Here is a 112,190-nt window from a genome sequence, read left to right as displayed (position 1 = left end):
CAAGCTCCCTTGGGTCACGACGGAGGGTCGGCGACGCTCCTTGTCGGCAGGTCATAGAGTGGACGCGAAGTGTGATTCGGGCAACTGCAGCGCTCTTCGAGACACCACAAAAACCTGTGGGAGCGAGCCTGCTCGCGAAGGCGTCGTGTCAGCCGGCATCATCGCTGACTGACACACCGCTTTCGCGAGCAAGCTCGCTCCCACAGGGATTGGGGGTTGAAGCAGGTCAGGGTTATTCGGTGCGGCCCGGCAACATCCGCACCAGCGTGTTATCCCGCACCCAGTAGTGGTGAAACAGCCCCGCGGCCGCGTGCAAGCCGATCAGCCAGTAGCCGGTGCTGCCCAGCGTTTCATGCCAGTATTTGAGTTGTTTGGCGAAGTCCGGGTCGATCGCCAACGGTGCCGAGACGTGGAAGCCGAAGTACGGGAACGGTTTGTCGGCCGCGGCGAGCATCAGCCAGGCGAGGATCGGCGTGGCGATCATCAGCACGTACAGCGCCAGGTGCATCAGGTGCGAGATGCCGGTCTGCCAGGCTGGCGGCTTCGGAGTGATCGGCGGGCGTGGGCTCAAGCGGCCGAGGAGACGCACCCACACCAGCACGAAAATGCTCGCGCCGAACAAGCCGTGGAAGCCCATCAGCAGGCCGCGCGCTTCGCTGCCCTTGGGCATGAAACCTTTGATTTCGACACAGGCATAGACGCCGACGAACAGCGCCAGCATCAGCCAGTGCAGCGTAATTGACAGTTTTCCATAACGGGTGACGGCGGTGTCGCGAGTCATAACGTGCCTCGTGATTGTCGTAAGCGACGGTCTCGTCGCAATGGCAGAGCGAACCGATTGCACCACCCTGCCCTCGCAGCTTCAAGACCCTGCAGTTTGCCCGCTCATTATCCTCACTTCACCTGCAAATTTTGTGAAAAAAACCTCTGCTCTCTCACTCAAACCATCGCCTCAGTTGTGCAGCAACGCAGCAGCGGATGACACCACCAGCAACACCGCCAGAATCCGGTTCAGCCACTGCAACTGCGCCGGATTGCTCAACCAGCGCGCAGCACCGCGACCGAGCAGCGCCCACAGCGCCAGACACGGCAACGACACCAGAAAGAACGCCAGGCACAACGCGTTCAAGCCCTGCCCTTGCGCGGTAAATACGCTGATCACGGCAATCGCCATCATCCACGACTTGGGGTTGACCCATTGCAACAGCGCGGCGCCGAGCAGGCCCAGTTCGGCTTTTTCCTCGCCGGCGGCGGGATCGATGGCGGTGGCCGGCGCGGTGAAAATCTGCCACGCCAGCCACAGCATCCAGCCCATCCCCAGCGCACTGATCACCGGGCGCACACCGGGCAGCATCAGCGCACTGGCGCCCGCACCGGCGACCCAAACCAAAGACGCAGCGCCCGCCCCCGCGCCGAGAATGATCGGCAGGCACGGCCGCCAACCGCGTCGGGCGCTGGTGCTGAGGACGATGAGGTTGGTCGGCCCCGGTGTGATCGAGGCAACGAAGGCAAAGAGGATGAACGCAAGCATGGTACGGCCCTGTAGAAAGTCAGGGCCTACTCTGGCGGTTGCGAAGTGTGGCGGTCTTGAACGTTTGTTCAGCGTCGAAACGTGCCAATAGCGCGTTGCTGATAGGCGCCCGGCGTGATGCCGTAGGCACGCACGAACCAGCGGCCCAAATGGCTCTGGTCGGCGAAGCCGAGGCGGCTGGCGACTTCCACTGGCTGCATGCCGGCCGCAAGCATTTGCCGGCCACGACTGAGGCGCAGCTGGATCAGCCACGCGTGCGGCGCGAGTCCATAAGCAGCCTTGAACGCGCGGGTCAGGCGAAAGCGGTCGGTGCCGCAGACGTCGGCCAGGGTTTGCAGGCTGATGTCCTGCTCGTGGTAGGCCACCAGGTAATCGCGTGCCTGCCGGGCGATCAATGGCGCACGGTTGGCAGCGGTCGGTTGCGGTCGCCGGTACAGGTGAATCGCCAGTCGTTCGAGCAACGCATCCAGTGCCACATCGCGCACCATGCGCACGTCCTGCTTATGCAGCGCATTGAAGGCAAACAAGGTGGCCCGGGCCAGTTCGGGATCATCGTTGAGCACACTGCCGATCCCCGGCAAGCCGCTGCCGTAGCTGCCCAGATGCAAACCGTCCAGCGCCTGCTCCAGCCATGTCGGTTGCAGATAGAGCATGCGATAGGTGAAGCCGTCCGGGCTCGGCGCATCGCCGTCATGGATGTCGCCGGGTTCAAGCATGAAGACCTTGCCCGGCGTGCTGTCATGCCGCGCCCGACGGCTGTTGAAGCGCTGCACGCCTTGCTCGGTGAAGCCGATCAGGTAGGTTTCGTGCCAGTGCGGATCGTAGGCGTGTGCATGCCCGGCGAAATGCGCGTGCAGGGTTTCGATACCGGTTTCCCGGTCGCGGGCAAGGTCGATCCAGTTGCTCATGGCGTGCGTACAGTGGTGGGCTGGAGCCAGTAATCCACAATTGGCGCGTTGAGGCTAGAAGGTTTGTGCATTTCAGATCGAGCGTTGATTGACCCGCGCCATAAGTTGCTCGGCACTTTCCTTGCGCTCGGAATAGCGATCCACCAGAAAATCCTGGCGCTCGCGCAGCAGCACGGTGAACTTCACCAGCTCTTCCATCACATCAACCACGCGGTCATAAAACGCTGACGGTTTCATCCGCCCCGCCTCGTCGAATTCCGTGAACGCCTTGGGCACCGAAGACTGATTGGGGATGGTGAACATGCGCATCCAGCGCCCCAGCACGCGCAGTTGATTGACCACGTTGAACGACTGCGAACCGCCGCAGACCTGCATCACCGCGAGGGTTTTGCCCTGGGTCGGACGTACCGCGCCGAGTTCCAGTGGAATCCAGTCGATCTGCGCCTTGAACACCGCCGACATCGCGCCGTGGCGTTCCGGCGAACACCAGACCTGACCTTCCGACCACAGCACCAGCTCGCGCAGTTCCTGGACTTTGGGATGGTCGACCGGGGCGTCATCAGGCAACGGCAGACCGGACGGATTGAAGATGCGCGTCTCGGCACCGAAGTGCTCCAGCAAGCGTGCGGCCTCCTCCACCAGCAGACGGCTGAAGGAGCGTTCGCGGGTCGAGCCGTAGAGCAGCAGGATGCGTGGTTTGTGTTCGTGCGAAGGTGATGTGATCCGGCCTTCGAACAGCGTGTGATCAAGATTGGGCAAGTGCTCTGACATATGTCCTCCGGCTCAGAGGGAGCCGATGCGATCCAGTTCGCGCTGAAGCTCAACGCGGCTGAGTGATTTGAAAGGAAGACCGAGGAAGGTTGCGCAGCGGCGCTCGATGATCGCCAGCGTGGCACGGAACGCGGCATCCACTGCGGCCTCGTCACCGCTCACATCAGAGGGATCTTCCAGCCCCCAATGACATTTGATCGCCGGGCCGAAGTACACCGGGCAGGTTTCGCCGGCTGCCTTGTCGCAGACAGTGATGACGATGTCCGGCGGGTTGCTTTCGAAAGCGTCGTTGCCCTTGCTGTACAAACCGTCGATGGAGATACCGGCCTGTTGCAGCGTCGTCAGGCTGCGTGGCAACACCTGGCCCTTGGGGAAACTGCCGGCGCTCACCGCCTCGAAGCCCTCGCGCGCCAGATGATTGAACATGGCTTCGGAAAGGATGCTGCGGCAACTGTTGGCCGTGCACATGAACAGGACACGCATGGATAGCTCCGGGGATATTAGATGTTCAACAGCACGCGGTTTCTCGCGCAGGACGGCCGTCCATGTTGTGCAGGCGACAGGCATTGTCCTTGAGCCAGCCGGCGTTGGCCGTCGCGGTGACTTTGAGGATCTGGTGAACCCAATCCGGCAGATCCGGGTTGAGCCGGTAATAGACCCACTGACCCTGACGGCGATCGAGCAACAACCCATTGCTGCGCAGTTGCGCGAGGTGGCGGCTGATTTTCGGCTGGCTGTCGTCGAGGGCGCACATCAGCTCGCAGACACACAGCTCACCCTGCTCGGCAATCAGCAAGGTGGCGCGGACACGCGTTTCATCGGCCAGGCTTTTGAACAGTTCGGTGGGGGTGAGCATGGGGGGCGGGCTCGAACATATGGAAAACCGAATATACGGATATCCATATATTATTCAACCCCAGTAACGGCATAGAACCTGTGGGAGCTGGCTTGCCAGCGATGACGGATTGACATTCAACATCACCATTGGCTGATTCACCGCCATCGCGGGCAAGCCCGCTCCCACAGGGTTTTATGCAAGCAGAACTATCCGCGTAATGTCAGTCGATTCCTATGTCACAGACACACCGCCTTCGCCAGCAGGCTGGCTCCCACAGGGGGATTTGTGCAGGGCAGGACTAGCCGCGCAACAGGCCTTGCTCCGCCTCGCAAAGGCCGACGACATAATCCCAGACCACCCGCAGCCGCACCGACTTGTGCAGCTCGCGCCGGGTGCTGATCCAGTAACTGCGCTCGATGCTGTCATCCGGCAACAACGCCACCAGATCCGGATCCGACGCGGCCATGTAGCAAGGCAACACCGCAATGCCCAATCCCGAGCGCGCCGCTTCCTGCTGGGCGATGACGCTGGTGCTATGGAACACCACACGCGGGCTGCGGCAGAAGCTGTTGAGGAACATCAGTTCCTGACTGAACAGCAGATCATCGACATAACCGATCCACGCATGCCGCCCGAGGTCTTCGCGGCTGCGCAACGGCGGTGCGTTGTCGAGGTAGCGTTGGCTGGCATAGAGCGCCAATCGATAGTCGGTGAGCTTGCGCGTGACCAGCATGTCGGCCGCCGGACGTTCCAGATGAATGCTGATTTCCGCCTCGCGATTGAGGATGCTGACGAAGCGCGGCACGGCGACCAGTTCCACTTCCAGCCCCGGATAGCGTTCGAACAGGCCGATCATCCGGCTGGCGAGAAACTTGATGCCCAGCCCTTCAGTGACGCCGACACGGATCTTGCCCAGCGGTGCGGTGGACTGGGTGATTTCTTCCTGGGCCAGCAGTGCGACGTTTTCCATGGCTTCGGCGTGCTTGAGCAGCGCCTCCCCCGCCGGGGTCATTTCATAGCCTTGGGCGTGCTGGACGAACAGCGCGGTGCCGAGGCTTTTTTCGATCGCCTCGATGTGTCGGGCCACGGTGGCGTGAGTAGTGTTCAAGCGCCGGGCAGCGGTGAGCAGGCGGCCGCTGCGTTGCAACTCAAGAAAGAACCGCAGGTCGTTCCAGTCGAACATGGGGTGTCCTTGTCAGCTATGGTCAATCCGGGCTGTTTGAAAACGCACAGCGGCTGCGCAAAAACTAACATTCTTTTAACGAAAGCTAACAACTAGAGTGTCCGACAATAAAAACAAAAAGCGAGGTCAGGGAATGCAGACTTCCCTTGAAGAATACGACTACATCGTGGTCGGCGCCGGCCCCGCCGGATGCCTGCTAGCCAATCGACTGTCGGCAGACAAACAGCAGCGGGTGTTGCTGCTCGAAGCCGGCGGACGCGACAACTATGCGTGGATTCACATCCCCGTGGGTTACCTGTTCTGCATCGGCAACCCGCGCACAGACTGGTGCTTCAAGACCGAAGCGCAACCCGGCCTGCAAGGTCGCAGCCTGAGCTACCCACGCGGCAAAGTGCTCGGTGGCTGCTCCTCGATCAACGGCATGATCTACATGCGCGGCCAGGCTGGTGACTACGACGGCTGGGCCGCCGAGGGCAATCCGGGCTGGGCCTGGAACGACGTGCTGCCGCTGTTCAAACAGAGCGAAAACCACTTTGCCGGCGCCGCTGAATTTCACGGTGCCAAGGGTGAATGGCGGGTCGAGCAACAGCGGCTGTCATGGCCGATTCTCGACGCGTTTCGCAGCGCAGCCGAGCAGAGCGGCATCGCCAGCATCGACGACTTCAATCAGGGCGACAACGAGGGTTGCGGCTACTTTCAGGTCAACCAGAAATCAGGAGTGCGCTGGAACGCGGCCAAGGCTTTTCTCAAACCTGTTCGCGAGCGGGTCAATCTGACGGTGCTGACCGGGGTTGAAGTGGATCGGGTGCTGCTGGAAAACGGTCGCGCATCGAAGGTCAGCGCCCGTCACGACGGTCAGGTGAAAAGCTTCAAGGCGCGCAAGGAGATTGTGTTGTGCGCCGGCGCCGTCGGTTCGCCGAGCATTCTGCAACGCTCCGGGATCGGCCCGCGTCCGCTGCTCGAGCGCCTCGGCATCGGGGTGATTCATGAGCTGCCGGGGGTCGGCGGCAATCTGCAGGATCACCTGCAACTGCGCCTGATCTACAAACTGCAGAACGCCCGCACCCTGAATCAGATCGCCGGCAGCGTGTGGGGCAAGATGGGCATGGGCCTGCGTTATCTGTATGACCGCAGCGGGCCGCTGTCGATGGCGCCGAGTCAGCTCGGAGCATTTGCCCGATCCGGGCCGGAGCAGACTTCCGCCAACCTTGAGTATCACGTGCAGCCGCTGTCGCTGGAGCGCTTTGGCGAGCCGTTGCACAGCTTTCCGGCGTTCACCGCGTCGGTGTGTGATCTGCGTCCGCAGAGCCGTGGCCGCATCGACATCCGTTCGGCAGACCCGCAGGAAGCACCGCTGATTCAACCGAACTACCTCAGCCATCCTGTAGACCTGCGCGTGGCCGCCGACGCGATCCGCCTAACCCGGCGCATCGTCAGCGCCCCGGCCCTGCAAGCGTTCAAACCGGTGGAATATTTGCCCGGCGACAACCTGCAAAGCGAGGAGCAATTGCACGAAGCGGCCGCGCGCATCGGCACGACGATTTTCCATCCGGTCGGCACCTGTCGCATGGGCAATGACGCGGAAGCGGTGGTCGATGCGCAATTGCGCGTGCATGGCGTGCCCGGCCTGCGCATCGCCGACGCCTCGATCATGCCGCGCATCACCTCGGGCAACACCTGTTCGCCTACGCTGATGATTGCCGAGAAGGCGGCGCAGTTGATCCTCAACCCAACCGCTCCGAACTCCACCCTTGTAGGAGCGAGCCTGCTCGCGATGACGGAATAACGTTCAACATTTCCGTTGGCTGATACACCGCCATCGCGAGCAGGCTCACTCCTACAAGAACTGCGTCAATTCAAGACTCACCCGGACACGCAACACCAGTGGAACAACAAAAACAATCACTGTGAGGGATACCGACATGTCAGAACACGCTCAGCCGCTGGACGCCGCGAGCGGCGCCAGCACCAGCAATGCCACGCAGAAAGTCATCTTCGCCTCGTCCCTGGGGACGGTGTTCGAGTGGTATGACTTCTTCCTCTACGGCGCCCTCGCGGCGGTGATCAGCAAGCAGTTTTTCGCCGGGGTCAACGACACCACGGCGTTCATCTTCGCGCTGATGGCCTTTGCCGCCGGGTTTATCGTGCGGCCGTTCGGGGCGCTGGTGTTCGGTCGGTTGGGGGACATGATCGGGCGCAAATACACCTTCCTCGCGACCATCATTCTGATGGGGATCGCCACGTTCTGCGTCGGCCTGCTGCCGACCTACGCCAGCATCGGCATTGCCGCGCCGATCATTCTGGTGGTGCTGCGCATGCTTCAGGGTCTGGCCCTGGGCGGTGAATACGGCGGTGCTGCGACCTATGTGGCGGAACACGCGCCAATCGGCAAACGCGGCTTCCACACCAGTTGGATTCAATCCACTGCAACCCTCGGCCTGCTGCTGTCGCTGCTGGTGGTGCTCGGTTGCCGCTACTTCACTGGCGATCAGTTTGAAGTCTGGGGTTGGCGCATCCCGTTCCTGCTGTCGATCGTGCTGCTGGGCATTTCCACCTGGATCCGCCTGAGCCTGCACGAGTCGCCGGCGTACCTGAAAATGAAAGAGGAAGGCAAAGCCTCGAAAGCGCCGATCCGCGAATCCTTCGGCAAATGGGAGAACCTCAAGGTCGTGCTGATCGCGCTGTTCAGCATCAACGCCGGGCAAGCGGTGACCTTCTACGCTGCGCAATTTTACGTGCTGTTCTTCCTCACCCAGTTCCTGAAAATGGACCCGGCGGTGGCCAACAGCCTGCTGATTATCAGCGTGGTGATCGGCGCGCCGTTCTTCATCATTTTCGGCTGGCTGTCGGACAAGGTCGGACGCAAACCAGTGCTGATGCTCGGGCTGCTGCTGGCGACCGCGTTGTACTTCCCGATCTTCAAATCCCTGGCGCACTATGCCAACCCGGCTATCGATCAGGCCAGCCGTCAGGCGCCGATCACCGTGCTGGCCGATCCGGCGACCTGCACCTTCCAGTTCGACCCGGTGGGCAAGGCCAAATTCGACAGCCCGTGCGACAAGGTCAAGACCTTCCTGGTCAAGCAGGGCCTGCCCTACTCCAGCGTCGCCGCCCCGGCCGGCAGCGGCGTGCAGGTGAGCGTCGGCGACGTGAAAATCGACGGCTACGACGAATCCGCCCTGCGCGGCGCGGTGACCCTCGCCGGCTACCCGCAACAGGCCGACCTGCAACAGATCAACAAACCGATGATCGTGGCGCTGATCGTCGCGCTGATCATCATCTCGGCCATGTGCTACGGCCCGCTGGCTGCGCTGATGGTCGAACTGTTCCCGACCCGCATCCGCTACACCTCGATGTCCCTGCCGTATCACATCGGCAATGGCTGGTTTGGTGGATTCCTGCCAACGGTGTCATTCGCGCTGGTGGTGTACACCGGGGATATTTTCTATGGGCTGTGGTACCCGGTGCTGATTACCGGGGTCAGCCTGGTGGTGGGGATGATCTGTTTGCGTGAGACCAAGAATATCGATCTGGACAAGAACTGAATCTGAACCTGCACACATGATCCTTTGGTGAAAAAAACCTGTGGCGAGGGGATTTATCCCCGATGGGGTGCGTAGCGCCCCCCGTGAAAAATGGGACTACTACGTAGTCCATCGGGGATAAATCCCCTCGCCACAATTAAATCTCTTCATCCAGGAACTAAGCGTCAGCCTTGATCACTTCAAACTTCACCTGATCGGGATAAAACGCCACATAGTTCTTGATCTGCTCCACCGAGATTTTCGGTTTCTCGTACGTCCACACCGCATTCGCCCCCTCATGCCCCGGCACTTGCAGGCTGAAGTAATTGGCATCGCCCTTGTACGGGCAGTAACTGGTGTGGTCGGTGCGGGCGAAGTATTTCTCGTCGATGTCTTCGCGGGGCACGTAGTACACCGGCGGGTAGTTGGCCTCATGGAGCACCAGCACATGCGAGGACGCCGCGACCTGGATGCCGTGGAATTTCACCAGCAGGCAACCGGGGAGTTCTTCGAGGGTGATGACGGGATTGAGGCCGGTGGTGCTCATGGGGGTTCTCCAGGGACAAATGAACAGTGGCGAGGGAGCTTGCTCCCGCTGGGCTGCATAGCAGACCCAAATCCGGAAATCGCGCTGCATCAGGTATAACGCGATTTCAGGTTTTGCGACGGCTTCGCCGCCGAGCGGGAGCAAGCTCCCTCGCCACAAGCGTCAGGTTGGCCCTGTCATTTCACATCAAACCACGATATCAGTCGCCACCGCCTGCCCCACCACACCCACGGCAAAGTCAACCTGCCCCTGCCCGGTCAGATCGACCAGCAGCCCGGTCTGACCGTTCTGCGCGTAGTAAGTCAGGATCGCATCGCCCGCGTGGCCGGTGAAACTGCTGACAAAGTTCAGTGACGCCGCCCCCGTGGCAAACGCGGCGATGCCCGAGAGGTCGATCTTGTCCACGCCGCTCTTGAAATCCATGATCCAGTCCGGCTGGTTGTCGGTCGAATCGCTGGCTGCGCCGAACACGAAGGTGTCTGCGCCCTCGCCGCCCCACAGCACATCCGCGCCGCCACCGCCGTAAAGGATGTCGTTGCCGGCTCCGCCGAACAGATGGTTGACGGCCGAGTTGCCGATCAGCAGGTCATTGCCCGAACCGCCAACCGCATTCTCTAAGGTCACGCCATAGGCAATCGATACGTTGCCGACCAGCCCGCCAACGTCAGAGAACGAACCCTCATTGAGGTTGATCTTCTGGTTCTGGGTGAAGCCGGAGAAGTTCAGCGTATCGTTACCGCCACCGTCCCACACTGAGAACACAACTTTCGACGCCACCGATGTCGCGCTGTAGAAATCGCGGCCGGCGTTGGAGCCGAAACCGTAGGTGGTGTCATCGGCGCGGGTTGCATAGTTGGCGCCATAGAGTTTCTGCACCGCCACGATATCGTCGAGCAACGGTGCCGAGGCGTAAGCGCCGCTGCCGTCCTTGCTGAAGTTCTGGTCGGTGTTGGCTTCGCTCCAGTAGCTCATCAGGCTGTAACCACGGGTGTCTTCGGCGTACTTGGCGTCGTTGTAGGTCGGGCTGCCGTTGCCGGCGTTGTAGGCCCCCGGGTGCGACAGGCCGAGGGTGTGACCGATCTCGTGGGTCAGGGTCTGACGCCCGTAGTTGTTGGTGTCCGGGGTCTTGTTGACCTGATATTGATTGTTGATCAGGTACCACGACTGACCGTCATAGCTGCCGCCGCTCGGCAGGTAGGCGAACGCCGCGCCGCCGGTGCTGACGTCGTAGTTGCCGAAGGTCATGTGGCCGTCGCCGCCCTTGCCTTCAGTGAACGTGACCTTGGCCACGTCAGCCCAGGATTGCATGGCCAGCACGGCTTGAGCTTTCTGCTGCGCGCTGAACTGGCTGAAGTTGCCGAGGTTCGGGTTGTAGTTCGCCGGTTTCTCGGTGAGGAAGGTGTAGGTCAGGGAGATTTTGCCGTCGCCGTTCTTGTCGTGCCACGACAGGTTTTTGCGCAGGATTTCGTCGGCTGCCTGATCGGCGGTGAACGACGGTTTGCCGTTCACCAGGCCGACGCCACGGTCGTACAGGTGGCTGAAGGCGTTCACTTCGTCATAGGCGCTGCTGGTTTTCGCTTTGGCTTGAGCCATGGTGGGACTTCCTTGTTTCAGAGTTGGCAATACGCGTCGAGCACGGCAATCCACGACGAGATCGTCCGCTCACTCGCGTTTCTAAGAAGCCCGGTGAACCTGACACGGGCGTCAACTGCCTTGCCAATCGATTTCTCGATAGCCGCTCGCGACGTCCCGGTAATACCGGTCATCTCCGGCAATGTTTTGATCTGTATATCCATACAGATAAAAGTTGCCCCGAGCGCCAACTGCGGCCATCCTGTGCACCTCCAGTGAACTGATCGACGACGGTGGTTATGCGGCTGTACCTCTGTGAAAAACCTTCCCAGGCCAAAGACATCGCGGCCGTGCTGGGCGCCAGGCGTCGGGGCGACGGCTGCTGGCTGGGAACGGACGTCACGGTGACCTGGTGCATCGGCCATCTGCTGGAAACCGCGCCGCCGGATGCCTACGACGCGCGCTACAAGCGCTGGGTGCTGGCGGATCTGCCGATCATTCCCGACAAGTGGAAAATGACCGTCAAGCCGCGCACCGCCAGCCAGTACAAAGCGGTCAAGCGCCTGCTCGGCGAGGCCAGCGAACTGATCATCGCCACCGACGCCGACCGTGAGGGCGAAATGATCGCCCGGGAACTGGTCGAGCACTGCCGCTATCGCGGGCCGATCCGCCGCTTGTGGCTGTCGGCGCTGGATGAAGCATCGATCCGCAAGGCTCTGGCCGCGCTGAAGCCAGGGGCGGAAACCTTCAGCCTGTATCACTCGGCGCTGGGGCGCTCGCGGGCCGACTGGCTGATCGGCATGAACATGAGTCGCCTGTTCACACTATTGGGCCGGCAGTCCGGCTATCAGGGTGTGCTACCGGTCGGTCGGGTGCAGACGCCGACACTGCGGCTGGTGGTGGATCGCGACCGCAGCATCGCCGACTTCGTGCCGGTGCCGTATTGGGCGATCGATGTGCAACTGCTGCACGATGGCACGCCGTTCACCGCACAATGGCGTGCGCCCTCGGACGTTTGCGACGAGCAGGATCGCTGTCTGAATCAGGCGCTGGCCCAGCAGGCAGCCGCCGCTCTGAACAGCGCCGCCAGTGCGCGGGTGGTCAAACTGCGCACTGAACGCATGCGTGAAGTGGCACCGCTGCCATTCGATCTGGGCACCCTGCAGGAGGTCTGCTCGAAGAAACTCGGTCTCGGCGCCCAGGAAACTCTCGACATCGCCCAGGCCCTTTACGAAACCTACAAGGTCATCACCTACCCGCGCAGCGATTGCGGCTTTCTGCCGCTGAGCCAGCACAGCGAGGCGCCGGGGATACTGGCGGCACTGCGTCAGGCCGACCCGAGCCTTGACGTGTTGAACGGTCACCTCGACCCGCAGCGCCGCTCGCGGGCGTGGAACGACGCCAAGGTCAGCGCCCACCACGGCATCATCCCCACAGCGGCAGCCAAGAATCTCGAGCGTCTGAGCGGTAAACACCGGGCGGTCTACACGCTGATTCGTGCGCGTTATCTGGCGCAATTTCTGCCCAACCATGAATACGATCGCACCCAGGCCGACTTCGATTGCGCCGGGGAAGCGTTGCGTGCCGTCGGCAAGCAGATCATCGAACCGGGCTGGAAGCGCGCCTTGCCCGAAGCCCTCGCCCCGGCCAAGGGCCGTGAAGCGCCAGCCCCGCAAACCCTGCCGGCGCTGAGCCAGGGTATCGATTGCGCCGTGGCCGGCGTGAACCTCAAGGATCTGTGGACCCAGCCGCCGAAGCCCTACACCGAGGGCGACCTGATCAAGGCGATGAAGAACGTCGCCAAACTGGTGGAAGATCCGCTGCTCAAACAGAAACTCAAGGACACCACCGGCATCGGCACCGAAGCGACACGCGCCTCAATCATTCAGGGTCTGCTGGATCGAGGTTATCTGGTGAAGAACGGCAAGGCACTGGCCGCGACGCCGGCGGCCTTCAGCCTGATCGACGCCGTGCCCCGGGCGATTGCCGATCCCGGCACCACCGCCATCTGGGAACAGGCGCTGGACATGGTGCAGAGCGGCGAGATGAGCCTGGAAGAGTTCGTCACCAAACAGGCGGCGTGGATGAGCAAGCAGGTCAGCCGCTGTTCTGCACTGAGCCTGACCATCAGCGGCCCGCCACCGGCCGGCAAGGCTGCGGCGCCGTGGAAGAAGAAACGCAAATCGACGCGCAGTAAAACCGCCGGGGCAGCCAAACGCACAACGAAGTAATGATCTTTACTCTGGTGGGGGATTCTGTGGTGAGGGGATTTATCCCCTCACCACAAGGTGTGAGTTCACATTATCGGGTTCATCACCGCAGGGAGTTAACCCAATGCCCAGCATCGAACTGCTAGCCGCCCACCGCGACGAACTGCAAACCATCGAAAACCTCATGCAGTTCTACATGTACGACTTCAGCCAATGGCTACCACTGAAACTCGGCGAACATGGCTTCTTCAGCATTCAGCAGAAAGACGATTACTGGCGCAATCCAGCCACCCAACCGTTCCTGATCCGCGTCGACGGTGAACTGGCCGGCTTCGTGACCGTGGATGACGACACCCACATCGACGGCGCCGAACACAACATCGGCTACTTTTTCCTCACCCGACGCTTTCGTGGCCAAGGCGTCGCGCAGTTTGTCGTCTCTGCCCTCTTGAGCCGTCTGCCCGGTCAATGGCAGATTTTCCACATCGACGCCAACCTGCCTGCGCAGCGCTTCTGGGCCAGGTTGATCCCCGAATTGACTGGCGGCGCATTCACCCGCCAACAGCGTGCCGTGGACGGTTACCCCTGCACCTTCTACGTCCTGCGCGCCCCAGCATCCGCTGCCTGAACGGATCTTTTCTCATTCCAAAACAGCTTTGTCCGACAATATGTAGTGAACAAAAATAATCACTACAAAACCGTTGACGGCACCGTTTTGCTTTTGCATGATGAAGACGTTCCCCGATCGGGAACATCGGTAACACGCTTGAGCAAACTCGTCTGACCGCCGAGTTGTTTTTTCCGGATACACGCTGCCCACAAGGCAGATTGAAGAAGCTGACCTGGCCTGAACGTCCAGTACAAGGACGAGAAGCGCTGGCGAAAATTCTCAAGACGCTTGTGGTCGACCCTGAAAACGTCGTCAAGGAGCCTCCCGGTTTTCGCTGCTTCTCCTCGTTGTGACGCTATTGCGTAGCAGTTATTCAACACGACTACATGCAACAGACGCATGACCCCGTACTTCACACGGGCGACGGCTGACGTCCTGGTTTCGGTGCCAGGGATCAACTAACCGATGGGCTACCTGTATTAGCGAATCAACTTTGAAAGATCACCAGACTGGTCAAGGGGCAAACATCATGAATCTGAACAATCAACCTACTATCGAAGAACTGGCTCGTATGTTCGCTGCGCAAAAAGACAGCCACGACAGCCACATTCTCTGGATCAGCAAGTCGGGTCAGGTGCATATCGACTGCCTGTCGCCCCATGCTGGTGAGGAAGAATTCGACCGCAGCAACCAGAACCTGCTGGCCCGCCTGAAGATGTACCGCCGCGGCCACGGTTATGTCGGCAAGAAAGCTGCGGCCGACAAGGACTTCATCAGTAATGTGCTGCAGACGCTGAAACAGGCGTGGGATTCGATGCAGAACAAGAATGAAGTTCGGGTGATTGACCGGTTCTACTGATTTACAACTTCAATAAATAAAAGGGGCCTGCTTCCAACAGAAGCAGGCCCTTTTTATATCCGCAATTCACCACACAATCCTGTGGGAGCGGGCTTGCTCGCGAATGGGCCGGGTCAGTCACCATCACCTCAACTGAGACACCGCATTCGCGAGCAAGCCCGCTCCCACAGGGGGGGCTGTGTTGTTGGTCAGATTTTCGTGTGCAGGACCAGATTCATGAACGCCACCGCCGCCGCACTGTGGTAATTATTGCGGCGCCGCAACAACGCCGCCCCACGCTGCGGTGCTTCATTCTCTACGCTCAAGCGACGCAACGCCCGGTCTTCGCTGGCAATCGCTTCGGGCAACATCGTCGCCATCGGCGAATGCCGCACCACCTCCAGCAACGTACTCACCGAGTTCACCTCGATCCGCACCTGTGGCGTGATCCCCTGCTGACGGAAATACTCATCGATCGATAACCGTGTGATGAAATCTGGCGCCAGCAAGGCGAAATCCAGTTGCGCAAGATCACTCGATGTCAGCACCGCGCTGCTGTCGTACAGCGGATGCTCGCGCCCGACCATGATCCCCAGGGTTTCAGTAAACGCCGGAATACACTCGATGTCCGGGTGGCGCACCGGGGTAAAGGCAATCGCGATGTCCAGCGAATCGTCCGCTAGCCCCGCCTCGATATCATCCATCGACAGCTCGAAAATCTGCAGATGGATACCCGGATAGCGTGCGGCGAAATCACGCACCAACGGCCCGACCAGATAGGCCATGAACGTCGGCGTCATGGCCAGCCGCAAGCTGCCACGGGACAGATCCTTCACGTCATGCAACGCCCGCTTGCCCGCCTCCAACTCCACCAGCACGCGCCGCGCACACTCAATGTAAGCCTCACCGGCATCGGTGGGTTTAACGGTGCGCGAGGTGCGGTCGAACAGATTCACCCCGAGGCTTTCCTCCAGTTGGCGGATCTGTTGCGACAAGGTCGGCTGCGACACATGCAACGCCTCCGCCGCCCGGGTGAAGCCGCCGTGATCGGCAACGGCCAGCAGATATCGCAAATGTCGCAGCAGCATGGGATCACCATCTATAGGCAGGACTTATGCGAAGCATTGTATATCGGTCTTGGACGCTATGGATCAATCGGCAGAAGATGGCTCCCAGACAGCAAGCCAACCTTGAAAGGAGTGACACCATGCAACAGTCCCACGCCTATAACGATGCCAGCCTGACCCTGACCACGCGCATTCTCGACATCAAGGCCCGCAAGAATTTGTCATGGCAGGATCTTGCCGATGGCACCGGCCTGAGCCTGGCCTACGTCACCGCCGCCCTCCTCGGCCAGCACCCACTGCCACAAAACGCCGCGCAAGTGGTTGGCGACAAACTCGAACTGGACGCCGACGCCGTTGCCGCCCTGCAGATCATCCCGCTGCGTGGCAGCCTCAGCGGTGTGCCGACCGACCCGACCATCTACCGCTTCCACGAGATGATCCAGATCTACGGCACCACCCTCAAAGCCCTGGTCCACGAGCAGTTCGGCGACGGCATCATCAGCGCCATCAACTTCAAACTCGACATCAAGAAAGTCGAAGACCCGGAAGGCGGCTCCCGCGCCGTGGTCACCCTCGACGGCAAGTTCCTGCCGCTGCGCCCGTTCTGATCCACCCCGGCCCGCACCCCGTGTGCGGGCCCATCCAAACCTCAATTGCCAAGTCGTCACCACATCTGCCTGGAGGCTGCCCCATGCACAAAATTCTGTTGATCCTGACCCTGCTCGCCGGCCTTGCCGCCCAGGCCCAGGCTGATGAAGAGGCGATTGCCTATCGATACGGCATGACTCTGGATATTGCTGAAATCGTGAACATCACCCCGGTCGCCGACGTCTGCGGCGTTGTACCGGTCGAGATGACCTACCTCGACAGCCACGGCGCAAAACACATTCTTCAATACAGCGAATTCGGCACCGGCTGTTCGAACTGAGAGGACAACACCATGAAAAACCTGATCGAAGGCTTCCTGAAGTTCCAGAACGAGGCGTTTCCGCAACGCACCGAGCTGTTCAAGCACTTGGCGACCACTCAAACCCCGGGCACCTTGTTCATCACCTGTTCCGACAGCCGTGTGGTGCCGGAACTGCTGACCCAGCAAGAACCCGGCGAGCTGTTCGTGATCCGCAACGCCGGCAATATCGTGCCGTCCTACAGCCCGCATCCGGGCGGGGTTTCGGCGACGGTGGAATACGCGGTGGCGGTACTTGGGGTGACGGACATCGTGATCTGCGGCCACTCCGATTGCGGCGCGATGACCGCGATTGCCCAATGCAAATGCATGGATCACCTGCCCGCCGTCAGCGGCTGGCTGCAACATGCCGAGTCGGCGAAAGTGGTGAACGAGGCGCGGCCGCATGCCAGTGACGCGGCGAAATTGAGTTCGATGGTGCGGGAAAATGTGATCGCGCAACTGGCGAACATTCAGACCCACCCGAGCGTGCGCCTGGCCCAGGAGAAAGGCCTGCTGAACCTGCATGGCTGGGTGTATGACATCGAGACCGGCTCGATCGATGCGCTGGCGGCGGATCGGCGCACGTTTGTGCCGTTGGCTGAGCAGCCGGCGACGTGCGCCGTTCAGGCAAACACTAGCGCAGCCGCCTGAAGGAGAACAGTGCAACTCTGTGGCGAGGGAGCTTGCTCCCGCTGGGGCGCGCAGCGGCCCTCGCTTATTTGGGTCTGCTGCGCAGACCAGCGGGAGCAAGCTCCCTCGCCACAGGTTTGGTGTTCAGATCAGCGTTTTACGCTGAGGTCGATCTGGGTCATACGGCTACGCACCGTAAACACGCCATCCCCCGAAAGAATCGCACTGCGCGCAAACAGGCGCCCACTCTCCCAGTTCGAAAGCCCCAGTTCCGGCTTGTTCAGCGCGTACTGGCCATCGACCCAACGGGTAATCCCGTTACCCACAAACGGCGCGTTCACCGCGTTGTAAAAACGCTCTTGCGCAGCAGCATCCTCGCTGATCAGCGACACCGTGAACTGTGGGCTGTAGCGGTTGAACAGCGCGATCGCCTGATCCAGATCGTCGACGATCATCAGGCTGACTTCCGGGGTTTCTTCCCACTCCCACTCGCAGCCCAATTCGGATTCCGCCAGCACTTCGGCCAGGGCTTCGGTCTGATAACCCTCGGCGCGATAGACCTCGACCGTCGCGTTGTGCCACTCGGCCGGCAGGTAACTTTCGCTGCCTGCGACGATGTGCAATTTGCAGCCCTGACCGCGTGCGGTACCGGCCTGCTTCAGCGCATCGAGAAACAGCGGCACCAGTTCGATGGCGCGATCACGTTGAATCAGGCAGACGTTCAGCGTGTTGCAGACTTTGCGATCCAGCGAATTACGCACCACGGCGGCAAAACGTGTGGCATCGGCGTGACGATCGGCTATCAGCCACGCGCCACCAGTGCCGTGCAGGCTGACCGCCGTGCCCGCCTGCTGGGCGATGCTGCCCAACTGGCTGACCGCACGCCCCGAACCCCGGGCCACCGCCAGCGACAAACGCCGGTCGGCGAACATCGCCCAACCGGCGGCGTGATTGACGCTTTCCACCAGCGACACCGCACCCGCCGGCAGACCGGCATCGGCCAGCGCCGGGTTCAGCGCGTGAGTGACGATTGCTTGCGCGGTGCCCAATGCATCGCTGCCGATGCGCAGCACCGCGGTGTTGCCGGTGCGCAGTACGCCGGCGGCATCGGCGAACACGTTCGGCCGTCCTTCAAACACGAACGCCACGATGCCCAGCGGCGATACCACTTGCTCGACCTTCCAGCCGTCGTGTTCGACGCAGCTGATGACCTTGCCGCGCGTGGCCGGCACATCCCGCCAGGCGCGCAGACCGGCGATCATGTCGCGGCGCATGCGTTCGTCGGCGAGCAGTCGGGTGGTCGAGCGGCCACGGGCCTTGGCGCGTTCGATGTCGGCCAGGTTGGCGGCTTCGATCAGGTTCCAGCACTCCGCGGTTTCCAGGCGTTGCGCGAACAGATCGAAGAAGTGGCTGATGGCTTCGTCGGAGACTGCCGACAATGCAGTGAATGCCGCTTCAGCACGCTCGATTGCCACCGCAGCCGCTTGTTGATCGACCACCGGAATCAGCAACAGCTCGCCACTCACCTGCTCGACCAGCAGGTGGTCACCGGGCTGAAACCGCGCCGCCAGTTCGGGGCTGACCACGGTCACGCGGTTACCAGCGAAAGGGATCGGCGTGCCAGCGACTAGACGTTCGAGCGCAAGAGACATGAAGCGGATTCACCATAAGAGGGGCGGCCGGAAAATGTATAGGAACTGCGCTCTCCGAGGCAACACAAAACCCTTGTGGGAGCGAGCCTGCTCGCGAATGCGGTGGGTCAGCGAGAGATGCATCGACAGGCACGACGCTTTCGCGAGCAGGCTCGCTCCCACAGGGTTTTTTTAGTGTTTGGAAGATCGGGTCAGAACACCGACCAGCCAATCCGCGAACTGAGCATCTCCAGCGCCGCCATCCCCGCCAGCGAGTTACCGGCAGCATTGAGTTCCGGCGACCACACGCACACGCTGAACTGCCCCGGCACCACCGCGACAATGCCGCCGCCAACCCCGCTCTTGCCCGGCAAGCCGACGCGATAAGCGAAGTTGCCGGCCTCGTCGTACAGGCCGCTGGTGGCCATGATCGAGTTGACCTGCTGAGTCTGGCGCCGAGTGAGGATCTGTTCGCCGCTGTGCTTGCAGAAACCGTCGTTGGCGAGGAAGCAGAATGCGCGGGCCAGATCGATGCAGTTCATGCGCAACGCGCAGTGGCTGAAGTAACTGCGCAGCACCGCTTCGACGTCGTTGTGGAAGTTGCCGAAGGATTGCATCAGGTACGCCATGGCCGCGTTGCGGGCGCGATGCTGGTATTCGGACTCGGCGACCTTGCCGTCGACGATCACCTGTGGATTGCCCGACAGGCGCCGCACGAAGTCGCGCATCGACAGGGCTGGCGCGGCGAAACGCGACTGGTTGATGTCGCAGATCACCAGCGCCCCGGCGTTGATGAACGGATTGCGCGGGCGCCCGCGTTCGAACTCCAGTTGCACCAGCGAGTTGAACGGCTGGCCGGACGGCTCGTGCCCCAGACGCTCCCAGATCGCCTCGCCGGAATGCTCGATCGCCTGCACCAGGCTGAACACCTTGGAAATACTCTGCACCGAGAACGGCGTCTCGGCGTCGCCGGCGCAATACATTTCGCCGTCGTTGCCATACACCGCAATGCCCAGCTGATTGGCCGGCACGGTGCCGAGGGCGGGAATGTAATCAGCCACTTTGCCCTGCCCGATCAAGGGCCGGACAGCGTCAAGAATCTCGTTCAACAGCGCTTGCATGCCGGGTTCCGAAGTCTCGCCCCATGGGATTGCGGGGACACTGGGGCTAGACGCCGCGCAACTGCCACGAATCACACTGGCTACACAGAGAACTGTAGTGGATGAAGGATTCAGGGCTGGCCACGATCAAGGGTGGGAGTGGGCTTGCTCACGAAGGGGTCGGCACAGTCAGCATTGATGTTGGCTGACCTGACGCTTTCGCGAGCAAGCCCGCTCCCACAGGGGCTGTGGTGGATGAAGGATTCAGGGCTGGCCACGATCAAGTGTGGGAGTGGGCTTGCTCACGAAGGGGCCGGTACAGTCAGCATTAATGGCGGCTGAACTGACGCTTTCGCGAGCAAGCCCGCTCCCACAGGGGGGGCTGCTGTAAATCCGGAACTCAGTGTGCGCCGTCGAGACCGGCGAGCAGTGCGCTGTCGCGGCTGTAGATATCCGGCGCATAACGCACCTGCCCATCCTTGCCGACCTGCGCCGTCCAGTAGGTCATGAGGATCGGCACCGGTGCCGACAGACGGAATTCGTGGGTGCTGCCGGTAGCGAGCAAGGTGTCGGTGCGGGTGCGTTCCGCCGGGGTCAGCAACAGGTCGCGCAGTTGCATCGGGTGCTCGACCCGCACACAGCCGGAGCTGAAGGCGCGCGGGCCTTTGTCGAACAGGGCCTTGCTCGGCGTATCGTGCAGGTACACCGCGAAGGGGTTGGGGAAGCGGATCACCAGTTGCCCCAGCGGATTACGCGGCCCGGCCTCCTGGCGCAGCATGATGTTGCCGGGGTTGTCCCAGTCGATATCCGCTGCGGCCAACGGCTGACCATGGGCGTCGAGCACCTGCAGATTCTGCCGGCTGAGGAAGGTCTGGTCCTTGCGGATCGCCGGCAGCTTGTCTTCTTTCCAGATGGTCGGCGGCACGGTCCAGGTCGGGTTCAGGGTCAGACGCGTAACCCGGGATTTCAGCAGCGGGGTCTGGCGTTCGGCGCGACCGACCTGAGTACGGGTCTGCCAGACCGGCACGCCGGCCTGGTACAGGGTCAGCTCGGCGGCGGCGACGTTGACCAACAAACCGTCGGGTTCCATGTCCTGCGCCAGCCAGCGGAAACGCTCAAGGTTGACCCGCAATTGCTCGCGGCGGGTCAGCGGGCTGATGTTGAGCTCGGCAATCGTCCCCGGCCCAACTACCCCGTCGGCCTGCAACGAATGGTTGGCCTGAAAGCTCTTCACCGCTTCCACCAGCACGCCCTCATAGGCATTGCCGGGCGTACCGATGGCGTGAGTCAGATAGCCTTCGTTGAACAGGCGTTGGGCCAGTTCCGGCACGCGTTTGTCTTCCATCGCCGGGCGCAGCAACGGGCCGTTGCCCACCGACTGCCAGTGCGGCAAGGCCTGCAGCCGCTGGCTGGCGTAGAGGTGGCGCAGGCTCTGGTATTGCGCCAGACGCGGACGCGCCAGATCGAACGCGGTCTTGATGTCCTGCAGACCGGGCACGGCGATCGCCAGCAATTCCGCCTGACGATCACGCGGGGTGTCATCGGAATGCCACAGCGGCTCGAAATGCGATTGCAGCAGACGACCGTAATGCAGGTCCTGCAGGGCTTGAAGATAAGAGCGGCTGATGTCGATATCGGCGCACAACTCGCCGTCCTGCGGCGGGTTGGCCGCCACCGGGTAGCGCTTGGGATTGAGGCCATCATCGGCCAACAGCTGTAACTGCGCGCGCAAGGCCGGCAAACGCCCGGACTCGCTGGCCCACACCGGCATCCAGTCCTGCTGCTGATAGAACGCCTGCAATTGCGTCAGCGCCGCGCCGCTCAGGTGCGCGGCAATCGCCGGGCACGCCTGGGGTAAACCGATCAGCACCGCTTGCAGCGGACTTTGCGGCTCGAGCGGCATTTCCGCCGGCGGCGTCGGCAGGGTCTGCAACGGTGGCAGCGGCTCATCGGCGCAAGCGACAAACGGCGCAGCGAGCAAACAAATGCTCAAGTAGCATGCGTACTTTTTGAACAACTGCTTTACTCCAATCCGTGGCCGTCTGAATGACGGTCAACCTTACATCAGGTGCGCTGAACAGTCAGGCTCGAAACAGGGGTCTGTCGGGTATGACTGGGAGTCAGGAGCCAAAGTGCCAAATAAGTAGCAAGTGAGGACACTTTATAAATGTTGACGTATTTGCGCCGACTTCTGCTGACCACCGCGACCCTCGTCGTCGTGAGCAGCCCAGCTTTCGCCGCCGGCAAACCATCGCCGGTTCTCTTCACCAGCCTCGCCCACGCCGCGCCGGAACTCAATCCCCAAGCGCTGAAAGGTGCCTTGAGCGCCATGCAATGCGCAGTGAACAATGGTGCGAGACCCTCACGCCACCTGGCGATCATCGACTATTCGCAGCCCTCCACCGCCCGCCGGCTGTGGATCTTCGATCTGAACAGAAAGAAACTGGTGCTGCGCGATCTGGTCGCCCACGGTTCAAATTCCGGGGAAAATTTCGCTACCCAGTTCTCCAACCGCGAAGGCAGTTACCAGTCCAGCCTCGGTCTGTTCCGCACCCAGGAAAGTTACGAGGGGACCCACGGTTATTCGCTGCGCATGGACGGTCTGGAACCGGGCTTCAATGACCTGGCCCGCGACCGGGCCATCGTGATCCACGCCGCCGACTACGTGAATCCGTTGTGGAGCAAGCGTCAGGGCCGTATCGGTCGCAGCCAGGGTTGCCCGGCGGTGCGCCCGCAAGTGGCGAAGCAGGTGATCGATAAACTCAAGGACGGCCAGTTCATGTTCTCCTGGTACCCAGACCAGCGCTGGCTGAAGTCCTCGCCGTACCTCAACTGCCAGCCGCAGCAAGTGGCGAGCATCTTGAGTACCCACGCCAGCTGACGATCAGGGCCACGACCATCAGCGCCGCCGCAACCCCGAACGTGCTGTGCAAGCCACTGCCGATGACCTCGGCCGGGGCTTGCGTCGGGTCGCCCGTAGCGAAGGCAAACACCGCACCCATGAACGCCGCGCCAGTGATCAGTCCGAGATTGCGTGACAGCCCGAGCAGGGCCGACACCACGCCGCGCTGATCCTGACTGACCATGGCCATCAACCCGCTATTGTTGGCCGCCTGAAACAACGCGTAATTGCTGGCAATGATCGCCATCGGCAGCAGATACGCCGGCAGACCGAGACTCATCGGCAACAACGCCAACAAACTGCAACCACCGGCCAACCCGAACAACGCCCCCGGCACCACCCGCCGCGCACCGAAGCGATCCACCAGACGCCCCGCCGGCACCCCGCCACACGCCGCCAGCAGCGGCCCGACCGACAATGCCAGGCCGACCACGGTGCTGCCCAGTCCCAGGCCCCGGCTCAGGTAAAACGGCCCGACCACCAGCGTGGTCATCATCACCGTCGTTACCAGCAACGTTAGCGCCAGGCTGCTGCTCAGACGTGCGTCGGCAAACAATGACAGGCGAATCAGCGGCGCCCTGGCGTTCATCTCGACCGCAACAAACACCCCTGCCCCGCACAGGCTGACCAGCAGCAACATCAGCGTGTAGCCATCGAGCGTCATCGCCAGCGCGTAGGCGGCCAGCGTCAATACCAGCACCACGGTGCCGAGGTAATCAAACGCGACTGCCGATTTGGCCGGGCGATCGGCCGGTAGATAACGATAAACCAGCCACGCATTGAGCAGGCCCAATGGCACGTTGAGGACAAAGATCGACGGCCAGCCGACATGCGCGATCAGCAGACCACCCAGCGATGGCCCGAGGCTGGTGCCGGTGGCCGACATGGTTGCCAGCAAACCCATCGCGCTGCCCGCTCGCGCCTTGGGCACCGCATCCGCCACCAGCGCCACCGTCAAGGCGAACATGATCGCCGCGCCAAGGCCCTGCACGGCCCGCGCGCCGATCAACCAGCCCAGCCCCGGCGCCAGCGCACAGCACAGCGAAGCACTGGTAAAAATGCCGATGCCGATCAGCAGCAGGCGTCGCCGCCCGAACACATCGCCCAGACGCCCGACACTGACAATCAACGTGGTGACCGCCAGCAGGTAGGCCAGCACGATCCACTGCACCTGTTGAAACGTCGCCTCGAACGCTGCAGCCAAGGTCGGTAATCCGGCATTGGCGATGCTGGTGTCCAGCGACGGCATCAACATCGACAGCGCCAGACTGGTCAGCGCCCAGCGGGCTTGAGGGGGCAAGGGGGATCCGGGCATCGGGCGCTCCTGGTGCAAAGGTCAGACGGCATAGCCTGCGTCTCGACAAGGCAAGGCGCAAGACGCATGCTTTGCACTTGATACCTGCACGGAACGCCATGTCATGAGCACACCGGATCTGAACCTGTTGATCACCCTCGACGTGTTGTTGCGCGAAGGCAGCGTCGCCCGCGCCGCGCACATTCTGCGGCTGAGCCCGTCAGCGATGAGCCGCGCCCTGGCCCGGCTGCGCGAAACCACTGGCGATCCGTTGCTGGTGCGCGCCGGCCGAGGTCTGGTGCCGACCCCGCGTGCGCTGGAATTGCGTGAGCGGGTCAGCGCTCTGGTGCAGGAAGCCGAGGCGGTGTTGCGTCCCGCCGAAGTGCTCGATCCCGGCCAATTGCAGCGCACCTTCACCCTGCGCAACACCGACGGTTTTGTCGAAACCTTCGCCGCCGCGCTGCTCGCGCGCATCGCTGAAGAAGCACCCGGCGTGCGCCTGCGCTTTGTGCAGAAAGCCGACAAGGACAGCACGCCGCTGCGCGAAGGCCGGGTCGATCTGGAGACCGGCGTGGTCGACGACAGCACCGACCCGACGCTGCACAGCCGCATTCTGTTTGAGGATCACTGGATCGGTGTGGTTCGTGAGGGCCATCCGTTGAGCTCGGGCAAGATCAGCAGCAAACGCTTTGCCGGCGGCCAGCACATTCTGATCTCACGGCGCGGGCGCAGCAGCGGCCCGGTCGACGAAGCGTTGCTCGCCGCAGGTCTGACGCGGGATATCGTCACGTCATTCGGCGGCTTTTCGGCGGCGCTGACGCTGGTCCGCGAATCGGACCTGATCGCCACGGTTCCGGAGCGTCACACCAGCAAGCTGCGCATGGGCCTGCACAGCTTCGCCCTGCCCTTCAGGATGCCGCCGATCAGCGTGTCGATGCTCTGGCACCCGCGCATGGACGCCGACCCGGCGCACCGCTGGTTGCGCAATTGTGTACGAGAAGTCTGCGTTTAACGCGCATCGCCCCCAGACGGTTTGTAGAACAGGAATTTGCCGACCGCGGCGGTCTTTTTGTACTCCTTGGCCCAGCTCGGATGCACCTGGCGATCATGGAAGTACAGTGCGCCATGGGTGCGATCCGGCAACTGGCGGTTGAGCGCCTTACCGGCGATGTCCTTGGCCAGGGTGTATTCGGCGTCTTCCTTGACCTGATCGGCCTTGCCATCGCACCACCAGGAGAACTGGCAGCTCTTGGTTTCCGAACCTTGCTTGACGACTGCACACACGGTGTCGGGGAAGCCGTCATGGCCGAGGCGGTTCATCACCACGTTGGCCACCGCCTCCATTTCCAGCGTGTCGCGGCCCTTGGCTTCCCAGTAGATACTGCGCGCCAGGCAGGTGATCGGATCGTCCAGCGGCGCGGTGCCGGCGGGGTCAACCGCCTGCACTTCAGTGGGGGTGATCGCTTCGGATTTGGGTGCTGGCGCCGCGCTGACTTTGTCGGCGGCCTTTTCTTCCAGCACCTGGGCTTTCTCTTCGGCCTTGGCCTTGATCGGGGTCTGATCGGTGGCGTTCACAACGCCGGCCATAAGGGTTAATGCGAAACAGCCAGCCAACCATTTCAATCCCATGTCAGTTCTTCCGGCAACGCCCGTTCCGGGCAAGGTGTTTCGTGGGGGAGACGCCCGGTTCCCGGGGCCTTCGGAGAGTGTAGACGGCAAATACCGACGTAACGTTCCGCAGAAAAAACCGCTCGATGAAGAAAAAGACATTGCACTGACCGGGGGCCTTTCGCGCATCATGAGCGCACTCAGCTCAAGGGAGATTTCCATGCGCTTCATGCCATCCGTCTTGCGTTTTGCCGCGCTGTCCGTGGGCCTGGCCGTGGCCGCCTCGGCCATGGCTGCCGACGAGTCGCAACTGATCGAGTCGATCAATGCCTACCGCAGCCAACCGCAGCGTTGCGGCAGCCAGGCGTCCAGTGAACTGCCACCGCTGTCGGCCGATCCACGGCTGAGACTGCCGGCCGCCGGTGCGGTCGATCTGCAACAGGCCATGGCCAGCGCCAGCTACCCGATGGTCAACGTGCAGGCGATCACCCTCAACGGCCCACGGGATGCGGCGTCGGCGATGAAGGCGATTCAGGAGAGCTTCTGTCAGGTGGTGCTGGATCCGCAGTTCGTCGATGTCGGTGTCAGCCGTGCTGATCGTGACTGGCGCATTGTGCTGGCGCGACCGTTGCTCTCGGCGAAACTCGGTGATGCGCAGAGCGAAGGCCAGAAGTTGCTCGAACAACTCAACGCCGCCCGCGCCCAGCCGCGCCAATGCGGCGGCCAGGCCTTTGCCGCGGCCGGGCCACTGGCCTGGAACGCGAGCCTGGGCACGATTTCCCAGGATCACAGCCGCGACATGGCCAACAACAACTACTTCGACCACAAGGACCGCGACGGCCGCACACCCGGAGACCGCGCCGAACTGGCCGGCTACAGCGGTCAACTGGTCGGCGAAAACATCGCCGCCGGGCAAGACACCGTGCGCAAGGTCGTCGACGGCTGGCTCGCCAGCCCCGGCCACTGCGCCAACCTGATGAACCCGCAATACAAAGAACTCGGCGCCGCCTACGCGACCGATCCAAAGAGCAGCGCCGGGATCTACTGGACGGCGATGTTTGGGGCGCAGTAACTCCTCTTCAGAAAACACCGAAGATCCGATGTGGGGATTGGTGGTGGATGAAGGATTCGGGGCTGGCCGCGATCAAGGGTGGGAGTGGGCTTGCTCACGAAGGGGCCGGCACATTCAACATCGGTGTCGACTGAGCGGACGCCTTCGCGAGCAAGCCCGCTCCCACTGGGGATCGTCGGTGAATGAAGGATTTGCGGCTGGCCGCGATCAAGGGTGGGAGTGGGCTTGCTCACGAAGGGGCCGGCACATTCAGCATCGGTATCGACTGAGCGGACGCCTTCGCGAGCAAGCCCGCTCCCACAGGGGATTGTCGCTGAATGAAGATTTCGGGGCTGGCCGCGATCAAGGGTGGGAGTGGGCTTACTCACGAAGGGGCCGGCACATTCAGCATCGGTATCGACTGAGCGGACGCCTTCGCGAGCAAGCCCGCTCCCACAGGGGATTGTCGCTGAATGAAGATTTCGGGGCTGGCCGCGATCAAGGGTGGGAGTGGGCTTACTCACGAAGGGGCCGGCACATTCAGCATCGGTGGCGACTGACCTGACGCTTTCGCGAGCAAGCCCGCTCCCACAGGGATCGCGTTTATTCTGATGCAAGGCGGTGAATGCACATCCTGAGTTCAAACCCAGATCGCATCCCATAACGGATAGTCACCGAGTTTTTTTACCAGTCCGGCCCGCAGTGGATTAGCCACTACATAGCGGGCCAGTTTCACCAGATCCTCCTCTCGACGTAATGCATGATCATGAAAACCTTGCTGCCAAAGGCCTCCGGATCTACCGCTCGCTGTGTTGACTGAACGAGTACTCAGGGATTTGACCTGGCACATCAATTGGCCAAGTGTTCCTTTTTGCAATTGGATCAGCCAATGAAAATGATCGGGCATAACCACCCATGCCAATGTGTCGGCAAATCCCTCTTCCTGCGCCTGCCTGAACTGATGCACAACCAACCGGCCGAGCCTGTAATCCGTGAACACCGGCTCACGCCCCAAAGTATTGGCGGTTAGTAGGTAGATCTGATTTTCTTCGCAATGACGGCCGGTTCGCAGGCGATGTGATGAGTAACGCTTGGGCATTCCTTTGCCTTGTTCATGGTTGAATTCAAAAAAAGGCTAGATCAGCCATCACAGTGCGCCGAACATGTTTGTTGGCAGGATGTGTCTGTGCACCAGAAAAAGGGTGGGAGTGGGCTTGCTCACGAAGAGGCCAGCACATTCAGCATCAGTGTCAGCTGACCTGACGCTTTCGCGAGCAAGCCCGCTCCCACAGGGGATTGCTGCTGGATGAAGAATTTGCGGCTGGCCGAAATCCAAGGTGGGATTGGTGGTGGATGAAGAATTCGGGGCTGGCCGCAATCCAGGGTGGGAGTGGGCTTGCTCACGAAGAGGCCGGCACACTCAGCATCAATGTCGGCTGACCTGACGCCTTCGCGAGCAAGCCCGCTCCCACAGGGGATTGCTGCTGGATGAAGAATTTGCGGCTAGCCGAAATCCAGGGTGGGATTGGTGGTGGATGAAGGATTGGGGGCTGGCCGCAATCTAGGGTGGGTGTGGGCTTGCTCACGAAGGGGCCGGCACATTCAGCATCGATGTCCACTGAGCGGACGCCTTCGCGAGCAAGCCCGCTCCCACCGGGGACATCTGCGATGTTCAGAATTGCAGGCACAAAAAAAACCGGAGTCATGGCTCCGGTTTTTTTATTGTCAGTGGGTCCTCATCCCCGCTGCATACATCGCCAGTTTCAGCACACTCGCCACCACGGCGAGTGACACGACACTGCCGAACCAGATCAGCAACAACCAGCCCAGGCGCTTGTACCAGCGGCTGGTTTTGACCTCACGCGAATCAATGGTAGCCATCGCCAATCCTCACTTTGCCGCGGAATACGTAGTAGCTCCAGAAGGTGTACATCAGGATCACCGGCAGGATGAACAGTGCGCCGATCAAGGCGAACAACTGGCTCGAAGGCGGAGACGCCGCCGCCCACAGGCTCACCGATGGCGGGATGATGTTTGGCCAGATGCTCAACGCCAGGCCGATGTAACCGAGCAGCATCAACACCAGAGTGAACACGAACGGCCAGTGGGTGTGACGCTGACGCAAGGTGCGCAGCAGCCCGAACAACGCCAGCAGTGCCAGCATCACCAACCCGGCGAACACCATCAAGTGCCCGCTGGTCGACCAGCGAGTGCCCAATTCCGGGTGCAACTTCAGTGTCCACGTGCCAATCACCACCACCATAGCCGTCAGCAACCACGCCAGCGGCCGGGTGAACAGACGCATCCGCGACTCGAGCATGCCTTCGGTCTTGACCAGCAACCAGGTGCTGCCCAGCAGCGCATAAGCCACCACCAGACCGACGCCGCACACCAGCGGAAACGGCGCCAGCCAGTCCAGGCCGCCACCGGCAAACTGCCGATTCACCACGGGAATACCCGACACGTAGGCGCCGATCGCCACACCCTGGGAGAACGTCGCCAGCAGCGAACCGCCGATGAACGCCTTGTCCCACCAGTGACGCTTTTGCGCTGACGACTTGAAGCGAAACTCGAACGCCACGCCACGGAAAATCAGCCCGCAGAGCATCAGGATCAGCGGCAGGTACAGCGCCTCCAGAATCACCCCGTAGGCCAGTGGAAAGGCGCCATACAACGCCGCACCACCGAGCACCAGCCAGGTTTCGTTGCCGTCCCACACCGGGGCGACTGTGTTCATCATCACGTCGCGCTCCTGCTCATCCGGGATCAGCGGAAACAGGATGCCCAGGCCCAGATCGAAGCCGTCCATGATCACGTACATCATCACCCCGAAGGCGATGATCACACCCCAGATCAACGAGAGATCGATACCTTGAATACCCATGACTCAGTGCTCCTTCATCGGCGCGGTAGCCGCCGAAATAGGCCGGCGCGGGGTTTGCAACTGATCGCCCTCCGGCGGATGTTCGTGATGCGGCTGCGGGCCCTTCTTCACCAGTTTCATCATGTAGCCGATGCCCACGGTGAACACCGAGCAGTAGATCACCACGAACAGCAACAGCGAGGTGCTCATCTGCGCCACCGAGTGGTGCGACGCGGCGTCATGGGTGCGCATCAGGCCGTAAACCACCCACGGCTGACGCCCGACTTCGGTAGTGATCCAGCCGGCCAGCAACGCGATCAACCCGCTCGGCCCCATCAGCAACACCAGACGCTGGAAGCCGCGATGCTGATAGAGCCTGCCGCCACGGCGCAGCGCCAGACCGAGCAGACCGACGAGGATCATCAACATGCCCAGCCCGGCCATCACGCGGAAACTCCAGAAGATGATGGTCGAGTTCGGCCGGTCTTCTTTCGGGAAGCTCTTGAGCGCCGGGATCTGCTTGTCGAGGCTGTGGGTCAGGATCAGGCTACCGAGGTACGGGATTTCCAGCGCGTATTTGGTCTTCTCCGCCTGCATGTCGGGGATGCCGAACAGCACCAGCGGTGTCGGGCCGTTGTCGGCGTTTTCCCAGTGGCCCTCGATGGCGGCGATTTTTGCCGGTTGATGCTCCAGGGTGTTCAAGCCATGGGCGTCACCGACCACCGCCTGAATCGGCGCCACGATCAGCGCCATCCACAACGCCATGGAAAACATCCTGCGCACCGGCGCGGTATTGTTGCCGCGCAGCAAATGCCAGGCCGCCGACGAGCCAACGAAGAAGGCCGTGGCGACGAACGCGGCGATCGCCATGTGCGCCAGACGGAACGGAAACGACGGGTTGAACACGATCGCCAGCCAGTCCAGCGGCATCACCCGACCGTCGACAATTTCAAAGCCCTGCGGCGTCTGCATCCAGCTGTTGGAGGCGAGAATCCAGAACGTTGAAATCAGCGTGCCAATGGCAACCATCACCGTGGCAAAGAAGTGCAAGCCACGGCCGACGCGGTTCCAGCCGAACAGCATGACCCCGAGGAAACCGGCCTCAAGGAAGAACGCCGTCAGCACCTCATAGGTCAGCAACGGCCCGGTGATGCTCCCGGCGAAGTCGGAAAAGCCGCTCCAGTTGGTGCCGAACTGGTACGCCATGACCAGCCCCGAGACCACGCCCATGCCGAAGTTGACGGCAAAGATCTTCGACCAGAAGTGGTAGAGATCGCGGTAGGTGTCGTCACGGGTTTTCAGCCACAGGCCTTCGAGTACCGCGAGGAAACTCGCCAGGCCGATGGTGATCGCCGGGAAGATAATGTGGAACGAAACCGTGAACGCGAATTGAATTCGCGCCAGGTCCAGTGCCTCCATGTTGAGCATGATGATGTCCTCATCCAGGCTGAAAAGCGGCAGCACGTCGCCGGGCCACCGCCAGGCGCGAACGCCTGCAGCCAGTCAAATTGCCAAGGTTTTTATAAGTAGCGGGTCAGGCCAGCGATGACGGGATCAGGTTGCTGACCTTGGCCGCTTCGAGGCGAATCGCGACGAATTTCGAGGTCGGCGTGTAGGTCCGGTCGCCATAGCTTTCCAGCGGCACCAGCGGGTTGGTTTCCGGGTAGTACGCCGCCGCCTGACCGGGCGGAATGTCGTAGGCGATCAGGGTGAACCCGCTGACCCGGCGCTCGCGCTCGTCATCCCACAGCGCCACCAGATCGACCTTCTGCCCCGGTTCGAAACCGAGACGCTGGATGTCCTGCTCGTTGGCGAAGATCACGTCGCGCATGCCATAGACCCCGCGATAACGGTCGTCGAGGCCATACAGCGTGGTGTTGTACTGATCGTGGGAGCGCATGGTCTGCAGGATCAGATCCGGCTTGACCGGCAGGTTGCGCACGCCTTCGCTGATCAGGTGTTCCGGCAGCACGCACGGGGTGAACTGGGCTTTGCCCGACTCGGTGTTCCAGACCCGATCCGAGGCGTCGTTGCCAAGGTGGAAGCCACCCGGGGTCAGCAGTTTTTCGTTGAAGTTTTCGAAGCCCGGAATCACGTCGCCGATCAGGTTGCGGATGCGTCCGTAATCGCCCACCGCCCACTCCCAGTCGATTGGATGCTTGCCCAAGGTCGCGGCGGCAATCCCGGCAATGATCGCCGGCTCGGACTTCAAGTGCGCCGACTTCGGTTTCAACTGACCGAACGACAAATGCACCATGCTGAAGGTGTCTTCCACGGTCACGCCTTGCGGGCCTTCGGCCTGAATGTCGATGTCGGTGCGACCGAGGCACGGCAGGATCAATGCGTCGCGTCCGGTGACCAGATGGCTGCGGTTGAGCTTGGTCGAAATGTGCACGGTCAGGTCGAGTTTGCGCATCGCTTCGTGAGTGCGCGGGGTGTCCGGCGTGGCTTGAGCGAAGTTGCCGCCCAGACCGATAAACACTTTGGCTTCGCCACGCTCCATCGCACCGATCGCCATCACCGTGTTGTGCCCGTGCATGCGCGGCACTTTGAAGTTGAAGCGTTTTTCCAGGGCGTCCATCAGCTCCTTCGGCGCCAGTTCATTGATGCCCATGGTGCGGTCGCCCTGCACGTTGCTGTGCCCGCGCACCGGCGACAGACCGGCGCCCGGACGGCCAACGTTGCCGCGCAGCAATTGCAGATTGATGACTTCCTGCAGGGTCGGCACCGAGTGCACATGTTGGGTCAGGCCCATGGCCCAGCACATGATCACGCTTTTGGCGCGGCCATACATGCGCGCCGCCAGTTCGATGTCGTGCAACGGCACGCCGGACTGCTCGAGGATGTGCTCCCAAGTCGTGGCGTCGACTTCTGCCAGGTAGCTGTCCAGACCCGAGGTGTGCTCGGCGATAAACGCATGGTCGAACACCGGTTCGCCACCGCTGGCCTGGGCTTCACGCTCCCACTGCAGAAGGAATTTGACCATGCCGCGAATCATCGCCATGTCGCCACCCAGCGCCGGGCGGAAGTACGCGGTGTTGGTCGCTTCCCAACCGTTGCTGAGCATCTCGAGCGGGTTCTGCGGGTTCTGGAAACGTTCCAGGCCACGTTCTTTCAGCGGGTTGATGCACACCACCTGCGCGCCGCGTTTCACCGCTTCACGCAGCGGTTCGAGCATGCGTGGGTGGTTGGTGCCGGGGTTCTGGCCGATGACGAAAATCGCGTCGGCATGATGCAGATCCTCGTAGACCACGGTGCCCTTGCCCACGCCCAGCGTCTCGCCCATGCTCACCGCACTGGCTTCGTGGCACATGTTCGAGCAATCGGGAAAGTTGTTGGTGCCGTAGGCGCGGACGAACAACTGATAGAGAAACGCCGCTTCGTTGCTGGCCCGGCCCGAGGTATAGAACTCGGCCTCGTGCGGCGATTTCAGGCCCTTGAGATGTTCGGCGATCAGCGCGAACGCATCTTCCCAGGTGGTTTCCACATAGCGGTCGACCCGCGCGTCGTAACGCATCGGGTGGGTCAGCCGGCCCTGATATTCCAGCCAGTAGTCGCTCTGCTCGGCCAGGCTCGATACCGTGTACTTGTTGAAGAACGCCGGGTCGACCAAACGCCCGGTAGCCTCCCAGTTCACCGCTTTGGCGCCGTTCTCGCAGAACTTGAGCATGCTCGCACCGGGCGCTTCACCCCACGCACAGCCCGGGCAGTCGAAGCCGCCGTTCTGGTTGGTCTTGAGCATGGCGCGGATGTTTTTCAGGGCGTTTTCACTGCCCAGCCAGCTTTTGGTCAGGCTGATCACAGCCCCCCAACCGGCAGCGGCACCCTTGTAAGGTTTGTAACGGTCGACTTGTGACATGGGACATCTCCATGACGATGCACACAGGCATGAACCTGATCTTGGTTAAACAGCGACGGCCGACTTTGCACAGCAATAAAGTGGTCGTTTCAGTTGCCGGAGCAAGGATATGAACCGTTACAAAACATTGTCTAATCGCTATTTATGACCACATTATCGAAACCCTCTATCACGGCGAAAAACCCTTTATTTACGCGGTGTTGCGAAACTAAAGCGGTAACTTTCCAGAGAAAATAATTGATCATCGACGCGCTCAATCAAGCAGTCATAAACAGTGATTGGACGAGATCTGAAGTTGCCCATAATCTGCGCTAACCGGTTCCGTCCATGCGGACTTCCCACTTCTGCGAGGCTGTCATGTCAGAGCGTGTCTTGATCGATGGTTACAACCGCCGCGTCGACTATCTGCGCATGTCGGTCACCGACCGCTGCGACTTCCGCTGCGTGTATTGCATGGCCGAGGACATGCAGTTTCTGCCGCGTCAGCAGGTGCTGACGCTGGAGGAGATTTATCAACTGGCGCAGAGCTTCGTGACGCTGGGCACGCGCAAGATTCGCCTGACCGGCGGCGAGCCGCTGATTCGTCCGGGCGTGGTCAAGCTGTGCGAGCAGATCGCCGCCCTGCCCGGCCTGCGTGAACTGTGCATGACCACCAATGGCTCGCAGCTGGGCAAACTCGCCGCGCCGTTGTTCGACGCCGGGGTCAAGCGGCTGAACATCAGCCTCGACAGCCTCGACCCGGATCGTTTCAAGCAAATGACCCGCACCGGTGATCTGGCACAGGTGATCAGCGGCATCGATGCGGCGCGCAAGGCCGGTTTCATCCGAACCAAACTCAACGTGGTGGTGATGCAGGGGCGCAACGATCAGGAGATCAACGATCTGGTGAGCTTTGCCATCGACCGCCAGCTCGACGTCTCCTTCATCGAGGAAATGCCGCTGGGGATCATCAGCGAACACAGCCGCGCCGAGTCGTTTTTCTCCAGCGCCCAGGTGCGCGAAAAAATCGCCGAGCGCTACACCCTGATCGACTCCGCCGAGTCGACCCAGGGCCCGTCGCGCTACTGGCGGCTGGCCGAGGCGCCAGACATTCGTCTGGGCTTTATCTCGCCGCACAGCCACAATTTCTGCGGTACTTGCAACCGGGTGCGGCTGACTGTCGAGGGGCGCCTGCTACTGTGTCTGGGTAACGAGCATTCGATGGATCTCAAAGCCGTGTTGCGCGCTCATCCGGGGCAACCAGAGCGGCTGGAGAAGGCCATCATCGAAGCGATGAAACTCAAGCCGTATCGGCACAATTTCGAAGTGAACGACGACGTTCAGGTCGTGCGCTTCATGAACATGACCGGCGGCTGAGCCGCCCTCACCCTGCGTAACCGGGATCACCCAGCATGATCATCAGACCCAAGGTCAACCAATTCGCCATCCTCTTCACCCTCAAGGGTTCGATCGCCAAACGTATCGCCCTGCGCACCCTGATGGTCACCCTGCTGGCTTCTGCCATCGTGCTGATTGAAATGCTCCATCCGAGCAACTTCACCAAGGTCAACGCCACGCCGTTCACCCTGCTCGGGCTGTCGCTGTCGATCTTCATGAATTTTCGCAACAACGCCTGCTACGACCGCTGGTATGAAGCGCGCAAGGCCTGGGGGGATGTGCTGGTGCACATCCGTTCGGTGATTCGCGAAACCCATGTCATCCGCGAATCGGCGCAGCGCAAGCCGTTGCTGCTCAACCTCTGCGGGTTTGCTCATGCGCTGAATGCGCGGTTGCGTCGGGAAAGCGAAGCGGCGGCCAGCAGCAAGTGGATCACCCCGCAACACGATGCGCGGGTGCCGGACTACAGTGGACGGATTCTGCAGCAGGTCGGCCAGCAATGTTCGGATCTGCATCAAAGCGGCGAACTGAGCGAGTGGCGCTACATGCTGCTGGCCAATCACCTGACCAGCCTGACCCAGGCACAAGCGGTGTGCGAGCGGATCAAGAACACCCCGCTGCCCTTCCCCTACACCTTGCTGCTGCACCGCACGATTTACCTGTTCTGCATCCTGCTGCCGTTCGCCATGGCCGAACCGCTGGGCTGGCTGACCCCGCTGTTCACGGCGATTGTCAGCTACACGTTCTTTGGTCTGGATGCGATTGCCGATGAACTGGAAGACCCGTTCGGCCGCGACGAAAACGATTTGGCGACCGACTCGCTGGTGCGCACCATCGAGCGTGACATTCTCAGCGAACTGGGCGAAACCGACCTGCCGCCGATGTTGCTGCCGGTGGACTATGTGCTGAGCTGAGCTCGCTCCCTCTGTAGGAGTGAGCCTGCTCGCGATAGCGGTCGCCCAGTCAGTAAAGATGTTGACTGTGCCGCCGTCATCGCGAGCAGGCTCACTCCTACAGGTTCCATGTACACCCCGCAGAATGGCTGATCATCACACATCCAAATGTGGGAGCGAGCCTGCTCGCGAAAAGTGCTTGTCAGTCAACATTGATGTTGTATGACACGCCGCCTTCGCGAGCAGGCTCGCTCCCACAGTTTTGATTCGTGTTGGGGTCAGAACAGTTCACTGAAGGGAATGAAGCGCAGCTCATCCCCGATGTTGTGAGTACTGTTTTCCGGCACTTCCACCAGCCCATCGGCCCAGGTCGCTCCGAGCAAAACGCCGGAACTCTGGTTCGGATACAACACCGCGCGCCCCGCCTCCAGCCGCACCCGCAAGTACTCTCGACGACTGCCAGCCTTGTTCCAGGCGAACCCGGCATTCACCGTAAAGCTCAACGGCATGACCTCTTCCACGCCCTGAATGCGCAGCAGGTACGGTCGCGCCAGCAGGCCAAAAGTTACCAGCGCCGAGGTCGGATTGCCCGGCAGGCCAATCACCGGCACCGTGCCGAAATGGCCCACGGTCAGCGGTTTTCCAGGCTTGATCGCCAACTTCCACAGCAGCGGTTTGCCGTCCTCGCGCAGCACCTGCCCAAGGCAATCGGCATCGCCGGCAGACACCCCGCCGGTGGTCAGGATCAGGTCAGCCGCCACTTGCAGTTGCTCAAGTTTGAGCCGCGTCTGCGCCGGGCGATCCGGGAGGATCCCGGCGTCGATCACCTCGCAGCCCAGTTCCTTCAGCCAGTGGCCGAGCAGCACACGATTGCTGTTGTAGATGCTGCCGGGACGCAGCGGCAGGCCCGGCTCGACCAGTTCGTCACCGGTGGACAGCAGCGCCACGCGCGGGCGCCGCACCACGTGCACCTGTGCCAGCCCTTGCCCGGCGGCGACCGCCAGTTCGAACGGCCCGAGGCGTTTGCCGGCACGCAGCAGGATGTCGCCGACGCGGTTTTCCTGACCCTGCGCGCGAATGTTCTGCCCCGCTTTCAGCGGCTGCAAAAAGCGTACGCGGCCGTCCTCGAGTACTTCGACGTTCTCCTGCATCTCGACGCAGGTAGCGCCTGGTGGCAACGGTGCGCCGGTAAAGATCCGCGCGCAGGTGCCGGGCAATAGCGCGTCGGGTGCCAGACCGGCGTAGACCTTCTGCGACACCTTCAGCGGCTGACGATGCAGATCGGCCAGGTTCAAGGCATAACCGTCCATGGCGCTATTCGGCCACGGCGGCAAGTCGAGCGAGGCGACCAGATCACTGGCCAGCACCCGCCCACGTGCCTCGTCGAGCGGCAGAATTTCGCTATCGGCCAGACGTTGCTCATTGGCCATGCCGAGCAATTGGTCGAGGGCGTCCTCGACCGGCATCAACCCTGCCTTACTCATCCGCGCGGCCCGCAGGCAGCGACTGATTTGAGGTGCGGCACAAAGTTGCACGGGCGGTGGCGGTTATCCAGTTGCTCGGCGAGGATACCTTCCCACGCTGTGCGACAGGCACCGGTCGAACCCGGCAGGCAGCACACCAGCGTGCCGTTGGACAGCCCGGCCAGCGCTCGGCTTTGCACGGTCGAGGTGCCGATGTCGAGAATCGAAATGGCGCGGAACAACTCGCCAAACCCGTCGATCTGCTTGTCGAGCAGACAGGCCACCGCTTCCGGCGTGCTGTCGCGCCCGGTGAAACCAGTGCCGCCAGTGATCAGCACCACCTGAATGCTGTCGTCGGCAATCCAGTGCGCGACCTGGGCGCGGATCTTGTACAGGTCATCCTTGAGCAGGTTGCGTTCGCTCAAGGTATGACCGGCCTCCAGCAAGCGGCTGACCAGCAATTGGCCGGACGTGTCGCTCGCATAATCGCGAGTATCGCTGACGGTCAGTACGGCTATGTTCAGTGGGACAAACAGGGCATCCGCTTTCGCACTCATGGGAATCTCCGGCAGTAGTCAATCAGATTGCCAAGCAGCCTAAGTGCCACTTATGAGTACTGTCTAATCACTCTGGCCAACCACATTATCGAGCTGCTCTATCGGCGCCGTTGACCTCGGCCAACGCCTTTGAAACCATGGGCGATAGAGCTGATCGATAGGCTTTTCAATTCTTCCGATTGGACGCAGATACAGGCAGGTGAGATCGTCACACCTCGCGTTTTTCGTGCGCTGCGCGCATCTGCGTCAATACTCCATTCAATTTCTCAACGAGCAGGTGCCTTCGTGGACATCAAACAACTCAAGTTCCTGATCGCACTGGACGAAACGCGACACTTCGGCCAGGCCGCCGCCCGCTGCCACATCACCCAGCCGACCCTGTCGATGCGTCTGCGCAATCTGGAAGATGAGCTGGATCTGGTGCTGGTCAATCGCGGTCAGCGCTTCGAGGGTTTCACCCAGGCCGGCGAACGGGTGCTGGCCTGGGCGCGCACACTGCTGGCCGCGCATGACGGTCTTTTCGCCGAAGCGGCGGCCTGCCGCGGGCAACTGGTCGGTAGCTTGCGCCTGGGTCTGGTGCCGCTGAGCAATTTCAACCCGGTCAATTACATTCAGAGTTTGTCCGGGACCTATCCGGAGCTGAAATTCAGCCTGTCGTCGGGGAGTTCCGACGAGATCATCGCCGGCCTGGGCAACAACCAATTGGATCTGGGCGTGTGCTACCTCGACCACGTCAACCCGAACTATTTCGATTTTTTCGAGATCGGCGAAACCCGCGTCGGTCTGCTTTACGACAACCGTCACTACCATTTCGAAGGCTCGGAAATGAGCTGGGAAGACGCCGCCGAACTGCCGCTGGGGATGATCACCACCGGCATGCATTACCGCAAATCCATCGACCTGAGCTTCCGCAGTCGCGGGCTCAATCCGCAGCCGATCATGGAAAGTGATTCGACCTACCAGTTGCTGCAGGCGATTCACCAGGGTTTCTGCTGCTCGATCATGCCACTGGACAGCGGGCTGGAAGAGCCGATCGAACACCTGTCGTTCATGCAACTGCCGGATGCCAGCGTGCTGGCGCCACTGGGGCTGGTAATGCGCAAGACCGAGCCGCGTTCGGCGATAGCCGAGAAGTGTTTTGCCGAGGCGCGCAAGTTGTTCGGGGTTGAGTTGCCGGTTGCTTGAGTGATCTCTCCAGACATTGATGCTGGCTGTCAGACCGTCTTCGCGAGCAAGCCCGCTCCCACAGGTTGAATGCATTTCAATTGTGGGAGCGGGCTTGCTCGCGAAGAGGACCGCCCAGCGAATACACATTTTGGATATAACAGCGGTGATCGACCCACCCAATCACCAGATCAGAACAAGCGATTGGACGCACTTTCACCACCCCCGTAGCCTGAACTCACTTCAGCGCTTCGGGACTTTTCAAGATGCTCTGCCACGTCGAATCCAACACCGAATCCAACACCGAATCCAACACCGAACCCAACGCCCCCGCCCCGCAACCGTCACAGGTGGCGTTTCGCGAATACCTGCCGCACGCCCCGCTCTCGCACGTCGCCCTGGCCGCGGAGATCGCCCTGGCGATCACCTTCAATGGCCTGAGCCAGGCGGTGATGATGGTCTCGCCCGGCAACCTTGAAGATTTCATCCGGGGCTTCAGCCTGAGCAACGCGATCATCGACAGCGTCGACGAGATCTACGACATCCGCCTGAGCCATTTCGATCAGGCCTGTCAGGCCGAGGTGCAGATATCCAGCCGGGCGTTCTGGGCGCTGAAAGATCATCGTCGGCAGATGGCCGGCACCAGCGGCTGCGGCATCTGTGGCGTCGAGGCGCTGGAGCAGGCGTTGCCGCAACTGCAGATTCTGCAACCCTGCGCGCTGCCGCCGGCCGCGCATTTTGACGGTATCCGCCAACGCATCGAACAGGCTCAGCAACTGGCCCGCAGCAGCGGCGCCCTGCACGCGGCGCTGTACTTCGATGCCAGCGGTGAGGCGCTGTTGTGCCGCGAAGACATTGGCCGGCACAACGCCCTCGACAAGCTGATCGGCGCGATGCAAATCGCTGACGTCGATGCGCGCCAGGGCTTCGTGGTGGTCACCAGCCGTTGCAGCCTGGAGCTGATCCACAAAGCCGTGCGCGCCCGACTTGGCACCCTTGTCAGCCTGTCCGCCCCCACCGCGTTGACCGTGCGTTGGGCGCTCAAGCATCGGCTCAATCTGATCCACGTACCGCACCGCAACGCCCCCCGAATCTACAGCCCGATCCAGGAGCTTTTGCCATGAGCAACACCCTCACCCACCTTGACGATCAGGGCCGCGCCAACATGGTCGACGTCAGCGACAAAGCCGCGACTCGCCGCGAAGCCACGGCGCAGGCCTGGGTGCAGATGCGCCCGGAAACGCTGCAGATGATCCAGGCCAACGGTCACCCCAAGGGCGACGTTTTCGCCGTGGCGCGCATCGCCGGAATCCAGGCGGCCAAACGCACCCACGAACTGATCCCGCTGTGCCATGCGCTGCTGCTCAGCTCGATTCACGTTGAACTCAAGGCCTGCGAACCGGACCGCGTGCAGATCACCAGCACCTGCCGCCTCACCGGCCAGACCGGCGTCGAACTTGAAGCCCTGACCGCCGCCAGCGTCGCGGCGCTGACCATTTACGACATGTGCAAAGCCGTGGACCGGGCCATGGTCATCGGCGACATCCGCCTGCTGAGCAAACAGGGCGGCCGCTCCGGACACTTTCAATGGGAGGACGCGCAATGATCCTGATCAACTACTTCGCCAGCTACCGTGACCGCCTCAATCTGGGCGGTGAAAAAATCCCCCTGAGCGACGACCTGAACTGCATCGAGGACGTGCGGCAGATGCTCATGGCCCGTGGTGAGGAATGGCGCGAAGTGCTTGGCGCCGGCAACCTGATGTGTGCGTTGAATCAGGAGCTGTGCCAACCGAGCGCGGCCATTGAAGACTTCGACGAGATCGCGTTTTTCCCACCGGTCACCGGGGGCTGAGCATGACGGTTCGAGTCCAGTACAAAAGTTTCGATGTCGGCCAGTTGACCGCCGACTTGCATGCGCGCAATCCACGGGTCGGCGCGGTGGTGAATTTCATCGGCTATGTGCGCGATCTGAACATTGGCCAGAGCGTGAACGAGCTGTTCCTCGAGCACTATCCGGGCATGACCGAAAAAGCCCTCGAACGGATCGCCGACGAGGCACGCGAGCGCTGGCCGCTGCTGGGTGTGGAGATTGTGCATCGGGTCGGCGCGCTGGCGGTCAGCGAGCCGATCGTGTTCGTCGGTGTCAGCAGCAAGCACCGGCACATGGCGTTCGAAGCCTGCGCGTTCATCATGGATGTGCTCAAGACCCACGCGCCGTTCTGGAAGCGCGAGAACACGGCGCAGGGTTCGCATTGGGTCGAGGCGCGGGAGAGTGACCAGAATGCGGCGCTGCGCTGGAGTCTGGCGCATGCCTGATCCTGCGAGGGAGCCTGGCGAATCATCGCACCGTCCCGCTGGGGCGCTAAGCGGCCTCAAAAAAGCGGGACTGCTTCGCAGCCCGGCGGGAGCAAGCTCCCTCGCCACAGGTTCAGCTTACCGATAGCACTTTTTCATAAAAGCCTGATTAGATAGCGGCTCCGACAGCATCTACCGCAGGAGCCGCGTTTGAACCCCTCATCTGAAGACCTGCCCAAACCCGCTCCCGTCACCCTGCGCCAGGCCTGGCGCTTCTGGCTCAAGCTCGGCTGCATCGGTTTCGGTGGCCCCGCCGGGCAGATCGCGATCATGCATCAGGAACTGGTCGAGCGCCGGCGCTGGATCTCCGAGCAGCGCTTTCTGCATGCACTCAACTACTGCATGTTGCTGCCCGGCCCCGAGGCCCAGCAACTGGCAACCTACATTGGCTGGCTGTTGCATCGCACCTGGGGCGGGGTGATCGCCGGGGCGCTGTTCGTGCTGCCGTCGCTGTTCATCCTGATTGCGCTGTCGTGGCTGTACATCGCGTTCGGCGATGTACCGGTGGTGGCCGGAATTTTCTATGGAATCAAACCGGCGGTGACCGCGATCGTCTTGCACGCCGCGCACCGTATCGGTTCGCGGGCGCTGAAAAACAGTTGGTTGTGGGCGATCGCCGGGGCGTCATTCGTGGCGATTTTTGCCTTGAATATGCCGTTCCCGCTGATCGTCCTCGGTGCAGCGTTGCTCGGCTATTTTGGCGGACGCCTGGCGCCGCAGCGCTTCAACAATGGCGGGCAGCGCGGCAGTGCCAAATCCTTCGGCCCGGCGCTGATCGATGACGACACGCCGACACCTGAGCATGCGCGATTCAGCCTGCCGAAACTGTGGCGTCTGCTGCTGGTTGGCGCAGCGCTGTGGTGTTTGCCGATGGCGCTGCTGACCGCGCTGTTCGGCTGGGACGGTACGTTCACGCAAATGGGCTGGTTCTTCACCAAAGCCGCGTTGCTGACGTTTGGTGGCGCTTACGCGGTGTTGCCCTACGTCTATCAGGGCGCGGTCGGGCACTACGGCTGGCTGACGCCGACGCAGATGATCGACGGCCTCGCCCTCGGCGAAACCACGCCCGGGCCGTTGATCATGGTGGTGGCGTTTGTCGGTTTCATCGGCGGTTATGTGCAACCGACGTTCGGTGCGGAACATGCATTCGCCGCTGGCGCACTGGCGGCGACGCTGGTGACCTGGTTCACCTTCCTGCCCTCGTTCCTGTTCATCCTCGCCGGCGGGCCGCTGGTGGAATCAACGCACAACGAATTGAAGTTCACTGCACCGCTGACCGCGATCACTGCGGCAGTGGTCGGGGTGATTCTCAACCTGGCGTGTTTCTTCGCTTATCACGTGTTCTGGCCCAACGGATTTGCCGGGCACGCGGATCTGTTTTCGATCGGGCTGGCGCTGCTGGCCGCGTTGGCGCTGTTCATTTTCAAACGCGGGGTGATCGAAGTGTTGATCGTTTGCGCCCTTGCCGGGCTGGGCTTGCACCTGCTTCGCTGAGCGGCGGCCAAAGATGCAGGGGCGCAATCAGCGGTTTACACGCCCGCGGATTGCCCCTTACTATCCGGGCACACCGGTCGGCGGGCCTGCCCCGCCACCGACGTTTTCCGCCAACGGAAACACGCGTTATGAGTACGTCACCACAACAACCAGAAACGTTGAACGTCTCTCGCTCGCGCGCCCTCTCCCACGGGGGCTGCGTATGAATCGTATCGTCAATCTCCCCATGGCCCTGCGCCGTTCCAAGCTGCGTCACTCCGCACGCCCGCCGGATATCGCCTGCTGATTTCTATCAGTCAGAAAAGATCCATTGTGGTGAGGGGATTCATCCCCGATGGACTGCGCAGCAGTCCCTATCTTTTTGGCCCGCTACGCGCGCCGTCGGGGATAAATCCCCTCACCACAGGTTCAGTGTCACTTCCGACTGCCGGACATTAGCGAAATACTTTTTTCTTTTTGATATCCCTGCCAGGACACCACGCCTATTTACCGCGTCGTGTCCGGCCCGAATCTGCGCGCCTGTGCGGCGCCATCGTGAGTGATTGACCATGAAATTCGCAGCCATCGAAGACGCACGCCTGTTCCTTGAACAGAACCCCGATATCGACATGATCGAGCTGTTCATCCTCGACGCCAACGGCGTGCCGCGCGGCAAGCTGTTGCACCGCGAAGAACTGCTGGCGGTCTACCAAAGCGGTCGCCCGCTGCCCAGCACCATCCTTGGCCTGACCGTGCAGGGCGAGGACGTGGAAAACTCGGGTCTGGTGTGGGACGTCGGCGACATCGACTGCCGCGCCTACCCGCTCGAAGGCAGTCTGGTGCGCCTGCCGTGGCGGCAGATTCCAACTGCGGCGGTGCAAGTCAGCATGCACCCGAGCGAGGGAATGCCGGCGAGCATCGCCGACCCGCGTCATCTACTGATCAAAGTGATCGACGGCCTCAAGGCCGAGGGTTATCACCCGGTGATGGCCTGCGAGCTGGAGTTCTATTTGCTCGACGCCAAACGCGATCACAACGGCCGTCCGCAACCGGCGCTGGACGCCGACGGTGGCCGACCGCGACACACCCAGGTCTACGGTTTGCGTGAACTGGAGCAGATCGAACCGTTCCTCGCCGACCTCTACGGCGCCTGCAAACTGCACGGCATTCCGGCGCGCACGGCGATCTCGGAATACGCCCCGGGCCAGGTGGAAATCACCCTCGAACACGGCGACGCGTTGCTCGCGATGGATCAGGCGGTGCGCTACAAACGTCTGGTCAAAGCGGTGGCGCACAAGCACAGCATGCAGGCGACGTTCATGGCCAAGCCGTTCGATGATCTGGCCGGTACCGGCATGCACATGCACGTCAGCCTCGCCGATGCCGAAGGGCGCAATCTGTTTGCTTCCGAAGACCCGGCCGGTACCCCGCTGCTGCGCACCGCGATTGGCGGCATGCTCGCCTCGCTGCTCGATACGTTGCTGCTGTTCTGCCCCAACGCCAACTCCTACCGCCGCTTCCAGGCCAACAGCTATGCGCCTTTGGCGCCGACCTGGGGCGTCGACAACCGCACCGTCAGCCTGCGCGTACCGGGCGGCCCGGCCAACACCCGGCACATCGAACACCGCATCTGCGGCGCCGACGCCAACCCGTATCTGGCGGCGGCAGCGATCCTCGCCGGGATCCATCGCGGGATTCGCGAAAGTCTTGATCCGGGTGCGCCGGTCGAGGGCAACGGCTACGCGCAAGCCAAGGAACTGCTGCCGACCGACTGGCTGACTTCGCTGCAGGCGCTGGAGAATTCTGCGTGGGCACGGGATGCCCTGGGCCAGGAATTTCTCGGGGTGTACCTGGCGGTGAAGCGTGCCGAGTATCGGCAGTTCATGGCCGAGGTGGGTGAACAGGATTGGCGCTGGTATCTGACCGAAGCCTGAAGCCTCACCACTAACCCCTGTAGGAGTGAGCCTGCTCGCGATAGCGGTGTGTCATTCAGCAATAATGTGTCTGACATGGCCTCATCGCGAGCAGGCTCACTCCTACAGGGGACCGCGTACAACCGAAGAATTTGTGTGGACACAGACATGACCCAACGCTGCAATTCCTACTACACCGCCACCCTCAACCAGGACACCGACTACCCGACCCTGCAGGGCCGGCATCAGGTCGATGTGGTGATCATCGGCGGCGGTTTCACTGGCGTCGCCACCGCCGTCGAACTCGCCGAAAAAGGCCTGAAAGTCGCCATCGTCGAAAGCCACAAGATCGGCTGGGGCGCCACGGGACGCAATGGCGGACAAGTCACCGGCAGCCTCTCTGGCGACGGTGCGATGCGCAAACAGATGCGCCCGAAACTCGGTGATGAAGTCGACGATTTCATCTGGCACCTGCGCTGGCGCGGGCATGAAATTATCCAGCAGCGGGTCGAGAAGTACGGCATCCAGTGCGACCTCAAACACGGCCATCTGCACGCCGCCTATAAGCCGAGCCACATGGACGGTTTGCGCAACGATTACGAGGAAGCCGTGCGTCGCGGCCTGGGCGATGAAGTCAGTCTGCTCGACCGCAGCCAGGTGCGCGACCTGCTGCAAAGCGACCTCTACCACGGCGCAATCAAGAACACCCGCAATATGCACCTGCACCCGCTCAACCTGTGCATCGGCGAAGCGCGGGCGGCGGAAAGTCTAGGTGCCTTGATCTTCGAGAACAGTGAGGTGCTGGAAATCATTCACGGCAAAACCCCAGGGGTGCGCACCGCCCATGGCCAGATCGACGCCAATCAGGTGATGCTCGCCGGCGACGTTTATCACAAGCTCGAACCGGGTCAGCTCAAGGGCAAGATTTTCCCGTCCATGGGTGGCATCGTCACCACCGCGCCGCTGGGTGATCTGGCGCGGCAGATCAACCCCGAAGACCTCGCGGTGTACGACTGCCGTTTCGTCCTCGACTACTACCGCCTCACGGCCGACGGGCGCCTGCTGTTCGGCGGCGGCGCCAACTACAGCGGCAAGGATTCACGGGACATCGCTGCCGAACTGCGTCCGTGCATCGAGCAGACCTTCCCGGCGCTCAAAGGGGTGCAGATCGACTACCAGTGGAGCTGCGCGATGGGCATCGTGATCAACCGCATCCCGCAACTGGGCAAGCTCTCGGACAACGTCTGGTATTGCCAGGGTTACTCGGGACACGGCATCGCGACGACGCACATCATGGGCGAAATCATGAGCCGCGCGATCACCGGGCAGATGGAACAGTTCGACACCTTTGCGCAGTGTCAGCACATTCGCGTGCCGATGGGGGATTGGCTGGGCAATCCTTTGCTGGCGGCGGGGATGTGGTATTACCAGATGCTTGAAAAGTTGCGTTGATAGCGCTGGCCCCTTCGCGAGCAAGCCCGCTCCCACAGGTTGATTGCATTCCAAATGTGAGAGCGAGCCTGCTCGCGAAGAGGCTAGCCGCCTCGCTACAAATCTCAATCAGGCAACTGCTCCCACATTGAAATGCATTCCAAATGTGGGAGCGGGCTTGCTCGCGAAGAGGCCAGCAGCCTCACTACAAATCTCAGTCCGGCAACTGCTCCCACATTGAAATGCATTCCAAATGTGGGAGCGGGCTTGCTCGCGAAGAGGCCAGCAGCCTCACTACAAATCTCAGTCCGGCAACTGCTCCACCACAATCCCTAATCGCCGATAATCCTCAACACTCCCCGACGCCACATGCCGCTCGGTAATCAGCGTATGCAGGCGCGTACACGCGGCCACCACAAACGGCTCCACCGCCCCCAGCTTGTCCGCGGTGGTCACCGCAATCACCCGCGTCGCGCTGTCGAGCAGCGCCTGTTTCACCGGTACTTCATCGAAGTGCAGCGAGGTGACGCCCACTTCCGGGTGAATCGCACAGACGCCGGTAAACGCCAGATCCGCCTTGATCCCGGCCAGCATGCGCACCGCCTCGTGCCCGCTGGCCGACATCGTGCGCGGGTTCAGTTGCCCACCGGCCAGAATAACCTTCACGCCCTTGTATTCGGACAAGGCAATCGCTGTCATCGGCGCGGCGGTCACCGCAGTGATCTGGATATCCGCGCGCAACGAGCGCGCCACCTGCAACGCGGTCGAACCGGAATCGAACAGCACAATCTGCCCGTCCTCGACCTTTTGCGCCGCCAACTGCGCCAGCCGCACTTTTACCTCATCGGTCTCTTCCAGCCGGGTGAAGTAATCCTTGCCGCTGTCCTTGGGCCTTGGCAGCGCCCCGCCATGCACGCGCTGCACCAGCCCGGCGTTGTCCAGTTCGGCGAGGTCGCGGCGGATAGTGTCTTCGGACACAGCGAAGTGCTGGCTCAACTCGGAGGCCATGACCTTGCCGTCGCGTTCGAGGATCAGGAGGATTTTCTGCCGGCGCAGGGATGGCAGTTCGGTGACCGAATGATCGTGCATGGTTTTGCCTGTTTGTGCTTGTAGTTGCAGGTTTGCCGAGACTAGCGAAAGCCTCGGGCAAACACAAACCGGCGGCTATCAATTGTTTCGATCATTGGAATCAACATGCCGAATTTTTTCTTTGCATTCAGCCTGTTCAGAATGGCCTCACTTTAAAAAGGCTCAGGATGAACAGCTGATGAATCTCAATTTTGCGTTTGCGTGCATGATCGTGGTGTCTTTTGCGATTGCCTTGGGCCACGCCTGATCCGTCACACCGACGCCGCCAGATGCTCACGCAACCATTTGTGCGCCGGATCGCGATGCGCGCGCTCGCCCCAGAACATCGCCATTTCGTAGCCCGGCACCGGCAACGGCGCATCGACCACCTGCAACGCCGGGTTGTCGCGAACCAAGCGTGACGGCAGCATCGCCACCAGATCGGTACTCGCCAGCACCGACATCACCATCAGAAAATGCGGCACCGACAGCACCACTTTGCGCGCCAGGCCGACCTCGGCCAGCGCTTTGTCGGTCACCCCGAAAAAGCCCCCGCCCTCGCGGGACACCATCACGTGTTCCAGTGCACAGAACTGTTCGCGAGTCGGCTTACGCTTCAACCCCGGATGACCGATACGCCCGGCCAACACGTAATGCTCGGTGAACAGCACCCGTTGATGCAGATCCAGCGGCGCCTCTTCGGTGATGTGCAGCGCCAGATCAAACACGCCCTGCTCCGCTTGCCTGGCCAACTGCGCCGGCATCAGATCGAGCACTGCCAACCGCGTGCCCGGCGCCTGAGTGCGCAAACCGCTGAGCGCTGGCAGCACCACCGTCGATTCGCCGTAATCGGTCGCCGCAACTTTCCAGATGTGGCGGGCCTGCGCCGGATCGAACGCGCTGGCCGGCGCCACCGCGCGTTCCAGTGCTTCCAGTGCCTCGCGCAACGGCTCGCGCAGTTCATCGGCCCGCGCCGTCGGGCGCATGCCCCGTGGCCCGGGCAGCAACAGCGGGTCGCCGAAGATCTCGCGCAGCTTGGCCAGGTGCACGCTCACCGACGGCTGCGACAGGCTCAAGCGCTCTGCGGCGCGGGTTACGTTGTGTTCTGCCAACAACACGTCTAGGGTCAACAGCAAGTTGATATCCAGACGTCGTAAATTATTCATGGCTATACCTGACATATCAGACATTCATTTCCAATATACCGATCAAGGATTGATCCTGCCTGCATTCAACCAAGGAGTTGCCACATGAATGTGCTACTGGTCTACGCCCACCCCGAACCTACTTCGCTCAACGGCTCGCTCAGGGACTTCACCGTCCAGCGTCTGCAAGCCGCCGGCCACACCGTGCAGGTCTCCGACCTGTATGCGATGAACTGGAAGACCACGATCGACGCCGATGACGCGCCCGGTCGCGATGAAAGCCGGCCATTCCACGCCTCGATCGATTCGAAACTGGCTTACCAACAGGGCCGGCAGTCGTCCGACATCGCCCGCGAGCAGGAAAAACTGTTGTGGGCCGACGCGCTGATCCTGCAATTCCCGCTGTGGTGGTTCACCATGCCGGCGATCCTCAAAGGCTGGGTCGAGCGCGTGTACGCTTACGGGTTTGCCTACGGTGTCGGCGAGCATTCCGATGCCCGCTGGGGTGAGCGTTACGGCGAAGGCAAGATGAAAGGCAAACGCGCGATGCTGCTGGTCACCACCGGGGGCCGGGATTCGCACTATAGCCCGCGCGGGATCAACGGGCCGATTGATGATTTGCTGTTTCCGATTCAGCACGGCGTGCTGTTCTACCCCGGTTTCGACGTGGTGCCGCCCTTCCTGGTGTACCGCGCCAGTCGCATGGATCAAGCGCGGTTTGCCGAGACCTGCGAGGCACTGGGCACGCGTCTGGATGAATTGTGGAGCACGCGGCCGATAGCGTATCGGCAGCAGAATGCCGGGGATTACGAGATCCCGGCGTTGACGCTCAAGGATGATATTGCTCCGGGTGAGGAAGGCTTCGCCGCCCACACTTTGTAAAGATCACTGAACCTTTGTGGCGAGGGAGCTTGCTCCCGCTCGGCGACGCAGTCGTCGCAAAACCTGCGATTTTGGTACACCTGAAACACCGCGGCATCGGGGTTTGGGGCCGCTGCGCAGCCCAGCGGGAGCAAGCTCCCTCGCCACAGGGGGATGTGCTTCAGACTTCCTCCCGCGCCCGCCGCACCTGCACCAACAACGCCGGCGCAAAGTGCAGCAGCACCATCCGCGCCAAGTGGTGAGTCAGGATAAACACCACATTCAGCCCGCCGGCAAACGCGACAATCGCAATCGTCTCGATCGCCCCCGGCATGTACGCCAGCCACAGCGACAGCGGATCACTGCCCAGCCACTGCGCCGCCACTTCGGCAAATGCCGCCGCCACCACGATCATCAGCCCCACCGACACCAACGCCGTCCGCCCGTGCAGCCCCAGCTCCGCAAGGCCGAGTCCCTGAAAGCGCGAGCCGATCCGCACGCCGAGAATCAGCGCCGCCAGATTCAGGCTCCAGTCCGGCATGTGGAAGCCGTGCAGCCATCCTGATTTCACAAACACCGCAGTGAGCAGAATTGCCGTCAACATGAACGGCGCAGGCACGCCGATCACCAGCAGCAAGCGCCCGAGCACCACGCTCAGGCCAATCAGAACGAATACGGTCAACGCCATACCCGTGCTCAACGGAGCGCTTTCAACCACTGTCAACGAGGCTTGCCCGGGAATCAAAAAGCTCACCAGCACCGTGATCAGCAACAAGCGCATCAGGTGCACGATGATGACCTTGCTCGAGGCCTTTTCCGACTCCAGCAAATCGAACACTGCCGCCAGTGCGCCGGGGTACACCGCGAGTAGCGCATCGGTGCGATTCCATCCCGCGCCGCGAGTCAGCCACCATCCGGCGAGGGCGATCTGTACAGTCAGGCATAGAAGCAGGACGCCGAGGCTTGGCAACATCGCCGAAGCCGTCGCACTGTCCCACGCTTCGAACATCAGCCCGGTGGCGATGCCCAGCGTGACCTGGATGTAGCCCAGACCATAAGGGGTTGCGGGGGCAAACCCGAACTTGGTGGCGACCAATGCGGTGACAAGAATCGCCCCCAGCAACAGGCCATGAGGAACACCGCTGACCTGCAACGCAGCGCCGACAGCGGCAGCGATCAACAAACACAGAATCGATTTCATATTCTTCGCCTTCCTGGCTATTCAACTGACCCGACATCAATCCCATGTAGGAGCTGCCGAAGGCTCCTACAGGGGGTGTTCGTTTTTACGTGCGCAACCGCCCGATCGCCCGCCGATACTTCTCGACCCGTTCCAGATCTTCCCAACTTGGCGAGGCAATCCGCGACAGGTCGCTGTTCTCTTCCAGATCCGCCAGCTTGACCACCCGACCGATCGGGTTCTGCGCCGCGCGGTCGACGAAATCCTCGTAGGACTCGCCCGGCACTTTGGTCACGGATTCAATAGCGCTCAGAATTTCTTCGCTGAAACCTTCCTTACGCAAATCATCGAGGCTGATGCCGCAATCCTCGACCACATCGTGCAGCACGGCGACGATGCGTTCTTCCAGCGTGGTCATGCGCAACATGACTTTCAGCGGATGCAGAATGTACGGCGCACCGCCCTTGTCGACCTGCCCGGCATGGGCGGTGGCGGCGATGGAGATAGCGCGTTCGAGAGTCTGGGTCATGGAAGTCTCCGTGGTTTAAACGCCATAGCGGCCGCCAACGTGGATGTTGCGTTTGAGCCAGTTGCGGATCGCTTCAAGCCGTCCGGTTGGCTTCGCTGGCCCGGAATGACGTTGAAGAATCAGCGAGACCACGGTGGACTGATCGGCTTTTGGATGGGCATCGATCAACTCGGCAACCCACGCGCAGTCAGCCTTCCTCAGGTGTTCACGCCACTCGCCCGGCCAAGCGTCCAGCTCATCCAGCGCCAACCACCGCGCACCGCCGTGTTCCATGTGCCCGCCAGACATCGACTGCTCGAAACAGAAAGGCGAGTCTGGCTTTGCAGGGTCAATGTGAAACAGATAGATGTCGTGAAAGGGGTGTTGCGAGGGGAGCGCGTTATTGCGGCTGCCGATTTCGATCATGGGCAATGTTCCAATCCTTGGGCGCTGAATGTTTCCGATTGTTTCGCAGTGTATGCCGCGGGAGCAAATCAAAAACCCGATGGAACCTCCCTCCTCCACGCCTTCTCGAAACTATAAAGCGCCAAAAGCTTCGATCAGACCCGGCGCCCCTGAAGAGGAAACCCCGATGAACGTTCGCCTCCTGCTTCTGATCGCCACCTTCGCCGTCATCCCCACCTGCGTCATGGCCGAAGGCTGCGACGTTCAGACCCAATCCTCCAGCGCTTCGGTGCCAGCGGTGGAAACCCACAGCTGCTACGAATACGAAGGCATGCCCGTCAGTTCCATCGACTGGTCGTGCAGCAATGAAAGCAAAGACATGCTCAACAGTAAGAAAACCAAGGTCGAGAACTGTGCCGACCACTATCAGGCCACATGTATCGCCACGATCACCCAGGAATCCCTGGCCAACCCTCACTCCACCAGCAAAGACAAAAATGCCAAGGCGCTGAATATCCCCGACAACGCCCAAGTGACCACGTATTACTATGACGTGGATCATTTGGCCCAGGCGCGAATTGATTGTGAGAATGGTGGTGGGCATTGGAAGGCGAAGTAAGCGTTTGATATCTGTGTTTGCGACAGGCAAAGAAAAGCCCGGCTCAAAAGACCGGGCTTTTTAATGCGCAATATCCGTTAACCACCGCCGTTACCCCCACTGCTGCTATCGGACGATTGACCCGCGGAGCTGGGCTTGGAGGCAGAAGGCACCGGCCCATTGTCGGTCTTGCCACCATCCCCACCTTCAGGCAGCGAATTGGCATCCGGATCGGCATGGGTGGCAGGGGACGCCGGGTCGCGAGTCTGGCTGTTGCCGTCGTTTGCCGTTGGGGTGGGCGTATCGCCGGCCGCGATCGCATACAGCGAGCCGCCGGACAGCAACGCCGCGAGGGTTAACACCGCGATTTTATGGTTCAACATAGTGGCTCTTCCTCTGCCGGGTGAGTTACAGCATTGGAAGAAGGTGTGTGGCGAAGGTGCGGTGTGTCGGACGAATGGTTGTCGCCCAGTCATTTCGCGCAGTTTCGATATCTGAAAACTTCGTAGGAAAACGCTTCATGTGGCGAGGGAGCTTGCTCCCGCAGGGCCTGCGAAGCGGCCCCAAAACCGGATGGTCCGTTTTGCTAGCGGTACCGTCGAGTCAGTAAACGTGAAGCGTTATAACTGATTAAAAGGCGGATTATTAGTTTTTCATTTAAAAACCTGTCAGTAATGACAGGTTAGAAAAAACGGCTACTGCGATAACCTATGTTTTCGGCAAGATCAATATTTATCGTTCAGGAGATTATCCATGAGTGCGTTATATGCCTACTACAATAAGTCCGACGAGTTTTCTGCCCATCGCATAATAAAAATTGGACTCATGAAAGGGGCTGAGGCTATGTATTTCAAAGGTGAGAGCGTTTCATGCACGGAGGAAATAAAAGAGGGTTGGTATTACGATGAAAAAAGCCGAAAGTTCATGACTGAGCAAGAATTTGATAACAGTCGCGAAAAATACAGAATTTCACCTGCTCCCTCGGCAGCCCCGACAATAACGTCAGCGAAAGACAGCCTAGGATCAGGGCCTACCAGATCGTATTAAGACTTCGCTAGAGTTTGGACGAGAAAAAAAATGCTTTCGAGGCTATTGGCTCATACAAAAAATCACTATATACGCCTCCAAATGCACCGCTGGCTCTCTGGAGTTCAGTGGTGCACTTTCAGCAAACGTGCTCAAGCACAACGGATTGAATTAATTTTCAAAGTAAAACAAATCAAAAATTCGCCGGCGTATTCGCACTAATAATCTCAGCCTCATCCGCCCCGATATTCCGGAACTTATGCGGCAGCGTCGTCGGAAAGTAATACCCATCCCCCGCATTCAACACGCTCACCTGCCCGTCCACGGTCAACTCCACCGTGCCACGGGTCACTAACCCACACTCCTCACCTTCCGCATGCACGATCGGCTCTTCCCCGGAGCTCGCGCCCGGAGCGTACTGCTCACGAAGCAAGCGCATCTGACGGCTCGGCACCGAGGCGCCGATCAGCAGCAGGCGCAGGCCGTGGCGGCCGAGGTCGGGTTGTTCGTTGGCGCGGAAGACGTATTGGTGTTCGCGCGGGGGCTGGTCGAAAGTGAAGAAGTCGGCCAGGGACATCGGGATGCCTTCGAGCAGCTTTTTCAGCGAGCTGACGGAAGGACTGACGCGATTCTGTTCGATCAGGGAGATGGTGGCATTGGTCACGCCGCTACGCCGGGCCAGCTCGCGCTGGGAGAGTTTGTAGCTTTCGCGTACTAGTTTGAGTCGAGAACCCGTATCCATGACAGCCTTATGTGAGTAGTACTTAAGGGTAATGGGGGTGGGTGGCGGGTGCCGCGCAAGGCGCGGATCACGTTGCTCCCGTGTCCCGGAACCGTGAAAGGCGGCTATTAAATCACGTTTGCCGGTGTTGCTCAGCAGGTTCGATGGACGGTGGGGCAAAAGTCCCTCTTGCCTTGTTAATACAGTCACTGTGGGAGCGAGCCTGCTCGCGAAAGCGGTGTGTCAGTCGACAACGATGTTGGTTGATATGGCCTCTTCGCGAGCAGGCTCGCTCCCACAGTTGGATCACTTTTGTGTCAGTTGGCTTTGTGGCGGTTGTCAGGGAGTCATCGCTGGCAAGCCAGACTCCCACAGGGTTTGCAGTGTTTCTGTGGGAGTGATGGTGCCTGTACTGGCGCCATCGCGAGCAGGCTCACTCCTACAGTGGTCACCTTGGTGTTTCAGGTAAAAAACCGGCGGGGTCCTGGGGACCGCCGCCGGGGAGGTAACCTAGATGCCGAAACGGTCGCGCAGCGAGTAGTAGACGGCGCCGAGGGCGGTCAATGGGGCGGAGAAGGTGCGGCCGCCGATCATTGGCATGTGCGGCAGCGAGGCGAAGGCGTCGAAGCGTTCGGCGTCGCCGCGGATCATTTCCGAGATCAGTTTGCCGGCCAGATGCGAGCAAGTGACGCCGTGGCCGCTGTAGCCTTGCATGTAGTAGGCGTTTTTCTCGATGCGACCGAATTGCGGCATGCGTGACATGGTCAGCAGGAAGTTGCCGGTCCAGCGGTAGTCGATTTTCACGTCCTTGAGCTGCGGGAAGGTCTTGAGGATCTTCGGCCGGATCAGTTGTTCGATGTCGTCCGGTTCCCGCGCGCCGTAGACCACACCGCCGCCGTACAGCAGACGGTTATCGGCCGTCAGGCGGTAGTAATCCAGCAGGTAGTTGCAGTCTTCGACGCAATAGTTGTTGGTAATCAGGCTGCGCGCCTGCTTCTCGGTCAGAGGTTCGGTGACGACAATCTGCGAGCCGCACGGCATGCTTTTCGCGGTCACGCGGTTGTCCAGACCTTGCGGCAGATAGGCGTTGCCGGCGATCAGCAGGTACTTGGCGCGCACCTGGCCTTTGGCGGTGCGCACGACGTTCGGCTCGCCGTACTTGATCTCCACGGCTGCCGACTGCTCGTAGATCTTGCCGCCCAGACGCACGATGGCCGCGGCTTCACCGAGAGCGAGGTTCAGCGGATGCACGTGGCCGCCCTGCAGGTCCAGCAGGCCGCCAACGTAGGCGTCGGAGCCGATTTCGCGACGGATGTCGGCAGCGTCGAGCATCTTCAGGTTCTTGTTGCCGTAACGTTCCCAACTGCGCTTCTGCTCAGCCAGACCGTTGAGTTGTTTCTTGTTCATCGCTGCGAAGATGCCGCCCGGGCGGTAGTCGCATTTGATGTCGTATTCCTTGATGCGCGAACGGATGATGTCGGCGCCTTCGAAGATCATGCTGCCGAGGATTTCCGCGGTCTTGTCGCCGTAGCGTTCTTCGATCACATCGACGTCGCGGCTGTAGGAGTTGACCAGTTGCCCGCCGTTGCGACCGCTGGCGCCGTAGCCGACTTTCGCCGCTTCCAGCACCGTGACTTTATAACCGGCCTCGCTCAGAAACAGCGCCGAGGACAGGCCGGTGTAGCCGGCGCCGATGATGCAGACGTCGCACTCGACCGACTCTTCAAGGGTCGGGAAGTCGATGACTTCGTTGCGGGTTGCGGCGTAGTAGCTGTTGACGTGTTGTTGCTTCATTTTATTGTTCTCCGAGGGTCGCTCATCAGGAGCGACCGCCGCTGTAGAAAATCAGAGCTTGATCCAGGTCGCTTTCAGCTCGGTGTACTTGTCGAACGCGTGCAGCGATTTGTCGCGACCGTTGCCCGACTGTTTGAAACCACCGAACGGCGCGGTCATGTCGCCGCCGTCGTACTGGTTGACCCAGACGCTGCCGGCCCGCAGGCCACGGGCGAAGGTATGCGCCTTGCTCAGGTTACTGGTCCAGACGCCGGCGGCGAGGCCGAAGATGCTGTCGTTGGCGATCTGCAGCGCTTCTTCAACGGTGTCGAAGGTGATCAGCGACAGCACCGGGCCGAAGATTTCTTCGCGGGCGATGGTCATCGCATTGGTCACGCCGTCGAAGATCGCCGGTTGCACATAGAGGCCACCGGTTTCTTCGAGGGTGCGCTGGCCGCCGGCAATCAGCTCGGCGCCCTGCTCACGGCCGATGCTGATGTAGCGCAGTACGTTGTCCAGTTGACGCTGATCGACCACCGCACCGACGGTGGTCGCCGGGTCAAGCGCGTGCCCCGGTTTCCACGCTTGCAGCGCTTCCACCAACAGCGGGATGAATTGCTCGCGAATCGAACGCTCGACCAGCAAACGCGAACCGGCGGTGCACACTTCGCCCTGGTTGAAGGCAATGGCGCCGGCCGCAGCCTGGGCGGCCGCGCGCAAGTCCGGAGCGTCGGCAAACACCACGTTCGGGCTCTTGCCCCCGGCTTCGAGCCAGACGCGTTTCATGTTGCTTTGCCCGGCATAAATCATCAGTTGCTTGGCAATCGCCGTGGAGCCGGTGAAGGCCAGCACGTCGACGTCCATGTGCAGCGCCAGCGCCTTGCCGACGGTGTGGCCGAAGCCCGGCAGGACGTTGAACACGCCTTTCGGAATGCCCGCGTCCAGCGCGAGCTGGGCGATGCGGATCGCGGTCAGTGGCGACTTTTCCGAAGGCTTGAGAATGAACGAGTTGCCCGCGGCCAGGGCCGGGGCGAATTTCCAGCTGGCCATGATCAGCGGGAAGTTCCACGGCACGATCGCGGCGACTACGCCGGATGGCTCGCGGGTCGCCAGGCCAAGTTGATCGTGCGGGGTGGCGGCAACTTCATCGTAGATCTTGTCGATCGCTTCGGCGCTCCAGCGGATCGCGTTGGCGGTCGCCGGAATGTCGATGCTCATCGAGTCGCTGATCGGTTTGCCCATGTCGAGGGTTTCCAGCAGCGCCAGTTCTTCCTGGTGTTGCAGGATCAGATCGGCGAAGCGGATCAGGATGCGTTTGCGCTCGGCCGGGGCCTTGTGCGCCCACACACCGGAGTTGAACGATTGGCGCGCGACTTCGACGGCGAGGTTGGCGTCGGCTTCATCGGTGCTGGCCACGGAGGCGAGAAAACGGCCGTCGACGGGGCTCAGGCATTCGAAGGTGGCGCCGCTGATCGCCGGGCGATATTCACCGTTGATGAACGCGCGGGATTCGATGGTCAGGGACTGGAAGCGTTGTTCCCAGTCGTTGCGTGTGGTTGTCATTGTTGTGGCTCGACAAGGGGGTGGATGACGGGCAAACACCCGTCAATCGAATTGGGTAACCGAATCCCCTGTGGGAGCGGGCTTGCTCGCGAAGGCGTCGTTACATCCAACGTCTTCATTGCGAGATACTCCGCTTTCGCGAGCAAGCCCGCTCCCACATTGGGTCGGTGTTGGTCTGCAAATCACACCGTATGCAGATACCAGTTGTACTCAAGGTCGGAAATCGAGTTCTCGAACTCGGCCAGCTCGCTTTCCTTGCACGCGACGAACACGTCGATGTACATCGGGTCGATGTATTTGGCCATGACTTCGCTGTCGTCCAGCTCACGCAATGCGTCGCGCAGATTGTTCGGCAGGCTCTGTTCGTTCTGCTCGTAGCTGTTGCCTTCAACCGGCGCGCCCGGTTCGATCTGGTTGGTCAGGCCGTGGTGAATACCGGCCAGTACCGAAGCCATCAGCAAGTACGGGTTGGCGTCGGCGCCAGCCACGCGATGTTCGATGCGCACGGCGTCAGCCGAACCGGTCGGTACACGTACCGCAACGGTGCGGTTGTCGATGCCCCAGCTCGGCGAATTCGGCACGTAGAACTGCGCGCCGAAGCGGCGGTAAGAATTGACGTTCGGGCACAGGAACGCCATTTGCGCAGGCAGGGTCTCCAGCACACCGCCGATCGCGTGTCGCAGCGCGGCGTTCTGCTCGGGATCCTCGCTGGCGAAGATGTTGTTGCCTTCTTTGTCCAGGATCGAAATGTGAACGTGCAGACCGTTGCCCGCCTGGCCCGGATACGGCTTGGCCATGAAGGTGGTGTCCATCTCGTGGTCATAGGCGATGTTCTTCACCAGACGCTTGAGCAGCACCGCGTAGTCGCAGGCCTTGATCGGGTCGGAGACGTGATGCAGGTTGACTTCGAATTGCGCCGGGGCGCTTTCCTTGACGATCGCATCAGCCGGAATGCCCTGCTCTTTCGCGCCTTCCAAAATGTCCTGGAGGCAGTCGACGTATTCGTCGAGATCGTCGATCAGATACACCTGAGTCGACACCGGGCGCTTGCCGGAGACCGGCGAACGTGGCGACTGCGGACGGCCGTTCACGTTGTCCTGGTCGATCAGGTAGAACTCCAGTTCGAACGCGGCGCAGATGGTCAGGCCCAGTTCATCGAACTTGCGCACCACGTTGGCCAGCACTTCACGCGGATCGGCGAAGAACGGCTCGCCCTCGATCTCATGCATGGTCATCAGCAACTGTGCGGTTGGGCGCTTCTGCCACGGCTCGATGCTCAGGGTCCCCGGGATCGGGTAGCAGATGCGGTCGGCGTCGCCGATGTCCAGACCCAGGCCGGTGCTTTCCACCGTGGAGCCATTGATGTCGAGGGCGAAGAGCGAGGCCGGCAGGTTGATGCCTTTCTCGTAAACCTTGTGAAGACTGGTGCGCTCGATGCGCTTGCCGCGCACCACACCGTTCATGTCTGCAATCAGAAGGTCGACGTACAAAACCTCAGGATGTTTCTTAAGGAATGCGTTTGCTTCGTTGAGTTGAACGGCACGCAGAGGGACCGACATGATGCACCTATTTAGCTGTTAATTATTATGTTCACCGCTGTTTCGCCGAGCCAGTCAATCCGAAAGGCAAAGTGAAGTCAATAGCGAACACCTGGCCGCTCAGCGTTTATTTTTCGGGCTTTTTTTAACACTCACGTGCCAATGCAGGCGCCGTAAGGCCTGGAATCATGAAGATTGGATGAACGGCGTTTAGAATTTTTTACATGGCAGTTGTTAATTAAAATCAACGAGGCTAAGCTCCGGAAAAGCTCGTTCAAGTGTCAAACTTCGAGGTGAATAAAAATGGCATTCAAGCCATTGATCGGCGTTACTGCGTGCGTCAAACAGATTGGCCTGCACCCCTATCACATCAGCGGCGACAAGTACGTACGTGCTGTCAGCGTTGGCGCTCAGGGTCTTCCAGTGGTCATTCCTTCCCTTGGCAAACTGACTGAAATCGAAGACCTGCTCGGTCAACTCGACGGTCTGTTGCTGACCGGCTCACCCTCGAACGTGGAGCCCTTCCACTATCAAGGCCCGGCCAGCGAACCCGGTACGGATCACGATCCGGCGCGGGACGCCACTACCCTTCCTTTATTGCGTGCAGCTATTGCGGCGGGCGTTCCGGTGCTCGGCATTTGCCGTGGCTTCCAGGAAATGAACGTGGCCTTCGGTGGCAGCCTGCACCAAAAGGTGCACGAGCTGCCGGGCATGCTCGATCACCGTGAAGCCGACAGCCCGGACGTGGCCGTGCAATACGCACCGGCGCATGCCGTGAGCGTGTTGGCGGGCGGTGTGTTCGAAGCGCTGGCGTTGCCGGGCGAGTTCCAGGTCAACTCGATTCACAGTCAGGGCATCGACCGCCTCGCGCCCGGCCTGCGTGCCGAAGCGGTGGCGCCGGATGGCCTGATCGAGGCGATCTCGGTCGAGCACAGCCCGACCTTCGCCCTCGGCGTGCAATGGCACCCGGAATGGCAGGTGCTGGACAACCCGAACTACCTGAAGATTTTCCAGGCATTCGGCGAGGCCTGCCGGCAACGGGCAGCGCGACGCAACCAGCGCTGACTCAACCCAGGATTTCAAAACTGTTTACTGCCCCCACGGGGTCGGCGGTTGCGCGTGTGCGCATCCGTCATCCGTGAAAACAACAAACCGTAATAACAACAAGTACGACCCAGGCAGCCAGGACGGCGGCGCCGACCAAGCCGGATCGGTACGGGTAATGCCAGTCAGGTAAACGCATTTCCCCTGTGGGAGCGAGCCTGCTCGCGAAAGCGGTGTATCAGCAAACAATGATGTCGACTGACACTCCGTATTCGCGAGCAGGCTCGCTCCCACAGGTTCTGCGTCCTGGCTGACTGACATCCGTACAGGCTTGCAATCCACTTAAGCCCGGCCACGTTGGCCGAGCGAACGAAACCTGTTGGGAGTTTCACATGGCAAACGCCTCCAGCACTTACCGGAAGGCACTTGAAGGCCACCAGCAACCGAAAAAGGTTCTGGTGAAAGTCGATCGTGTCACCAAGAAGTTCGACGAAACCACGGCAGTGGACGATGTGTCCCTGGAGATCCACCAGGGCGAAATCTTTGCCCTGCTCGGTGGCTCCGGCTCGGGCAAATCGACCCTGCTGCGCATGCTCGCCGGTTTCGAGCGGCCGACTGAAGGGCGGATTCTGCTCGACGGCGTGGACATCACCGACATGCCGCCCTACGAGCGGCCGATCAACATGATGTTCCAGTCCTACGCGCTGTTCCCGCACATGACTGTGGCGCAGAACATCGCCTTCGGCCTCAAGCAGGACCGTTTGCCGGCCAGCGAAATCGATGCCCGTGTCGAAGAGATGCTGCGCTTGGTGCACATGACCCAATATGCCAAACGCAAACCTCATCAGTTGTCCGGCGGTCAGCGCCAGCGCGTCGCCCTCGCCCGCTCTTTGGCCAAGCGTCCAAAGCTGTTGCTGCTCGACGAGCCGATGGGCGCGCTGGATAAAAAGCTGCGCTCGCAGATGCAACTGGAACTGGTGGAGATCATCGAGCGCGTCGGCGTGACCTGCGTGATGGTGACCCACGACCAGGAAGAAGCCATGACCATGGCCGAGCGCATCGCGATCATGCACCTGGGCTGGATCGCCCAGATCGGCAGCCCGGTGGACATTTACGAAGCCCCGGTCAGCCGCATGGTCTGCGAGTTCATCGGCAACGTGAATGCCTTCGACGGCACCGTGGTGGAAGACCTTGAAGGTCACGCGATCATCCACAGCCCGGACCTGCAGCAGAAGATCTACGTCGGCCACGGCGTCAGCACGTCGGTGCAGGACAAGTCGATCACCTACGCGATCCGCCCGGAAAAAATGCTCGTCAGCACCATCAAACCCGAAGTCCGCTACAACTGGTCCGAAGGCAAGGTGCATGACATCGCCTACCTCGGCGGCCACTCGGTGTTTTACGTCGAGCTGCCGGGCGGCAAAATCGTCCAGTCGTTCATGGCCAACGCCGAACGCCGTGGCGCGCGGCCGACCTGGGACGACAAGGTCTACGTCTGGTGGGAAGACGACAGCGGCGTGGTACTGCGCTCATGAGAACCTTCAATCAGCAATTCCTGCGCCTGGTGCCCAGCGGGCGAAAATTCGTCATCGGCATCCCGTTCATCTGGCTGTTCCTGTTCTTCATGCTGCCGTTCTTCCTGGTGATGAAGATCAGCTTCTCGGAGGCCGCGCTGTCGATCCCGCCGTACTCGGAGATCTACACCTACGCCGAACAGAAATTCCAGCTGATGCTCAACATCGGCAACTACACCATGCTCGGCGAAGACGAGCTGTACCTGTCGGCCTACCTCGGTTCGCTGAAGGTCGCGGCGCTGAGCACGCTGATGTGCCTGGTGATCGGTTTCCCGATGGCCTATGCGATCACCAAAGCGAGCAAGGAAGCGCAAAACGTCCTGCTGCTGTTGATCATGATGCCGACCTGGACCGCGATCCTGATCCGTGTTTACGCGTGGATGGGCATCCTCAGCAACAACGGTCTGCTCAACGCGTTTCTGATGTGGACCGGGCTCACCGATCACCCGATCGAGATCCTCAACACCAACACCGCGGTGTATATCGGCGTGGTGTATGCGTACCTGCCATTCATGGTGCTGCCGCTGTACGCCAACCTGGTGAAACACGATGGCAGCCTGTTGGAAGCCGCGTCAGATCTGGGTTCGAGCAACTTCAACAACTTCTGGAAAATCACCGTGCCGCTGGCCAAGAACGGCATCATTGCCGGCTGCATGCTGGTGTTCATTCCAGTGGTCGGCGAGTTCGTGATTCCGGAACTGTTGGGTGGCCCGGAGACGCTGATGATCGGTCGCGTGCTGTGGCAAGAGTTCTTCAATAACCGCGACTGGCCGGTGGCGTCTGCGCTGGCGGTGGTGATGCTGTTGATCCTGATTGTGCCGATTCTGCTGTTCAACCGCAGCCAGGCCAAAGAGATGGAGGCACGGGGATGAAACGCTTCGGTTTTTCCAAGTTCATGTTGATCTTCGGCTTGATGTTCATCTATCTGCCGATGCTGATTCTGGTGATCTACTCGTTCAACGCCTCAAAACTGGTGACGGTGTGGGGCGGCTGGTCGGTGAAGTGGTACGTCGGCCTGCTCGACAACACGCAACTGATGGGCTCGGTGGTGCGCTCGCTGGAAATCGCCTGCTACACCGCGATTGCCGCAGTGGCGTTGGGCACCCTCGCCGCCTTCGTGCTGACGCGAGTGACGCGCTTCAAGGGTCGCACGCTGTTTGGCGGTCTGGTGACGGCGCCACTGGTGATGCCTGAGGTGATCACCGGTCTGTCGCTGTTGCTGCTGTTCGTGGCGATGGCGCAGTTGATCGGCTGGCCGCAGGAGCGTGGCATCGTCACGATCTGGATCGCCCACACCACGTTTTGTGCCGCCTATGTGGCGGTGGTAGTCTCCGCCCGCCTGCGGGAGCTGGATCTGTCGATCGAAGAAGCCGCGATGGATCTGGGGGCCAAGCCGTTCAAGGTGTTTTTCCTGATCACCATTCCGATGATCGCGCCGTCGCTGGCAACGGGCGGCATGATGTCGTTCGCCCTGTCGCTGGACGACCTGGTGCTGGCGAGCTTCGTCTCCGGCCCGGGTTCGACCACGCTGCCGATGGAAGTGTTCTCGGCAGTACGTCTGGGCGTGAAGCCTGAGATCAACGCCGTGGCCAGCCTGATTCTGCTGGCGGTGTCGCTGGTGACCTTCCTGGTCTGGTACTTCGGTCGCAAGGCAGAAGCCAGCCGCAAGAAGGCGATTCAGGAAGCGATGGATCAGACGGCGAATGAGGCGTGGCAGCCTCAGCGCGCAGCCACCGCCTAAGCAACACCGATGAACACTGTGGTGAGGGGATTCATCCCCGATCGGCTGCGAAGCAGTCGCCAAACCATTGCATGCGGTGTCCCTGTTACACCGCAAGTGCCTGGCTTGGGGCCGCTTCGCGACCCATCGGGGATAAATCCCCTCACCACAGCAAGCTCCCTCGCCACAGGTTTTACGTACACCCGGTTTGTGTTTTTGAATAAAAAAAATGGAGTTTCACCGATGAAAATGTTTGGCAGGACTCTGCTGACACTGTCCTTAATGGGCGCAATCGCCACGGGCGTCCAGGCCAACGACAAGGTGCTGCGTGTTTACAACTGGTCCGATTACATCGCGCCGGACACCGTCAAGAAGTTCGAAGACGAGACCGGCATCCAGGTGACCTACGACGTGTTCGACAGCAACGAGACCCTCGAGGCGCGTTTGCTGGCGGGCAAATCCGGTTACGACATCGTCGTGCCGTCCAACAGTTTCCTGGCCAAGCAGATCAAGGCCGGGGTCTATCAGCCGCTCGACAAATCCAAGCTGTCGAACTGGAAGAATCTCAATCCGGTGCTGCTGAAAAACGCCTCCGCCAGTGATCCGGACAACGCTCACGCGTTCCCGTACATGTGGGGCTCGATCGGCATCGGCTACAACCCGGACAAGGTCAAGGAAGTGCTCGGCGCCAAGGCCCCGACCAACTCTTGGGACTTGCTGTTCAAGCCGGAAAACGCTGAAAAGCTGAAAGCCTGCGGCATCAGCTTCCTCGATTCGCCGACCGAAATGATCCCGGCCGCCCTGCACTACCTGGGCTACCCGGTGAACGACAAGGACAAGGCGCACATCCTCGAAGCCGAAGCGCTGTTCATGAAGATCCGCCCGTACGTGGCGTACTTCCATTCCTCGAAGTACATCTCCGACCTGGCCAACGGCAATATCTGCGTGGCGGTCGGTTACTCCGGTGACGTGCTGCAGGCCAAGGCCCGCGCGGTGGAAGCCGGCAACAAAGTGCAGATCGACTACAGCATTCCGAAGGAAGGTGCCGGCAGCTTCTACGACATGGTCGCCATCCCGCGCGATGCGGCGAACGTCGAGAACGCCTACTTGTTCATGAACTTCCTGATGCGCCCGGACATCATCGCCGAGATCACCAACAGCAACGGCTACAGCAACGCCAACTCGGCGGCGACGCCACTGGTGGACGAAGCGATCCGCAACGATCCGGGTTCGTATCCGTCGCAGGCGGTAATGGCGACGTTGTATGCGGTGCCGGATCAACCGATTGCCACCCAGCGGATCATGACCCGCGGCTGGACCCGGGTGAAGCTCGGTAAATAATTCACTGCAAATCAAAAAATGTGGGAGCGAGCCTGCTCGCGAAAGCGGTGGTTCAGTTAACCAAAATGCTGAATGTGCCGACGCCTTCGCGAGCAGGCTCGCTCCCACAGGGTCTGTGTCTGACTTTCGATTTCCCGTTCACGCAGCGCCTTACCACCGCTGCACCCTGCAATGAACGGCCTCACCTGGCTCCCTCGGCTCAGGTGAATTTCAGGCGCCCTCGGGCGCCTTTTTTTCTGCGCTCAATTCAGTGGCCAATCCTGAAGAATCCGGTAGCGACCCTTGTGCGATTCGAACAAGGCAAAGCGCTCGGCGCGCAGGAAAAACTCCGGCGGCGTAGTGGCCTCCGGCGCCTCTGTTCGATAGTCCCGAGCCAGGGTCAGGTGCGGGCGAAACTCGCGCGGTGATTCTTCGAAGCCGAACGGCAGCATCGCCTGCTCCAACGCATACACCAGACGCAACAACCCCGGCGGTGCCTGCTCCGGCGCCAAAGACAGAATCCCGGCCCGATGCCAGACCTGCAGCCGATCCAGCGCAATCCGCAACGGCTCACCCGGCGTGCGCACCTTGCCGGCGGCCTCGCAGACCTCATGGATTTGCGCCAGCGGCACGGCACCAAGGAACAGCAACGTCAGGTGAAAGTTATCCGCCGGCACCGCTTTGCCAGTGCGCAACCCCAACTCGCCGCGCCACTGAGCGATGGCCTTACGCTGCGCCGGTGGGCAGTCGAGGGCAAAAAACAGTCGCTTGAACGGTTCATCCCTGCGCGCATCATCGATCATGGGCCAACTCCTTCGCTCGTCGATCAGCCGATTCTACACAGGCTTCTCTGACGACTGGCGACGCCCGGCTATAGTTCAAGGATTGCCATCGAACCGGAGGTCGCCATGCGCGAGATCCTCAGCAAAGAACCGTGGTGGGCCCGGCCACCCAGCCCAGGGCAGGATGAAAGCGAGCTGGAATGGGGCTGGCTGGTGCATTACAGCGAAGGTGAACCGCGTTTCGAATTCGTCCGCGAACGGCCCACGGAAGAAGAAATCCGCCACCGCAAAAGCTGCCGGATCACCCCCTCTCCAGAGTGATCACCCTCCCATGTGGGAGCGAGCCTGCTCGCGAAAGCGTCCGCATTCAGCCTCACATTGCCTGACACGCCGCTTTCGCGAGCAGGCTCGCTCCCACACTGGATTTGTGGCGTGCCCATGATCGTCGCCATCCGCAAATCCCTGTGGGAGCGTGGCTTGCCCGCGAAGAGGCCGGCACATTTTGCAAACCCGCTGACTGACACACCGTCATCGCGAGCAGGCTCACTCCTACACGGAATCTGGTGAGTTTCAGGCTTCAAGAATGTTCTTGAAGCCCCCAAAGATCATCCGCTGCCCATCAAACCCCATTGGGTTGACGTCCGGTTGCATGCGCGGGTCTTCCATCATTTTCGCCATGCCGGCATCGCGGGTGGCTTTGTCGGGCCAGATCAGCCAGCCGGACGACACCGTCTCGCCGTCCTTGAGTTTTACCGCCATCGGGAATGACGTGACTTTGCCTTCCGGCACGTCATCGCCCCAGCACTGAACCACCTCCTTCGCTCCGTATTCCTTGAACAGTTTCGCGGCGATCTCACAGTGTTTTTTGTACTGTTCGCGATTGGCATTCGGCACGGGTGCTACAAAAATATCGATGTAAGCCATGATCACTCTCCTTGCACGTTGGGTTCGATCTGCCGGGTAGTCGATTGCGGCGGCTGCCATTCGACACGATTCACGCCCTGCCCGACCGACGGTTGTTCGCCCCCGCCAAGGCTGCCCTCGACCTGCCCGGCGATATGCAGGGTTCCGGCCATGACCCCGGTGGTCGGGTTCTGCAGCAGTTTCGCCCAGGCCTTGTCGAACGTGCTGCCCAGGCTGCTGCGAATCAGCGCTTCGCTGTCGGGCCGGTCGTTGGCCTGGATGATCGCGCGGATGCCCGCCACGCCGATCGAGATCACCCCGCCGACCAACTTGCCCGCCGCAGCCGCCACGGCGCTGGCGGCACCGCGTGGAGCCATTTCCGCCTCCATCCGCTGGCTGGCGCGTTTGGCCACGGGGGCCATGCCGGCGTCGGTCGAAGCGATGCCCTTGCTGCCGCCTTCGGTGTGGATCTTGTCGATCAGCGCGGCATACGCCGGCAAGGTGTTCAGCGGCTCGGTGCTGATTATTTGATACAGCGACGCATCCCGCGCCGGCGGCGGGCCGAGGGCAATCGCCGGGACCTTCTGCAGACGCCCGTTGAGCTGGGCCACCGGCACACCGTAACGCTGGGCGATGAGCGGCATCTGCTGGGCCATCAGTTGTGCATAGAACGCCGTTGCCTGACCGAGGATCGCATCCGGATCGATCTCCACCGCCACCGGTGCCAGCACTCTTTCCTGATATTGCTCAAGCAGATAGCTCGCCAGGCGCTTGGCCGACGCATCCTGCTCGCCGCCGGCACTGATGGTGTACCAACTGACTTTCATCGACAGCCATTCCTGGGTCCAGTAGCTGCTGAACCACGGAATGAAATTTTCTTCAGTTTGCTGATAGACGCGAGTGCGCCAATGTTCCATCGAGCCACGGGCAAATACTTTGACTTGCTCGGTGGATTGCTGCGAGGCGCTGACGATGTCGCGATCGATCTGCTGCCAGATCGCCGGCGATACCACCACCGCTCGCGGCGCCACCGGGGCCCGCGCCGAGGAGGCACAGCCAGCCAGCAGACACAGTGCGGCGAGGCTCAGCGCACGCAGGTTCACGGTGGTGGAGTCCTTGAATTGAGGAAAACAGATTTGAGTATAGGTGCGGGTATTGGGCCATTTGTCGGTTGTGGCCAAGCTGGCCCCATCGCGAGCAGGCTCGCTCCCACAGGGGAACGCATTTCAAGGTGGGAGCAAGCCCACTCCTACTGGGGAGAACATCAACCATCAACGCCGTCGATATTCACCATCGCCACGATTGCCTTCCGCCCGCCGCCCGGCGAAGGCACGATTCACCCATCCGAGACGCAACGAGGAGTACCCATCATGATTCGCACCATCACCCTCTCCGTGAGCTTCCCGGTGTTCGGCAGCAACTACTACGACCAGCAAGTCGTCTCGCGCAAGTCCCAGGCGCTGCTGTTCAACGAAGATTTCGACGATGTGCTGATGCCCGCCGCAAGCAATCACTTCAGCAATGAAGTGGTCGGCATCAACGATCAGTTCCGCTTTCTGAGCGACATACTCGCCACCCATTTGCTGGATCTCGAGGCCTCCGTGCCTGCGCATTCCAGCGTCCGGGCGAGCGCTCATTTTTAATCGCCGAGGGCGTTCCCGTTGCGGGAACGCCCTTTTGATTTCTACTCAGTCATCGTCGCGATCACGATAGTAACGACGCCCGTCGCGACGACCATCGTCGCGGTCATCCCAACGCCGGTCATGGTCGTAGTAGCGACCGTGATCACGGTCGTGATGTCGTCCGTGGCTATGATCATCATCAAAGTCCGCCACACAGCCGGCCAGCAAAACAGCAGCGGATATCGTCAACAGCAAGGTTGTTGCACGCTTCATTCAAACTTCCCTAACACCAAGGTCTTGACCACGGAACGGCTGTCACTGCCCGCGCCTTCAGGACGCAGTGCGCGCAGCCGCTGATACGACCGGACAAAAGGACTTTGATTCACTGCCCGACCACGACCGTTGATCGGCCCGCCGCCAGCATCCGGGCAGCGGCGAAATGCCACCTATACTGCTGCTTAGCGACTCCCACGCAATGGATCTGCGCCTCGATAACAACAAGCAGAGGTGGACCATGGTCTGGCAGCAAATCTACGACCCGTTCGGCAATCCGCTGATCTCCACGCTGATGGCCGCGGTGCCGGTGGTGGTGATGCTCGCGGCGCTGGCGTTCTTTCACGTCAAGGCGCATCTGGCCGCACTGTTAGCGTTGGCTTCGGCCCTGCTCATCTCGATCTTCGCCTTCGGCATGCCGGCGAGCATGGCCGGTTCAGCGGCGTTGTTCGGTGCGGCGAATGGCTTGCTGCCGATCGGCTGGATCGTGCTCAACATCATCTTTCTGCATCGCCTGACCACCGAAAACGGCTCATTCAAAGTGCTGCAGGATTCCCTGGCGCGAATCACCGATGACCGGCGTTTGCAGTTGCTGCTGATCGCGTTCTGCTTCGGCGCGTTTTTCGAAGGCGCGGCCGGGTTCGGTACGCCGGTGGCGGTGACCGGGGCGATTCTGATCGGCCTCGGTTTTTCGCCGTTGGCCGCCTCGGGGCTGGCGTTGATTGCCAACACCGCCCCGGTGGCGTTCGGCGCCCTCGGCACGCCGATCATCACCCTGGCCAAGGTCACCGGGCTGGACGAGATGGAGCTGTCGATGATGGTCGGTCGACAGCTGCCGTTTTTCTCGGTGCTGGTGCCGTTCTGGCTGATCTGGGCGTTTGCCGGGTGGCGCAAGATGCTGGAGATCTGGCCGGCGATTCTGGTGGCCGGGGTCAGCTTCGCCGTGCCGCAATTCCTCGTGTCGAACTACCATGGGCCGATGCTGGTGGACGTGATCGCCGCGCTGATTTCCATGGCCTGCCTGACCCTGTTTCTGCGGGTCTGGAAACCGGCGACGGTGTACACCTCGGCCGCCCTGTCCGGGCGGGTCGACAACTCCCGGGTCGAGGAAGAAAAAGTCACCGCCAGCGGCGCCTTCAGCGATCAGGCGCGCCCGGCGGTGATGCGTGCGTGGATGCCGTGGATCATCCTCACCGTATTCGTGTTCGCCTGGGGCACCCAGGGCTTCAAGAACATCTTCGACGTGCGCCCGGCGCTGGACCCGGTAACCCATTCGGTCAAACTCGATGCGCAAGGCAAACCGCTGAATGAGGCCAACCCGATTTTCTCCCCGGCGCTGACCTTTACCACCCTGCACCTGCAAGTGCAGAAAGTCCCGCCGGTGGTGCCGGCGCCGAAAGCCGAAGAGGCGATCTACAAGTTCACCTGGTTCACTGCCACCGGCAGCGGCATCCTGCTGGCGGCGATTGTCGGCGGGCTGCTGATGGGCTATTCGATCCCGCAACTGATCAAGCAATACCTGCGCACGTTGTGGGTGGTGCGCTTTTCGCTGATCACCATTGCGGCGATGCTGGCGCTAGGATTTCTCACGCGTTATTCCGGACTGGACGCCACCATGGGTCTGGCGTTTGCCGCGACGGGGGTGTTCTACCCGATGTTCGGCACCCTGCTCGGCTGGCTCGGCGTCGCGTTGACCGGTTCGGACACGGCCTCGAACGTGCTGTTCGGCGGACTGCAACGGGTGACCTCGGAACAGCTGGGCATCAGCCCGGTGCTGATGGCAGCGGCCAACAGTTCTGGCGGGGTGATGGGCAAGATGGTCGATGCGCAATCGATCGTGGTCGCCTCCACCGCGACCCGCTGGTATGGGCATGAGGGCGAGATTCTGCGCTACGTGTTCTTCCACTCGATCGTGCTGGCCATCCTGGTGGGCGGGCTGGTGACATTGCAGGCGTATGTGGCGCCGTTTACGCACATGGTGGTTGGCGGGAATTGATCACAAACCCTGTGGGAGCGGGCTTGCCCGCGATGGCGGTGTGTCATATAAGCGAAAGGCTGACTGACACGACCTAATCGCTGGCAAGCCAGCTCCCACAAGGTTAAGCATTGCCCAGCCAATTGATGAGCCATGCGCATAACTCTATAGCGCAAATCCGCAAAAACCTTTTCCCCTCCGCGCAGGTCATTCCAAGAACGAGACCGGTAAACATGCCGGCGCGCCCGTTTGGGCCCTTCAATCCCTGCCGTCCTGATTAAGCCAGAGAGGAATCGAAGCATGACGATTTCCCGACGAAGATTCCTGATCCTCGGCGCGGTGACCGCCACCGCGTTTGCAATGCCCCCCTTCATTAGCCTCAAGGCCTACGCGGCCAGTCTGGAGCAACCCGCCATGGCCAAACTGACGATCAACGTCAACGGTAAACCCCAAGCCCTTGAGGTGGACAACCGCACCACCCTGCTCGACGCCCTGCGCGAGCACCTGCACCTGACCGGCAGCAAAAAAGGCTGCGACCACGGCCAGTGCGGCGCCTGCACCGTCATCGCCAACGGCCGCCGGATCAACTCCTGCCTGACGCTTGCGGTGATGCATGAAGGCAGCGAGATCACCACCATCGAAGGCCTGGGCATGCCCGACAACCTGCACCCGATGCAGGCCGCGTTCATCAAGCATGACGGCTACCAGTGCGGCTATTGCACGCCGGGGCAGATCTGTTCGGCGGTGGCGGTGCTCAAGGAAATCCGCGAGGGCATTCCCAGCCACGTCAGCCCGAGCCTGACCGAAGCCCCGCAACTGATCGCCAGCGAATTCCAGGAACGCATGAGCGGCAACATCTGCCGCTGCGGCGCCTACTCGAACATCATCGAAGCCATCACTGAAGTCGCGCAGGTGCCAGCATGAGAGCGTTCAATTACAGCCGCGCCGATTCCCCCGCCGCAGCCGCAACGCTGGCGGCGCAGGTCGAAGGCGCGAAGTTCATCGCCGGCGGCACCAACCTGCTGGACTTGATGAAACTCGACATCGAAACCCCGCTGCATCTGATCGACGTCAACCACTTGGGCCTCGATCAGATCGAAGCCACGCCTGAAGGCGGATTGCGCATCGGCGCGCTGGTGCGCAACACCGACCTGGCCGCTGACAGCCGCGTGCGCAAAGACTACGGACTGCTTTCCCGCGCCCTGCTCGCCGGGGCTTCCGGCCAGTTACGCAACATGGCGAGCACCGCCGGCAACCTGCTGCAACGCACCCGCTGCCCGTACTTCTATGACGTCAATCAGGCCTGCAACAAACGCCAGCCCGGTAGCGGCTGCGCGGCGATTGCCGGGGTCAGCCGGCAATTGGGGCTGATAGGTGTCAGTGACGCCTGCATCGCCACCCACCCGAGTGACATGGCAATCGCCATGCGCGCCCTCGACGCGCAGGTTGAAACGGTGAAGCCGGACGGCAGCACACGCAGCATCGCCATCGCCGATTTCCATCAACTGCCAGGCAATACGCCGAACATCGAAACCAGCCTCACAGCAGGCGAGTTCATTACCGCAGTGACCCTGCCGGCGCCGGTCGGCGGCACGCACATTTATCACAAGGTGCGCGATCGTTCGTCGTACGCTTTCGCGCTGGTATCGGTCGGTCTGATCCTGCAAAAGGACGGCAGTGGCCGCGTGGCAGTCGGCGGTATTGCGCCGAAACCGTGGCGGGTCGAAGACGCCGACGCGTTGCTGCCCAAAGGCGCAAAAGCCGTCAGCGAGCGCCTGCTCGACGGTGCCACGCCAACTCACGACAACCAATTCAAACTGACGCTGGTCGAGCGCACGCTCGGCTCGGTGTTGGCGCAAGCGAGGGATGAAGCATGAAGTTCGACACGCCCGCCACCACCAATCCGATCGACCAGCTCAAGGTCGTCGGCAAACCCACCGACCGCATTGAAGGCCCGCTGAAAACCAGCGGACAGGCGCCATATGCCTACGAGCAGCACGAGGCCGTGGCGAATCAGGCTTACGGTTTCATGGTCGGCTCGGCCATCGCCAAGGGCCGCATCAGCCACATCGATCTCGACGCTGCACAAGCGGCGCCCGGCGTGCTGGCCATCGTCACCGCCGCCAATGCCGGCAAGCTTGGCAAAGGCCAATACAACTCGGCGCCGCTGCTCGCCGGGCCCGAGGTGCAGCACTATCACCAGGCCGTAGCGCTGGTGGTCGCCGAGACCTTCGAACAGGCTCGCGCTGCTGCGCAATTGGTCAAGGTCGATTACGTCGCGGCCAAAGGCGAGTTCGAACTGGCCAACGTGCTTGACCAAGGCGTCGAAGACGATGAGTTGCCCGACGTCACCCACGGCGATTTTGACAAGGCCTTTGCCGCCGCGCCGGTGCAGTTCGACCAGACCTACACCACCCCGGACCAGTCCCACGCGATGATGGAGCCGCACGCGACCCTGGCCGCGTGGAAAGGTGATCATCTGACGTTGTGGACCTCCAACCAGATGATCGCCTGGAGCGTCGGCGACGTCGCCACGACCCTTGGCCTGCCCAAGGAAAACGTGCGCCTGATCTCGCCGTACATTGGCGGCGGCTTCGGCGGCAAACTGTTCATTCGCGCCGACGCGATCCTCGCCGCCCTCGGTGCGCGCTTGGCCAACCGCCCGGTGAAAGTCGCCCTCGCCCGCCCGCAAATGGCCAACAACACCACCCATCGCCCGGCCACGATCCAGCGCATTCGGATGGGCGCCACGGCGGACGGCAAGCTCAGTGCCATCGCCCACGAAGGCTGGTCGGGCAACCTCAAGGACGGCAAGGTCGAAGTCGCCGCGCAGCCGAGCCAGTTGCTCTATGCCGGAGAAAATCGCCGGGTGACCATGCGCCGGGCGCCGCTGGACCTGCCCGAAGGCAACTCCATGCGCGCGCCGGGTGAAGCGCCGGGGCTGATGGCGCTGGAGATCGCCATGGACGAAATGGCCGAGCAGCTCAAGCTCGACCCGGTGCAGTTCCGCATCCTCAATGACACCCAGGTCGACCCGGTGAAAACCGAGCGTCCGTTTTCCCAGCGACGCCTGATCGAATGCTTGCAGACCGGTGCCGAGAAATTCGGCTGGAACCAGCGCAACGCCACACCCGGCAGCCGTCGCGAAGGGCGCTGGCTGATCGGCATGGGCGTCGCCGCCGCGTTTCGCAACAACCTGCTGCTGAAGTCCGGCGCCCGGGTGCGGCTGGAGCGCGACGGCAAGGTCACGGTGGAAACCGACATGACCGATATCGGCACCGGCAGCTACACGATCATTGCGCAGACCGCGGCCGAGATGATGGGCGTGGACCTGGCGGACGTCAGCGTGCATCTGGGGGATTCGACCTTCCCGGTGTCGTCCGGCTCCGGTGGCCAGTTCGGCGGCAACTGCTCGACTGCCGGGGTGTATGCCGCGTGCATGAAACTGCGCGAAGCGGTGGCGACGAAGCTGGGCATGAGCGGTAGTGACGTCGAGTTTGCTGACGGTCAGGTGCGCGCCGGGGGCAAGACCCTGCCGCTGCGTGATGCGGCAAAAGATGGCGTGGTCGAGGCCGAGGACAGCATCGAGTTCGCCGACCTCGCCAAGCAGTATCAGCAATCGACTTTCGGCGCGCATTTCGTGGAGGTTGCGGTGGATGCAGCGACCGGCGAAGTCCGCGTGCGGCGCATGCTCGCGGTGTGCGCGGCGGGACGGATTCTCAACCCGAAAGCCGCGCGCAGCCAGGTGATCGGCGCGATGACCATGGGCGTCGGAGCGGCGTTGATGGAAGAGCTGGCGGTGGACAAGCGGCTGGGCTTTTTCGTCAATCACGATCTTGCCGGATACGAGGTGCCGGTGCATGCCGACATCCCGCATCAGGAGGTGATTTTCCTCGATGAGACCGATCCGATTTCATCGCCGATGAAAGCCAAGGGTGTGGGGGAACTAGGGATTTGCGGCGTGAGCGCGGCGGTAGCGAATGCGATCTACAACGCCACCGGGGCGCGGGTGCGTGAGTATCCGATTACGCTGGACAAGATCCTCGATTCGTTGCCGGAGATGATCTAGTCATCTGCACATTCAAGCCCTCTCCCCAAGCGATATGGGGTGAGGGCTTCGGTAGCGCACTAGCATGGGGTGCTAGGGGTCGAGGATGCGGAAGTTATTCCGATCTTGGGTATTGTGCCGCACTCACCTGCTCCATCCACTCCACCACTTCACCGTCCAGCACTTCGGCAATCGCAATGTGCGTCATCGCCGTGGTCGGCGCGGCGCCATGCCAGTGCTTCACCTGCGGCGCGATCCACACCGTATCGCCGGGGCGGATCTGCCGAACTGGCTGACCCCACTCCTGCACAAAACCTGAACCGGCGGTGACGATCAGCGTCTGACCCAACGGATGGGTATGCCACGCCGTGCGTGCGCCGGGTTCGAAGGTCACCGTGGCGCCGCTGACACGCGCGGCATCGCTGCCCTTGAACGGCGCGTCAACACGCACAGTGCCGGTGAACCAGTCTGTCGGGCCTTTGGCCGAGGGTTGCGAGCCGTTGGGAGTGACAGTGACGCGCGGGGATTCGTTGGCCTGGGCCTCACCCGCCAGTAAGGACAGGGTCAGTGCAGAAGCGGCAATCGGGTTCATGGCGATGGTCTCCGGTGATCAATAGCCGCACTTTACCGAGCCGGACTGTTCAGATAATCGACTAGAATTCGAAAAAACTTATGCAGGACACTCATCAATGCTTCGAGAAAACGCCAGTGACCTGCTCGCCTTCCTTGCCGTGGCCCGCGAGCGCAGCTTCACAAAAGCCGCAGCCAAACTCGGCGTCTCGCAATCGGCGCTCAGCCATACCATCCGCGCCCTTGAAGCGCGCCTGGGCCTGCGCCTGCTGACCCGCACCACGCGCAGCGTCTCACCCACCGAGGCTGGCGAACATTTACTGCAGACCATCGGCCCGCGTTTCGAAGAGATCGAACAGGAACTGGCGGCCCTGAGCAACCTGCGCGAAACCCCGGCCGGCCGGATCCGCATCAGTGCCACCGACCATTCGCTGAACTGGCTGTTGCGACCGGTGCTCAAGGAATTCCTGCCCCAATACCCGGACATCGCCGTCGAGGTGATCTGCGATTACGGTTTCGTCGACATCGCCGGACAAGGCTTCGACGCCGGCATTCGGCTGGGCGAAGACGTGGCCCAAGGCATGATCGCCACCCGCATCGGCCCCGACATGCGCATGGCGGTGGTCGGCTCGCCGGCCTATTTCGCCAACCGTACACACCCGCAAACGCCAAGAGACTTGACTGACCACGCCTGCAACAACCTGCGCCTGCCCACCAACGGCGGGCTGTACACCTGGGAATTCGAGAAGGGTGACGAAAGCCTCAAGGTACGAGTGTCCGGGCAAGTCACGCTGAATGGCGTCTACCCGCTACTCGACGCCGCAGTCGACGGTTTCGGCCTCAGCTACATTCCGGAAAACATCGTCGCGCCGTATCTGGCCGACGGGCGTCTGGTGCAAGTGCTGGCAGACTGGTGCCCGACGTTTGCCGGTTACCACCTGTACTACCCGAGCCGACGGCAGGCTGCGCCGGCGTTTGCGCTGTTGGTGGAGGCGTTGCGGTATCGCGGTTGACCGCCTACCCCAGCAGCGCAATCAACTGATGCCGCTGCGCATCGGTGAGCATCGGCCCGAATCCGGCGCCAGCGTTGTCGGCCATGTAGCGCGGATTGCCGGTGCCGGGAATCACGCAAGTCACCGCCGGGTGCGACAGCAGGAACTTCAACGCCAGTTGCGGCCAGCTGTTTACCTGCACGTCCGAGACCCAGGCCGGCAACGGCTTGACCTTGAGACGGGCGAGCAACCCGCCGCCGCCAAAAGGCCGATTGCAGATCACCGCCACCCCGCGTTCACGGCACAGCGGCAGAATGCGTTTCTCCACGCCACGGTCATCGAGGGCGTAGTTGATTTGCAAAAAATCCAGTTGTTCGGCCTTGAGCACTGCTTCGACTTCATCGTAGGCCGACGGCGTGTAATGGGTGATGCCGATGTAGCGAATGCGCCCCTGTTCTTTCCATTCGCGCAGGATTGGCAGATGGCTCTGCCAGTCCAGCAGATTGTGGATCTGCATCAGGTCGATGCGTTCGGCGCGCAGCAGACGGAAAGATTCCTCCATCTGCGCGATACCTTCCTTGCGCCCTCGGGTCCAGACCTTTGTCGCCAGAAACGCGGGTGAACGCGGTTCGTGAATCGATAGCAGCTCGCCAGTAGTTTGCTCGGCGCGGCCATACATCGGCGAGCTGTCGATCAACGTGCCACCCTTTTTGAACAGCTCGTCGAGCACTGCTGGCAATAGCTTATAAGCCGGATCGCCGGGGGCAACGTCAAAGCCGCGATAAGTGCCCACGCCCACTATGGGCAACAGCTCGGAGCTGGAAGGGATGGCGCGGGTCTGCATGGTCTGGTCTCCTGCCTGGCTCGGCGAAGTGGCAGTCGGCGTGATGGCAGTGGCCAACGCCCGGTCAAAGGTCAGGACCGCCGAAACCCCGGCAGCCAGCGTGAGCAAGCGGCGCCGGGAACAACCCTCAGTGTGGCTCATGCGGGTTCCCCTGCTGCGTGAATCTGTTGCACGTTATGTGCGACGGCTGCCGGCCCGATTCGCTGGACTACACTGCGACTGCGAACACCCGCGCCCCGTTAAAGTTAGTCGAATGTCCAGAAAACTGATGTCACTCGTCGCCTTGCTCATCGCCCTCTACCTGTTGCTGTGCGGGGCGCTGTTCATTTTTCAGCGCTCGCTGATCTATTTCCCCCAGCCTGACAACGCCGTGACTACGGAAGATTCGCGGCTGAAACTGGCGATGCCGGAGGCCGATGTGTGGGTGACCACGCGCGCGCATGCCGGGCCAAAAGCGCTGATCTACTTTGGCGGCAATGCCGAAGATGTGTCGCGCAATCTGCCGTCGTTCAGCGAGGCTTTTCCCGACTACGCGGTGTTTTTGCTGAACTACCGGGGCTTCGGTGGCAGCGGCGGCTCACCTTCGGAAGAAGCGATTGCCGAAGATGCGCTGGCGCTGTTTGATCAGGTGTACGCCAGCCATCCGCAGATTGCCGTGATCGGCCGCAGCCTGGGATCGGGGGTGGCGGTGCGGCTGGCGAGTCAGCGTCCGGCGACCAGATTGATTCTGGTGACGCCGTACAACAGCCTCGAAGAAATTGCCGTCCGCCAATACCCGTGGTTTCCGGTCAAATGGTTGCTCAAGGATCGCTTCGAGTCGGGCCGCTATGCCGCGCACATTCGCGTGCCGACGTTGCTGTTGGCGGCCAGCGATGACGAAGTGATTCCACGGGACAGTACGCAGCGGTTGCTGGCGCACTTCCCCAAAGGCGTGGCGACGCTGCGGGTGGTGCCGGATTCGGGGCACAACTCGATTTCCGAGCAGGCGCAATACCTGCAGTGGATGCAGGAAGTGCTTGATCGCTGATAGCCGATTATTGCGTTGGCTGAACTGGCCCCTTCGCGAGCAGGCTCGCTCCCACCTTGATAATGCAATCCCCTGTGGGAGCGGGCTTGCTCGCGAAGGCGCCAGTGCGAACAACACAAAATCCAAGGATCGCCCTCCCCTTCATCACCCACCAAAAAAGCCAGATGGCCAGCATGAACCAAGTGCAAAAAGCCCAGTCCTAGTGGCGCCGTATTCCGCGGCTGCCCACTTCAGCACTGTCCTTTTCCCTGAGTCTGCCGTCCCATGCGCCATGTCGTTCGCTCATCACGCTTCGTTTCGCTGTGCCTGCTGATCCTTGCCCCACTGTTCACCGAGACCTCCCACGCCAGCGACGAGCGGCAACTCGTGGCCGCGATCAACGACTATCGCGCCCATCCGCAACGCTGCGACCGCCGCCCAGCCCAGCGCCTGGCGCCACTGTCGCTGAAATCGAATCTGGCGCTGCCGATCGGCTATGGCTACGGCGGTGGCTTGCGCGAGAGATTGAAGTCTTCGGGGTATTCGGCGGTGGCGGTACGCAGTATCCGCATCATTGGGGCCGGGGATGCCGAGGAAGCCTTCGAACAGCTGCAAGACAGCCACTGCAGCGCACTGCTCGACGCTCAGTATGCCGACATCGGCGTCAGCCGCTCCCGTGGTGAATGGCAAGTGGTGCTGGCGCAACCGGTGCTCGACAGTCGCGTCGGCGACAACCGCAGCGTCGGCAAGGCCTTGCTCGCGCAGGTCAACGCCGCCCGGGCACGACCACGGATGTGCGGGCGCCAACGCTTTGCCGCCGCCCGCCCCCTGAGCTGGAACGCCGCGCTGGGCGCCGCCGCACAAGGCCACAGCAAAGCCATGGCCTACGGCAACTACTTCGCCCATCGCGACCCGGACGGCGACCTGCCGGCAGATCGCGCGCGGGCGGCGGGTTATCGAGGTCGGCAGATCGGCGAGAATATCGCCGCCGGCCAGAGTTCACCGGGCAAGGCGATGGCCGGATGGCTGGCCAGCCCCGGCCATTGCGCCAACCTGATGAACCCGATGTTCACCCAGGTCGGTGCCGGATTCGCCAGTGAGGCGCGCAGTGATGAGGGGGTTTACTGGACGATGGTGTTTGGTGCGCCTTGATTCGCTTGAGAGCTTTTCAGTGACGCTACTGGCCTCTTCGCGAGCAAGCCCGCTCCCACATGGATCTGTGTTGTTCACAAATCCATGTGGGAGCGGGCTTGCTCGCGAAGAGGCCGGTACAGACACCTCAATCGCTTGCGCCGCCTCCCGGTTCAGTCCAGTTCGGTGTGATGCGAGAAGTTACAGCGCAGTAGAAACAGTTGCGCCCTTCGACAAAAAGGGCGCTGGAGTCTGGTGTAAAACGACCGGGGTTCAGACCGGAGAAATCGTCGCAAGCATTCCGATCAGAATGGTCAACGTCAGAAACCCACCGAGGAAAATCGCCATCTTGTTCATGCTGCTCTCCTTAATGTTGAGCTTGCGGTGCACCGGGCGCTTCGGGATGAAGGGCTGCCGCGGGTGACCGAATTGCCGGGCTATTCTGAGCGCCTGACTGAGCCGGTTACAGAGGCAGATCCAACAGAAAAATACGGATCAGATGCCCATCTGATCCGCTCCGGACATGATCTGGTATTCAGATCGGCACACAACGGTTCGAGATCCACCGCTTTGAACTAGAGTGATTGCCGTCGCGCGAAGAACAACAACAATTCCAGGAGTGGTCAATGTCCGAACTGAACCTGCACCCCAACGCCGCCGAATCCCTAAAGCACTGGCACGAGATGATCCGCACCGGCAATCTCAAGGCCTTGCCCGAACTGCTCGATGCCAATGCCGTGTTCCGCTCGCCCATGGCCCACTCGCCCTACCCCGGCGCGCCAGTGGTGACGATGATCCTCAACACCGTGTTCGACGTGTTTGAAGATTTCAAATATCACCGCGAACTGGTGACTGCCGATGGCTTGAATGTGGTTTTGGAGTTCAGCGCCAAGGTCGGGACCAAGGAGTTGAAGGGGATCGACATGATTCGCTTTGATGAGAGCGGGAAAATTGTCGAGTTTGAGGTGATGGTGCGGCCGTTGAGCGGTTTGCAGGCTCTCGGCGAGGAAATGGGACGGCGGTTGGGCGCCTACCTGGCGAAAGCGAAACCTGTGTAGGAGCTGGGGGCATGAAAAAGCCCACTGACCGTTCCCGGTTCAGTGGGCTTTTGTGCATCAGGCGTCTAGTTACAGCGCCATGTCACGTGCAGCATTTTCCTTCGGTGCTTCAGCTTTTTCAGCTGCAGGTGCAGCCGGGGCAGCAGCCTGACCGATCACCGGTGGAGTTGGCAGTTCGAGGATCTTGGCGGTGTACGCCCACTCTTGTGCCACTTTGGCCGGATCGCTGTTCAGCTGAGTGCCGTAGCTTGGAACGATCTGGTGCAGCTTGGCCTGCCACTCAGGGGTGGCGACTTTGTCTTTGAAGACTTTCTGCAGCACGCTCAGCATGATCGGTGCAGCGGTCGACGCGCCTGGCGATGCGCCCAGCAGGCCGGCGATGGAGCCGTCTTGTGCAGCAACGATTTCGGTGCCCAGTTTCAGCACGCCGCCAGCGGCTTCATCACGCTTGATGATTTGCACGCGCTGGCCGGCTTGCCACAGGCGCCAGTCTTCGGCCTTGGCGTTCGGGAAGTATTCCTTCAGCGCGTTCAGACGGTCTTCATCCGACAGCATCAGTTGACCGGCCAGGTACTCGACCAGCGGGTATTCCTTGATGCCGACCTTGGTCATTGGCCAGATGTTGTGGGTGGTGGTGCTGGTCAGCAGGTCCAGGTACGAGCCTTCTTTGAGGAACTTGGTGCTGAAGGTCGCGAATGGGCCAAACAGGATGACGCGCTTGCCGTCCAGAACACGGGTGTCCAGGTGCGGAACCGACATCGGCGGTGCGCCAACCGAAGCTTTACCGTAGGCCTTGGCCAGGTGCTGCTCGGCGATGGCCGGGTTATCGGTCACCAGGAACGAGCCGCCGACCGGGAAGCCAGCGTATTCCTTGGCTTCAGGAATGCCCGACTTCTGCAGCAGGTGCAGAGCGCCGCCACCAGCGCCGATGAACACGAACTTGGCGTCGGTTTCGGTCTTGGTGCCGTCTTTCAGGTTTTTGTAGCTGACGCGCCAGGTGCCGTCGGCGTTCTTGGTGATGTCTTCGACTTCACTCGACAGCTTCAGGTCGAAGTTAGGCTTGGTCTGCAGGTAACCGGCGAACTGGCGGGTGATTTCGCCGAAGTTCATGTCGGTACCCAGCGGGCTCCAGGTGGCCGCGATTTTCTGGTTCGGGTCACGCCCTTCCATCATCAGCGGGACCCACTTCTTGATCACAGCCGGGTCTTCGGAGTACTGCATGCCGGCGAACAGCGGGCTCGCTTGCAGGGCTTCGTAGCGCTTTTTCAGGAACTTGATGTTGTCATCGCCCCACACGAAGCTCATGTGCGGCGTGGTGTTGATGAACGAGCGAGGGTTCTTCAGAACGCCTTGCTGAACCTGCCAGGCCCAAAACTGACGGGACACCTGGAACGCTTCGTTGATCTCGACCGCTTTCGGGATCGTCACGTTGCCTTTGTCGTCTTCCGGGGTGTAGTTCAGCTCAGCCAGGGCGGAGTGACCGGTACCGGCGTTGTTCCAGCCATTGGAGCTTTCCAGGGCGACGCCATCGAGGCGCTCGACCATTTCCATCGACCAGCTTGGCTCCAGCTCATTGATCCACACACCCAGGGTGGTGCTCATGATGCCGCCGCCGATCAGCAGAACGTCGACTTTCTTTGCTTCTGCAGCATTGGCGGACGACATCCCCATCGCCAAAGCCAGCCCGAGCAAGGCTGTGTTCACTTTCTTAAACATCCGTTGCACCTATGATAAAACGCCTTCCGCCCGCCGCTGTTATCTGTATGCGATCCGCTTTGATGACGCTCAGGCTCGCGTCGCAGATTCCGGCACACTTCAATTTTGACGGGTGGGCACACAAGGCCGACGTACCGCATCGACCTCAGTTAATGTCCCTTCTGAACTGACTTCTTATCATTATTGGCTTCAGCTACTTGAGCGACAGGGATTCCGTCAGCCCGCCCCAAAGGCAGGCAAACCGAATAAGGTCAAACCAAGTTGGCGCGAAGAATATCACGTCAGGGCAAACCCGCGCGTCTGTTCCCGACTTGAGAGTCTTTTTCCGCTGTGGGCGTTATCGGCCGGTATGGGCTGAACATGATCCCGAAACCTGTGGTGGCTGGGCTGGCCCCATCGCGAGCAGGCTCGCTCCTACAAGGAATGGGCTGCTCGCGATGGCGGCGTTACAACCGAAACCGATCCACCGACAACGCCAACGCCCCCGCCAGACTCGACAGTTCATCGGTGGTATTGGCCGTCTGCCCGATCACTTTACTGTTGCCCTCGGACATCCCGGCGATCATTTCCACCTGATGGGCGATTTCGTTGCTGGCATGACTTTGCTCGCCGATGGTGCGGGTGATGTCATTGACCAGTTGCGTGGTGCTGAGGGTGGCGTCGAGGATTTCGCGAATCGCCCGTTCGACTTCAGCCGTGACCGCCATGCCCTTGTCGACCTGGGCCACGCCGGCCTCCATGCTGCTGACCGCCTCGCGGGTGCTGTGCTGGATGCGTGCGACCATCGCAGCGATTTCCTGGGTTGAGGCACTGGTGCGTGCCGCCAGGCTGCGCACTTCGTCGGCAACCACGGCAAAGCCCCTGCCCTGCTCGCCGGCCCGCGCTGCCTCGATGGCGGCGTTGAGTGCCAGCAGGTTGGTCTGGTCGGCGATGCTCTTGATCACCTGAATGATGTTGAAGATGCCTTCGGATTCCTGATCCAGCGTACGGATCACCTGCGCCGACTGTTGCGCCGAGCGAGCGATGTCGTCCATGTCGCTGACCACCTGATGGATCACTTGCCCGCCGCTCTTGGCCAGCGACTCGGCCTGATTGGCCATGCCCAGCGCGCGTTCGGCATGACGAGTGATTTCCTCGATGCTGGCGGTCATCTGGCTCGCGGCGGCGGCCATGGTGCCGGCCGCGGCGCTTTGCTGTTGACTGCTGTCAGCGACCTGATGGCAGCCGTGGCTCAACTGCTCGCTCATGCCGCTGACGCCATGGGCGTTGCGCCGAACGACGTCGATCATGTTGCGCAGGTCGCGCTGCATGGTCGCCAGGCTGCGGATCAGCGTACTGGCCTCGTCCTTGCCGGTCGGCTCGCTGATCGGTTCGCTGAGGTTGCCGTGGGCAATGCTTTGCGCGATCTGGTTAGCGGATTTCAGCGGGCCCATGATGCTGCGGGTCACCCAGCGCCCTTGCGCCAATAACAGCAGCAGGCTGGCCAGCAATACTGCGCCGAGGGCGATGTTGGCGTTGCGAATGGCGCTTTCGGTGGCCTGGCTGGTGTCACGGGTGTTGCTTTCGATCAGTTCGCTGAGAGCCGCCATCTGCTCTTCGAGCTGACTGAAGGCCGCATTGAACGTGCCCAGTTCCCGTTGCGCGCTGTCCGGATTGTCCAGTGCCAGGCTGACGATGCGTTCGGCCGCCGCGATGTAGGTATCCAGGCTGGGCTTGACGTGTTCCAGCGCAGACTTGATCGTCGGGTTGACCGGCAATTTGAGGTTTTCATCCAGCACTTCGCGAAAATGCGTGGCGTGCTCGTTGATCGAGTCCCGCACCTCTGCGGCCGTGCCGGTACTTTTGCCCAGGCCCACAAGCATCGCCGAATACACGTCGGCCCGCAGCGCGTCGTGCATCATGTCGGCTTCCATGTGATTGCGCAGCGCGGTCATGCTCACCGCGTTGTCGTTCACCGCTGCGGACATGCGCGTATTCCCCACATAGCTGACCAGACTCACGATCAGCGCCGTCAACAGACTGGTGGCAATCAGCAGCAGCAAACGCAATTTGATCGACACGGTGGGTTCCTCCCCTGAGGCGCGCCGGAATGCGCCTTTCAGGATTTCAGTTAAGCTTATTTGTGCAGATGTGCCGCTTCAGAGCGTTTCAGCAAGTATCCACACGTTCGAATGGAACTCCGGCAAAGGTCGCACCTCTGAGATTATGTAGTCCTTCCTTTTTGCTTCGCGCTTGTGGAGGAACATCGTCATGCGCAAGTTAGTGCTCATTTCTTCTCTCCTGCTCTGCCTCCCTGTCGGCTCGGCTCTGGCCCGTGTCGACGCCGGCGATGTCGCCACCTCGGCGGGCGTTTCCGCGTCCCTCTACTCGACCTTCAAGGATCACAAAATGGTGATCCCGGCGCGCGACGACCTGTCAGCGTTCGTCGCCAGCGGCGGGGCCATCCGTGGGGTTTATCTTGAGTCGGTACTGCAACAGGTGCGGCACGACAACCCCGGCCTCAATGCCAGCGATGAAGACCTCGCCAACGCGATTCTGGTGCATTACGAAGGCCTGAATCAGTAGTTGCCAGGGACGCAGCGGCCGATGGACGGCAGCTGAGGGCGCATAGGCAAAACCGTCTGACGGCCTCTATGATGGAGGCCATGACGACTCTTGCGCCTCCTGCGCCTTTGCGCTCACCCTGCCCGCCCGGCGCCTGCGATTGCGGGCGCGACGCGTTGCTGGAAGCGCCGGGCACGGATCTGCGCATTCTGCGCCTGACCCGCGAGCAGGAAAAAATCCTCCTCGCCCGGCTGGAACAACTTAAAGACCTTGCGGACTTGCGGCATCTGCAACAGCGCATGCACGAACAGTTGGGCCTGCGGGTGGAAATCTCCCCGGGCTTTCATGAAGTGCGCAGCATGCTCGGCATCGAGATTCAGATCGAGGCGCTGCCGGGACTGTGCCGCAAGACCCGCAAGTCAATTCCGGCGGCGATTCGTCGGGGCTTGAACAACCACCCCGAAATCGCCTTCGAACTGCTCAACGCTCACGACTTGCTGCGCGACACCTGATCATTTTTTCATGCCAACCCGTTTGCGCATCTCGGCAGTGATGCTCTGGCGGGTTTTCTTCAGGTCGGCCCACGGCTCATCGCCGACTTCGTTCAGACGCTCATGGACATTGCTGATGTTCCACTGATAGCCACCCTTGATCTCCCCCACTTCTTCGCGAAACAGCGGTACCGACACCGGCAGTCCCTCGCGGGTTCGCGCGGCGTAGGCACAAATGGTGGTGGCGCCCAGACCGTTGCGCAGGTAGTCGATGAAGATCCGCCCGACACGATTTTTCGGCCCGGACACTGCGGAAAAGCGTTCCGGCAACAAATTCGCCATGTGACTGACGATCGCATGGCTGAAATCCTTGACCTCGTCCCAGCCATGCTTGCGGGTCAAAGGCACCACCAGGTGAATGCCCTTGCCGCCGCTGGTCTTGAGAAACACCTTGAGCCCCAGTTCATCCAGTACGGTCAGGGTGAGCGCCGTGGCTTCGACCATGCTTTTCCACGGCAGCGCAGGGTCTGGATCGAGGTCGAGAACAAACCGGTCAGGCTTTTCCAGATCGACGGTGGTGGCGTTCCAAGTGTGCAACTCGACCGTGCTCATCTGCACTGCGCCGATCAAGGCTTCGGCGTTGTTGATCAGCATCACCGGTTGCCCGGTGACGTCCTTGTCCAGGGTGGTAATGCCGGGGATCGCCAGGCGCTCGGCGTTTTTCTGAAAGAACAGTTCGCCGGCAATGCCGTCCGGCGCCCGCACCAGCGCAACCGGGCGATCCTTGAGCTGCGGCAGAATCCACTCGGCGACGCTGGCGTAATACTCGGCCAATTGCATCTTGGTGGTGCCGCTGACCGCATCGATCACCCGGTCGGGGTGGGTGATGCGCACTTTGCCGCTGGCGAGGCCCAGCTGGGACGGCGCCGCTTCGGCTTTCTTCGGCTCCGTAGCTTTCTTTGATTCTGCAGCTTTCTTCGACGAGGCAGCTTTTTTCGACGGGGTGGGTTTCGCTGAAGTCTTCACGGGTTTCGCGCGCTCCTCGGTAATCGACTTGGCCGGTTTGTCATTGCGCAGACCATGGAACACGGCGTGGCGTACCGAGCCATCCTTGGTCATTTCGGCGAACGCCACTTCTGCCAACAGATTCGGTTTGAGCCAGTGCACGCCTTTGGCCTCGAAGCCGCTCGGCGGATTAACCACCGCAGCCTTCTTGACCTGCAACGGCTTGAGCTGGGCCAGGATGCTTTTCAGTGTGGTCTCGTTGAACCCAGTGCCGACCTTGCCGGCGTAGCGCAACTCGCCGCTGTCGCGATCATGCAGGCCCAGCAATAACGCGCCGAAGGCACTGCGCGCACCTTTCGGATCGGTATAGCCGACGACCACGAATTCCTGCCGATGCTTGCACTTGAGCTTGATCCAGTCACTGCTGCGCCGCGAAACGTAAGGCGAGCCGAGGCGTTTGCCGATCAGCCCCTCCATCTGCATCTGACAGGCGCTGTTGAGAAGTGCGTCTGCCGTTTCATCGAAGACCTCGGAGAAGCGCAGCAACGGCTGCTCATACCCGCCGAGTACCGTGGACAACGCCGCGCGGCGCTCCTCGACCGGCACTTCGCGCAGGTCAACGCCGTTGAGGTAGGGCATGTCGAACAGGTAGTACATGATGCTGCCGCTGCGCCCGGCTTCGAAGGCGTTTTGCAGCGCCTGAAAGTCCGGCACACCCTGCTCGTTGGTGACCACCACTTCGCCGTCCAGCCATGCCGATTCCAGCCCCAGCTCAGCGAGGGCTTGCGCCTGTTGCGGCAGTTTGTGCGTCCAGTCGTGACCGTTGCGGGTGAAGAGTTGCACCTGGTCGTGATCGATGCGCGCCAGGATCCGGTAGCCGTCGAACTTGATCTCGTAGCTCCACTGCCCTTCGGGTGCGCTGTCGACCAGGGTCGCCAATTCCGGCTTGAGTTGCGCCGGCAGTTTGGCCTTGCGCGCACCAGTGAGTGTCCCGGATGCCGCTTTGCGCGGTTTCGCCGGGGTCTTTTTCACGGGTTTGACTTGTTCGGCGGCGAGCTTGGGTTTGCTGATCAGGGTGCGTTCGCTGAGCACGCTGTCCGGCTCGGCGCTGAGCACATCGTAATCGTCCTGCGGGCGCGCCGCACTGTCCTGATGTTTGATCAGAAACCAGTTTTCCTTCTTGCCCGGCATGTGCGTGCGCACCAGGTTCCAGATCCCGGAGAGCTTTTCGCCTTGCAGCTCGAACTTGAGTTTACCCTTGGCATAGGCCTTGGCCGGATCCTCCTGCGGAATCCATACACCGCGATCCCAGACAATTACATCTCCGGCGCCGTAATGCCCTTCGGGAATGCTGCCCTCGAACGTCGCGTAATCCAGCGGATGGTCTTCGACGTGTACCGCCAGACGCTTGACCTTGGGATCGAGTGACGGCCCCTTGGGCACCGCCCAGCTCTTCAGCGCGCCATCGAGTTCGAGGCGAAAGTCATAATGCAGGTGCGAAGCGTCGTGCTTCTGGATGCAGAACTGCAGCGCATGCTCAGTGGCCTTGCTGCGGCCACGACGCTTGACGGCAGCGGGCTCCGAGGTCGCGGAAAAGTCGCGCATGCGATTGTAGTCGTCAAGGTTCCTAGTCATGGCGCACCTGCCTTGTATCAGCCAATGCGGGTCACGGTCAGCGCGACCACGGCGATCCGGTCCACGCGCTGGTAACCGGGGTTCAACAACTCTTCACCGAACACGTCAGGATCCAGTTCGCGATAGGTCCAGCCGAATCGCGTCGAATCCAGGCGCGGCACCACAGTGTCGAAAAACGGATCGCGGCCATCGACCATCGCCACGCCGGTGTACAGCAACAAGGAGCCACCGGGGGCCAGCCGATTGAGCGCCTGCTCGACGATGCGTAGCGACAGGCCGGCGCCGAGCGAGCCACCGCCATGCCGATAAGCACGCCCGGCCGGATCGGCCATGTACGGCGGGTTGGCGACAATCAGGTCGAAATTGCCTTCGGTGCCCTGCAGCACATCACTGGCCTGCACCTCGACATTCGCGACTTCGGCCAATGCCGCGTTGATCGCGGTCAAGCGCAGCGCTGCGGGGTTGATGTCCACCGCCAGCACCTGCGCTTCACGCCGTGCGCGGGCAATCAGGATGGCGCCGACGCCGGCGCCGCAGCCAATGTCCACCGCACGCTGAATCGGCGCAAAGCTCTGTTGCAGATGCGCGTGAATCAGCTGCGCAAAACGGTAGGTGTCCGGGCCGAAAAACACCGAATCGGCGGCATCGGTGGGAAAGCCGGAATGCACGAACAACAAATCATCCAAACTCGACCAGCGCACCCGGCTTTTCAAGCGGCCGTCGTAGACGTCAATCACTTGTGCCTCCTGCAATTGCCGCTGTTCGTCAGCGGACAACAGCCCCGGTTCGAACGGCCGCGACCAGCCGAAGACGTCGCGCAGGGTATCGGCGATCTGCCCTTCGTCGCGCTGATTGACCCGCTGATGAGTCAAGGGCGTCGGCGTGACGAAACGGTAGCCGTCGGCCTGCAAGCGCCGGCCGAGTTGCAGCAGCGTCAGGTCGTTGGCGGACAGTTGTTCTTCCTGATTCATGGGGATTTCCTTAGCGCAGACTAGATTTGAGTTCGATGAAGCGACGTGTCGCCAGCAGCCCCGCCGGGTGGGCATGGCGGGCCGGTGACAACCATGGGATCAGCGTGGCCATTTGTGCGTGTCCGTCCTGACCTTGCAGCGCAGAAGTCAGGCGTTGTACGTCGGGATCGTGTTCGGGCACGGCGGCGTCCGGGGTTGCCACCTGACGGCTGCGTCGTGGCGCTTTGCGTTGGTCGGATGGGGTCCAGTCGCCGGCAATCCAGTCGTGCAGAAGTTGCTTTTCATACGGACTGAACACGCCGAACATCGCCGCACCGTCGCCATCGATCAACTGCCAGAAACGGCTGGCTTGCGGATCTTCATTGCGTTTGATCCAGCCCTTGTCCTGCATCGCCTGAAGAAATCCGGGCAGTTGCTCGGGCGTGGCCAGCCATTGATTGACGGTTTTGCCTTCGAAACGGCAGTAGTCGGAATGCATGTGCTGACCGAACGGGCGTTTGCGCTCTAGCATCGCCAGCACTTCCTGCTCCAGGTCAAAACCTTCGATGATCGCGCGACTGCCCTGCCCCAGGTCATTGAGTCGATAGCCCAGCGATACCCGGCGCAGAAATTCGCCGCGATCGGCTTCCAGCGGCAGCAAGTCAAGTACCGACTGCACGGCCTTTTGCGCATGCCCGGTGCTGGCGTTGTCGATGGTCACATGCAGGGTGAAGTAGTAAGGATCAATGCCCAACTCGCTGAGTTCATATGCGCTAATCAGCAAGTGCAGCGGCAGTTGTTCGTAGCCGAGGTTGTAGCCGATCACCTCCGGCAGCAAGCTTTCGCCACAGGCGCCGAGTGCCAGTTGCAGGGCACCTTGCAGGTAGCGTTCATCGGCGATGGCGCTGGCGTCCTGCAAACCATGCTCAGCGAGCAGTTTGCGGTAGATCACCACGTGGTTTTGCGCTGGATTGCCGTCGCCCAACTCTTCCAGATAGGTACACAGCAATCCGTCGAAACGCGGGTCGCGCCACTGCGCCAACAAACCGTACAGCCACGCGCCATCCACCAGTTTGGTCGGCGCCACGGCCTGCAGAAAGTACAACGCGTGAGCCTTGTTGCGGAAGAACTGGCGCGGTCCGCCGGCCTGGCGCTGTTGCAGGTAATCGGCGTACTGCCGGGCAACTTCTGTGCAGTGCTCGGCGACCCAGCCTTGCCACGCCGACGGATCCTGCGGAAGTTCCTCGGGCAACAGCGCGGCGCGCTGCAACTGCTCGGCGAGAAAGTCCTGCGCGAGGGTTTCAGGCGCATCCTCAAGCAGCAGTGCCTCATAAATACGCCGCAGGTCACCGTCGGCAGTGATGGGCTGTTGCTGCGCGCTCGGCGCCTGCAGAGGGGTCAGGGCAGTCATGTCAGTGTTCTCGTTCGGTTGGCCGGTCAGGGCGTTGTTTCACGCCTCTACATCAGCAGAGCAACCGCTACGGAGAAAAATTCAATCGACATGAAAATTGCCCTGACGGACGGAGCATCGCGGTCCCGGCAAGGGCTGCCCGAGACCGCGATTTTTGACGGTGCTTCAGGCCTGACCTTTGGCCTGAGCCTCCAGGTGCACCTGCAATTGCGGGTCGATCTGCAGCGCGGCAGCCAGTTCATCTAGGTAGTTGCGTTCGGCGTCTTGCTGATCGTCCACCAGGATCACGCTGACCAGGTACATTTCGGCGGCCACAGCCTGGTCGCCGTTTGCAGCCGTGGCGACTTCGTTGGCGTCCAGCGGTTTCGCAACTTCAGTGTCAAACCACTGCTGTAATTGCGGATCGTCGGTGTGTTTGCTGATTTCACCATTGATCATCTGCCGTTCCCGGTCATCGATCTCACCATCAGCCTTGGCCGCCGCGATCAGCGCCCGCAGCACAGCATGACTGTGTTCCTCGACCTCGGGCCCGGCCAGCAGATTGGCCGTTTGCGGGATCTGTTGTGGCGCCGCCGACGCCTGACTGCGCTGCCAGGCCTGATATGCCTGGAACGCCATCATTCCCAATGAGGCCAGCGCCGCATAATTGGTGCCGCCGGAACGACTTTGTGTTCCGCCGCCACCGAGTGCCCCACCCAGCGCGCCGCCCAAGCCACCACCGCTACCGCCGCCGAGCAGGCCACCGAGCAAACCGCCCAGCCCTCCGGACTGCACCGCACTGCCGCCGGGGCCTGCACCGCCACCCAACAGACCGCCAAGCAAACCGCCCAATCCACCCAGCCCAGCGCCGGCCGAACCAGCACCTTGTCCTGCCGAGGCCTGGCCCCGCAGCAGTTGTTCGAGCAAATCGCTGGTGTTCATGATCTCGTCCTCAGACATTGGCAATAAATGCGTCAGGCAACGATAGACCGCCGACGCCGGCGCGCCAGCACCGTTTGGCTGACGCCGGCTGCCACCTGCAGATTTCGCCGAGGTATTTTTTGTGCGGACAGCTAAGATTCAAAGGTGGTGAACCTTAACCCGGCCAAACCGGTCGATAGCTGCAACCCCGACCCGGTTTGCCGGCGCCCTTTGCCCAAGGGTGATACCCGGCATGCTTCATTTTTCTGGAGAACGCCCCTGTGATATCGACCGTACACATCGCCAGGCTCAAAGCATGGGGCGCCCATGGTTTTACCGCGACCGGCGTGGTCACAGCCTTTCTGGCGACCCTCGCCCTGCTGGAGAACCAACCGACCCATTGCCTGATGTGGCTGGGCGTGGCATTGATCGTCGACGGTCTCGACGGGGCATTGGCGCGCAAGGTCAATGTGCAGTCGGTGCTGCCGAGCTTCGACGGCTCGATCCTCGATCTGGTTATCGACTACCTGACCTACGTGTTCATTCCGGCCCTGTTCATCTATCGCTACATTCCCCTGCCCGACTACACCCTGCTGCTGAGCGTATCGCTGATTCTGGTGTCGTCGCTGTTCTGTTTCTGCAACGTCAACATGAAGAGCAAGGACAACTATTTCGTCGGTTTCCCCGCCGCGTGGAACGTGGTTGCCCTGTGCCTGTACATCATCGATCCAGGGCCGTGGATCACCTTTCTGACCATCATCGGTCTGGCGCTGCTGACCGTGACCCGCATGAAGTTCCTGCACCCGTTCCGGGTACGCCGGTTCATGCCGATCAACATCGCGGTGACGGCCATCTGGCTGCTGTGCAGCCTGTCGCTGGTGCTTAATCACCCGGTGATCAATCCGCTGGTGATGGGTTTGTGGTTGCTGGCGTCGGCGTACTTTCTGGGGATCTGCATCTGGCGTACGGCGCTGGAGTGGTTTGATCGGCCGCACCTGAAATAGCGCCAGGCCTGCCAAATACGAATACCTGTGGGAGCTGGCTTGCCAGCGATTTCGTACTGTCAGTCGACATCGTTTTGACAGGACGGCCGCCATCGCTGGCAAGCCAGCTCCCACAGGGATTGGCATTGTTCCGCCATTCAGCGTTTGGTAATGACCACCTCCAGATACTCGCTCGGCACCACCAGCGACTTCTCTCCCACCCGGTTCGAGCGGTTCAGCAGATCCGCCAGATCACTCTCCAGCGCCTGCCCGCTTTCCGGCGGCAACGCCGCAAAGGCCTTGTGCACCGGCCCGTACCAGTGACGGAAAATGTCGATGAAATGCGCCGCCGAGCGATAGCGGAAATTGAAGGTGCGGCGGGTGACCTGCAGCAGAAATTCGCGCTCATTGAAGTGGCTGTGCAACCACACTTCAGTGCCCCAGTTCGACGGCGGCTGGGCCACGGCGGGGGGTGGCACGTGGCGACCAAGCACCTTGAACATCTGGCCGACGAAACCTTCCGGCGTCCAGTTCGCCAGACCGATGCGCCCGCCCCTTCGGCAGACCCGCGCCAGTTCCGCTGCGGCAGTCGCCTGATCCGGGGCAAACATCACGCCAAAGGTCGACAGCACCGCGTCGTAACTCTCGTCGGCGAACGGCAACGCTTCGGCATCGGCGACCTGAAAAATCACATCCAGATGCTCGGCCCGTGCCCGATCCTGTCCCCGCTCCAGCAGCGCCGCGACATAGTCGGTCGAGGTCACCTGACAACCACGTCGCGCCGCCGCCAGAGTCGCATTACCGTTACCGGCCGCGACATCCAGCACCTCCTCATCGCAGTGCAGGTCGCAGGCCTCGGCGAGGTTTTCGCCGACGATCTGCAAGGTGGTACCGATCACCGCGTAATCACCGCTGGCCCAGGCGACTTTCTGGCGCTCTTTCAGACCCGTCAGATCAATGGGAGTACTCATCAATCGTGCTCCGCAGCAGGTAGAAGGACTTCATTCGGCCGTGGTCGGGTCGATGACCGTCATCACCCGCGCCACGCTGTTGGCCGGGAATCCACCCAGCCTGGCGTGCTCGCGCACCTGCTCTTCGTCAGGGGCGATGTAGACGCAATAGATTTTGTCGGCGGTGACGTAACTCTGCAGCCACTGCACCTGTGGCCCGAGTTCACGCAACACCTGGCAGGAGGTTTGCGACACGGCTTGGAGTTCTTGCGGCGACAGCTTTCCGGCCCCTGGAATCTCGCGTTCAATCACGAATTTCGGCATGGCAACCTCGCGTTCTTTTTATCAGTGACAGGGCCGACAGTGGCCCTGCTCATCCACTATCGCGCCGAGGGTCGATGGCGTCCCTGCCAATCGTCCGAAGAGCCGGCAAAACAACGGCCGGGCCGATGAGTGGCGGTTTTTTGTAAAGGCCTCGAGACACTCCGAGATTGCCATTGCGTGGGGCAATCGGCTTTTATGCCTTCCCGTCTTCCGTGAATGGATTCCATCATGTCCCTGCGTCTTGAATGGCTCGTCGATCACCCGCAGCACAGCGACACTTACGCCGCGTGGATTCACCGCCAGTTCGCCTACGAATATGCCGAGCAACCCTTGACCGATTGGCAACGCGAGTTCGCTGCCGGCCAGAACAATGGCGACTGGTCATGCCTGATTGCGCTGGACGGCGAGCGTCTGCTCGGCGGTGCGGCGCTGGCCCGGGCGGATCTGGCCCTGCGCCCGGATCTCGGCCCGTGGCTGGCGTGCGTGTTTGTCAGCCTGCAAGCTCGTGGCCAGGGGCTGGCAGAGCGGTTGATCGATGGCATCAGCCAGGCGGCGAAACAGCGCGGTTTCGCACGTTTCTATCTGCACACACAGAACAAGCAGGACTACTACGCCAAACGCGGCTGGACAGTACTGGAGCGCTTTCGCGCCTGGGACAACGAACAATGGCTCATGGTGCGCGACCTGTGAGCCATTGATATGCGCGGGCGGTAACTGTCGATGCATCTGAGCACTCAGTTCTGGTTGTTACAGCCATCGGCAAATTTGCGGTAATCCAGCACTTGGGTTTTTCCGGCCGAATCGAGGTACGTCATGCGCGCATCGATAATGCCGCAGTTCACCGCGTTGTCCTCGGTCATCGACAGCACTTTCTGGATATCCAGGTGCGTGCCGTAGGTGTAGGTGTGCGGGCTGACATCGGCTTCGGCCCGGGCCGACAGGGTGCAGATGTTCAGGGCGGCAAACAGGCAGGCGGCGACAACGGTTTTGTGCGTCATGGTGGTTTCCTCAAGGCTTGTATGGGTTGAGCCGAGGCAAACTGTGTGGGCCTCGATGGAGCCTATTTGAGGCGCGTGAGGTATCGCGTCTGTGTCAGGAAACGACCGCTATCAATCACTGTGTATCCCCACCGTCCGGAGATACACAGCGATACAAAACCCTGAAAAAATCGCGTTTTTGCATGTGTGTGTATCCGCCATTACGCCAGATACACTGCAATACAAACCCGGGCAGGCAAGCCGGCGCAGGCTCGATAGACTGCATGGCATTGCCCTTTGATAGAGGTTCTGCACCGATGGAACATGTCGATCACATTCTCATCGTCGACGACGACCGCGAGATCCGCGAGCTGGTCGGCAATTACCTGAAGAAGAACGGACTGCGCACCACCGTGGTCGCCGATGGTCGGCAGATGCGCAGTTTTCTCGAAGCCAACACCGTCGACCTGATCGTGCTCGACATCATGATGCCCGGCGATGATGGCCTGCAGCTGTGCCGCGAATTGCGCGTGGGCAAACACAAGGCCACGCCGGTGCTGATGCTCACGGCGCGCAACGATGAAACCGACCGCATCATCGGCCTGGAAATGGGCGCCGACGATTACCTGACCAAGCCGTTCGCCGCCCGCGAACTGCTGGCGCGGATCAACGCGGTGCTGCGGCGCACGCGCATGCTGCCACCGAATCTGGTGGTCACCGAAAGCGGTCGCCTGCTGGCCTTCGGCCGTTGGCAACTGGACACCTCGGCCCGGCATCTGCTGGACAATGACGGCACACTGGTCGCCCTCAGTGGTGCCGAATACCGCTTGCTGCGGGTGTTCCTCGATCATCCACAACGGGTGCTCAGCCGTGATCAGTTACTCAACCTGACCCAGGGCCGCGAAGCCGATCTGTTTGATCGCTCGATTGATCTGCTGGTCAGCCGTTTGCGCCAGCGCCTGCTTGATGATGCGCGTGAGCCGGCCTACATCAAAACCGTGCGCAGCGAGGGTTATGTTTTTTCGCTACCGGTGGAAATCCTCGGGGCCTCGGCATGAGCCTCAAGCTGCATTGGCCACGCACCCTGGCTTCGCGGTTGTCGCTGATCTTTCTGATCGGGCTGATCCTGGCCCAGGCCCTGTCGTTTGGCGCGCAGTATTACGAGCGTTTCCAAAGCGCCAGAAGCACCATGCTCAGCAATATGCAAAACGACGTTTCGACGTCGGTTGCCATCCTCGACCGCCTGCCCGCGCAGGAACGCCCCGCCTGGCTGCCACGACTGGCTCGCACCAACTACGATTATCGGTTGAACGACGGCGATCCCGGCGCCCTGCTCGACGCCGAGGAGGTACCGGTGGCCGCGACCTCGATCAGCGGTGCGATCGGCGGCGCCCATCCGCTGTCCTTCAGCCGATTTTCCGCAGAGAAAAAACACTTCCAGGCCCATTTGCGCCTCAGCGACGGCAGCCCGTTGACCATCGATGTGCGTCCGGCCATGCCGCCGCTGTCGCCGTGGCTGCCGGGGGTATTGCTCGGGCAACTGGCGCTGCTGATCGCCTGCACCTGGCTGGCGGTGCGCATTGCCATACGCCCCCTCGCCCGCCTCGCCAATGCCGTGGAATCCCTCGACCCCAACGCGCACCCGGTGATGCTCGACGAACACGGCCCGACCGAAGTGGCCTACGCCGCACGGGCCTTCAACGCGATGCAGGCGCGCATCGCTGCGTATCTGAAGGAGCGCATGCAACTGCTGGCGGCGATTTCCCATGACCTGCAAACCCCGATCACCCGCATGAAATTGCGCGCAGAGTTCATGGACGACTCGGTCGAGAAAGACAAACTGTGGAACGACCTCGGCGAGATGGAGCATCTGGTGCGCGAAGGCGTGGCGTACGCTCGCAGCATCCACGGCTCGACCGAGGAAAGCCGGCGCACCGACCTCGACTCGTTCCTCGACAGCCTGGTGTTCGACTATCAGGACATGGGCAAGGACGTGCAGCTGAGCGGCAAGAGCGCGGCGGTGATCGATACCCGTCCCCAGGCCCTGCGCCGGGTGCTGGTGAACCTGACCGACAACGCACTGAAATTCGCCGGTGCCGCGCAGTTGCAGGTCGATATCGACGATGGTCTTTGCATCAAAATCCTCGATCGCGGGCCAGGCATTGCCGAAGCCGAGTTGCAACAGGTCATGCAGCCGTTCTACCGGGTGGAAAACTCGCGCAACCGCAGCACCGGCGGCACCGGCCTGGGCCTGGCCATCGCCCAGCAACTGGCCATGGCACTCGGCGGATCACTGACCCTGAGCAACCGCGAGGGCGGAGGCCTGTGCGCGGAGTTGAAATTGCCCCTGCGCTGATCCCCACACCAATCACCTGTGGGAGCGGGCTTGCTCGCGAAAGCGGCGTATCAGCCCCTGATGCATCGACTGACACACCGCGTTCGCGAGCAAGTCGAAGCTTCGTACCGCCGCTCCCACATTGGAATTTGCATGGCGCACAAACACTGCATCTTGCCCCAGCCCGGCTAGACTGATTCATTACCCAGTCGAGGGGGATTGCAGGACGACGTCAGCTGTGCCCTGCCCACTTCTGTGACCACCGCCCAGCGGCCCATGCCTCGACAACGTTTTGCCACCGGACGGTGATCCTGTATCAGGAGCACTCGTGATGGACGAAACACGACTCAACGCCTTCATGGGCAAACTGGTCAACGACATGGGCGGCGCCGCGATGCTGGCGAACGTCATCGTTGGCGAAGAACTCGGGCTGTACCGGGCGATGGCCGACAGTCAGCCGATCACCCCGCAAGCCCTCGCCGAAAAAACCACCTGCAACCCGCGTCTGGTACGCGAATGGCTCAGCGCACATGTCGCGTCCGGCTATATGGAGCATCACGATGGCCAGTTTCGGTTGCCGGAAGAGCAGGCGCTGGCACTGGCCGTGGAAGACTCGCCGGTGTACGTCGCCGGCGGGCTCGGTGTGGTGGCCTCGTTTTTCCACGACAAGGACAAACTGGTCAAAGCCATGCGCGGCAATGGCGCCCTGCCCTGGGGCGATCACCATCCGTGCATGTTCAGCGGCACCGAACGCTTCTTTCGCCCCGGCTACAAAGGTCACTTGATCGCTGAATGGCTGCCGGCGCTGGACGGCGTGGTCGCCAAACTCGAAAAAGGCGCTAAAGTCGCCGACATCGGCTGCGGCCACGGCGCCTCGACGGTGATCATGGCCCAGGCGTATCCCAACTCGCGCTTCGTCGGTTTCGATTATCACGCGCCGTCGATCACCGTCGCCACCCAGCGCGCCGAAGAAGGCGGCGTCAGCAGCCGGGCGAAATTCTTCCAGAACGACGCCAAAAGCTACCCCGGCGACGACTATGACCTGATCTGCTATTTCGACTGTCTGCACGACATGGGCGACCCGGTCGGCGCCGCACGGCATGCGTTCGAATCATTGAAGGACGACGGCACGGTGCTGCTGGTCGAGCCGTTTGCCAATGATGCGCTGGACGACAACATCAACCCGGTCGGACGCCTGTTTTACGCGGCCTCGACCTTTATCTGCACGCCGAATTCGCTGTCCCAGGAAGTTGGCCTGGGGCTAGGTGCGCAGGCCGGTGAAATGCGCTTGCGCAAGGTGTTTACCGAGGCCGGGTTCAAGCATTTTCGCCGGGCGACGCAGACGCCGTTCAATCTGATACTGGAGGCGCGCAAATAAATCACCGCTATCACCTGTGGCGAGGGAGCTTGCTCCCGTCGGATTGCAAAGCGAGCCCAAAACAAGCCTGCTGCGCAGTCCAGCGGGAGCAAGCTCCCTCGCCACACGGTTAATGCTAACCTGCGGGCATCGTCCTCCCCGGAATGCTGACCATGCTCGACAGCCCGACCCGCGAACACCTCGACACCCTGCACCAGGCCATGGCCGATGGCGGCTTTGTGGTGCTGACCGGCGCGGGCATCAGCACGCCGTCGGGCATCCCGGATTACCGCGACAGCGAAGGTGTACGCCGTGGCCGGCAGCCGATGATGTATCAGGAATTTCTCGCCGCCCCGGAATCCCGTCGCCGCTACTGGGCACGGGCAATGCTCGGCTGGCCACGGGTGCGCCAGGCGCGGCCGAATGCAGCGCATCAGGCGCTGGCCGATTTGCAGCGCCGGGGTCTGATCAGCGCCTTGATCACGCAGAACGTCGACACCCTGCACGATCAGGCTGGCAGTCAGGACGTGATCGAACTGCATGGCAGCCTGCACCGGGTGTTGTGCCTGGATTGCGGCCAGCGCAGCGCGCGTGACGACATTCAGCAGCGGATGGTCGAGCAGAATCCGTATCTGGCCGGGGTCGACGCGGTGCAGGCGCCGGACGGCGATACCCTGCTCGATCCGGCCTTCGAAGCACGCTTCCAGACACCGCAGTGCCCGTATTGCGCCGGTGAGCGGATGAAGCCGGACGTGGTGTTTTTCGGCGAGAACGTAGCGCAACCGACAGCGGCGCGAGCCATGGCGGCGGCAGAGAATGCTGCGGGATTGCTGGTGGTGGGGTCGTCGCTGATGGCGTATTCGGCGTTTCGTCTGTGCCGGGTGATCGCCGATCGGGGCAAGCCGTTGCTGGCGATCAATCTGGGCAAGACTCGCGCCGATGATCTGCTGGATCTGAAGATCGAGGCGTCATGCGAACAGCTGCTGCCGTTGCTGGTGCAACGCTTGACTTCCTGACTCGCGAAATCCCCTGTAGGAGCGAGCCTGCTCGCGATAGCGTCCTTTCAGCCAAGACTTTCCTCGACTGATACCCCGCCTTCGCGAGCAAGCCCGCTCCCACAGGATCAATGTTCGGCTTTGAGGATGTCGAACAGTGCCTGCGCCGCCGCCGACAGCTCATTGCCCGGCTCCGTGAGCACACCAATCGCCCGCTCCACTGAATCATTCAAGGTCAGGCAATGCGCGCCCAGCTCCAGCATCTGCTCGGCGCACAACGCTGGCACCGCACTCACCCCCAGGCCACTGGCGACCATGCGCCCGACGGTTGCCAGTTGATGACTCTCGAATTCCACCGGCAGTTTCATGCCCCGGGCCTGCAAGTGCTCTTCGAGCATCACCCGCACCGTCGACGGCCGTTGCAGGGTGATGAACGGTTCCTGCAGCAGAGTCTGCCAGTCGATCTCTGTGCGCCCGGCCAGCGCGGAATCCTGCGGCACCACTGCGACGAAGCGATCGATGTACAGCGGGGTAAACGTCAGCGAGGTGTTCTGCATCGGTTCGAACGCCACACCCAGCTCAACTTGCCGGTCGCGAACCATTTCCAGCACTTGCTCGTTGATCACGTCGTTGACTGTGACGTTGACGTTCGGATAGCGCGCGCGAAAGCTCTTGAGGATCGGCGGCAGCAGGTTGCCGGCAAACGACGGCATGGCCGCCAGCGTCACCCGCCCGCGTTGCAGGCTGAAGCGCTGACGCATTTCGTCTTCGGCGTTGTCCCAGTCGGCAATCAGACGCCGGGCCAGCGGCAGCAGCGATTCGCCCTCGGCGGTCAGCGCCACATTGCGCGTGTTGCGACTGAACAACCGCCCGCCCAGCCCCTCTTCCAGCGCCTTGATGGTCAGGCTCAGTGCCGATTGCGACAAGTGCAGACGCTCGCAGGCCACGGCGAAGCTCAGGCTCTGAGCCACGGCGAGGAAAGCACGGATCTGTTTGATGGTCATGAGCGCTATGCTTCCGTATCTGCAATCAGTCAATTGTTGAGCTTTATCAATCAATCAACCTTAAAAATCAACTTAACAAATATATTCTCCAGCGAGACACTCCAGTCATTCGGCTAGCCAGCCGCCCGACAAACAATAAAAGAGGTGCATATGGCAGGTTTCGACAAGCGCGTGAGTTCCTACGAGGAAGCTCTGGCCGGTCTTGAAGACGGCATGACCGTGATCGCCGGCGGCTTCGGCCTGTGCGGCATTCCGGAAAACCTGATCGCCGAGATCAAGCGCAAGGGCACCCGCGACCTCACCGTGGTTTCCAACAACTGCGGCGTCGACGGTTTCGGCCTCGGTGTGCTGCTGACCGACCGCCAGATCAGCAAAGTCATCGCCTCCTACGTCGGCGAAAACAAACTGTTCGAAGAGCAACTTCTCAAGGGCGACATCGAAGTCATCCTGACCCCGCAAGGCACCCTCGCCGAGAAAATGCGTGCAGGCGGCGCCGGCATCCCGGCCTTCTTTACCGCCACCGGCGTCGGCACCCCGGTTGCCGAAGGCAAGGAAGTGCGTGAATTCAAAGGGCGCAAGTACCTGATGGAAGAGTCCATCACCGGCGACTTCGCCATCGTCAAAGGCTGGAAAGCCGACCATTTCGGTAACGTCGTCTACCGTCACACCGCGCAGAACTTCAACCCGCTGGCGGCCACCGCCGGCAAGATCACCGTGGTCGAAGTCGAAGAAATCGTCGAGCCCGGCGAGCTGGATCCGTCGCAGATCCACACCCCCGGCATCTACGTCGACCGGGTCATTTGCGGCACGTTCGAAAAGCGCATCGAACAGCGCACCATCCGCAAATAATCCAGGCTGACGGAGAATAAAAACATGGCACTTACCCGCGAACAAATGGCTCAGCGCGTCGCCCGCGAAATGCAGGACGGCTACTACGTGAACCTCGGCATCGGCATTCCGACCCTGGTCGCCAACTACATTCCCGACGGCATGGAAGTCATGCTGCAGTCGGAAAACGGCCTGCTCGGCATGGGTCCGTTTCCGACTGAAGACACCATCGATGCCGACATGATCAACGCCGGCAAACAGACCGTGACCGCACGCATCGGCGCATCGATTTTCAACTCCGCCGAATCCTTCGCGATGATTCGCGGCGGGCATGTCGACCTGACCGTGCTCGGCGCGTTCGAAGTCGACGTCGAAGGCAACATCGCCTCGTGGATGATTCCCGGCAAACTGGTCAAGGGCATGGGCGGCGCGATGGATCTGGTGGCTGGCGCCGACAACATCATCGTGATCATGACCCACGCCTCCAAGGACGGTGAGTCCAAACTGTTGGCCAGGTGCAGCCTGCCGCTGACCGGCGCCGGCTGCATCAAGCGCGTGCTGACCGACCTCGCCTACCTGGAAATCGAAAATGGCGCTTTTGTCCTCAAGGAACGCGCACCTGGCGTCAGCGTCGAGGAAATCGTCGCCAAAACCGCTGGTAAACTGATCGTCCCGGATCACGTACCGGAAATGCAGTTCGCTGCCCAGTGAGGAATTCGAAAATGCAAGACGTCGTAATTGTTGCCGCCACCCGCACCGCGATCGGCAGTTTCCAGGGTTCGCTGGCCAGCGTGTCCGCCGTGGATCTGGGCGCTGCGGTGATTCGCCAGTTGCTCGAACAGACCGGTCTGGACGGTGCGCAGGTCGATGAAGTGATCATGGGCCAGGTGCTGACGGCCGGCGCCGGCCAGAACCCGGCGCGTCAGGCCGCGATCAAGGCCGGCCTGCCCCACGCCGTGCCGGCCATGACCCTGAACAAGGTCTGCGGCTCGGGCCTGAAAGCCCTGCACCTGGGCGCGCAAGCGATCCGTTGCGGCGATGCCGAGGTGATCATCGCCGGCGGTCAGGAGAACATGAGCCTGTCCAACTACGTGATGCCGGGCGCACGCACCGGTCTGCGCATGGGTCACGCGCAAATCGTCGACACCATGATCAGCGATGGCCTGTGGGATGCGTTCAACGATTACCACATGGGCATCACTGCCGAGAATCTGGTCGATAAATATGAGATCAGCCGCGAACAGCAGGACGCCTTCGCCGCCGCCTCGCAACGCAAAGCCGCGGCGGCCATCGAAGCCGGGCGCTTTGTCGATGAGATAACCCCGATCCTGATCCCACAGCGCAAAGGTGACCCGGTCGCGTTCAAGGTCGACGAACAACCACGCGGCGACACCACCGCCGAATCCCTGGCGAAACTGCGTCCGGCGTTCAAGAAGGACGGCAGCGTCACCGCCGGTAATGCTTCGTCGCTGAACGATGGCGCCGCTGCAGTCATCCTGATGAGCGCCGAGAAAGCCAAGGCCCTGGGCCTGCCGGTGCTGGCAAAAATCGCCGCATATGCCAATGCTGGTGTGGACCCGGCGATCATGGGCATCGGCCCGGTCTCGGCCACCCGTCGCTGCCTGGACAAGGCGGGCTGGAACATCGGCCAACTGGACCTGATCGAGGCCAACGAAGCGTTCGCCGCGCAATCGCTGGCAGTGGCCAAGGATCTGCAATGGGATCTGGACAAGGTCAACGTCAACGGCGGCGCCATCGCCCTCGGTCACCCGATCGGTGCGTCGGGCTGCCGCGTGCTGGTGACGCTGCTGCACGAAATGATCAAGCGTGATGCGAAAAAAGGTCTGGCGACCCTGTGCATCGGCGGCGGTCAGGGTGTGGCGCTGGCGCTGGAACGCGCTTAACCCCCGAGTTCACAGCGGGCGGCGGATCCACGACATCCGCTACTCGCTGGCAACAAAAAACCCGGTGCGACTTGCGTTGCACCGGGTGTTTTTTTGCTCATTCAAAATCTTCTTTGAATGGACCTCCCTCTTCGCGAGCAAGCCCGCTCCCACAGGGGAATGCATTCCAGGGTGGGAGCGGGCTTGCTCGCGAAGGGGCCAGCTCAGGCAACAGAAAAACCAGGGCTCACACCACCATCTGCAGAATCAACCAGGCATTCGCCCCACTGATCACCGCAAACAAGCCCCACGCCAGCACCCGGGTCGGCAGCCGGTTCACAAACGGCCCCATCAGTTGCTTGTCGCTGGTCATGCGGATCAGCGGGTACAGCGCAAACGGCAGCTGCAGGCTCAACACCACCTGACTCAGCACCAGCAATTTGCCCACCGCGTTATCGCCCATGAGCCACACGCCGATGAACGCCGGGATCAGTGCCAGTCCGCGAGTGATCAACCGCCGCTGCCAGCAGGGAATCCGCAGGTTCAGATAACCCTCCATGATCACCTGTCCGGCGATGGTCCCGGTGAACGTCGAGCTCTGCCCCGACGCCAGCAACGCCACGCCGAACAGCACACTGGCCAGCGCGCCACCGACCAGCGGGTCGAGCAGGTGGTAGGCGTCCTGAATGTCGACCACGTCGGTATGCCCGGACTGGTGAAACGCAGCCGCCGCCAGAATCAGGATCGCCGCGTTGACCAGCAGCGCCAGGGCCAGCGAACCGATGGTGTCGATGCGCGCCAGGTTGACCGCGTCCTGCTTGCTGGCCAGGTCCTTGCCGATCATCCGCGTCTGCACGATCGAAGTGTGCAGGTAGAGGTTATGCGGCATCACCGTCGCGCCGAGAATACCGATCGCCAGATACAGCGGTGCGGCATCGCTGATCGCCGAGAGCGACGGTTTGAAACCGGCGAACACATCCGGCCAGTAGGGTTTGATCAGCACCAGTTCAACGAAGAAACACACGCCGATGGTCGCCACCAGCACCAGCATGATCGCCTCTAGCCGACGGAAGCCACGGTTCTGCAAGGCCAGCACCAGCAGCGTGTCGAAGGCGGTCAGGGCAATGCCGAAGGTCAGCGAACAACCCAGCAATAAATGGAAGGCCAAGGCACAGCCGAGCACTTCGGCCAGATCGGTGGCGATGATCGAGATTTCCGCCAGCACCCATTGCAGGCGAGCAGTCGGGGTGCTGTAGCGCTCGCGGGACAATTGCGCCAGATCGCGACCGGTGGCGATGCCCAGACGCGAGCACAGGCACTGCACGACCATTCCCGCCAGACTTGCGAGCAACACCACGAACAGCAGGCTGTAACCAAAACGCGAACCGGCCTCGATCGCGGTCGCCCAGTTGCCCGGGTCCATGTAGCCGATCGACACCAGCAAGCCAGGCCCGGCAAAACGCAACACGCGTTTGAAGAACGAAGCGCTCGGATCCACCGCGACGCTGCCGGCCACCTCCGGCGGGCAGAACGGCGCGGTGGCTATTTTGGGTAAGCTGAATTTCACGCACACATCCAGAAACAAGTTCGAAAGACGCAGCTTAGAGGTTTCAGTCAGCGCCTTGAAGAACAAAAACTCTATCGGCTCATGCCCAACAGTTGCTCACGCAGTTCGGGATTGCGCGTACGCGGATCCAGCCAGATATCGAAAAACGCCCGGGCAAATTGCGGATCATCGATTTCATGCTGCAACTGCTGACCGACAAAAAACCGCGCGCCCTGCCCCGGCAGATACACGCCCGTAATCCGCGTGCCGGCCTGCACATCGACGAACGATTGCTCCATTTGCCCTTGCCACCTGGCCAGTTGCGCGGGACTGACGCCCGAGCCTGCCAGCCGTTTGATTTCATCGACACTGGCCTGCACCAGATCGTCACGGGAGATCTTGCGCCGATAGATCAGCTCCAGAGCGAAGGGCTGCTCGGTGGACAACGGGCGTGCCGCGCTCCACAACCGGGCGTTGTAGACGTCAAAGCCGAACACACTGAAATCACCGGTGCCGATGATTTGCGCGCCGGGCACGGCGTCCTGCCAATTGGCCCAGGTCGGCGTCAGCAACAACGCCCACAAGCCGATGCCACAGCACCCACGCAGCAACTTCGATGGTTTGCTCATCGCGGCATCGACTCCGTTAAAACCTGATCTTCAGAGCATAGCGGATATCACTCGCAGACTTTGTATACAAAAATTGTCGATCAATGCAGCAATCGGTTACCTTGGCCGTTCCATCCCCGGAGGCCTCCCGCGTGCTGATCCTCAAATTACTGCTGATCCCCGCTTTTCTGCTGCTGATTTCTCTCGCCGGCAAGCGCTGGGGACCGAGCGTGGCCGGGTGGCTGTCGGGGCTGCCGGTGGTGGTCGGGCCGATTCTGTTTTTCCTCGCCATCGAACAGGGGCCGCAGTTTGCCGCGCAATCGGCGGTGGCGGCGCTGTCAGCGATGTTCGCCATGATCGCCTTCTGCATCACCTACGCGCAGGTGGCGCAGCGGGCGAACTGGCCGTTGGCGCTGACGGCGTCACTGTCGGTGTGGGCGGTACTGGCGCTGGTGTTGTCGTTGATTCCGTCGTCACTGACGTTCTCGGTCGCTGCGGCGGCGATTGCCCTGCTCGCCGCGCCGTACCTGTTTCCCGACGTGCAGCCGGTGCTGAACGGCCCGGCGCCGAAGTCGGACAAACTGCTCTGGCGGATGATTGCCGGCGCGGCGCTGACGCTGCTGGTGACCATGCTTGCGAGTACCGTGGGCGAGCGCTGGAGCGGCTTGCTCGCGGTGTTCCCGGTGCTCGGCAGTGTGATGGCGGTATTCTCTCAGCAGACTCGTGGCCCAGCGTTTACCGCGGCATTGCTGCGGGCGACGGCGACCGGCATGTACTCGTTTTCGGCGTTTTGCCTGGTGTCGGCGCTGACCTTGCCAAGTCTCGGCCTCAGCGGATTCATCGCCGGTGTCGCGGTATCGGTGGCGATGCTCGGGGTCACCCGCAAGTTGCTGGCCCGACCGACTCCCGCCAAAAGCCCACAACCTCAAGGCTGAGGCAGCCTGACAAACCGCGCTGGAATGCCAGGCATGCTCCGTGGGATCATCGCCACCCTGGCGCGACCATCCCTCGGAGATTCACATGTCATTGCTCAGCAAGAAAGCCGTCGTCCTGTTGCTGGCGGCGGTCGCCGGTTTCGGCGCCCTCAACGCCCAGGCAGCCAAGCCCAAGGAAAAGGCCTCGACCAACAACGTGTCGATGCTCGACGGCAAGTTCACCTTCGTCCTGCCCAAAGGCTTCACCGCCGACCCGCTGCCGGCCGGGCCAACCGGTGCCAAGGGCACGATGTACACCAATCAGGCGACCAAGACTGTGGTGATCGCCGCGGAAAACCAGATCGCCGGCGGCGCCAGCGTCAAGGACAACGACAACGAATTTCTCGATGGCAGCCTGGCGAGTTTCATCGATGACCAGCGCAAGGCCCTGCCGGACTTCAACAAGCTCAGCGAAAAAAGCCTGACCCAGAAAAGCAGCGGCCTCGGCGTGCGTCAGGTCGACAGCACCGCCACTCAGGGCGGCGGCCAGACCCTCAATACCACGCTGCTCGCCGCCTCCGGCAAGCGCATGGCGCTGGTCCAGGTGATTTCCCGGGCCAGCGACAAGAGCGGTCACGATGCGCTGGTGAAAACCATCCTCAAGGACAAGTGATCCTTACGGATTGAGCTGCTGCAGCCAGGCGTTCAAGTCCCGCAGTTCGGCAGAACTGATGCTGTGGCCGACACCGGGATAAGCGTGAAACTCGGGTTTGTAGGCAAGTTTTTGCAGCAGCGCATTGGCCGCGGTGCCGTCGCGGTACGGCACCCGATCATCGGCGGTGCCGTGGCCGATGAAGATCTTCAGCGGCAACGGTTGTTGCTGCGCCTGGAGCTCGGTTTTCAATACCGGCAACAGGCGTCCGCTCAACGCTGCAATGCCGCCGACCGCCACGGGCGGACGCAGGCCCACTTCGTAGGTCATCATCGCGCCCTGGCTGAAGCCGATCAGGTACACCTTGTCCGGGCTGGCGTGATATTTCTTCGCCGCCTGCGCGACAAACTCCCGCAGTTTCTGACCGCTGGCCTTCAGATCATCGGTCTCACCGTTGTAGGCCCCTTCGCCTTTTTTGCGAAACCACTGGAAACGCCCTTCGCCCAACGCCAGCGGCGCCTGCACCGAAAGGTAGTTGTACTGCGCCGGCAGCTGAAACTTCATGCCGATCAGATCGGCTTCGTTACTGCCGTAACCGTGCAGAAAAATCACCAGCGGCCGGGTGTTCGCGTCCGGGTGGACCTGTTCAATGTATTTCAGTGGCAAGTCGCTTTGCAGCGTGGTTTGCGCGTGGACGGCGCTGGACGCCAGCAGGGTTAACAGGGCAAACGCCTTCAACATAGAGCCTTCCTTCACAGAGTGTCGGGTTCGTCGGTGAGCCTAACACTCTCTGAAGATTGTGGTGCTGGCGAGACCGCTATCGCGAGCAGGCTCACTCCTACAGGGACAACGCATGCCAAATGTAGGAGTGAGCCTGCTCGCGATGAGGCCGGAAAATCCAAGGAAATCTGTCAGTCGTTGATCAGCTTGCCCACCCGAATCGGCTCACGCCCCGCCACCTTGGCCTGCCAGATCCCCGGCTGGGTGTAGCGCCCACGATCAATCGCAAACAGCACGCCACTGGTGCCGGCGCGGACGGTGGTGAGGCGGTCATTCAACGGATCCACCACCTCGAACAGCGCATCGCCCTGCTCGACCCACTCCCCGGCATTGCGCAGGAAACTGACCACGCCATGGTGCGGGGCGAACAGGTATTCGGTGCCTTCGAACGGCATGCCTTCGCAGCATTCGCTCGGCGCCGCCGGCCATTCGCCGCTGATGAAACCCTGCTCGGCGAGAAAGCCGAGAATCGCTTCGCAATTGGCCTGCGCCTGATCGACCCGGGTGTCGCCCATGCTGCCCAGTTCCAGGGTGGTGGCGAGGTTCGCCGGGGGAATCGCCGCGTTTGGAAACGCTCGGGCCAGACGAAGCCACGCCGATGAGCACGATTCATCGAACGAACTGCCACCGGAGTCTTCGCACAACAAGGCCACGCCGGCCTTCAGTCGCGCCGCCAGCGATTGCCAGCGCGGCCAGTGTTGCGGCAATGCGTAAATGTGAATCGCCGCGTCGAAATCGCAATGCAGATCGAGGGTGATGTCGGCGTCGCAGGCATGGCGCAGCAGCAAGCGGTGCAGCGCTTCCAGTTGCGAGGCCGGGGCTGGCAACTCATCGAGCACCTCGCCCATGGTCTGGCGGATCAAGGCGATGTTGGCCTCGGCGTCGCTGCCCAGTTGCTCGCCGATGCGCGCCGCCACCGGCGCACTGAGTTCAACAAACGCGCGGTTGAAATTCTTCCCGCTGCCCAACTCGAAGCGCCCCATGTGGCTGCCTTGCAGGTGCTGGTCGAGGCCGATCGGGTTGGCCACCGGTACCAGCTCGATCACGCCTTGCAGACGGCCCTGCTGTTCCAGCGCGTTGAGGCGTTGCTTGAGTTCCCACGCGGTGCGCATCCCCGGCAGCTCGTCGGCGTGCAGGCTGGCCTGGATGTACACCTTGCGGCTGCCCGCGCCGTAACGGAAGACGCTGAGGGAACGTTCGCTACCCAGATGGCTCCAGGGCAGGACATGGTCGATGCGTTGCATGGGTAACTCCTGAAAATTGAATCGGCGAAAATCCCCTGTGGGAGCGGGCTTGCTCGCTCCCACAGGGGATCTTTGTCTCAGAAAGAGAGCACAAAAAAAGTGGCCACCGCGCAAACGGGACCACTTTTTTCTACAGCGTATTAATGACCGTACACGTCAAAGTCGAAGTACTTGTCCTGGACTTTCTTGTACTCGCCATTGGCGCGGATTTCGGTGATGGCCTTGTTGAATTTCTCGGCCAGCTCGGTATCGCCCTTGCGCACCGCGATGCCCGCGCCGCCGCCGAAGTACTTGGCGTCTTCGTAGGTCGGGCCGACGAATTCGAAGCCTTTGCCGGCGTCGGTCTTCAGGAAACCGTCGCTGAGGTTGACCGAGTCGGCCAGCATCGCGTCAAGACGACCGGATTTCATATCCAGGTTGGCTTCCTGTTGCGAGCCGTAGCGCACCACTTCAAACCCGGCGTCCTTGGCCATGTCGGTGGCGTAGCGGTCGTGGGTACTGGCGCGCAGCACGCCGACTTTCTTGCCCTTGAGCTCGGTCAGCGGGTCTTTGACACCGGAGCCTTCCTTCATCACGAAGCGCGCCGGGGTGTGGTAGTACTTGATGGTGAAATCGACGTTTTTCTTGCGGTCATCCGTAATGGTCATCGAGGACAGGATTGCGTCGATCTTCTTCACTTTGAGTGCCGGGATCAGGCCGTCGAATTCCTGCTCGACCCACACGCATTTGACATCCATCTGTTTGCACAGGGCATCGCCGATATCGACGTCGAACCCGGTGAGTTTGCCATCAGCGGTTTTCATCGAGAATGGCGGGTAAGCGGCTTCGATCCCCAGACGAATCGGTTTGGCGTCTTCGGCCACTGCGGTCAGGGACAACATCGACAGTGCCAGGGCACCGAACATCACTAGCTTCTTCATTTATTACTCCTGTGTGCGGAGGCTTTTATTGGCAGCTTTCGATTGGCGTTCGGTCATGGCCATTGAGCAGCAAAAACCGACGTGGCCGGCAGTCTATGGCGGGGCGCACAGGGCAAATTGTGTTTAGGCGACAAATACTTACAGAAAATCGGCGCACGCGTTGACCGGGATCAACAGTGCGCCGACATGGTGCAAAGGCTGTAGGACAAACTCCGATTCTGCTCAGGAAATGGCTGAAAAACCTGTCAGCATTCGCAGGCAATGACAACTCGGGCAGGCTGTTCGACACTCAGCGAAAAACCCTCATCCAGCCAGCCGGTCACGCCGCCGATCATCTCCTTGACCGGGTAACCCAACGCCGCCAGTTTCACCGCAGCCTTGTTGGCGCCGTTGCAGTGCGGGCCGGCGCAATAGACCACGAACAACGTGCTCGTCGAATACTCCGCCAGGCCTTCGGCGGTCAGCAAGCGGGTCGGAATGTTGATCGCGCCCGGCACGTGACCGCGCTCGAACGCCAAAGGCCCGCGCACATCGACCAGGACAAAATCGACTTCACCGGCTTCCTGGCTGCTGTACACGTCAGAACAATCGGTTTCAAACGTCAGACGGTTGCTGAAATGCATCAGGGCAATCGCCGACGGTGCAGCAGGAATGTCGCGAACCAGGCTGGTCATGTTGTGTGGCTCCTTCATCTGTTGGGGTGTGAGCAGACTTTATCGGGCCAGCGCTTGGCGCTACAGTGGCGCGCAAGACACTCACCGGGAATTTTCCGCCAAATGCCTGACTCACCTGGATTGGTTGCGATTCTGGCCTACGATGGCCTCTGTACCTTCGAGTTCGGCATCGCCGTGGAGATTTTCGGCCTGCCCCGGCCGGAATTCGATTTCCCGTGGTACGAGCACTGCATCGTCGCCGTCGATCAAGGGCCGATGCGCGCCATGGGCGGGATTCACGTATTGGCCGACGGCGGCCTGGAGCTGCTGGCGCAGGCGCGCACCATCATCATTCCCGGTTGGCGCGACCGCGAGGCCCCGGTGCCGCCGGCGCTGATCGGCGCCTTGCGACAGGCCCACGCCCAGGGTGCGCGGTTGCTGTCAATTTGCTCAGGGGTGTTTGTGCTGGCCGCCAGTGGCTTGCTCGACGGCCACGGTGCGACCACCCACTGGCGCTACACCGATGAACTGGCGCGACGCTTTCCGGCGATTGCGGTCGATCCGGATGTGCTTTACGTCGACTCCGGCCAGTTGATCACCTCGGCGGGCAGCGCCGCCGGGATCGATGCCTGCCTGCATCTGCTGGCACGGGACTTCGGCACCCAGGTCGCCAATTCAGTGGCCCGGCGTCTGGTGATGTCGCCGCAACGCACTGGCGGTCAGGCACAGTTCATCCCGACGCCGGTCAGCGCGACGCCGCGCAACGACTTGTCGCGGGTGATGCAGTGGGCCCGCGAGCGCTTGCACCAACCGCTGGAAGTGCGCGATCTGGCCAGCGAAGCGGCGATGAGCGAGCGCACCTTTTTGCGCCGTTTCACCGAAGCCAGCGGACAATCGCCCAAAGCGTGGCTGCAACACGAGCGACTGGCCCGGGCGCGGGAATTACTGGAGAGCGGCGTGCACAACACCGAGCAGATTGCCCTGCGCTGCGGTTATCGCTCGGTGGAAAGTTTTCGCGTGGCGTTTCGCAGCGTGGTCGGGGTGCCGCCGTCGGTGTATCGGGAGCGGTTTGGGCGTGGGGTCAAGGCCATTTCCTGAGGTGAATTTCCGGACGCCATCGCTGGCAAGCCAGCTCCCACAGGTTTTGCGTCGTACACACCACCTTATTTCAACTCAGAAACCTGTGGGAGCCGGGCTTGCCCGCGATAAGGCCTGCACCGACAGCCTACAAATCAAGGCTTGCGCAACAGATAGGTATCCATGATCCACCCATGCTCGGCCCGCGCCGCTTTGCGCGTGCGCTCGATTTGATCCGCAACATCCTTGAGCTTGCCGCTGATCAGAATCTCATCCGGCGTGCCGAGGTAAGCGCCCCAGTAAATCTCGGTCTGCTGATCCGCCACATGGTGGTAGGAATCTTCCGCATCGAGCATCACCACCAGGCTGTCCGTGTCACTCACCTGCCCCGCCGCCAGGCGCCGGCCCGTGGTGATTTCAATTGACCGGCCAATGCTGTTCAACGGCACTTTATGCTGCGCCGCCAACGCCTGAACGCTGGTTATCCCGGGGATCACTTCAAACTCGAAAGCACAGCGACCTGACACCAGAATCGCCTGCAGGATACGAATCGTGCTGTCGTACAACGCCGGGTCGCCCCACACGAGGAATCCGCCGCACTGCTCGTCAGCCAATTCTTCATTGATCAGTTGTTCGAAGGTTTCTTGCTTGGCGCGATTCAGATCATCGACCGCGCGGGTGTAGTCCACGTCGCCGCGCGCGCGCTCGGGGCTGTGGGATTCGACGAAGCGATACCCAGGGTCGGTGATGTAGCGCGCACAGATGTCGCGCCGCAGATCGATCAGTTTGTCCTTGCTCGGGCCTTTGTCCATCAGAAAGAACACGTCGACCTGATTCAGCGCCTTTACCGCCTGCATCGTGATGTAGTCGGGATTTCCGGCGCCGATACCAATTACCAGCAGTCGTTTCATCACAGTGCTCCCGCAAGATCGATACTCGCCAAGCGTAGCCGCCAGATGCCGTTGAACCGCAGTTCAACCATGGACAACGGTTCAACATCAATGGCGTTGAACGCCGCGCCCTGTAACACCTGCATCAGTGCCGCACGCACCACAAACGGATGGGTGACGGCGACGATGTGCCCCGATACGCCTTGCAGACTGGTCAACCATGCCGCCACGCGTTCGCTCAACTGCATTACCGACTCGCCACCATGCGGTGCCGCCTGCGGATCATGGATCCACGCCTGCAAGGCCTCGGCCTCGCGCACTTGCAGATCCTTGATCGCTTGCCCGTGCCAGCGCCCCAAATCGCAATCGCGCAGCGCTTCGTCCACTTGCGGCGCCGCACCGAACCACTCGGCAGTCTGGCGCGTACGCAATTCCGGCCCGCACAACAAACGACTGGCGCTGGCGAACTTCGCGGCCAACGCGCCGATCGCGAATGGCGAATTTTCAACAGGCTCGTTCGTAGGAAAGCGCGACAATTTCTGTGCGACGGTTCGCGCGTGGCAAATCAAAGTCAAACGGGTGGACTGCACAGGATTTCACTCGATGAACATCAGCTGAATCGGCGGTAAATCGCCGGTCTTGTGGCAATTGTGCCGTAACCCGGTCGCTTCAGGGGATCTCGTGAACCTCCAGCCCAGTACTCTGAAGTAGAAAAAGCGGCAATGTCTGACACGCTTGGAGGCAATGGACTACAAGAGGCACAGACTCAGGTGTAGCCCTTGTTACTCAGGGTTGTGAGCTTATTTAAACGTCGAATCGCCAACGCTAAAAATTCACTAGACATGTAACCTGAGTTACATAAATACTGTTTTAACGGATTGTGAAACGAATTCAACACCCCCCCCTTCATCCAGCAGGAGCCCGGATGCCCCCTCTCAGAGACTTGATCACCGACCCCGGCCTGGAACTGACGCCGTCGGAGCGCAAAGTGATTCGCGCCCTGCTCGACCAGTATCCACGCAACGGCCTGGGTCCGATGGCGCGTCTGGCCGAACACGCCGGCGTCAGCGATCCGACCATCGTGCGGCTGGTGAAGAAGCTCGGATTTGGCGGTTATGCCGAGTTTCAGGACGCCCTGCTCAGCGACATGGACCACCGCCTGCGTTCGCCGCGCACCCTGTTGCAGCCACGCTCGCACCTCAATAAAGACGATGCCTGGGGCCATTATCTGGCTGACAGCCAACGCCTGCTGGTGG

110 protein-coding genes and 3 pseudogenes (1 of these 113 cut by a window edge) are annotated in these 112,190 nt (G+C 61.3%); 57 read left to right on the top strand and 56 right to left on the bottom strand.

The genetic code is table 11. From position 1 onward, the window contains the following. Positions 1 to 74: 74 nt before the first annotated feature. Positions 75 to 206 (top strand): annotated as a pseudogene (locus H043_RS30655) (metal ABC transporter ATP-binding protein); the annotation flags it as partial. A gap of 26 nt (positions 207 to 232) precedes the next feature. Here the strand turns inward: H043_RS30655 and H043_RS0110050 are convergent. The 7 genes from H043_RS0110050 to H043_RS0110020 all read right to left on the bottom strand — a co-directional run bounded on the left by H043_RS0110050 (position 233) and on the right by H043_RS0110020 (position 5,231). Then, complete coding sequence (locus tag H043_RS0110050) at positions 233 to 781, bottom strand: cytochrome b (RefSeq protein WP_027611741.1); 549 nt, start codon at positions 779 to 781, stop codon at positions 233 to 235. A 171-nt stretch (positions 782 to 952) separates the two neighbouring features. After that, positions 953 to 1,531 (bottom strand): LysE family translocator, encoded by a 579-nt coding sequence (locus H043_RS0110045; protein WP_027611740.1) that lies wholly within the window; start codon positions 1,529 to 1,531, stop codon positions 953 to 955. A 68-nt stretch (positions 1,532 to 1,599) separates the two neighbouring features. Continuing rightward, positions 1,600 to 2,439, bottom strand: coding sequence for an AraC family transcriptional regulator (locus H043_RS0110040; RefSeq protein WP_027611739.1), 840 nt, complete (start codon positions 2,437 to 2,439; stop codon positions 1,600 to 1,602). Positions 2,440 to 2,511: 72 nt separating this feature from the next. Beyond that, complete coding sequence (arsH, locus tag H043_RS0110035) at positions 2,512 to 3,210, bottom strand: arsenical resistance protein ArsH (RefSeq protein ID WP_007966871.1); 699 nt, start codon at positions 3,208 to 3,210, stop codon at positions 2,512 to 2,514. A 12-nt stretch (positions 3,211 to 3,222) separates the two neighbouring features. Beyond that, the gene (locus tag H043_RS0110030) at positions 3,223 to 3,693 is read right to left on the bottom strand and encodes an arsenate reductase ArsC (RefSeq protein WP_027611738.1); all 471 of its coding nucleotides are present in this window, start codon (positions 3,691 to 3,693) and stop codon (positions 3,223 to 3,225) included. 25 nt (positions 3,694 to 3,718) lie between these two features. After that, a complete protein-coding gene (locus H043_RS0110025; RefSeq protein WP_027611737.1) occupies positions 3,719 to 4,066 on the bottom strand; it encodes a metalloregulator ArsR/SmtB family transcription factor in 348 nt (115 codons plus the stop codon). Between the two features lie 280 nt (positions 4,067 to 4,346). Next, on the bottom strand, positions 4,347 to 5,231 hold the full coding sequence (locus H043_RS0110020) for a LysR family transcriptional regulator (protein WP_007966865.1): 885 nt from the start codon (positions 5,229 to 5,231) through the stop codon (positions 4,347 to 4,349). A gap of 133 nt (positions 5,232 to 5,364) precedes the next feature. Between H043_RS0110020 and H043_RS0110015 the strand changes: the two genes are divergently transcribed. Both H043_RS0110015 and H043_RS0110010 read left to right on the top strand, forming a co-directional pair. Next, a complete protein-coding gene (locus tag H043_RS0110015; protein ID WP_027611736.1) occupies positions 5,365 to 7,017 on the top strand; it encodes a GMC family oxidoreductase in 1,653 nt (550 codons plus the stop codon). Positions 7,018 to 7,153: 136 nt separating this feature from the next. After that, positions 7,154 to 8,776, top strand: a complete 1,623-nt coding sequence (locus tag H043_RS0110010) for an MFS transporter (RefSeq protein ID WP_027611735.1) — start codon at positions 7,154 to 7,156, stop codon at positions 8,774 to 8,776. Between the two features lie 157 nt (positions 8,777 to 8,933). Here H043_RS0110010 and H043_RS0110005 read toward each other — a convergent pair whose 3' ends face one another. Further along, a complete protein-coding gene (locus tag H043_RS0110005) occupies positions 8,934 to 9,302 on the bottom strand; it encodes a DUF427 domain-containing protein (protein ID WP_027611734.1) in 369 nt (122 codons plus the stop codon). A gap of 186 nt (positions 9,303 to 9,488) precedes the next feature. Further along, the gene (locus tag H043_RS0110000) at positions 9,489 to 10,895 is read right to left on the bottom strand and encodes a serralysin family metalloprotease (protein ID WP_027611733.1); all 1,407 of its coding nucleotides are present in this window, start codon (positions 10,893 to 10,895) and stop codon (positions 9,489 to 9,491) included. A gap of 278 nt (positions 10,896 to 11,173) precedes the next feature. On the opposite strand from H043_RS0110000, the gene H043_RS0109990 reads away from it, so the two are divergent. The 3 genes from H043_RS0109990 to H043_RS0109980 all read left to right on the top strand — a co-directional run bounded on the left by H043_RS0109990 (position 11,174) and on the right by H043_RS0109980 (position 14,553). Then, positions 11,174 to 13,105 carry a DNA topoisomerase III gene (locus tag H043_RS0109990; protein ID WP_027611731.1) on the top strand — a complete coding sequence of 644 codons (1,932 nt, stop codon included), beginning with the start codon at positions 11,174 to 11,176 and terminating at the stop codon, positions 13,103 to 13,105. 103 nt (positions 13,106 to 13,208) lie between these two features. Then, the gene (locus tag H043_RS0109985) at positions 13,209 to 13,712 is read left to right on the top strand and encodes a GNAT family N-acetyltransferase (protein ID WP_027611730.1); all 504 of its coding nucleotides are present in this window, start codon (positions 13,209 to 13,211) and stop codon (positions 13,710 to 13,712) included. 511 nt (positions 13,713 to 14,223) lie between these two features. After that, positions 14,224 to 14,553, top strand: a complete 330-nt coding sequence (locus tag H043_RS0109980; RefSeq protein WP_027611729.1) for a hypothetical protein — start codon at positions 14,224 to 14,226, stop codon at positions 14,551 to 14,553. A gap of 188 nt (positions 14,554 to 14,741) precedes the next feature. On the opposite strand, the gene cynR is transcribed toward H043_RS0109980, so the two are convergent. Beyond that, a complete protein-coding gene (gene cynR / locus H043_RS0109975) occupies positions 14,742 to 15,620 on the bottom strand; it encodes a transcriptional regulator CynR (protein ID WP_027611728.1) in 879 nt (292 codons plus the stop codon). A 119-nt stretch (positions 15,621 to 15,739) separates the two neighbouring features. Here cynR and cynS point away from each other — a divergent pair, with 119 nt between their 5' ends. From cynS to H043_RS0109960, 3 genes are all read left to right on the top strand, one after another. Then, complete coding sequence (gene cynS / locus H043_RS0109970) at positions 15,740 to 16,207, top strand: cyanase (RefSeq protein WP_049827830.1); 468 nt, start codon at positions 15,740 to 15,742, stop codon at positions 16,205 to 16,207. An 83-nt stretch (positions 16,208 to 16,290) separates the two neighbouring features. Next, a complete protein-coding gene (locus H043_RS0109965; protein ID WP_027611726.1) occupies positions 16,291 to 16,527 on the top strand; it encodes a DUF2790 domain-containing protein in 237 nt (78 codons plus the stop codon). Between the two features lie 12 nt (positions 16,528 to 16,539). Next, positions 16,540 to 17,199 carry a carbonic anhydrase gene (locus H043_RS0109960; protein WP_027611725.1) on the top strand — a complete coding sequence of 220 codons (660 nt, stop codon included), beginning with the start codon at positions 16,540 to 16,542 and terminating at the stop codon, positions 17,197 to 17,199. 128 nt (positions 17,200 to 17,327) lie between these two features. Here H043_RS0109960 and H043_RS0109955 read toward each other — a convergent pair whose 3' ends face one another. The 3 genes from H043_RS0109955 to H043_RS0109945 form a co-directional block, all read right to left on the bottom strand. Continuing rightward, positions 17,328 to 18,830, bottom strand: a complete 1,503-nt coding sequence (locus tag H043_RS0109955) for an aldehyde dehydrogenase family protein (RefSeq protein ID WP_027611724.1) — start codon at positions 18,828 to 18,830, stop codon at positions 17,328 to 17,330. 191 nt (positions 18,831 to 19,021) lie between these two features. Continuing rightward, positions 19,022 to 19,930 carry a glutaminase B gene (gene glsB, locus H043_RS0109950; RefSeq protein WP_027611723.1) on the bottom strand — a complete coding sequence of 303 codons (909 nt, stop codon included), beginning with the start codon at positions 19,928 to 19,930 and terminating at the stop codon, positions 19,022 to 19,024. 379 nt (positions 19,931 to 20,309) lie between these two features. Then, complete coding sequence (locus tag H043_RS0109945; RefSeq protein ID WP_027611722.1) at positions 20,310 to 21,926, bottom strand: murein L,D-transpeptidase; 1,617 nt, start codon at positions 21,924 to 21,926, stop codon at positions 20,310 to 20,312. 150 nt (positions 21,927 to 22,076) lie between these two features. Here H043_RS0109945 and H043_RS0109940 point away from each other — a divergent pair, with 150 nt between their 5' ends. Beyond that, a complete protein-coding gene (locus tag H043_RS0109940; protein WP_027611721.1) occupies positions 22,077 to 22,790 on the top strand; it encodes a murein L,D-transpeptidase catalytic domain family protein in 714 nt (237 codons plus the stop codon). Here the strand turns inward: H043_RS0109940 and H043_RS0109935 are convergent. After that, positions 22,738 to 24,126 (bottom strand): MFS transporter, encoded by a 1,389-nt coding sequence (locus H043_RS0109935; RefSeq protein ID WP_027611720.1) that lies wholly within the window; start codon positions 24,124 to 24,126, stop codon positions 22,738 to 22,740. The two genes, H043_RS0109940 and H043_RS0109935, sit on opposite strands and share 53 nt — an antisense overlap. 103 nt (positions 24,127 to 24,229) lie before the next feature. Here H043_RS0109935 and H043_RS0109930 point away from each other — a divergent pair, with 103 nt between their 5' ends. After that, positions 24,230 to 25,117 carry a LysR family transcriptional regulator gene (locus H043_RS0109930; RefSeq protein WP_027611719.1) on the top strand — a complete coding sequence of 296 codons (888 nt, stop codon included), beginning with the start codon at positions 24,230 to 24,232 and terminating at the stop codon, positions 25,115 to 25,117. On the opposite strand, the gene H043_RS0109925 is transcribed toward H043_RS0109930, so the two are convergent. Further along, positions 25,114 to 25,734: a cell wall hydrolase gene (locus H043_RS0109925; protein ID WP_027611718.1), complete on the bottom strand. Its 621-nt coding sequence runs from the start codon at positions 25,732 to 25,734 to the stop codon at positions 25,114 to 25,116. The two genes, H043_RS0109930 and H043_RS0109925, sit on opposite strands and share 4 nt — an antisense overlap. Before the next feature lie 199 nt (positions 25,735 to 25,933). Here H043_RS0109925 and H043_RS0109920 point away from each other — a divergent pair, with 199 nt between their 5' ends. After that, positions 25,934 to 26,785 carry a CAP domain-containing protein gene (locus H043_RS0109920; protein ID WP_027611717.1) on the top strand — a complete coding sequence of 284 codons (852 nt, stop codon included), beginning with the start codon at positions 25,934 to 25,936 and terminating at the stop codon, positions 26,783 to 26,785. Between the two features lie 619 nt (positions 26,786 to 27,404). On the opposite strand, the gene H043_RS0109915 is transcribed toward H043_RS0109920, so the two are convergent. From H043_RS0109915 to H043_RS0109895, 5 genes are all read right to left on the bottom strand, one after another. Beyond that, a complete protein-coding gene (locus tag H043_RS0109915) occupies positions 27,405 to 27,863 on the bottom strand; it encodes a transposase (protein WP_027611716.1) in 459 nt (152 codons plus the stop codon). 626 nt (positions 27,864 to 28,489) lie between these two features. Beyond that, positions 28,490 to 28,645 (bottom strand): DUF2474 family protein, encoded by a 156-nt coding sequence (locus H043_RS29685; protein ID WP_081730198.1) that lies wholly within the window; start codon positions 28,643 to 28,645, stop codon positions 28,490 to 28,492. Beyond that, complete coding sequence (gene cydB, locus H043_RS0109905; RefSeq protein WP_027611715.1) at positions 28,632 to 29,648, bottom strand: cytochrome d ubiquinol oxidase subunit II; 1,017 nt, start codon at positions 29,646 to 29,648, stop codon at positions 28,632 to 28,634. Before cydB ends, H043_RS29685 begins: the two co-directional genes overlap by 14 nt. Positions 29,649 to 29,651: 3 nt before the next feature. Continuing rightward, positions 29,652 to 31,055, bottom strand: coding sequence for a cytochrome ubiquinol oxidase subunit I (locus H043_RS0109900; RefSeq protein WP_027611714.1), 1,404 nt, complete (start codon positions 31,053 to 31,055; stop codon positions 29,652 to 29,654). Between the two features lie 106 nt (positions 31,056 to 31,161). Beyond that, positions 31,162 to 33,486, bottom strand: coding sequence for an FdhF/YdeP family oxidoreductase (locus H043_RS0109895; protein WP_027611713.1), 2,325 nt, complete (start codon positions 33,484 to 33,486; stop codon positions 31,162 to 31,164). Between the two features lie 357 nt (positions 33,487 to 33,843). On the opposite strand from H043_RS0109895, the gene moaA reads away from it, so the two are divergent. Further along, a complete protein-coding gene (gene moaA, locus H043_RS0109890) occupies positions 33,844 to 34,842 on the top strand; it encodes a GTP 3',8-cyclase MoaA (RefSeq protein WP_027611712.1) in 999 nt (332 codons plus the stop codon). A gap of 35 nt (positions 34,843 to 34,877) precedes the next feature. Beyond that, entirely contained in the window at positions 34,878 to 35,777 is a 900-nt protein-coding gene (locus tag H043_RS0109885; protein WP_027611711.1) for a bestrophin family protein, read from the top strand. Positions 35,778 to 36,034: 257 nt separating this feature from the next. On the opposite strand, the gene glp is transcribed toward H043_RS0109885, so the two are convergent. Both glp and moaB read right to left on the bottom strand, forming a co-directional pair. Continuing rightward, positions 36,035 to 37,240 (bottom strand): gephyrin-like molybdotransferase Glp, encoded by a 1,206-nt coding sequence (glp, locus tag H043_RS0109880; protein ID WP_027611710.1) that lies wholly within the window; start codon positions 37,238 to 37,240, stop codon positions 36,035 to 36,037. Beyond that, positions 37,237 to 37,776, bottom strand: coding sequence for a molybdenum cofactor biosynthesis protein B (moaB, locus tag H043_RS0109875; protein ID WP_027611709.1), 540 nt, complete (start codon positions 37,774 to 37,776; stop codon positions 37,237 to 37,239). The genes glp and moaB overlap by 4 nt, the downstream gene beginning before the upstream one ends. A gap of 285 nt (positions 37,777 to 38,061) precedes the next feature. Here moaB and H043_RS0109870 point away from each other — a divergent pair, with 285 nt between their 5' ends. From H043_RS0109870 to H043_RS0109835, 8 genes are all read left to right on the top strand, one after another. Further along, positions 38,062 to 38,961: a LysR family transcriptional regulator gene (locus H043_RS0109870; protein ID WP_027611708.1), complete on the top strand. Its 900-nt coding sequence runs from the start codon at positions 38,062 to 38,064 to the stop codon at positions 38,959 to 38,961. Positions 38,962 to 39,206: 245 nt separating this feature from the next. Then, positions 39,207 to 40,064, top strand: a complete 858-nt coding sequence (gene fdhD / locus H043_RS0109865; protein ID WP_027611707.1) for a formate dehydrogenase accessory sulfurtransferase FdhD — start codon at positions 39,207 to 39,209, stop codon at positions 40,062 to 40,064. Next, positions 40,061 to 40,546, top strand: coding sequence for a cyclic pyranopterin monophosphate synthase MoaC (gene moaC, locus H043_RS0109860; protein ID WP_027611706.1), 486 nt, complete (start codon positions 40,061 to 40,063; stop codon positions 40,544 to 40,546). The genes fdhD and moaC overlap by 4 nt, the downstream gene beginning before the upstream one ends. Next, positions 40,543 to 40,794: a MoaD/ThiS family protein gene (locus tag H043_RS0109855; RefSeq protein ID WP_027611705.1), complete on the top strand. Its 252-nt coding sequence runs from the start codon at positions 40,543 to 40,545 to the stop codon at positions 40,792 to 40,794. The genes moaC and H043_RS0109855 overlap by 4 nt, the downstream gene beginning before the upstream one ends. A gap of 2 nt (positions 40,795 to 40,796) precedes the next feature. After that, positions 40,797 to 41,258, top strand: coding sequence for a molybdopterin synthase catalytic subunit MoaE (gene moaE, locus H043_RS0109850; RefSeq protein ID WP_027611704.1), 462 nt, complete (start codon positions 40,797 to 40,799; stop codon positions 41,256 to 41,258). A 189-nt stretch (positions 41,259 to 41,447) separates the two neighbouring features. Further along, positions 41,448 to 42,791, top strand: coding sequence for a chromate efflux transporter (chrA, locus tag H043_RS0109845; protein ID WP_027611703.1), 1,344 nt, complete (start codon positions 41,448 to 41,450; stop codon positions 42,789 to 42,791). A gap of 548 nt (positions 42,792 to 43,339) precedes the next feature. Next, a complete protein-coding gene (locus tag H043_RS0109840; RefSeq protein WP_027611702.1) occupies positions 43,340 to 44,704 on the top strand; it encodes a glutamine synthetase family protein in 1,365 nt (454 codons plus the stop codon). A gap of 147 nt (positions 44,705 to 44,851) precedes the next feature. Beyond that, positions 44,852 to 46,135, top strand: a complete 1,284-nt coding sequence (locus tag H043_RS0109835; protein ID WP_027611701.1) for an FAD-binding oxidoreductase — start codon at positions 44,852 to 44,854, stop codon at positions 46,133 to 46,135. Positions 46,136 to 46,417: 282 nt separating this feature from the next. On the opposite strand, the gene H043_RS0109830 is transcribed toward H043_RS0109835, so the two are convergent. Next, entirely contained in the window at positions 46,418 to 47,203 is a 786-nt protein-coding gene (locus H043_RS0109830) for a DeoR/GlpR family DNA-binding transcription regulator (protein ID WP_027611700.1), read from the bottom strand. Between the two features lie 251 nt (positions 47,204 to 47,454). Further along, a complete protein-coding gene (locus H043_RS0109825; RefSeq protein ID WP_027611699.1) occupies positions 47,455 to 48,348 on the bottom strand; it encodes a LysR family transcriptional regulator in 894 nt (297 codons plus the stop codon). 84 nt (positions 48,349 to 48,432) lie between these two features. On the opposite strand from H043_RS0109825, the gene H043_RS0109820 reads away from it, so the two are divergent. Next, positions 48,433 to 49,209 carry an NAD(P)H-dependent oxidoreductase gene (locus H043_RS0109820; RefSeq protein WP_027611698.1) on the top strand — a complete coding sequence of 259 codons (777 nt, stop codon included), beginning with the start codon at positions 48,433 to 48,435 and terminating at the stop codon, positions 49,207 to 49,209. Between the two features lie 160 nt (positions 49,210 to 49,369). Here H043_RS0109820 and H043_RS0109815 read toward each other — a convergent pair whose 3' ends face one another. From H043_RS0109815 to H043_RS0109805, 3 genes are all read right to left on the bottom strand, one after another. Continuing rightward, positions 49,370 to 50,389 carry an AbrB family transcriptional regulator gene (locus H043_RS0109815; protein WP_027611697.1) on the bottom strand — a complete coding sequence of 340 codons (1,020 nt, stop codon included), beginning with the start codon at positions 50,387 to 50,389 and terminating at the stop codon, positions 49,370 to 49,372. Between the two features lie 85 nt (positions 50,390 to 50,474). Beyond that, entirely contained in the window at positions 50,475 to 50,897 is a 423-nt protein-coding gene (locus H043_RS0109810) for an HD domain-containing protein (protein ID WP_027611696.1), read from the bottom strand. A gap of 15 nt (positions 50,898 to 50,912) precedes the next feature. After that, positions 50,913 to 51,302 carry a hypothetical protein gene (locus H043_RS0109805; RefSeq protein ID WP_027611695.1) on the bottom strand — a complete coding sequence of 130 codons (390 nt, stop codon included), beginning with the start codon at positions 51,300 to 51,302 and terminating at the stop codon, positions 50,913 to 50,915. A 166-nt stretch (positions 51,303 to 51,468) separates the two neighbouring features. Here H043_RS0109805 and H043_RS0109800 point away from each other — a divergent pair, with 166 nt between their 5' ends. Then, on the top strand, positions 51,469 to 51,900 hold the full coding sequence (locus H043_RS0109800) for a hypothetical protein (protein ID WP_027611694.1): 432 nt from the start codon (positions 51,469 to 51,471) through the stop codon (positions 51,898 to 51,900). 77 nt (positions 51,901 to 51,977) lie between these two features. Here the strand turns inward: H043_RS0109800 and H043_RS0109795 are convergent, their stop codons facing one another. Beyond that, positions 51,978 to 52,262 carry a hypothetical protein gene (locus H043_RS0109795; RefSeq protein WP_027611693.1) on the bottom strand — a complete coding sequence of 95 codons (285 nt, stop codon included), beginning with the start codon at positions 52,260 to 52,262 and terminating at the stop codon, positions 51,978 to 51,980. 370 nt (positions 52,263 to 52,632) lie between these two features. Between H043_RS0109795 and H043_RS0109790 the strand changes: the two genes are divergently transcribed. Continuing rightward, positions 52,633 to 52,926, top strand: a complete 294-nt coding sequence (locus tag H043_RS0109790) for a hypothetical protein (protein WP_027611692.1) — start codon at positions 52,633 to 52,635, stop codon at positions 52,924 to 52,926. A gap of 172 nt (positions 52,927 to 53,098) precedes the next feature. Here H043_RS0109790 and H043_RS0109785 read toward each other — a convergent pair whose 3' ends face one another. The 3 genes from H043_RS0109785 to H043_RS0109775 form a co-directional block, all read right to left on the bottom strand. After that, the gene (locus H043_RS0109785; RefSeq protein ID WP_003226097.1) at positions 53,099 to 53,647 is read right to left on the bottom strand and encodes a cupin domain-containing protein; all 549 of its coding nucleotides are present in this window, start codon (positions 53,645 to 53,647) and stop codon (positions 53,099 to 53,101) included. A gap of 489 nt (positions 53,648 to 54,136) precedes the next feature. Then, positions 54,137 to 55,420, bottom strand: a complete 1,284-nt coding sequence (locus H043_RS0109780; protein ID WP_027611691.1) for an FAD-binding oxidoreductase — start codon at positions 55,418 to 55,420, stop codon at positions 54,137 to 54,139. A gap of 51 nt (positions 55,421 to 55,471) precedes the next feature. Then, positions 55,472 to 56,962: an aldehyde dehydrogenase gene (locus tag H043_RS0109775; RefSeq protein WP_027611690.1), complete on the bottom strand. Its 1,491-nt coding sequence runs from the start codon at positions 56,960 to 56,962 to the stop codon at positions 55,472 to 55,474. Positions 56,963 to 57,032: 70 nt separating this feature from the next. Here H043_RS0109775 and H043_RS30650 point away from each other — a divergent pair. Then, a pseudogene (locus H043_RS30650) lies at positions 57,033 to 57,119 on the top strand (metal ABC transporter ATP-binding protein); the annotation flags it as partial. 25 nt (positions 57,120 to 57,144) lie between these two features. On the opposite strand, the gene H043_RS0109770 reads toward H043_RS30650, so the two are convergent. Further along, positions 57,145 to 58,521 carry a glutamine synthetase family protein gene (locus H043_RS0109770; RefSeq protein WP_027611689.1) on the bottom strand — a complete coding sequence of 459 codons (1,377 nt, stop codon included), beginning with the start codon at positions 58,519 to 58,521 and terminating at the stop codon, positions 57,145 to 57,147. A 282-nt stretch (positions 58,522 to 58,803) separates the two neighbouring features. Between H043_RS0109770 and H043_RS0109765 the strand changes: the two genes are divergently transcribed. The 6 genes and pseudogenes from H043_RS0109765 to H043_RS0109745 all read left to right on the top strand — a co-directional run bounded on the left by H043_RS0109765 (position 58,804) and on the right by H043_RS0109745 (position 64,179). After that, the gene (locus tag H043_RS0109765) at positions 58,804 to 59,565 is read left to right on the top strand and encodes a gamma-glutamyl-gamma-aminobutyrate hydrolase family protein (RefSeq protein ID WP_027611688.1); all 762 of its coding nucleotides are present in this window, start codon (positions 58,804 to 58,806) and stop codon (positions 59,563 to 59,565) included. 176 nt (positions 59,566 to 59,741) lie between these two features. After that, positions 59,742 to 59,843 (top strand): annotated as a pseudogene (locus tag H043_RS30645) (metal ABC transporter ATP-binding protein); the annotation flags it as partial. A 93-nt stretch (positions 59,844 to 59,936) separates the two neighbouring features. Continuing rightward, positions 59,937 to 61,079, top strand: coding sequence for a polyamine ABC transporter ATP-binding protein (gene potA, locus H043_RS0109760; RefSeq protein ID WP_007962457.1), 1,143 nt, complete (start codon positions 59,937 to 59,939; stop codon positions 61,077 to 61,079). A 29-nt stretch (positions 61,080 to 61,108) separates the two neighbouring features. After that, on the top strand, positions 61,109 to 61,990 hold the full coding sequence (locus H043_RS0109755; RefSeq protein ID WP_171061872.1) for an ABC transporter permease subunit: 882 nt from the start codon (positions 61,109 to 61,111) through the stop codon (positions 61,988 to 61,990). Beyond that, positions 61,987 to 62,859, top strand: coding sequence for an ABC transporter permease subunit (locus tag H043_RS0109750; protein WP_027611686.1), 873 nt, complete (start codon positions 61,987 to 61,989; stop codon positions 62,857 to 62,859). The genes H043_RS0109755 and H043_RS0109750 overlap by 4 nt, the downstream gene beginning before the upstream one ends. A 222-nt stretch (positions 62,860 to 63,081) precedes the next feature. Then, on the top strand, positions 63,082 to 64,179 hold the full coding sequence (locus tag H043_RS0109745; RefSeq protein WP_027611685.1) for a polyamine ABC transporter substrate-binding protein: 1,098 nt from the start codon (positions 63,082 to 63,084) through the stop codon (positions 64,177 to 64,179). 242 nt (positions 64,180 to 64,421) lie between these two features. Here the strand turns inward: H043_RS0109745 and thpR are convergent, their stop codons facing one another. Next, entirely contained in the window at positions 64,422 to 64,961 is a 540-nt protein-coding gene (thpR, locus tag H043_RS0109740; RefSeq protein WP_027611684.1) for an RNA 2',3'-cyclic phosphodiesterase, read from the bottom strand. Between the two features lie 105 nt (positions 64,962 to 65,066). Between thpR and H043_RS0109735 the strand changes: the two genes are divergently transcribed. After that, complete coding sequence (locus tag H043_RS0109735) at positions 65,067 to 65,261, top strand: hypothetical protein (RefSeq protein WP_027611683.1); 195 nt, start codon at positions 65,067 to 65,069, stop codon at positions 65,259 to 65,261. Between the two features lie 249 nt (positions 65,262 to 65,510). Here the strand turns inward: H043_RS0109735 and H043_RS0109730 are convergent, their stop codons facing one another. Together H043_RS0109730 and H043_RS0109725 are read right to left on the bottom strand one after the other, a co-directional pair. Then, entirely contained in the window at positions 65,511 to 65,864 is a 354-nt protein-coding gene (locus H043_RS0109730; RefSeq protein ID WP_027611682.1) for a DUF1428 domain-containing protein, read from the bottom strand. Between the two features lie 2 nt (positions 65,865 to 65,866). Further along, entirely contained in the window at positions 65,867 to 66,946 is a 1,080-nt protein-coding gene (locus H043_RS0109725) for a hypothetical protein (RefSeq protein ID WP_027611681.1), read from the bottom strand. Positions 66,947 to 67,213: 267 nt separating this feature from the next. On the opposite strand from H043_RS0109725, the gene H043_RS0109720 reads away from it, so the two are divergent. Further along, on the top strand, positions 67,214 to 67,486 hold the full coding sequence (locus H043_RS0109720; protein WP_027611680.1) for a hypothetical protein: 273 nt from the start codon (positions 67,214 to 67,216) through the stop codon (positions 67,484 to 67,486). 45 nt (positions 67,487 to 67,531) lie between these two features. On the opposite strand, the gene H043_RS29680 is transcribed toward H043_RS0109720, so the two are convergent. Continuing rightward, positions 67,532 to 67,738: a hypothetical protein gene (locus H043_RS29680; protein WP_081730196.1), complete on the bottom strand. Its 207-nt coding sequence runs from the start codon at positions 67,736 to 67,738 to the stop codon at positions 67,532 to 67,534. A 241-nt stretch (positions 67,739 to 67,979) separates the two neighbouring features. Between H043_RS29680 and H043_RS0109710 the strand changes: the two genes are divergently transcribed. The 4 genes from H043_RS0109710 to paoC all read left to right on the top strand — a co-directional run bounded on the left by H043_RS0109710 (position 67,980) and on the right by paoC (position 73,782). After that, positions 67,980 to 69,734, top strand: a complete 1,755-nt coding sequence (locus H043_RS0109710) for an L-lactate permease (protein WP_027611679.1) — start codon at positions 67,980 to 67,982, stop codon at positions 69,732 to 69,734. A 255-nt stretch (positions 69,735 to 69,989) separates the two neighbouring features. After that, positions 69,990 to 70,637, top strand: coding sequence for an aldehyde dehydrogenase iron-sulfur subunit PaoA (gene paoA, locus H043_RS0109705; protein ID WP_256214169.1), 648 nt, complete (start codon positions 69,990 to 69,992; stop codon positions 70,635 to 70,637). Beyond that, complete coding sequence (locus H043_RS0109700) at positions 70,634 to 71,590, top strand: xanthine dehydrogenase family protein subunit M (protein ID WP_027611677.1); 957 nt, start codon at positions 70,634 to 70,636, stop codon at positions 71,588 to 71,590. Before paoA ends, H043_RS0109700 begins: the two co-directional genes overlap by 4 nt. Further along, on the top strand, positions 71,587 to 73,782 hold the full coding sequence (paoC, locus tag H043_RS0109695; RefSeq protein ID WP_027611676.1) for an aldehyde oxidoreductase molybdenum-binding subunit PaoC: 2,196 nt from the start codon (positions 71,587 to 71,589) through the stop codon (positions 73,780 to 73,782). Before H043_RS0109700 ends, paoC begins: the two co-directional genes overlap by 4 nt. A gap of 94 nt (positions 73,783 to 73,876) precedes the next feature. Here the strand turns inward: paoC and H043_RS0109690 are convergent, their stop codons facing one another. After that, complete coding sequence (locus tag H043_RS0109690; RefSeq protein WP_027611675.1) at positions 73,877 to 74,353, bottom strand: cupin domain-containing protein; 477 nt, start codon at positions 74,351 to 74,353, stop codon at positions 73,877 to 73,879. Positions 74,354 to 74,450: 97 nt separating this feature from the next. On the opposite strand from H043_RS0109690, the gene H043_RS0109685 reads away from it, so the two are divergent. After that, complete coding sequence (locus tag H043_RS0109685) at positions 74,451 to 75,344, top strand: LysR family transcriptional regulator (protein WP_027611674.1); 894 nt, start codon at positions 74,451 to 74,453, stop codon at positions 75,342 to 75,344. 4 nt (positions 75,345 to 75,348) lie between these two features. Here H043_RS0109685 and H043_RS0109680 read toward each other — a convergent pair whose 3' ends face one another. Beyond that, positions 75,349 to 76,308: an aldo/keto reductase gene (locus tag H043_RS0109680; RefSeq protein ID WP_177325615.1), complete on the bottom strand. Its 960-nt coding sequence runs from the start codon at positions 76,306 to 76,308 to the stop codon at positions 75,349 to 75,351. Between the two features lie 112 nt (positions 76,309 to 76,420). Between H043_RS0109680 and H043_RS0109675 the strand changes: the two genes are divergently transcribed. From H043_RS0109675 to H043_RS0109660, 3 genes are all read left to right on the top strand, one after another. Beyond that, positions 76,421 to 77,194 carry an alpha/beta hydrolase gene (locus H043_RS0109675; RefSeq protein WP_027611672.1) on the top strand — a complete coding sequence of 258 codons (774 nt, stop codon included), beginning with the start codon at positions 76,421 to 76,423 and terminating at the stop codon, positions 77,192 to 77,194. A gap of 264 nt (positions 77,195 to 77,458) precedes the next feature. Further along, positions 77,459 to 78,325 carry a CAP domain-containing protein gene (locus tag H043_RS0109670; protein WP_027611671.1) on the top strand — a complete coding sequence of 289 codons (867 nt, stop codon included), beginning with the start codon at positions 77,459 to 77,461 and terminating at the stop codon, positions 78,323 to 78,325. 605 nt (positions 78,326 to 78,930) lie between these two features. Then, positions 78,931 to 79,362, top strand: a complete 432-nt coding sequence (locus H043_RS0109660) for a nuclear transport factor 2 family protein (RefSeq protein WP_027611670.1) — start codon at positions 78,931 to 78,933, stop codon at positions 79,360 to 79,362. A 69-nt stretch (positions 79,363 to 79,431) separates the two neighbouring features. Here the strand turns inward: H043_RS0109660 and mqo are convergent, their stop codons facing one another. Both mqo and H043_RS0109650 read right to left on the bottom strand, forming a co-directional pair. Further along, positions 79,432 to 81,078 carry a malate dehydrogenase (quinone) gene (gene mqo, locus H043_RS0109655; protein ID WP_027611669.1) on the bottom strand — a complete coding sequence of 549 codons (1,647 nt, stop codon included), beginning with the start codon at positions 81,076 to 81,078 and terminating at the stop codon, positions 79,432 to 79,434. A gap of 446 nt (positions 81,079 to 81,524) precedes the next feature. Continuing rightward, positions 81,525 to 83,138, bottom strand: a complete 1,614-nt coding sequence (locus H043_RS0109650) for a methyl-accepting chemotaxis protein (RefSeq protein ID WP_027611668.1) — start codon at positions 83,136 to 83,138, stop codon at positions 81,525 to 81,527. Between the two features lie 190 nt (positions 83,139 to 83,328). On the opposite strand from H043_RS0109650, the gene H043_RS0109640 reads away from it, so the two are divergent. Both H043_RS0109640 and H043_RS0109635 read left to right on the top strand, forming a co-directional pair. Then, positions 83,329 to 83,643 (top strand): DUF2388 domain-containing protein, encoded by a 315-nt coding sequence (locus H043_RS0109640; RefSeq protein ID WP_007962425.1) that lies wholly within the window; start codon positions 83,329 to 83,331, stop codon positions 83,641 to 83,643. A gap of 80 nt (positions 83,644 to 83,723) precedes the next feature. After that, complete coding sequence (locus tag H043_RS0109635) at positions 83,724 to 84,134, top strand: hypothetical protein (RefSeq protein ID WP_027611667.1); 411 nt, start codon at positions 83,724 to 83,726, stop codon at positions 84,132 to 84,134. Here H043_RS0109635 and ligD read toward each other — a convergent pair whose 3' ends face one another. From ligD to H043_RS0109615, 4 genes are all read right to left on the bottom strand, one after another. Beyond that, complete coding sequence (ligD, locus tag H043_RS0109630; RefSeq protein WP_027611666.1) at positions 84,135 to 86,753, bottom strand: DNA ligase D; 2,619 nt, start codon at positions 86,751 to 86,753, stop codon at positions 84,135 to 84,137. It abuts the gene before it with no gap. Positions 86,754 to 86,770: 17 nt separating this feature from the next. Further along, a complete protein-coding gene (locus tag H043_RS0109625; RefSeq protein WP_027611665.1) occupies positions 86,771 to 87,724 on the bottom strand; it encodes a class I SAM-dependent methyltransferase in 954 nt (317 codons plus the stop codon). Between the two features lie 10 nt (positions 87,725 to 87,734). Then, the gene (locus H043_RS0109620) at positions 87,735 to 89,114 is read right to left on the bottom strand and encodes an iron-containing redox enzyme family protein (protein WP_027611664.1); all 1,380 of its coding nucleotides are present in this window, start codon (positions 89,112 to 89,114) and stop codon (positions 87,735 to 87,737) included. 165 nt (positions 89,115 to 89,279) lie between these two features. Beyond that, on the bottom strand, positions 89,280 to 90,035 hold the full coding sequence (locus tag H043_RS0109615; protein WP_027611663.1) for a tellurite resistance TerB family protein: 756 nt from the start codon (positions 90,033 to 90,035) through the stop codon (positions 89,280 to 89,282). Positions 90,036 to 90,295: 260 nt separating this feature from the next. Between H043_RS0109615 and pcsA the strand changes: the two genes are divergently transcribed. Next, on the top strand, positions 90,296 to 91,018 hold the full coding sequence (pcsA, locus tag H043_RS0109610; RefSeq protein WP_027611662.1) for a phosphatidylcholine synthase: 723 nt from the start codon (positions 90,296 to 90,298) through the stop codon (positions 91,016 to 91,018). A gap of 137 nt (positions 91,019 to 91,155) precedes the next feature. Here the strand turns inward: pcsA and H043_RS0109605 are convergent, their stop codons facing one another. Together H043_RS0109605 and H043_RS0109600 are read right to left on the bottom strand one after the other, a co-directional pair. Beyond that, positions 91,156 to 91,968, bottom strand: coding sequence for a class I SAM-dependent methyltransferase (locus tag H043_RS0109605; RefSeq protein ID WP_027611661.1), 813 nt, complete (start codon positions 91,966 to 91,968; stop codon positions 91,156 to 91,158). A 30-nt stretch (positions 91,969 to 91,998) separates the two neighbouring features. After that, entirely contained in the window at positions 91,999 to 92,271 is a 273-nt protein-coding gene (locus H043_RS0109600) for a DUF4242 domain-containing protein (protein ID WP_007962415.1), read from the bottom strand. 228 nt (positions 92,272 to 92,499) lie between these two features. Between H043_RS0109600 and H043_RS0109595 the strand changes: the two genes are divergently transcribed. Continuing rightward, the gene (locus H043_RS0109595; RefSeq protein WP_027611660.1) at positions 92,500 to 92,961 is read left to right on the top strand and encodes a GNAT family N-acetyltransferase; all 462 of its coding nucleotides are present in this window, start codon (positions 92,500 to 92,502) and stop codon (positions 92,959 to 92,961) included. Positions 92,962 to 93,005: 44 nt separating this feature from the next. Here the strand turns inward: H043_RS0109595 and H043_RS0109590 are convergent, their stop codons facing one another. Further along, positions 93,006 to 93,269: a DUF2790 domain-containing protein gene (locus tag H043_RS0109590; RefSeq protein ID WP_027611659.1), complete on the bottom strand. Its 264-nt coding sequence runs from the start codon at positions 93,267 to 93,269 to the stop codon at positions 93,006 to 93,008. 296 nt (positions 93,270 to 93,565) lie between these two features. On the opposite strand from H043_RS0109590, the gene H043_RS0109585 reads away from it, so the two are divergent. The 4 genes from H043_RS0109585 (at position 93,566) to H043_RS0109570 (ending at position 97,956) form a co-directional block, all read left to right on the top strand. Next, the gene (locus H043_RS0109585; protein ID WP_027611658.1) at positions 93,566 to 94,306 is read left to right on the top strand and encodes a response regulator; all 741 of its coding nucleotides are present in this window, start codon (positions 93,566 to 93,568) and stop codon (positions 94,304 to 94,306) included. Then, positions 94,303 to 95,604, top strand: a complete 1,302-nt coding sequence (locus H043_RS0109580) for an ATP-binding protein (RefSeq protein ID WP_027611657.1) — start codon at positions 94,303 to 94,305, stop codon at positions 95,602 to 95,604. The genes H043_RS0109585 and H043_RS0109580 overlap by 4 nt, the downstream gene beginning before the upstream one ends. 310 nt (positions 95,605 to 95,914) lie before the next feature. After that, positions 95,915 to 96,961, top strand: coding sequence for a class I SAM-dependent methyltransferase (locus tag H043_RS0109575; protein WP_027611656.1), 1,047 nt, complete (start codon positions 95,915 to 95,917; stop codon positions 96,959 to 96,961). Between the two features lie 152 nt (positions 96,962 to 97,113). Continuing rightward, positions 97,114 to 97,956 (top strand): NAD-dependent protein deacetylase, encoded by an 843-nt coding sequence (locus H043_RS0109570; protein WP_027611655.1) that lies wholly within the window; start codon positions 97,114 to 97,116, stop codon positions 97,954 to 97,956. Positions 97,957 to 98,063: 107 nt separating this feature from the next. Here H043_RS0109570 and H043_RS0109565 read toward each other — a convergent pair whose 3' ends face one another. Next, positions 98,064 to 98,939 (bottom strand): LysR family transcriptional regulator, encoded by an 876-nt coding sequence (locus H043_RS0109565; RefSeq protein WP_027611654.1) that lies wholly within the window; start codon positions 98,937 to 98,939, stop codon positions 98,064 to 98,066. 150 nt (positions 98,940 to 99,089) lie between these two features. On the opposite strand from H043_RS0109565, the gene H043_RS0109560 reads away from it, so the two are divergent. Genes H043_RS0109560 through H043_RS0109550 form a run of 3 tightly spaced genes read left to right on the top strand, consistent with a single transcriptional unit; the run spans position 99,090 to position 101,671 of the window. After that, positions 99,090 to 99,788, top strand: a complete 699-nt coding sequence (locus tag H043_RS0109560) for a CoA transferase subunit A (RefSeq protein WP_007919568.1) — start codon at positions 99,090 to 99,092, stop codon at positions 99,786 to 99,788. Between the two features lie 24 nt (positions 99,789 to 99,812). Further along, positions 99,813 to 100,478, top strand: coding sequence for a CoA transferase subunit B (locus H043_RS0109555; RefSeq protein WP_027611653.1), 666 nt, complete (start codon positions 99,813 to 99,815; stop codon positions 100,476 to 100,478). Between the two features lie 11 nt (positions 100,479 to 100,489). Beyond that, positions 100,490 to 101,671: an acetyl-CoA C-acetyltransferase gene (locus H043_RS0109550; RefSeq protein ID WP_027611652.1), complete on the top strand. Its 1,182-nt coding sequence runs from the start codon at positions 100,490 to 100,492 to the stop codon at positions 101,669 to 101,671. A gap of 226 nt (positions 101,672 to 101,897) precedes the next feature. Here the strand turns inward: H043_RS0109550 and H043_RS0109545 are convergent, their stop codons facing one another. Beyond that, on the bottom strand, positions 101,898 to 103,217 hold the full coding sequence (locus H043_RS0109545; RefSeq protein ID WP_027611651.1) for an Nramp family divalent metal transporter: 1,320 nt from the start codon (positions 103,215 to 103,217) through the stop codon (positions 101,898 to 101,900). 71 nt (positions 103,218 to 103,288) lie between these two features. Next, entirely contained in the window at positions 103,289 to 103,825 is a 537-nt protein-coding gene (locus H043_RS0109540; protein WP_027611650.1) for a chalcone isomerase family protein, read from the bottom strand. Between the two features lie 131 nt (positions 103,826 to 103,956). On the opposite strand from H043_RS0109540, the gene H043_RS0109535 reads away from it, so the two are divergent. Together H043_RS0109535 and H043_RS0109530 are read left to right on the top strand one after the other, a co-directional pair. Continuing rightward, positions 103,957 to 104,739, top strand: coding sequence for a hypothetical protein (locus tag H043_RS0109535; protein WP_027611649.1), 783 nt, complete (start codon positions 103,957 to 103,959; stop codon positions 104,737 to 104,739). An 85-nt stretch (positions 104,740 to 104,824) separates the two neighbouring features. Then, the gene (locus tag H043_RS0109530) at positions 104,825 to 105,391 is read left to right on the top strand and encodes a hypothetical protein (RefSeq protein ID WP_027611648.1); all 567 of its coding nucleotides are present in this window, start codon (positions 104,825 to 104,827) and stop codon (positions 105,389 to 105,391) included. A 3-nt stretch (positions 105,392 to 105,394) separates the two neighbouring features. On the opposite strand, the gene H043_RS0109525 is transcribed toward H043_RS0109530, so the two are convergent. The 4 genes from H043_RS0109525 to H043_RS0109510 all read right to left on the bottom strand — a co-directional run bounded on the left by H043_RS0109525 (position 105,395) and on the right by H043_RS0109510 (position 108,988). Continuing rightward, a complete protein-coding gene (locus H043_RS0109525) occupies positions 105,395 to 106,111 on the bottom strand; it encodes an alpha/beta hydrolase (RefSeq protein ID WP_027611647.1) in 717 nt (238 codons plus the stop codon). 170 nt (positions 106,112 to 106,281) lie between these two features. Further along, entirely contained in the window at positions 106,282 to 107,394 is a 1,113-nt protein-coding gene (locus H043_RS0109520; RefSeq protein ID WP_027611646.1) for a M14 family metallopeptidase, read from the bottom strand. A gap of 140 nt (positions 107,395 to 107,534) precedes the next feature. Further along, entirely contained in the window at positions 107,535 to 108,314 is a 780-nt protein-coding gene (locus tag H043_RS0109515; RefSeq protein WP_003226194.1) for an ABC transporter substrate-binding protein, read from the bottom strand. A gap of 245 nt (positions 108,315 to 108,559) precedes the next feature. After that, positions 108,560 to 108,988, bottom strand: coding sequence for a rhodanese-like domain-containing protein (locus H043_RS0109510; RefSeq protein ID WP_027611645.1), 429 nt, complete (start codon positions 108,986 to 108,988; stop codon positions 108,560 to 108,562). 102 nt (positions 108,989 to 109,090) lie between these two features. Between H043_RS0109510 and ftrA the strand changes: the two genes are divergently transcribed. Then, positions 109,091 to 110,065, top strand: a complete 975-nt coding sequence (ftrA, locus tag H043_RS0109505; RefSeq protein WP_027611644.1) for a transcriptional regulator FtrA — start codon at positions 109,091 to 109,093, stop codon at positions 110,063 to 110,065. 134 nt (positions 110,066 to 110,199) lie between these two features. Here ftrA and cobF read toward each other — a convergent pair whose 3' ends face one another. Both cobF and H043_RS0109495 read right to left on the bottom strand, forming a co-directional pair. Further along, entirely contained in the window at positions 110,200 to 110,955 is a 756-nt protein-coding gene (cobF, locus tag H043_RS0109500; protein ID WP_027611643.1) for a precorrin-6A synthase (deacetylating), read from the bottom strand. After that, on the bottom strand, positions 110,955 to 111,413 hold the full coding sequence (locus tag H043_RS0109495; protein ID WP_306460898.1) for a histidine phosphatase family protein: 459 nt from the start codon (positions 111,411 to 111,413) through the stop codon (positions 110,955 to 110,957). Before H043_RS0109495 ends, cobF begins: the two co-directional genes overlap by 1 nt. 446 nt (positions 111,414 to 111,859) lie before the next feature. Between H043_RS0109495 and H043_RS0109490 the strand changes: the two genes are divergently transcribed. Continuing rightward, positions 111,860 to 112,190, top strand: partial view of a MurR/RpiR family transcriptional regulator gene (locus H043_RS0109490; RefSeq protein WP_027611641.1) — the start only. 524 nt of this gene lie beyond the right edge of the window; the window shows 331 of its 855 coding nt (coding positions 1-331); the start codon lies at positions 111,860 to 111,862; its stop codon lies beyond the right edge, outside the window.

This window comes from Pseudomonas sp. URIL14HWK12:I6 (assembly GCF_000514195.1).
Lineage (GTDB): Bacteria > Pseudomonadota > Gammaproteobacteria > Pseudomonadales > Pseudomonadaceae > Aquipseudomonas > Aquipseudomonas putida_A.
Note: the sequence above shows the minus strand (reverse complement) of the source record. Positions and strands in the feature narration are given on the sequence as shown.

Bases quoted from the DNA above. Each gene is read 5' to 3' on its own strand.
- H043_RS0110050 (WP_027611741.1), bottom strand. From the start codon at position 781: ATGACTCGCGACACCGCCGTCACCCGTTATGGAAAACTGTCAATTACG.
- H043_RS0110045 (WP_027611740.1), bottom strand. From the start codon at position 1,531: ATGCTTGCGTTCATCCTCTTTGCCTTCGTTGCCTCGATCACACCGGGG.
- H043_RS0110040 (WP_027611739.1), bottom strand. From the start codon at position 2,439: ATGAGCAACTGGATCGACCTTGCCCGCGACCGGGAAACCGGTATCGAA.
- arsH (WP_007966871.1), bottom strand. From the start codon at position 3,210: ATGTCAGAGCACTTGCCCAATCTTGATCACACGCTGTTCGAAGGCCGG.
- H043_RS0110030 (WP_027611738.1), bottom strand. From the start codon at position 3,693: ATGCGTGTCCTGTTCATGTGCACGGCCAACAGTTGCCGCAGCATCCTT.
- H043_RS0110025 (WP_027611737.1), bottom strand. From the start codon at position 4,066: ATGCTCACCCCCACCGAACTGTTCAAAAGCCTGGCCGATGAAACGCGT.
- H043_RS0110020 (WP_007966865.1), bottom strand. From the start codon at position 5,231: ATGTTCGACTGGAACGACCTGCGGTTCTTTCTTGAGTTGCAACGCAGC.
- H043_RS0110015 (WP_027611736.1), top strand. From the start codon at position 5,365: ATGCAGACTTCCCTTGAAGAATACGACTACATCGTGGTCGGCGCCGGC.
- H043_RS0110010 (WP_027611735.1), top strand. From the start codon at position 7,154: ATGTCAGAACACGCTCAGCCGCTGGACGCCGCGAGCGGCGCCAGCACC.
- H043_RS0110005 (WP_027611734.1), bottom strand. From the start codon at position 9,302: ATGAGCACCACCGGCCTCAATCCCGTCATCACCCTCGAAGAACTCCCC.
- H043_RS0110000 (WP_027611733.1), bottom strand. From the start codon at position 10,895: ATGGCTCAAGCCAAAGCGAAAACCAGCAGCGCCTATGACGAAGTGAAC.
- H043_RS0109990 (WP_027611731.1), top strand. From the start codon at position 11,174: ATGCGGCTGTACCTCTGTGAAAAACCTTCCCAGGCCAAAGACATCGCG.
- H043_RS0109985 (WP_027611730.1), top strand. From the start codon at position 13,209: ATGCCCAGCATCGAACTGCTAGCCGCCCACCGCGACGAACTGCAAACC.
- H043_RS0109980 (WP_027611729.1), top strand. From the start codon at position 14,224: ATGAATCTGAACAATCAACCTACTATCGAAGAACTGGCTCGTATGTTC.
- cynR (WP_027611728.1), bottom strand. From the start codon at position 15,620: ATGCTGCTGCGACATTTGCGATATCTGCTGGCCGTTGCCGATCACGGC.
- cynS (WP_049827830.1), top strand. From the start codon at position 15,740: ATGCAACAGTCCCACGCCTATAACGATGCCAGCCTGACCCTGACCACG.
- H043_RS0109965 (WP_027611726.1), top strand. From the start codon at position 16,291: ATGCACAAAATTCTGTTGATCCTGACCCTGCTCGCCGGCCTTGCCGCC.
- H043_RS0109960 (WP_027611725.1), top strand. From the start codon at position 16,540: ATGAAAAACCTGATCGAAGGCTTCCTGAAGTTCCAGAACGAGGCGTTT.
- H043_RS0109955 (WP_027611724.1), bottom strand. From the start codon at position 18,830: ATGTCTCTTGCGCTCGAACGTCTAGTCGCTGGCACGCCGATCCCTTTC.
- glsB (WP_027611723.1), bottom strand. From the start codon at position 19,930: ATGCAAGCGCTGTTGAACGAGATTCTTGACGCTGTCCGGCCCTTGATC.
- H043_RS0109940 (WP_027611721.1), top strand. From the start codon at position 22,077: ATGTTGACGTATTTGCGCCGACTTCTGCTGACCACCGCGACCCTCGTC.
- H043_RS0109935 (WP_027611720.1), bottom strand. From the start codon at position 24,126: ATGCCCGGATCCCCCTTGCCCCCTCAAGCCCGCTGGGCGCTGACCAGT.
- H043_RS0109930 (WP_027611719.1), top strand. From the start codon at position 24,230: ATGAGCACACCGGATCTGAACCTGTTGATCACCCTCGACGTGTTGTTG.
- H043_RS0109925 (WP_027611718.1), bottom strand. From the start codon at position 25,734: ATGGGATTGAAATGGTTGGCTGGCTGTTTCGCATTAACCCTTATGGCC.
- H043_RS0109920 (WP_027611717.1), top strand. From the start codon at position 25,934: ATGCGCTTCATGCCATCCGTCTTGCGTTTTGCCGCGCTGTCCGTGGGC.
- H043_RS0109915 (WP_027611716.1), bottom strand. From the start codon at position 27,863: ATGCCCAAGCGTTACTCATCACATCGCCTGCGAACCGGCCGTCATTGC.
- H043_RS29685 (WP_081730198.1), bottom strand. From the start codon at position 28,645: ATGGCTACCATTGATTCGCGTGAGGTCAAAACCAGCCGCTGGTACAAG.
- cydB (WP_027611715.1), bottom strand. From the start codon at position 29,648: ATGGGTATTCAAGGTATCGATCTCTCGTTGATCTGGGGTGTGATCATC.
- H043_RS0109900 (WP_027611714.1), bottom strand. From the start codon at position 31,055: ATGCTCAACATGGAGGCACTGGACCTGGCGCGAATTCAATTCGCGTTC.
- H043_RS0109895 (WP_027611713.1), bottom strand. From the start codon at position 33,486: ATGTCACAAGTCGACCGTTACAAACCTTACAAGGGTGCCGCTGCCGGT.
- moaA (WP_027611712.1), top strand. From the start codon at position 33,844: ATGTCAGAGCGTGTCTTGATCGATGGTTACAACCGCCGCGTCGACTAT.
- H043_RS0109885 (WP_027611711.1), top strand. From the start codon at position 34,878: ATGATCATCAGACCCAAGGTCAACCAATTCGCCATCCTCTTCACCCTC.
- glp (WP_027611710.1), bottom strand. From the start codon at position 37,240: ATGAGTAAGGCAGGGTTGATGCCGGTCGAGGACGCCCTCGACCAATTG.
- moaB (WP_027611709.1), bottom strand. From the start codon at position 37,776: ATGAGTGCGAAAGCGGATGCCCTGTTTGTCCCACTGAACATAGCCGTA.
- fdhD (WP_027611707.1), top strand. From the start codon at position 39,207: ATGCTCTGCCACGTCGAATCCAACACCGAATCCAACACCGAATCCAAC.
- moaC (WP_027611706.1), top strand. From the start codon at position 40,061: ATGAGCAACACCCTCACCCACCTTGACGATCAGGGCCGCGCCAACATG.
- H043_RS0109855 (WP_027611705.1), top strand. From the start codon at position 40,543: ATGATCCTGATCAACTACTTCGCCAGCTACCGTGACCGCCTCAATCTG.
- moaE (WP_027611704.1), top strand. From the start codon at position 40,797: ATGACGGTTCGAGTCCAGTACAAAAGTTTCGATGTCGGCCAGTTGACC.
- H043_RS0109840 (WP_027611702.1), top strand. From the start codon at position 43,340: ATGAAATTCGCAGCCATCGAAGACGCACGCCTGTTCCTTGAACAGAAC.
- H043_RS0109835 (WP_027611701.1), top strand. From the start codon at position 44,852: ATGACCCAACGCTGCAATTCCTACTACACCGCCACCCTCAACCAGGAC.
- H043_RS0109830 (WP_027611700.1), bottom strand. From the start codon at position 47,203: ATGCACGATCATTCGGTCACCGAACTGCCATCCCTGCGCCGGCAGAAA.
- H043_RS0109825 (WP_027611699.1), bottom strand. From the start codon at position 48,348: ATGAATAATTTACGACGTCTGGATATCAACTTGCTGTTGACCCTAGAC.
- H043_RS0109820 (WP_027611698.1), top strand. From the start codon at position 48,433: ATGAATGTGCTACTGGTCTACGCCCACCCCGAACCTACTTCGCTCAAC.
- H043_RS0109815 (WP_027611697.1), bottom strand. From the start codon at position 50,389: ATGAAATCGATTCTGTGTTTGTTGATCGCTGCCGCTGTCGGCGCTGCG.
- H043_RS0109810 (WP_027611696.1), bottom strand. From the start codon at position 50,897: ATGACCCAGACTCTCGAACGCGCTATCTCCATCGCCGCCACCGCCCAT.
- H043_RS0109805 (WP_027611695.1), bottom strand. From the start codon at position 51,302: ATGATCGAAATCGGCAGCCGCAATAACGCGCTCCCCTCGCAACACCCC.
- H043_RS0109800 (WP_027611694.1), top strand. From the start codon at position 51,469: ATGAACGTTCGCCTCCTGCTTCTGATCGCCACCTTCGCCGTCATCCCC.
- H043_RS0109795 (WP_027611693.1), bottom strand. From the start codon at position 52,262: ATGTTGAACCATAAAATCGCGGTGTTAACCCTCGCGGCGTTGCTGTCC.
- H043_RS0109790 (WP_027611692.1), top strand. From the start codon at position 52,633: ATGAGTGCGTTATATGCCTACTACAATAAGTCCGACGAGTTTTCTGCC.
- H043_RS0109785 (WP_003226097.1), bottom strand. From the start codon at position 53,647: ATGGATACGGGTTCTCGACTCAAACTAGTACGCGAAAGCTACAAACTC.
- H043_RS0109780 (WP_027611691.1), bottom strand. From the start codon at position 55,420: ATGAAGCAACAACACGTCAACAGCTACTACGCCGCAACCCGCAACGAA.
- H043_RS0109775 (WP_027611690.1), bottom strand. From the start codon at position 56,962: ATGACAACCACACGCAACGACTGGGAACAACGCTTCCAGTCCCTGACC.
- H043_RS0109770 (WP_027611689.1), bottom strand. From the start codon at position 58,521: ATGTCGGTCCCTCTGCGTGCCGTTCAACTCAACGAAGCAAACGCATTC.
- H043_RS0109765 (WP_027611688.1), top strand. From the start codon at position 58,804: ATGGCATTCAAGCCATTGATCGGCGTTACTGCGTGCGTCAAACAGATT.
- potA (WP_007962457.1), top strand. From the start codon at position 59,937: ATGGCAAACGCCTCCAGCACTTACCGGAAGGCACTTGAAGGCCACCAG.
- H043_RS0109750 (WP_027611686.1), top strand. From the start codon at position 61,987: ATGAAACGCTTCGGTTTTTCCAAGTTCATGTTGATCTTCGGCTTGATG.
- H043_RS0109745 (WP_027611685.1), top strand. From the start codon at position 63,082: ATGAAAATGTTTGGCAGGACTCTGCTGACACTGTCCTTAATGGGCGCA.
- thpR (WP_027611684.1), bottom strand. From the start codon at position 64,961: ATGATCGATGATGCGCGCAGGGATGAACCGTTCAAGCGACTGTTTTTT.
- H043_RS0109735 (WP_027611683.1), top strand. From the start codon at position 65,067: ATGCGCGAGATCCTCAGCAAAGAACCGTGGTGGGCCCGGCCACCCAGC.
- H043_RS0109730 (WP_027611682.1), bottom strand. From the start codon at position 65,864: ATGGCTTACATCGATATTTTTGTAGCACCCGTGCCGAATGCCAATCGC.
- H043_RS0109720 (WP_027611680.1), top strand. From the start codon at position 67,214: ATGATTCGCACCATCACCCTCTCCGTGAGCTTCCCGGTGTTCGGCAGC.
- H043_RS29680 (WP_081730196.1), bottom strand. From the start codon at position 67,738: ATGAAGCGTGCAACAACCTTGCTGTTGACGATATCCGCTGCTGTTTTG.
- H043_RS0109710 (WP_027611679.1), top strand. From the start codon at position 67,980: ATGGTCTGGCAGCAAATCTACGACCCGTTCGGCAATCCGCTGATCTCC.
- H043_RS0109700 (WP_027611677.1), top strand. From the start codon at position 70,634: ATGAGAGCGTTCAATTACAGCCGCGCCGATTCCCCCGCCGCAGCCGCA.
- paoC (WP_027611676.1), top strand. From the start codon at position 71,587: ATGAAGTTCGACACGCCCGCCACCACCAATCCGATCGACCAGCTCAAG.
- H043_RS0109690 (WP_027611675.1), bottom strand. From the start codon at position 74,353: ATGAACCCGATTGCCGCTTCTGCACTGACCCTGTCCTTACTGGCGGGT.
- H043_RS0109685 (WP_027611674.1), top strand. From the start codon at position 74,451: ATGCTTCGAGAAAACGCCAGTGACCTGCTCGCCTTCCTTGCCGTGGCC.
- H043_RS0109680 (WP_177325615.1), bottom strand. From the start codon at position 76,308: ATGAGCCACACTGAGGGTTGTTCCCGGCGCCGCTTGCTCACGCTGGCT.
- H043_RS0109675 (WP_027611672.1), top strand. From the start codon at position 76,421: ATGTCCAGAAAACTGATGTCACTCGTCGCCTTGCTCATCGCCCTCTAC.
- H043_RS0109670 (WP_027611671.1), top strand. From the start codon at position 77,459: ATGCGCCATGTCGTTCGCTCATCACGCTTCGTTTCGCTGTGCCTGCTG.
- H043_RS0109660 (WP_027611670.1), top strand. From the start codon at position 78,931: ATGTCCGAACTGAACCTGCACCCCAACGCCGCCGAATCCCTAAAGCAC.
- mqo (WP_027611669.1), bottom strand. From the start codon at position 81,078: ATGTTTAAGAAAGTGAACACAGCCTTGCTCGGGCTGGCTTTGGCGATG.
- H043_RS0109640 (WP_007962425.1), top strand. From the start codon at position 83,329: ATGCGCAAGTTAGTGCTCATTTCTTCTCTCCTGCTCTGCCTCCCTGTC.
- H043_RS0109635 (WP_027611667.1), top strand. From the start codon at position 83,724: ATGACGACTCTTGCGCCTCCTGCGCCTTTGCGCTCACCCTGCCCGCCC.
- ligD (WP_027611666.1), bottom strand. From the start codon at position 86,753: ATGACTAGGAACCTTGACGACTACAATCGCATGCGCGACTTTTCCGCG.
- H043_RS0109625 (WP_027611665.1), bottom strand. From the start codon at position 87,724: ATGAATCAGGAAGAACAACTGTCCGCCAACGACCTGACGCTGCTGCAA.
- H043_RS0109620 (WP_027611664.1), bottom strand. From the start codon at position 89,114: ATGACTGCCCTGACCCCTCTGCAGGCGCCGAGCGCGCAGCAACAGCCC.
- H043_RS0109615 (WP_027611663.1), bottom strand. From the start codon at position 90,035: ATGAACACCAGCGATTTGCTCGAACAACTGCTGCGGGGCCAGGCCTCG.
- H043_RS0109605 (WP_027611661.1), bottom strand. From the start codon at position 91,968: ATGAGTACTCCCATTGATCTGACGGGTCTGAAAGAGCGCCAGAAAGTC.
- H043_RS0109600 (WP_007962415.1), bottom strand. From the start codon at position 92,271: ATGCCGAAATTCGTGATTGAACGCGAGATTCCAGGGGCCGGAAAGCTG.
- H043_RS0109595 (WP_027611660.1), top strand. From the start codon at position 92,500: ATGTCCCTGCGTCTTGAATGGCTCGTCGATCACCCGCAGCACAGCGAC.
- H043_RS0109590 (WP_027611659.1), bottom strand. From the start codon at position 93,269: ATGACGCACAAAACCGTTGTCGCCGCCTGCCTGTTTGCCGCCCTGAAC.
- H043_RS0109585 (WP_027611658.1), top strand. From the start codon at position 93,566: ATGGAACATGTCGATCACATTCTCATCGTCGACGACGACCGCGAGATC.
- H043_RS0109580 (WP_027611657.1), top strand. From the start codon at position 94,303: ATGAGCCTCAAGCTGCATTGGCCACGCACCCTGGCTTCGCGGTTGTCG.
- H043_RS0109575 (WP_027611656.1), top strand. From the start codon at position 95,915: ATGGACGAAACACGACTCAACGCCTTCATGGGCAAACTGGTCAACGAC.
- H043_RS0109570 (WP_027611655.1), top strand. From the start codon at position 97,114: ATGCTCGACAGCCCGACCCGCGAACACCTCGACACCCTGCACCAGGCC.
- H043_RS0109565 (WP_027611654.1), bottom strand. From the start codon at position 98,939: ATGACCATCAAACAGATCCGTGCTTTCCTCGCCGTGGCTCAGAGCCTG.
- H043_RS0109560 (WP_007919568.1), top strand. From the start codon at position 99,090: ATGGCAGGTTTCGACAAGCGCGTGAGTTCCTACGAGGAAGCTCTGGCC.
- H043_RS0109555 (WP_027611653.1), top strand. From the start codon at position 99,813: ATGGCACTTACCCGCGAACAAATGGCTCAGCGCGTCGCCCGCGAAATG.
- H043_RS0109550 (WP_027611652.1), top strand. From the start codon at position 100,490: ATGCAAGACGTCGTAATTGTTGCCGCCACCCGCACCGCGATCGGCAGT.
- H043_RS0109540 (WP_027611650.1), bottom strand. From the start codon at position 103,825: ATGAGCAAACCATCGAAGTTGCTGCGTGGGTGCTGTGGCATCGGCTTG.
- H043_RS0109530 (WP_027611648.1), top strand. From the start codon at position 104,825: ATGTCATTGCTCAGCAAGAAAGCCGTCGTCCTGTTGCTGGCGGCGGTC.
- H043_RS0109525 (WP_027611647.1), bottom strand. From the start codon at position 106,111: ATGTTGAAGGCGTTTGCCCTGTTAACCCTGCTGGCGTCCAGCGCCGTC.
- H043_RS0109520 (WP_027611646.1), bottom strand. From the start codon at position 107,394: ATGCAACGCATCGACCATGTCCTGCCCTGGAGCCATCTGGGTAGCGAA.
- H043_RS0109515 (WP_003226194.1), bottom strand. From the start codon at position 108,314: ATGAAGAAGCTAGTGATGTTCGGTGCCCTGGCACTGTCGATGTTGTCC.
- H043_RS0109510 (WP_027611645.1), bottom strand. From the start codon at position 108,988: ATGACCAGCCTGGTTCGCGACATTCCTGCTGCACCGTCGGCGATTGCC.
- ftrA (WP_027611644.1), top strand. From the start codon at position 109,091: ATGCCTGACTCACCTGGATTGGTTGCGATTCTGGCCTACGATGGCCTC.
- cobF (WP_027611643.1), bottom strand. From the start codon at position 110,955: ATGAAACGACTGCTGGTAATTGGTATCGGCGCCGGAAATCCCGACTAC.